At 73.7% G+C, this 115,343-nt stretch carries 97 protein-coding genes (1 of these 97 only partly in view); 52 read left to right on the top strand and 45 right to left on the bottom strand.

Annotated features, from left to right (window positions below):
• The 3 genes in view from NRK68_RS04440 to NRK68_RS04430 are tightly spaced (at most 45 nt apart) and all read right to left on the bottom strand, a layout consistent with a single transcriptional unit that may run on beyond the window.
• Window positions 1-311, bottom strand: the 5' end (the start) of a protein-coding gene (locus tag NRK68_RS04440; RefSeq protein WP_257855025.1) for an HAD family hydrolase. It extends 388 nt beyond the left edge of the window; only the first 311 of its 699 coding nucleotides appear in the window; it begins with the start codon at window positions 309-311; the stop codon falls past the left edge of the window.
• A gap of 45 nt (window positions 312-356) precedes the next feature.
• Window positions 357-836, bottom strand: a complete 480-nt coding sequence (locus NRK68_RS04435; protein ID WP_030963557.1) for an Lrp/AsnC family transcriptional regulator — start codon at window positions 834-836, stop codon at window positions 357-359.
• 25 nt (window positions 837-861) lie between these two features.
• Window positions 862-1,638: a YoaK family protein gene (locus NRK68_RS04430; protein ID WP_257855022.1), complete on the bottom strand. Its 777-nt coding sequence runs from the start codon at window positions 1,636-1,638 to the stop codon at window positions 862-864.
• A 51-nt stretch (window positions 1,639-1,689) separates the two neighbouring features.
• Here NRK68_RS04430 and NRK68_RS04425 point away from each other — a divergent pair, with 51 nt between their 5' ends.
• Genes NRK68_RS04425 through NRK68_RS04410 form a run of 4 tightly spaced genes read left to right on the top strand, consistent with a single transcriptional unit; the run spans window position 1,690 to window position 4,832 of the window.
• Window positions 1,690-2,283: a histidine phosphatase family protein gene (locus NRK68_RS04425; RefSeq protein ID WP_183068044.1), complete on the top strand. Its 594-nt coding sequence runs from the start codon at window positions 1,690-1,692 to the stop codon at window positions 2,281-2,283.
• A 51-nt stretch (window positions 2,284-2,334) separates the two neighbouring features.
• Window positions 2,335-3,843 (top strand): APC family permease, encoded by a 1,509-nt coding sequence (locus NRK68_RS04420; protein ID WP_257855019.1) that lies wholly within the window; start codon window positions 2,335-2,337, stop codon window positions 3,841-3,843.
• Between the two features lie 11 nt (window positions 3,844-3,854).
• Complete coding sequence (locus NRK68_RS04415; protein ID WP_257855018.1) at window positions 3,855-4,283, top strand: universal stress protein; 429 nt, start codon at window positions 3,855-3,857, stop codon at window positions 4,281-4,283.
• Between the two features lie 39 nt (window positions 4,284-4,322).
• Window positions 4,323-4,832, top strand: a complete 510-nt coding sequence (locus NRK68_RS04410) for a GNAT family N-acetyltransferase (protein WP_183068041.1) — start codon at window positions 4,323-4,325, stop codon at window positions 4,830-4,832.
• A 34-nt stretch (window positions 4,833-4,866) separates the two neighbouring features.
• Here NRK68_RS04410 and NRK68_RS04405 read toward each other — a convergent pair whose 3' ends face one another.
• The 3 genes from NRK68_RS04405 to NRK68_RS04395 form a co-directional block, all read right to left on the bottom strand.
• Window positions 4,867-6,144, bottom strand: coding sequence for a cation:proton antiporter domain-containing protein (locus tag NRK68_RS04405; RefSeq protein ID WP_183068040.1), 1,278 nt, complete (start codon window positions 6,142-6,144; stop codon window positions 4,867-4,869).
• Complete coding sequence (locus NRK68_RS04400) at window positions 6,131-6,751, bottom strand: flavin reductase family protein (RefSeq protein WP_183068039.1); 621 nt, start codon at window positions 6,749-6,751, stop codon at window positions 6,131-6,133. Before NRK68_RS04400 ends, NRK68_RS04405 begins: the two co-directional genes overlap by 14 nt.
• 84 nt (window positions 6,752-6,835) lie before the next feature.
• Complete coding sequence (locus NRK68_RS04395; protein ID WP_183068038.1) at window positions 6,836-8,437, bottom strand: tryptophan halogenase family protein; 1,602 nt, start codon at window positions 8,435-8,437, stop codon at window positions 6,836-6,838.
• A 177-nt stretch (window positions 8,438-8,614) separates the two neighbouring features.
• On the opposite strand from NRK68_RS04395, the gene NRK68_RS04390 reads away from it, so the two are divergent.
• From NRK68_RS04390 to NRK68_RS04320, 15 genes are all read left to right on the top strand, one after another.
• Window positions 8,615-9,607 (top strand): AfsR/SARP family transcriptional regulator, encoded by a 993-nt coding sequence (locus tag NRK68_RS04390; protein ID WP_183068037.1) that lies wholly within the window; start codon window positions 8,615-8,617, stop codon window positions 9,605-9,607.
• Window positions 9,608-9,876: 269 nt separating this feature from the next.
• Complete coding sequence (locus tag NRK68_RS04385; RefSeq protein WP_257857763.1) at window positions 9,877-11,388, top strand: aldehyde dehydrogenase family protein; 1,512 nt, start codon at window positions 9,877-9,879, stop codon at window positions 11,386-11,388.
• Window positions 11,385-13,214, top strand: a complete 1,830-nt coding sequence (locus NRK68_RS04380; RefSeq protein ID WP_183068036.1) for a non-ribosomal peptide synthetase — start codon at window positions 11,385-11,387, stop codon at window positions 13,212-13,214. The genes NRK68_RS04385 and NRK68_RS04380 overlap by 4 nt, the downstream gene beginning before the upstream one ends.
• 3 nt (window positions 13,215-13,217) lie before the next feature.
• Complete coding sequence (locus NRK68_RS04375) at window positions 13,218-13,970, top strand: thioesterase II family protein (RefSeq protein ID WP_257855014.1); 753 nt, start codon at window positions 13,218-13,220, stop codon at window positions 13,968-13,970.
• 41 nt (window positions 13,971-14,011) lie between these two features.
• Window positions 14,012-14,191 carry an MbtH family protein gene (locus NRK68_RS04370; RefSeq protein WP_030657510.1) on the top strand — a complete coding sequence of 60 codons (180 nt, stop codon included), beginning with the start codon at window positions 14,012-14,014 and terminating at the stop codon, window positions 14,189-14,191.
• A 1-nt stretch (window position 14,192) separates the two neighbouring features.
• On the top strand, window positions 14,193-15,407 hold the full coding sequence (locus tag NRK68_RS04365; protein ID WP_257855013.1) for a cytochrome P450: 1,215 nt from the start codon (window positions 14,193-14,195) through the stop codon (window positions 15,405-15,407).
• 15 nt (window positions 15,408-15,422) lie between these two features.
• Window positions 15,423-19,361, top strand: a complete 3,939-nt coding sequence (locus NRK68_RS04360) for a non-ribosomal peptide synthetase (RefSeq protein ID WP_257855011.1) — start codon at window positions 15,423-15,425, stop codon at window positions 19,359-19,361.
• Window positions 19,361-20,005, top strand: a complete 645-nt coding sequence (locus NRK68_RS04355) for a 4'-phosphopantetheinyl transferase family protein (RefSeq protein ID WP_257855010.1) — start codon at window positions 19,361-19,363, stop codon at window positions 20,003-20,005. The genes NRK68_RS04360 and NRK68_RS04355 overlap by 1 nt, the downstream gene beginning before the upstream one ends.
• Window positions 20,006-20,018: 13 nt before the next feature.
• Window positions 20,019-21,050 (top strand): winged helix DNA-binding domain-containing protein, encoded by a 1,032-nt coding sequence (locus NRK68_RS04350; RefSeq protein ID WP_183068031.1) that lies wholly within the window; start codon window positions 20,019-20,021, stop codon window positions 21,048-21,050.
• A 119-nt stretch (window positions 21,051-21,169) separates the two neighbouring features.
• Window positions 21,170-22,447, top strand: a complete 1,278-nt coding sequence (locus NRK68_RS04345) for an MFS transporter (RefSeq protein ID WP_183068030.1) — start codon at window positions 21,170-21,172, stop codon at window positions 22,445-22,447.
• A gap of 195 nt (window positions 22,448-22,642) precedes the next feature.
• Window positions 22,643-26,731: a non-ribosomal peptide synthetase gene (locus NRK68_RS04340; RefSeq protein WP_257855007.1), complete on the top strand. Its 4,089-nt coding sequence runs from the start codon at window positions 22,643-22,645 to the stop codon at window positions 26,729-26,731.
• A complete protein-coding gene (locus NRK68_RS04335) occupies window positions 26,724-30,080 on the top strand; it encodes a non-ribosomal peptide synthetase (protein ID WP_257855006.1) in 3,357 nt (1,118 codons plus the stop codon). Before NRK68_RS04340 ends, NRK68_RS04335 begins: the two co-directional genes overlap by 8 nt.
• A complete protein-coding gene (locus tag NRK68_RS04330; RefSeq protein ID WP_183068027.1) occupies window positions 30,080-31,486 on the top strand; it encodes a condensation domain-containing protein in 1,407 nt (468 codons plus the stop codon). Before NRK68_RS04335 ends, NRK68_RS04330 begins: the two co-directional genes overlap by 1 nt.
• Window positions 31,487-31,575: 89 nt before the next feature.
• The gene (locus NRK68_RS04325; protein ID WP_052757875.1) at window positions 31,576-32,766 is read left to right on the top strand and encodes an acyl-CoA dehydrogenase family protein; all 1,191 of its coding nucleotides are present in this window, start codon (window positions 31,576-31,578) and stop codon (window positions 32,764-32,766) included.
• Window positions 32,763-33,908, top strand: a complete 1,146-nt coding sequence (locus tag NRK68_RS04320; RefSeq protein WP_183068026.1) for an acyl-CoA dehydrogenase family protein — start codon at window positions 32,763-32,765, stop codon at window positions 33,906-33,908. Before NRK68_RS04325 ends, NRK68_RS04320 begins: the two co-directional genes overlap by 4 nt.
• 85 nt (window positions 33,909-33,993) lie before the next feature.
• Here NRK68_RS04320 and NRK68_RS04315 read toward each other — a convergent pair whose 3' ends face one another.
• The 6 genes from NRK68_RS04315 to NRK68_RS04290 all read right to left on the bottom strand — a co-directional run bounded on the left by NRK68_RS04315 (window position 33,994) and on the right by NRK68_RS04290 (window position 43,065).
• Complete coding sequence (locus NRK68_RS04315) at window positions 33,994-34,575, bottom strand: GNAT family N-acetyltransferase (protein WP_046778006.1); 582 nt, start codon at window positions 34,573-34,575, stop codon at window positions 33,994-33,996.
• Between the two features lie 26 nt (window positions 34,576-34,601).
• Window positions 34,602-35,672 carry a threonine aldolase family protein gene (locus NRK68_RS04310; protein WP_257855002.1) on the bottom strand — a complete coding sequence of 357 codons (1,071 nt, stop codon included), beginning with the start codon at window positions 35,670-35,672 and terminating at the stop codon, window positions 34,602-34,604.
• Window positions 35,669-36,358 carry a DUF2461 family protein gene (locus NRK68_RS04305; protein WP_183068025.1) on the bottom strand — a complete coding sequence of 230 codons (690 nt, stop codon included), beginning with the start codon at window positions 36,356-36,358 and terminating at the stop codon, window positions 35,669-35,671. The genes NRK68_RS04310 and NRK68_RS04305 overlap by 4 nt, the downstream gene beginning before the upstream one ends.
• Complete coding sequence (gene glyA / locus NRK68_RS04300; protein ID WP_257855000.1) at window positions 36,355-37,755, bottom strand: serine hydroxymethyltransferase; 1,401 nt, start codon at window positions 37,753-37,755, stop codon at window positions 36,355-36,357. The genes NRK68_RS04305 and glyA overlap by 4 nt, the downstream gene beginning before the upstream one ends.
• A 54-nt stretch (window positions 37,756-37,809) precedes the next feature.
• Window positions 37,810-41,100 (bottom strand): non-ribosomal peptide synthetase, encoded by a 3,291-nt coding sequence (locus NRK68_RS04295; protein ID WP_257854999.1) that lies wholly within the window; start codon window positions 41,098-41,100, stop codon window positions 37,810-37,812.
• A gap of 90 nt (window positions 41,101-41,190) precedes the next feature.
• Window positions 41,191-43,065 (bottom strand): AfsR/SARP family transcriptional regulator, encoded by a 1,875-nt coding sequence (locus tag NRK68_RS04290; RefSeq protein WP_257854998.1) that lies wholly within the window; start codon window positions 43,063-43,065, stop codon window positions 41,191-41,193.
• A gap of 211 nt (window positions 43,066-43,276) precedes the next feature.
• On the opposite strand from NRK68_RS04290, the gene NRK68_RS04285 reads away from it, so the two are divergent.
• Window positions 43,277-43,483, top strand: a complete 207-nt coding sequence (locus NRK68_RS04285) for a hypothetical protein (protein WP_183068021.1) — start codon at window positions 43,277-43,279, stop codon at window positions 43,481-43,483.
• 176 nt (window positions 43,484-43,659) lie between these two features.
• Here NRK68_RS04285 and NRK68_RS04280 read toward each other — a convergent pair whose 3' ends face one another.
• Window positions 43,660-46,680 carry an AfsR/SARP family transcriptional regulator gene (locus NRK68_RS04280; protein WP_257854995.1) on the bottom strand — a complete coding sequence of 1,007 codons (3,021 nt, stop codon included), beginning with the start codon at window positions 46,678-46,680 and terminating at the stop codon, window positions 43,660-43,662.
• A 163-nt stretch (window positions 46,681-46,843) separates the two neighbouring features.
• A complete protein-coding gene (locus NRK68_RS04275) occupies window positions 46,844-47,314 on the bottom strand; it encodes a MarR family winged helix-turn-helix transcriptional regulator (protein WP_257854994.1) in 471 nt (156 codons plus the stop codon).
• Window positions 47,315-47,683: 369 nt separating this feature from the next.
• Between NRK68_RS04275 and NRK68_RS04270 the strand changes: the two genes are divergently transcribed.
• Complete coding sequence (locus NRK68_RS04270; RefSeq protein WP_257854992.1) at window positions 47,684-49,186, top strand: FUSC family protein; 1,503 nt, start codon at window positions 47,684-47,686, stop codon at window positions 49,184-49,186.
• On the opposite strand, the gene NRK68_RS04265 is transcribed toward NRK68_RS04270, so the two are convergent.
• The gene (locus tag NRK68_RS04265) at window positions 49,176-51,473 is read right to left on the bottom strand and encodes a HelD family protein (RefSeq protein WP_257854989.1); all 2,298 of its coding nucleotides are present in this window, start codon (window positions 51,471-51,473) and stop codon (window positions 49,176-49,178) included. The genes NRK68_RS04270 and NRK68_RS04265 overlap by 11 nt on opposite strands.
• A 141-nt stretch (window positions 51,474-51,614) precedes the next feature.
• Here NRK68_RS04265 and NRK68_RS04260 point away from each other — a divergent pair, with 141 nt between their 5' ends.
• The 3 genes from NRK68_RS04260 to NRK68_RS04250 all read left to right on the top strand — a co-directional run bounded on the left by NRK68_RS04260 (window position 51,615) and on the right by NRK68_RS04250 (window position 54,689).
• Window positions 51,615-52,202: a GNAT family N-acetyltransferase gene (locus NRK68_RS04260; RefSeq protein ID WP_257854987.1), complete on the top strand. Its 588-nt coding sequence runs from the start codon at window positions 51,615-51,617 to the stop codon at window positions 52,200-52,202.
• Between the two features lie 230 nt (window positions 52,203-52,432).
• A complete protein-coding gene (locus tag NRK68_RS04255; RefSeq protein ID WP_183068015.1) occupies window positions 52,433-53,569 on the top strand; it encodes a nitric oxide synthase oxygenase in 1,137 nt (378 codons plus the stop codon).
• A 55-nt stretch (window positions 53,570-53,624) separates the two neighbouring features.
• Window positions 53,625-54,689, top strand: coding sequence for a lactonase family protein (locus NRK68_RS04250; protein WP_183068014.1), 1,065 nt, complete (start codon window positions 53,625-53,627; stop codon window positions 54,687-54,689).
• A 95-nt stretch (window positions 54,690-54,784) separates the two neighbouring features.
• On the opposite strand, the gene NRK68_RS04245 is transcribed toward NRK68_RS04250, so the two are convergent.
• The 3 genes from NRK68_RS04245 to NRK68_RS04235 form a co-directional block, all read right to left on the bottom strand.
• Window positions 54,785-55,699 (bottom strand): sirohydrochlorin chelatase, encoded by a 915-nt coding sequence (locus NRK68_RS04245; RefSeq protein ID WP_079025801.1) that lies wholly within the window; start codon window positions 55,697-55,699, stop codon window positions 54,785-54,787.
• A gap of 96 nt (window positions 55,700-55,795) precedes the next feature.
• Window positions 55,796-56,482, bottom strand: coding sequence for a uracil-DNA glycosylase (locus NRK68_RS04240; RefSeq protein WP_183068013.1), 687 nt, complete (start codon window positions 56,480-56,482; stop codon window positions 55,796-55,798).
• An 11-nt stretch (window positions 56,483-56,493) separates the two neighbouring features.
• A complete protein-coding gene (locus NRK68_RS04235) occupies window positions 56,494-57,585 on the bottom strand; it encodes a WD40/YVTN/BNR-like repeat-containing protein (protein WP_183068012.1) in 1,092 nt (363 codons plus the stop codon).
• Window positions 57,586-57,812: 227 nt separating this feature from the next.
• Here NRK68_RS04235 and NRK68_RS04230 point away from each other — a divergent pair, with 227 nt between their 5' ends.
• The 3 genes from NRK68_RS04230 to NRK68_RS04220 all read left to right on the top strand — a co-directional run bounded on the left by NRK68_RS04230 (window position 57,813) and on the right by NRK68_RS04220 (window position 60,823).
• On the top strand, window positions 57,813-59,153 hold the full coding sequence (locus NRK68_RS04230) for a wax ester/triacylglycerol synthase family O-acyltransferase (protein ID WP_183068011.1): 1,341 nt from the start codon (window positions 57,813-57,815) through the stop codon (window positions 59,151-59,153).
• 79 nt (window positions 59,154-59,232) lie between these two features.
• Window positions 59,233-60,342, top strand: a complete 1,110-nt coding sequence (locus NRK68_RS04225; RefSeq protein WP_183068010.1) for an NADH:flavin oxidoreductase/NADH oxidase — start codon at window positions 59,233-59,235, stop codon at window positions 60,340-60,342.
• Between the two features lie 130 nt (window positions 60,343-60,472).
• Entirely contained in the window at window positions 60,473-60,823 is a 351-nt protein-coding gene (locus tag NRK68_RS04220) for an ArsR/SmtB family transcription factor (protein ID WP_030961513.1), read from the top strand.
• 414 nt (window positions 60,824-61,237) lie between these two features.
• On the opposite strand, the gene NRK68_RS04215 is transcribed toward NRK68_RS04220, so the two are convergent.
• Complete coding sequence (locus NRK68_RS04215; RefSeq protein ID WP_257854984.1) at window positions 61,238-62,614, bottom strand: FAD-dependent oxidoreductase; 1,377 nt, start codon at window positions 62,612-62,614, stop codon at window positions 61,238-61,240.
• Window positions 62,615-62,666: 52 nt separating this feature from the next.
• Complete coding sequence (locus NRK68_RS04210; RefSeq protein WP_373024386.1) at window positions 62,667-63,362, bottom strand: DUF305 domain-containing protein; 696 nt, start codon at window positions 63,360-63,362, stop codon at window positions 62,667-62,669.
• A gap of 69 nt (window positions 63,363-63,431) precedes the next feature.
• Between NRK68_RS04210 and NRK68_RS04205 the strand changes: the two genes are divergently transcribed.
• A complete protein-coding gene (locus tag NRK68_RS04205; RefSeq protein WP_257854983.1) occupies window positions 63,432-64,928 on the top strand; it encodes an LVIVD repeat-containing protein in 1,497 nt (498 codons plus the stop codon).
• 11 nt (window positions 64,929-64,939) lie between these two features.
• On the opposite strand, the gene NRK68_RS04200 is transcribed toward NRK68_RS04205, so the two are convergent.
• The 5 genes from NRK68_RS04200 to NRK68_RS04180 all read right to left on the bottom strand — a co-directional run bounded on the left by NRK68_RS04200 (window position 64,940) and on the right by NRK68_RS04180 (window position 69,286).
• Entirely contained in the window at window positions 64,940-65,569 is a 630-nt protein-coding gene (locus tag NRK68_RS04200) for a TetR/AcrR family transcriptional regulator (protein WP_183068007.1), read from the bottom strand.
• Between the two features lie 157 nt (window positions 65,570-65,726).
• Entirely contained in the window at window positions 65,727-66,884 is a 1,158-nt protein-coding gene (locus NRK68_RS04195; RefSeq protein WP_183068006.1) for a hypothetical protein, read from the bottom strand.
• Window positions 66,885-67,044: 160 nt separating this feature from the next.
• Window positions 67,045-67,695 (bottom strand): phosphatase PAP2 family protein, encoded by a 651-nt coding sequence (locus NRK68_RS04190; protein WP_257854981.1) that lies wholly within the window; start codon window positions 67,693-67,695, stop codon window positions 67,045-67,047.
• 45 nt (window positions 67,696-67,740) lie between these two features.
• Window positions 67,741-68,679 carry a M56 family metallopeptidase gene (locus NRK68_RS04185; RefSeq protein WP_183068004.1) on the bottom strand — a complete coding sequence of 313 codons (939 nt, stop codon included), beginning with the start codon at window positions 68,677-68,679 and terminating at the stop codon, window positions 67,741-67,743.
• 82 nt (window positions 68,680-68,761) lie between these two features.
• Window positions 68,762-69,286 (bottom strand): DUF5134 domain-containing protein, encoded by a 525-nt coding sequence (locus tag NRK68_RS04180; protein WP_257854979.1) that lies wholly within the window; start codon window positions 69,284-69,286, stop codon window positions 68,762-68,764.
• A gap of 130 nt (window positions 69,287-69,416) precedes the next feature.
• Between NRK68_RS04180 and NRK68_RS04175 the strand changes: the two genes are divergently transcribed.
• Window positions 69,417-69,956: a GNAT family N-acetyltransferase gene (locus tag NRK68_RS04175; RefSeq protein WP_183068002.1), complete on the top strand. Its 540-nt coding sequence runs from the start codon at window positions 69,417-69,419 to the stop codon at window positions 69,954-69,956.
• A 14-nt stretch (window positions 69,957-69,970) separates the two neighbouring features.
• On the opposite strand, the gene NRK68_RS04170 is transcribed toward NRK68_RS04175, so the two are convergent.
• Window positions 69,971-70,663 (bottom strand): glycerophosphodiester phosphodiesterase, encoded by a 693-nt coding sequence (locus NRK68_RS04170; protein ID WP_183068001.1) that lies wholly within the window; start codon window positions 70,661-70,663, stop codon window positions 69,971-69,973.
• A 191-nt stretch (window positions 70,664-70,854) separates the two neighbouring features.
• Window positions 70,855-71,481 carry a PadR family transcriptional regulator gene (locus NRK68_RS04165; protein ID WP_257854977.1) on the bottom strand — a complete coding sequence of 209 codons (627 nt, stop codon included), beginning with the start codon at window positions 71,479-71,481 and terminating at the stop codon, window positions 70,855-70,857.
• Between the two features lie 49 nt (window positions 71,482-71,530).
• Between NRK68_RS04165 and NRK68_RS04160 the strand changes: the two genes are divergently transcribed.
• From NRK68_RS04160 to NRK68_RS04130, 7 genes are all read left to right on the top strand, one after another.
• Entirely contained in the window at window positions 71,531-72,652 is a 1,122-nt protein-coding gene (locus NRK68_RS04160) for an LLM class flavin-dependent oxidoreductase (protein WP_257854976.1), read from the top strand.
• Window positions 72,652-73,674 carry an alpha/beta hydrolase gene (locus NRK68_RS04155; protein ID WP_257854974.1) on the top strand — a complete coding sequence of 341 codons (1,023 nt, stop codon included), beginning with the start codon at window positions 72,652-72,654 and terminating at the stop codon, window positions 73,672-73,674. Before NRK68_RS04160 ends, NRK68_RS04155 begins: the two co-directional genes overlap by 1 nt.
• An 81-nt stretch (window positions 73,675-73,755) precedes the next feature.
• A complete protein-coding gene (locus tag NRK68_RS04150) occupies window positions 73,756-75,162 on the top strand; it encodes a DUF6421 family protein (protein WP_183067997.1) in 1,407 nt (468 codons plus the stop codon).
• A 26-nt stretch (window positions 75,163-75,188) separates the two neighbouring features.
• Window positions 75,189-75,950, top strand: coding sequence for an SDR family NAD(P)-dependent oxidoreductase (locus tag NRK68_RS04145; RefSeq protein WP_046778031.1), 762 nt, complete (start codon window positions 75,189-75,191; stop codon window positions 75,948-75,950).
• A complete protein-coding gene (locus NRK68_RS04140; RefSeq protein WP_183067996.1) occupies window positions 75,947-77,008 on the top strand; it encodes a threonine aldolase family protein in 1,062 nt (353 codons plus the stop codon). Before NRK68_RS04145 ends, NRK68_RS04140 begins: the two co-directional genes overlap by 4 nt.
• Window positions 77,009-77,096: 88 nt before the next feature.
• Entirely contained in the window at window positions 77,097-77,696 is a 600-nt protein-coding gene (locus NRK68_RS04135; RefSeq protein ID WP_183067995.1) for a transglutaminase-like domain-containing protein, read from the top strand.
• A 97-nt stretch (window positions 77,697-77,793) separates the two neighbouring features.
• Window positions 77,794-78,192, top strand: coding sequence for a hypothetical protein (locus tag NRK68_RS04130; RefSeq protein ID WP_183067994.1), 399 nt, complete (start codon window positions 77,794-77,796; stop codon window positions 78,190-78,192).
• Between the two features lie 44 nt (window positions 78,193-78,236).
• Here the strand turns inward: NRK68_RS04130 and NRK68_RS04125 are convergent, their stop codons facing one another.
• A complete protein-coding gene (locus NRK68_RS04125; RefSeq protein WP_183067993.1) occupies window positions 78,237-78,959 on the bottom strand; it encodes a lysophospholipid acyltransferase family protein in 723 nt (240 codons plus the stop codon).
• A gap of 229 nt (window positions 78,960-79,188) precedes the next feature.
• Here NRK68_RS04125 and NRK68_RS04120 point away from each other — a divergent pair, with 229 nt between their 5' ends.
• The 5 genes from NRK68_RS04120 to NRK68_RS04100 all read left to right on the top strand — a co-directional run bounded on the left by NRK68_RS04120 (window position 79,189) and on the right by NRK68_RS04100 (window position 83,931).
• Window positions 79,189-79,572 (top strand): TlpA family protein disulfide reductase, encoded by a 384-nt coding sequence (locus NRK68_RS04120; protein WP_373024384.1) that lies wholly within the window; start codon window positions 79,189-79,191, stop codon window positions 79,570-79,572.
• Between the two features lie 319 nt (window positions 79,573-79,891).
• Window positions 79,892-80,440, top strand: a complete 549-nt coding sequence (locus tag NRK68_RS04115; RefSeq protein WP_183067991.1) for a flavin reductase family protein — start codon at window positions 79,892-79,894, stop codon at window positions 80,438-80,440.
• Window positions 80,441-80,640: 200 nt separating this feature from the next.
• Window positions 80,641-81,429: an electron transfer flavoprotein subunit beta/FixA family protein gene (locus tag NRK68_RS04110; protein ID WP_046778035.1), complete on the top strand. Its 789-nt coding sequence runs from the start codon at window positions 80,641-80,643 to the stop codon at window positions 81,427-81,429.
• A 59-nt stretch (window positions 81,430-81,488) separates the two neighbouring features.
• Window positions 81,489-82,451, top strand: coding sequence for an electron transfer flavoprotein subunit alpha/FixB family protein (locus NRK68_RS04105; RefSeq protein ID WP_257854965.1), 963 nt, complete (start codon window positions 81,489-81,491; stop codon window positions 82,449-82,451).
• A 181-nt stretch (window positions 82,452-82,632) separates the two neighbouring features.
• Window positions 82,633-83,931 (top strand): DUF6986 family protein, encoded by a 1,299-nt coding sequence (locus NRK68_RS04100; RefSeq protein WP_183067990.1) that lies wholly within the window; start codon window positions 82,633-82,635, stop codon window positions 83,929-83,931.
• Window positions 83,932-83,993: 62 nt separating this feature from the next.
• On the opposite strand, the gene NRK68_RS04095 is transcribed toward NRK68_RS04100, so the two are convergent.
• Window positions 83,994-84,980 carry a LacI family DNA-binding transcriptional regulator gene (locus tag NRK68_RS04095; protein WP_257857760.1) on the bottom strand — a complete coding sequence of 329 codons (987 nt, stop codon included), beginning with the start codon at window positions 84,978-84,980 and terminating at the stop codon, window positions 83,994-83,996.
• 198 nt (window positions 84,981-85,178) lie between these two features.
• Here NRK68_RS04095 and NRK68_RS04090 point away from each other — a divergent pair, with 198 nt between their 5' ends.
• Window positions 85,179-86,216, top strand: a complete 1,038-nt coding sequence (locus tag NRK68_RS04090; protein WP_183067988.1) for an NUDIX hydrolase — start codon at window positions 85,179-85,181, stop codon at window positions 86,214-86,216.
• Window positions 86,217-86,287: 71 nt separating this feature from the next.
• Here NRK68_RS04090 and NRK68_RS04085 read toward each other — a convergent pair whose 3' ends face one another.
• Together NRK68_RS04085 and NRK68_RS04080 are read right to left on the bottom strand one after the other, a co-directional pair.
• Window positions 86,288-86,983 carry an MBL fold metallo-hydrolase gene (locus NRK68_RS04085; protein WP_183067987.1) on the bottom strand — a complete coding sequence of 232 codons (696 nt, stop codon included), beginning with the start codon at window positions 86,981-86,983 and terminating at the stop codon, window positions 86,288-86,290.
• Window positions 86,984-87,111: 128 nt separating this feature from the next.
• On the bottom strand, window positions 87,112-88,476 hold the full coding sequence (locus NRK68_RS04080; protein ID WP_183067986.1) for a dipeptidase: 1,365 nt from the start codon (window positions 88,474-88,476) through the stop codon (window positions 87,112-87,114).
• Between the two features lie 379 nt (window positions 88,477-88,855).
• Here NRK68_RS04080 and NRK68_RS04075 point away from each other — a divergent pair, with 379 nt between their 5' ends.
• The gene (locus NRK68_RS04075; protein ID WP_183068166.1) at window positions 88,856-90,058 is read left to right on the top strand and encodes a geranylgeranyl reductase family protein; all 1,203 of its coding nucleotides are present in this window, start codon (window positions 88,856-88,858) and stop codon (window positions 90,056-90,058) included.
• A 1,253-nt stretch (window positions 90,059-91,311) separates the two neighbouring features.
• Here NRK68_RS04075 and NRK68_RS04070 read toward each other — a convergent pair.
• Window positions 91,312-91,773 carry a nitroreductase/quinone reductase family protein gene (locus NRK68_RS04070; protein WP_183065704.1) on the bottom strand — a complete coding sequence of 154 codons (462 nt, stop codon included), beginning with the start codon at window positions 91,771-91,773 and terminating at the stop codon, window positions 91,312-91,314.
• 164 nt (window positions 91,774-91,937) lie between these two features.
• Between NRK68_RS04070 and NRK68_RS04065 the strand changes: the two genes are divergently transcribed.
• The 3 genes from NRK68_RS04065 (at window position 91,938) to kilB (ending at window position 94,321) form a co-directional block, all read left to right on the top strand.
• The gene (locus NRK68_RS04065) at window positions 91,938-92,636 is read left to right on the top strand and encodes a TetR/AcrR family transcriptional regulator (RefSeq protein ID WP_183065705.1); all 699 of its coding nucleotides are present in this window, start codon (window positions 91,938-91,940) and stop codon (window positions 92,634-92,636) included.
• A 166-nt stretch (window positions 92,637-92,802) separates the two neighbouring features.
• Window positions 92,803-93,765, top strand: coding sequence for a spherulation-specific family 4 protein (locus NRK68_RS04060; protein WP_257854960.1), 963 nt, complete (start codon window positions 92,803-92,805; stop codon window positions 93,763-93,765).
• 91 nt (window positions 93,766-93,856) lie between these two features.
• The gene (gene kilB, locus NRK68_RS04055; RefSeq protein WP_183065706.1) at window positions 93,857-94,321 is read left to right on the top strand and encodes a plasmid transfer protein KilB; all 465 of its coding nucleotides are present in this window, start codon (window positions 93,857-93,859) and stop codon (window positions 94,319-94,321) included.
• Window positions 94,322-94,369: 48 nt separating this feature from the next.
• Here kilB and NRK68_RS04050 read toward each other — a convergent pair whose 3' ends face one another.
• The 4 genes from NRK68_RS04050 to NRK68_RS04035 all read right to left on the bottom strand — a co-directional run bounded on the left by NRK68_RS04050 (window position 94,370) and on the right by NRK68_RS04035 (window position 97,428).
• Window positions 94,370-95,473, bottom strand: coding sequence for a serine hydrolase domain-containing protein (locus tag NRK68_RS04050; protein ID WP_257854959.1), 1,104 nt, complete (start codon window positions 95,471-95,473; stop codon window positions 94,370-94,372).
• 117 nt (window positions 95,474-95,590) lie between these two features.
• On the bottom strand, window positions 95,591-95,983 hold the full coding sequence (locus tag NRK68_RS04045; RefSeq protein ID WP_183065708.1) for an MTH938/NDUFAF3 family protein: 393 nt from the start codon (window positions 95,981-95,983) through the stop codon (window positions 95,591-95,593).
• A gap of 69 nt (window positions 95,984-96,052) precedes the next feature.
• Window positions 96,053-96,589: a hypothetical protein gene (locus NRK68_RS04040; protein ID WP_183065709.1), complete on the bottom strand. Its 537-nt coding sequence runs from the start codon at window positions 96,587-96,589 to the stop codon at window positions 96,053-96,055.
• Window positions 96,590-96,684: 95 nt separating this feature from the next.
• Window positions 96,685-97,428 (bottom strand): maleylpyruvate isomerase family mycothiol-dependent enzyme, encoded by a 744-nt coding sequence (locus NRK68_RS04035; RefSeq protein WP_046778044.1) that lies wholly within the window; start codon window positions 97,426-97,428, stop codon window positions 96,685-96,687.
• Between the two features lie 38 nt (window positions 97,429-97,466).
• Here NRK68_RS04035 and NRK68_RS04030 point away from each other — a divergent pair, with 38 nt between their 5' ends.
• Window positions 97,467-98,123 (top strand): alpha-ketoglutarate-dependent dioxygenase AlkB family protein, encoded by a 657-nt coding sequence (locus tag NRK68_RS04030; RefSeq protein ID WP_183065711.1) that lies wholly within the window; start codon window positions 97,467-97,469, stop codon window positions 98,121-98,123.
• Window positions 98,124-98,166: 43 nt separating this feature from the next.
• Entirely contained in the window at window positions 98,167-99,444 is a 1,278-nt protein-coding gene (locus NRK68_RS04025) for an ROK family protein (protein WP_183065712.1), read from the top strand.
• Between the two features lie 35 nt (window positions 99,445-99,479).
• Here NRK68_RS04025 and NRK68_RS04020 read toward each other — a convergent pair whose 3' ends face one another.
• Window positions 99,480-100,094: an ATP-binding protein gene (locus tag NRK68_RS04020; protein ID WP_183065713.1), complete on the bottom strand. Its 615-nt coding sequence runs from the start codon at window positions 100,092-100,094 to the stop codon at window positions 99,480-99,482.
• Window positions 100,095-100,294: 200 nt separating this feature from the next.
• Here NRK68_RS04020 and NRK68_RS04015 point away from each other — a divergent pair, with 200 nt between their 5' ends.
• Window positions 100,295-101,467 (top strand): PLP-dependent cysteine synthase family protein, encoded by a 1,173-nt coding sequence (locus NRK68_RS04015; RefSeq protein WP_257854957.1) that lies wholly within the window; start codon window positions 100,295-100,297, stop codon window positions 101,465-101,467.
• A gap of 15 nt (window positions 101,468-101,482) precedes the next feature.
• Here NRK68_RS04015 and NRK68_RS04010 read toward each other — a convergent pair whose 3' ends face one another.
• Entirely contained in the window at window positions 101,483-101,971 is a 489-nt protein-coding gene (locus NRK68_RS04010) for an SRPBCC family protein (RefSeq protein ID WP_183065714.1), read from the bottom strand.
• 185 nt (window positions 101,972-102,156) lie between these two features.
• Here NRK68_RS04010 and NRK68_RS04005 point away from each other — a divergent pair, with 185 nt between their 5' ends.
• Window positions 102,157-104,556, top strand: a complete 2,400-nt coding sequence (locus NRK68_RS04005; RefSeq protein WP_373024380.1) for a hypothetical protein — start codon at window positions 102,157-102,159, stop codon at window positions 104,554-104,556.
• On the opposite strand, the gene NRK68_RS04000 is transcribed toward NRK68_RS04005, so the two are convergent.
• From NRK68_RS04000 to NRK68_RS03980, 5 genes are all read right to left on the bottom strand, one after another.
• Complete coding sequence (locus tag NRK68_RS04000; RefSeq protein WP_257854954.1) at window positions 104,507-106,969, bottom strand: right-handed parallel beta-helix repeat-containing protein; 2,463 nt, start codon at window positions 106,967-106,969, stop codon at window positions 104,507-104,509. The genes NRK68_RS04005 and NRK68_RS04000 overlap by 50 nt on opposite strands.
• 146 nt (window positions 106,970-107,115) lie before the next feature.
• Window positions 107,116-107,721: an Rv1733c family protein gene (locus NRK68_RS03995; RefSeq protein WP_257854952.1), complete on the bottom strand. Its 606-nt coding sequence runs from the start codon at window positions 107,719-107,721 to the stop codon at window positions 107,116-107,118.
• Between the two features lie 149 nt (window positions 107,722-107,870).
• Window positions 107,871-108,695: an MOSC domain-containing protein gene (locus tag NRK68_RS03990; RefSeq protein WP_183065718.1), complete on the bottom strand. Its 825-nt coding sequence runs from the start codon at window positions 108,693-108,695 to the stop codon at window positions 107,871-107,873.
• 52 nt (window positions 108,696-108,747) lie between these two features.
• Window positions 108,748-109,254, bottom strand: coding sequence for a DUF6643 family protein (locus tag NRK68_RS03985; RefSeq protein ID WP_183065719.1), 507 nt, complete (start codon window positions 109,252-109,254; stop codon window positions 108,748-108,750).
• Window positions 109,255-109,502: 248 nt separating this feature from the next.
• Window positions 109,503-110,693 (bottom strand): glycosyltransferase, encoded by a 1,191-nt coding sequence (locus NRK68_RS03980; protein ID WP_183065720.1) that lies wholly within the window; start codon window positions 110,691-110,693, stop codon window positions 109,503-109,505.
• Window positions 110,694-111,127: 434 nt separating this feature from the next.
• Between NRK68_RS03980 and NRK68_RS03975 the strand changes: the two genes are divergently transcribed.
• The gene (locus NRK68_RS03975; protein WP_257854951.1) at window positions 111,128-111,919 is read left to right on the top strand and encodes a glutamate racemase; all 792 of its coding nucleotides are present in this window, start codon (window positions 111,128-111,130) and stop codon (window positions 111,917-111,919) included.
• A gap of 179 nt (window positions 111,920-112,098) precedes the next feature.
• Complete coding sequence (locus NRK68_RS03970) at window positions 112,099-113,712, top strand: ATP-binding cassette domain-containing protein (protein WP_257854950.1); 1,614 nt, start codon at window positions 112,099-112,101, stop codon at window positions 113,710-113,712.
• Here the strand turns inward: NRK68_RS03970 and NRK68_RS03965 are convergent.
• Together NRK68_RS03965 and NRK68_RS03960 are read right to left on the bottom strand one after the other, a co-directional pair.
• Window positions 113,682-114,614, bottom strand: a complete 933-nt coding sequence (locus NRK68_RS03965; protein ID WP_257854948.1) for an ADP-ribosylglycohydrolase family protein — start codon at window positions 114,612-114,614, stop codon at window positions 113,682-113,684. The two genes, NRK68_RS03970 and NRK68_RS03965, sit on opposite strands and share 31 nt — an antisense overlap.
• The gene (locus NRK68_RS03960; protein WP_257854947.1) at window positions 114,611-115,201 is read right to left on the bottom strand and encodes a TetR/AcrR family transcriptional regulator; all 591 of its coding nucleotides are present in this window, start codon (window positions 115,199-115,201) and stop codon (window positions 114,611-114,613) included. The genes NRK68_RS03965 and NRK68_RS03960 overlap by 4 nt, the downstream gene beginning before the upstream one ends.
• Window positions 115,202-115,343: the final 142 nt, after the last annotated feature.

The following is a 115,343-nucleotide window of genomic DNA, read 5'->3' as shown; positions in this document are numbered from 1 at the left end:
ATCGGCACCCCCTCGGCGTACAGCCGCTCGACGAGCCCCCGCATCTGCGGGAAGACCTCGGTCCGGGTGCGCGCGAGTTCGAGGTAGGCGGCGTTCTGCTCGGCGAGCAGCTGCTCGACGGGGGCCGGGATCCCGTAGCGGTCCTTGAGGATCTCCAGGGTCTCCAGCGTGCCGATGCCGATGAAGCGCGAGTGCTGTTCCCACGTGAAATCGGGGACGCCGTGCCGCTCCAGTGTGCGGCGCCCGGACTCGTAGTAGTTCGGCTCGCTGTCCACGAGAGTGCCGTCGAGATCGAATATGACGGAAATCATCCGCTGTGCCCGTCCTGCCTGTCGCGTCCCGTTCCGATGATCCTGTCAGGTTTTGCGGGCATTGCGGCCCACGGATTCGACCAGCGGCAACAGCCGGTGCGGGACCCGCTCGCGCAGGGCCACCTCCGTCCGGGTGCGGACCACGCCCGGGAGCCGGATCAGCCGCTGGATCACGTCCTCCAGGTGCTCGTTGTCCCGGGCCGCCACCCGCGTCAGCAGGTCCCCGCCACCCGTGATGGAGAAGGCCTCGATGATCTCCGGTACGGCGGCCAGGGCGTCGCCCACGTCGTCCAGATGGCCCTGGGTGACCTCGATGTGCACGAAGGCCAGCACCGGATGGCCCAGCGCGGCGGGGGAGAGCACCGGCCCGGTCCCGGTGATCACACCCGTGCGCTCCAGCCGGTCCAGCCGGGCCTGGAGGGTGCCGCGCGCGACCCCGAGGATCCGGGCGTACTCACGGACGCTGGTGCGCGGCTGCTCGATCAGCAGGCGCAGGATTCTGGTGTCGAGCTCGTCCACCGCCATGCCCGGACTTTACCAACGGCATAGTTCACGGCGATCGATCCCGGCCGCCCGCCGGCCCGGTGTGCAGCGGGGGCTGCCCCCGGTACACCAGGCCCACGACCAGCACCGCGGCGGCGGGCGGCAGCAGGAGCCAGCCCACCGGGCACCCGGCCCGGATCAGCAGGGCCCCGGCGAACCCGCCGGCGAACATGGCGAGGATCGACAGGCCGCGCAGCCGCCAGCCGGCCGTCCGGTACCCGTAGACGGCGACACGCCCCATGGCGGAGCCGCCGAGGAAGGCCGTCATCGACCGGGTGACCAGTGTCGTCGGCACACCGGGCACGTTCGCCCGCATGATCGTGGTGTTGCGCAGGCCCATCGCCAGCGCCAGAACCGCCGTCACCGCCAGGTGCCGCGGCGTCGGTGCCCCGTACTGCGGCGCCAGCCCCCACGCCGCGGCCGCGGCGGCCAGGAGCAGCCCGGCCTCGACGAGGAGGCCCATGATGAACCAGCGCCGGCCCCGGGCCTCCGACACGGCCTCCAGATGAGAGCCGCAGACCACCCCGAGGACGAACGCGGCCAGCGAGATCCCGGCGGGGAGCGTCGGCAGGTTGCCCGCCTGCGCCGCGCCGAAGGCCAGGAACAGCACGTTCCCGGTCTGCATCGCCGTGAAGGCGGGCCCGAGCGCGAGCAGGCTGACCGCCTCGATCACCCCGGTCACCGCGGTCAGCGCGACCATCAGCGCCGGCATGTGCGGCGGGAGCAGCGCACCGGCCGTCCGCGCGGCCCTCCGGTCCTCGTCCATGACGCCCGACAGTGACACGCCCGCCGGATCCTCCCGCGCCGACATGCCGGAAGGCATAGGGTCCCAAGGGTGAGCGACCTGTTGCTGGTGAGGCACGGCGAGACCGCCTGGAGCGCCGACGGACGGCACACCGGGCGCACCGACATCCCGCTGACCGCGCGCGGGGTCGAGGAGGCCATCTCCCTGGCCCCCTACTTCCGGGGCCGGCGGCCCGCCCTGGTGCTGACCAGCCCGCTGCGCCGGGCCGTGGCCACCGCCGAGCTGGCCGGGCTCCCGGGCGCCGGCACCGACTCCGACCTGTACGAGTGGGACTACGGCGGCTACGAGGGCATCACCACCGCGGAGATCCACAAGGCCACGCCCGACTGGTCCCTGTGGACCCACGGCGTCCCGCCCGGCGACGCCGAGCACCCCGGCGAGAGCTCCGCCCAGGTGGGCGTACGCGCGGACCGGGTCCTGGCCCGGGTGGCCCCCGTGCTCCGCGCGGACGACGGCGACGTGGTGCTCGTCGCCCACGGCCACTTCCTGCGCGTCCTGACCGCCCGCTACCTGCGCCTGGAGCCCGAGCACGGACGGCTCTTCCTGCTGCGCACGGGCACCGTCAGCACCCTCTCGACGGAACACGGCCTCCCGGTGATCGCGGGCTGGAACACCCGCCCCTGAGACGGGCGCTCTCGCCTCGCGCGCCGGGGCCGCCTGCGTGAACATGCGTACATGAGCCATGAAGGTGCGGGTGACGGCGCCGGGACGCCCACCCGGGAAGCGGGGCTCAAGCCCAACGCGATCGGGTTCCTCGACGCGCTCGTCATCGGCCTGAACTCGACCTCGCCCGCCTACTCCCTGGCCGCCGTCCTCGGGCCGATCGTGGCCCTGGTAGGGATCTACGCGCCCGGCGTCATCCTGGCCTCCTTCGTGCCGATGCTGATGATCGCCGCCGCCTTCTACTACCTGAACAAGGTGGACCAGGACTGCGGGACGACGTTCTCCTGGGTGACCCGGGCCATGGGCCCGTGGGCGGGCTGGCTCGGCGGCTGGGCGATCGCCATGACCGGCGTGCTCGTCATCGGCTCGCTCGCCGACGTCGCCGTCAACTTCGGACTGCTCGCCTTCGGACTGGACGACTGGGCCGCGAACGCCTGGATCCGGCAGGGCCTGACCGTCGCCGTGATCCTGGCCATGACCGCGATCTGTGTCATCGGCACCGAGCTGTCGGCCCACCTCCAGGACATCCTCATCCTCGCCCAGGTCTTCTTCCTCCTCACGTTCGCGGTGGTCGCCCTCTACCGCATCTACGCCGGCACCAGCAGCCTGGAGGAGATCGAGCCGAGCATCGGCTGGCTCAACCCCTTCGGCGCCGGCGGCGCCGCCCTCACCGGCGGACTGCTGCTCGGCGTGTTCATGTACTGGGGCTGGGAGTCCGCGGTCAACCTCACCGAGGAGGTCGAGAACTCCGCGACGGCGCCCGGCAAGGCCGGCATCTGGTCGACGGTCATCCTCCTGGTCACCTACCTGTCGGTGTGCATCGCGGTCGTCGGCTACGCGGGCACCGTCTTCCTCGCCGAGAACGCCGCCGAGGAGGAGGCCATCTTCGCCGTGCTCGCCCACGAGGTCATGGGCGGCTGGGACTGGGTGGTGCTCCTCGCCGTCTGCACCTCCGCGCTCGCCTCGACGCAGACCACGATCATCCCCGCCTCGCGGACCGCCCTGTCCATGGCCCGCCGGCACGCCCTGCCCCCACACCTCGCCCACATCCACCCGAGGTTCAGGACCCCGGACGTGAGCACCTGGTGGGTGGCCGGCATCGCCATCGGCTGGTACCTGATCGTCAACCAGATCAGCGAGAACGCCCTCCTGGACTCGCTCACCGCGCTGTCCCTGCTCATCGCCTTCTACTACGCGCTCACCGGCCTGGCCTGCGCCGTCTACTACCGGCGCCACCTGCTGGAGAGCCCCCACAACCTGCTGCTCATCGGGATCGGCCCGGTGATCGGCGCCGGCCTGCTGATCTGGCTCCTGGTGGAGTCGATCGGCGACATGTCCGACCCGGCGAACTCGGCCAGCGGAGTCTCCTGGTTCGGCCTCGGCCCGCCGCTCGTCATCGGGCTCGCCATCGCCGTCGTCGGCGTGCTCGTCATGCTGTTCTGGCGGGTACGGGACGGCCGGTTCTGGCAGGAGCGGCGAGGAGTCGTCGACCCCGCCCTCGTCCACACCAGGAAGCGATAGGCGGCCCGGCGATGTCAGTGGTCCTCGGTTACGACGAATCACCCGGCGCCGAGCGGGCCCTCCAGGTCGCTCTGGAGGTGGCCACCGCCTTCGGCGAACCCCTCGTCCTCGTCTACGGGGCGGCCGCCCCGGGCCCCACCGGCGAGGAGTCCCGCGCCCACCGCGAAGCCGTCCGCCAGGCGGGCCGCAGCGCCCTCGCGCACGCCGTCGAGGAGGCGGACGCCGCCGGTGTGCCGTCGACGGTCGAGGTGGCGGACGAGAAGCCCGCCCAGGCGCTGCTGGACGCCGCGGCGCGCCACGGCGCGCGGGTCATCATCGTCGGCAGCTGGGGCGACAGCCCCCTGCGCGGCGCCCTGCTCGGCTCCACCCCGCACAAGCTCCTGCACCTCTCGCCGATCCCCGTGCTGTGCGTACCGACCGAGAGCGCGCCGCAGCGGTGAAGCGGGCGCGCAGGCCGCCGACGCGCCTACGATGCCCCGATGACCGAACTCCAGCGGCTCCGAGCCGAACACGCCCCCGCCCTCCTCGCGTTCGAACAGGCCAACCGTGCCTACTTCGCCGCGTCGGTGCCCGACCGCGGAGACGCCTACTTCGCCGACTTCGACGCCCGGCACGGTGAACTCCTCGCCGGGCAGGCCGCCGGCCGTGACCACCTCCACCTGATCATCGGCGGCGACGGGGAGGTCCTGGGGCGGGTCAACCTGATCGACGTCGAGGACGGCTCCGCCGAACTGGGCTTCCGCGTGGCGCAGACGGCGGCCGGCCGGGGCCTGGCCACCAGCGCGGTCCGGCAGGTCCTGGTGCTCGCCGCGGACACGTACGGGCTGCGGACCCTGCGCGCCGCGGCGGCCGTCGACAACACCGGATCGCGCACGGTCCTGCAGCGCACGGGGTTCCTGCCGGTGGGGGAAACGGTGCTGGACGGCCGTCCCGCGATCAGTTACGCCCGGGATCTGCCGATCGGACGGCAACGGCCGGCGGGCGCCTGAAAGTCGTCGGGCATCCGCCGGCCGGGGTCGGCCGTCAGGGGCGGGCGAGCGCGTTCTCGGGTGCGGCCGGTGCCTCGTCCGCAGAGCGCGCCTCCTTGGCGCGCAGCCGGGTCAGCGCCGGGCTGGTGATCGCTGTCGTCACCAGTGCCATCAGCACCAGTATGGTGAACAACTGCGGCCCGATGACGCCGAGTTCCAGACCGACGTTGAGTACCACCAGCTCCGTCAGCCCCCGGCAGTTCATCAGGGCGCCGATCGAGAGGGCCTCCCGCCAGGGTCTTCCGCAGGCGCGTGCCGCGCCCGTGGCGCCGCCCCACTTGCCGAGGAAGGCCACCGCCAGGACGGCGGCCGTCCAGAGCCACAGCTCGGGCGAGGCCGTCAGCCCGCCGATGTCGGTGCGCAGGCCGGTGTGCACGAAGAACAGCGGCAGCAGCACGGGCACCGTGAAGGCGCGCAGCCGGGCCGCGGCGACCTCGATGCGCCCCCCGGTGCGCGGGGTGATCACACCGAAGAGGAACGCCCCGAACAGCGCGTGCACGCCGATCCGGTCGGTGGCCAGCGCGGACAGGCTCAGCCCGCTGAAGAGCGTCACCAGGACCACCGCGTCGCCGGCCCGGTCGGCGCGGGCCGCCCAGCGGGCCAGCAGCGGCCGTACGGCGTACAGCATGAAGAGCGTGAACGCGACGGCGAGCCCGGCCGTGGTGGCCGCCTCCACCGGGGAACCGGCCGAGGAGAGGGCCACCACCAGCGCCAGCAGGCACCATGCGACCACGTCGTCGACGGCCGCGCAGGCCATGGCGAGCGCCCCGAGCGGCGTCCCGTACAGGCCCCGGTCGATGAGGATCCGGGCCAGGACGGGGAAGGCCGTGATGCTCATGGCCACCGCCATGAACAGGATGAACGGTGTCCGGTCCACGCCGTCCGGGGCGAAGTCGCCGTACATCGTGACGGCGAGGAGCGCGCCGAGGGCCAGCGGCAGGAGCATCCCGGCCTGACTCACCGCGACCGCGACCCGGGTGTGGCCGCGCAGGTTCTTCAGGTCGAGCTCCAGCCCGACCAGGAACATGAAGGCGAGCAGGCCGAGTTGCCCGAGCACCGAGGTGTACGGCAGGACGGACGCCGGGAACAGCGCGTGCTGGGCCTGTGGCCAGATCCAGCCCAGCAGCGACGGGCCCAGCAGGATGCCGGTGGCGATCTCGCCCACCACCGGGGGCTGGCCGAACCGGCGGCAGACGGCGGCTCCCACCTGGCAGGCGAGGATCACCGCCGGGACGGCGACCAGCAGGGCGGGCAGCGGATCAGCGGACGACACGGGTGCCTCCTTCGGGGGCGCCGGGGCGCAGCGCGGCGGACGGGTCGAGGAGGGCGGCCGGCGGCGGGGCCGCGGCCGCGTCCGACCACCGGGCGTAGCGGCGCAGGCCGTACAGCAGGGGCTGCGGATCCTCCCGCAGGGTCACCCGGTGGACCTCGGCGAACACGGCCGTGTGGTCCCCGAAGCCGAGGGTCCTGACCACGGCGCAGTCCGCTACGGCGTGGGCGTCCGCGGTCAGGTGCGGTCCGCCGGCGCCCAGCGGCAGCCGCCACTCGACGCGGTCGAAGCGGTCGGCTGCGCCGGAGGCGAACAGGTCGGAGGCACCGCGGGCGCGTTCGTGCAGCAGGTTCAGGGCGAAGGCACCCTGGCCGAGGACCACCGCGAGCGTCGGGCTCGCCGACCGTACGCACACCACGACGGTGGGCGGGTCCAGTGCGACGCTCGCAACGGAACTGCAGGTCAGGCCGTGGGGAACGGCGTCCTGGTCCAGGGTGGTGACGATGGACACCCCGGTGGGGAAGGCGGCCATGAAGGGCCGGAGGTCCGCGCGGCGGTCTCTTGCCGAATCGTCCGGCGCGGCGGGATGGGGCGCGGAGCGGTGGGGCATGTCTGACTCCTGAGGTGGCTGGAAGCGACTGCGGCCCGGCAGCCGGCGAAGTGCCGTGCTGCCGGGCCACAGGGGCGGAGGGCCTTACGCGCCGTGGAGTTGGCGCAGGTAGTCGTACGCGCTGGGGAGGGTCTCCAGCAGGTTCTGCTGCTGGCGCTTGACGGTGTCGAAGAGGGGCTCGGCGCCGGCCACCGACTCGGGCCGGTGCGCGAGGGTGGGCAGCGGGGCGTCCGGCTCCAGACCGAGGCCGGCGAAGATGCAGTAGTAGCTGCCGTTGGTCCAGAAGTTGCGGAACTCCGCCTCGAAGTTGCCGTAGTACGTGGACTCGTCGGTGATCGGGGAGTTGATGGGCAGGCCGGCCTTGTAGGCGGAGATCTTCTGCTTGATGTTGTCGGGGAGGACCAGCTTCTTGTTGGCCTGCCAGAACGGCGTGTCGTTGCGCGGCGCGTAGAAGAAGTGCGCCTGGATGAAGTCGCGGGTGTCGTCGAACATCACCTCGATCTCGTTGTTGAAGCTGTCGATCAGACCCTTGTTGAAGGTCTTGTCCGGGAAGTGCTTCGCCAGCTGGTAGATCGCGGCCGTGATGAAGTAGATGCCGGTCGACTCCAGCGGCTCCAGGAAGCAGGACGACAGGCCGATGCTGACGACATTCTTCACCCACGCGCGGCGGTTGCGGCCGACCCGGAAGCGGATGTGGTTGAACTTCGTCGAGTCGACGTCCAGGCCCCACATGTCGGCGAACTCGCGGGTGGCGGTGTCCTGGTCGGCGAACGTGCTGGAGTACACGTAGCCGGTGCCGAAGCGCCCCAGCATGGGGATCTTCCAGGCCCAGCCCGAGGACATGGCGATCGCCGAGGTGTAGGGCTCGACCCCGTTCGCCTCGTCGTCGTGCGGGACGGCCGTGGCCACCGCGCTGTCGCACAGCAGGTGGTCGCTCATGTCGATGAACGGTTCCTGCATCGCCTGGTTGATCAGCAGCCCGCGGAAGCCCGAGCAGTCCACGAACAGGTCGGCGTCCAGGGCCAGTCCGCCCTTGGTGTGCAGCGTCGTCACGTAGCCGCGGGAGTCCTGCTCGACCCGGACCATCTCGTCCTGTACGTGGTTCACGCCCTGCTTCTCGGTGGCGAACCGGCGCAGGAAGTCGGCCACCAGCTGGGCGTCGAAGTGCCAGGCGTACCGGGTGGCCGGCCGGCCGTCGAGCCAGCGCGGCGCCTTCATCGCGTCCATCACGGGGGGCTCGCGGAAGCAGGCGTAGTCGAACGGCTCGGTGGTGCGGCCCTCGTACTTGCGCTTGAACCAGTAGTGCGACAGGGGCGTCTGGTCGTAGTCGGGAAGCAGCCCGAACGGGTGGTAGAAGTGGTCCGGCCCGCCGCCCGGCAGCTCGCGGGCCGTCGACTCGCCCTGTCCGTCGGTCCGCCAGTTCACGAAGCGCACGGCCATCTTGAAGCTGGCGTTGCACTCCCGCATCCACTCGTCCTCGGCGATCCCCAGGTAGTCGAAGAAGGAACGCTGCAGGTTGGGCACGGTGGCCTCGCCGACGCCGATGCGCGGGATCGTCGGCGCCTCGAGCACGGTGATGTCGACCGTTCCCTGCAGCGCCTTGCCGAGATACGCGGCCGTCATCCAGCCGGCCGTGCCGCCTCCCAGGATGACGACCTTCTGAAGCCGGGTGTCGGTGCTGGTCATGAAACAGCCCTCATTTCGGAGTCGGCGGTACGGGTGGTCGTGCTCATCAGTGTCGAAAAACGCCCTATCACCGCCCTACACCGCAAAGATCCGGCCGTTGTAGGCCCGATATAGGCCCTACGAACAGACTCTTCGCAGGCACAGCGGCAGGGCGGACGACACGACCGGGAGGACGCGATGACCACCGCAGCGACCGAGACAGCGGGGCCGGCGGTACGCGTCCGCTTCCTGGGCGATTTCGAGCTGACCGTGAACGGCACCCCCGTACGGCGCTGGCGGGCCGGCAAGGCCCGCGGCCTCTTCCAGTACCTCGTGGTCCACCGCGGCCAGATGCTGACCCGCGACCGGCTCTACGAGTCGCTGTGGCCCGGCGCCGACAGCACCGCGGGCAGCTCGCTCAAGGTCGCCGCCCACGCCCTGCGCCGGGTGCTCGACGCCCACCCCGACCGCCCCGGCGACTCCGGGATCCAGCTGGTCTACCGCGACTTCGGCTACGTCCTGCACGTCACCGGCCTGTGGTCCGACCTGGACCGCTTCCAGGAGCTCGTGCACACCGGCCTGCGGGCCGCCACCGCGGGCGACACCGCCCTGGCCAGGACCCGACTGCGGGCGGCCATCGCCCTCTACGGGGGTGAGTTCCTGCGCGGCGAGAGCGCCGACTGGGTCGTCGAACAGCGCGAGTACCTCAGGGCGCTGGTCCTGCGGGCCCTGGGCGTGCTGCGCACCGACGCCGAGGACCGCGAGGACTTCGTGGAACTGATCGAGCTCTGCAAGCGCACGCTGGAGATCGACCGCCACCACGAGGAGACCTACCGGGCGCTGATGGCCGCGCACGGCCGGCGCGGCGAACTGGCCTGCGTACGCCGCTGGTACGAGCTGTGCGCGCGCCGGATGCGCGACGAACTGGCCGTGGCCCCGGGCCAGGAGACCCAGCGGCTGCTGCGCGCCCTGATCCCGGCCGCCGCCCGTGCGGCCGCGCCCGCCCCGGCGTCCGTCGGCGGCGCACCCGCCACGGTCCGCGCGCTGCGGCCCGCCGGGCGCCAGCCCGGAACACCCCCATGGAGCGTCGAGGTCCGCACTCCCGCCCTGGCCCGCCCCGTGCGCAGGGCCAGGCCCGACAGCCGGGCGCCGGGCCTGCTGGCCCGCACCGCCGACCCCGCGACCGCGTGACCGCGCGACCGCGACCGCGACCGTGACCGTGACCGGTATCGCGACCGCCTGACGAGCCGGCCCGCGACCGTGACCGTACGCCCCGTGAACACTGCGCCCCCGTAAACACTGCGCCCCCGTGACACTGCGCCCCCGTGACCTGTGACCGACACAGCTGTTCAGCGAGCCCGTGAAATCCGTGACCGAGTGAGGACCCCACCGTGACCGTGCTGACCGTGCCGCCCGTGCCGCAGGACTCCAGACCGCCCGGCGGCGAATCCGACGCGGCCCTGCCGCCCCGCCACACCGACCAGTGGATCGGGGGTGCCTGGGTCGCCTCCGAGGCCGACGGCCGCCTCGTCGTGACCGACCCCGCCACCGAGCGCCCCCTGGCCACCGTCCCCGCCGGCACCGCCCGGGACGCCGACCTCGCGGCCCGCGCCGCCGCCGCGGCCTTCGACGGCTGGGCGGCCACCCCGCTGCGCGAGCGGGCCGCCCTGCTGCGCCGGGTCGTCCAGGCCATGGAGGTACGGGCCGACCGCTTCGCCGAGGTCATCACCGCCGAGGTCGGGGCGCCCGCCCGGATGGCCCGCCACACCCATGTCGGACTCTCCCTCGGCATGGCCGCGCACTGCGTCGAGACCGCCGCCTCCTACGCCTTCGAGGAGCGGGTGGGCCACTCGCTCGTCGTGCGCGAGGCCGCCGGCGTGGCCGCCTGCATCACCCCCTGGAACACCCCGCTGCTGCTCACCGTGCAGAAGATCCTCCCGGCGCTGGCCGCCGGCTGCACCGTCGTGCACAAACCGAGCGAGATCACCCCGCTGCACGCCCGGCTGCTCGCCGAGGCGATCGCCGAGGCCGACCTGCCCCCCGGCGTCTTCAACATGGTCGTCGGCACCGGCGACACCGTCGGCACGGCACTGATCACCCACCCGCTGGTCGACGTGGTCTCCCTGACCGGCTCCACCCGGGCCGGGCGCGAGGTCTCCGCGCTCGGCGCCGACCGGATCAAGCGCGTCCACCTCGAACTGGGCGGCAAGAACGCCAGCCTCGTCCTCGACGACGCCGACCTGGCCCCGGCCGTCGCCGCCACCGTCGACCAGATGCTCTTCAACACCGGCCAGACCTGCCTGCAGTGGAGCAGGCTGCTGGTGCCGCGCGAGCGCCAGGACGAGGCGGTGGAGCTCGCCGTCCGGGCCATGGACGGCTACGTCACCGGCGATCCGCGCGATCCCGCGACCGACCTCGGCCCGCTGGTGTCCGCGGCCGCGCACGCCCGCGTCACCGGATACATCCGGCGCGGCGCCGAGGAGGGCGGAGCCCGCCTGGTCCACGGCGGCCCCGACCGGCCCGCCGGCCTGGACACCGGCTACTACGTCCGGCCGACGGTCTTCGCCGACGTCGATCCGCTCACCACCATCGCCCAGGAGGAGATCTTCGGGCCGGTGCTGTCCGTCATCCCCTACGACGACGAGGAGCAGGCCGTCCGGATCGTCAACGGCACCCGCTACGGCCTGCACGGCGCGGTCTGGTCCGGCGACGACGCCCGCGCCCAGCGGGTCGCACGCCGCTTCCGCTCCGGCCTGGTCGACGTCAACGGCGGCCAGTTCAACCCGGCCGCGCCGTTCGGCGGGTTCAAGCAGTCCGGGATCGGACGCGAGTGCGGCACGGCCGGACTGGAGTCCTTCCTGGAGACCAAGTCGATGCAGCTCCCGCAGGGCGAGGGCGGCCAGGTGGTCGGCCCGCGGCTGCGCGCCACCGAGGCCGCCCGCCCCGCGGACACCGAGAGGAACGACGGATGACCGAGCCCCACGCCGGGCCGGCCGGGGCGGACACCCCGGGCGGGCTCCCGCCGCTGTTCGCCCGCCTGGAACGGTGGACCCGCGAACAGCCGAACGAGACCGCGGTCAAGGCCGTGGACGGCAACCTCACCTACGCGGCGCTCACCGCCCGCACCGCCCGGTACGCCGCCGCCCTCGCCCGCGCCGGAGTCGGCCCGGAGAGCACGGTCGGGCTCCTGCTGGGCCGCTCCCGCGAGAGCGTGCCCGCCCTGCTCGCCGTCTGGAGCCTGGGCGGGACCGCCGTACCGCTCGACCCCGGCCACCCGGTGGAGCGGCTCGGCGGCGTCCTGCGCGACGCCGGGGCCGCCGTCCTGGTCGCCACCGGTGTGCCCGCCGGCCTGGAGACCGGCGGGACCCTCCTGCTGACCCCCCGTGAGGTCCGCCGCGGCGCCCCGGGGGCCCTCGGCGTGACCCTGCCCGCCGCCGACACCTGCGCCTACCTCATCTACACCTCCGGAACCACCGGCCGCCCCAAGGGCGTCGAGGTCACCTACCGCGGCCTGGACACCTTCGTCGAGGCCCTCGCCGGGCTCGGCCTGCCCCCCGGCGGACTCGGACTCAACGCCGTCTCGCCCGCCTTCGACGGCTGGCTCTGGTGCACCCTGCTCTACCTCGTCCACGGCCAGGGGGTGGCCCTCACCGACCTCTCCCTCGACGGACTGCGGCAGGCCGCCGCGGAGGGCCGCGAACCGCTCCCCGCCGGACTGCGCACGGTCTCCCTCACCCCGTCGCTGCTCGCCGCCCACGGCGCGGGACTCGACTCCGCCGAGGTCGTCGTCGTCGCGGGGGAGGCCTGCCCGGCCGCACTCGCCGAGCGGTTCGCCGACGGCCGCAGGCTGCTCAACGTGTACGGGCCGACGGAGGTGACCATCGCCGCCACCTGGGCCGACAGCCGACGAGGGGACGACGTGACCACCATCGGACGACCGCTGCCCGGCTACCGGGCGTACGTGCTGGACGAGGAACTGCGGCCGGTGCCCGCGGGCACCGAGGGCGAGCTCTACCTCGGCGGGCCCGCCGTCGCCCGCGGCTACCGCGGCCGCCCCGGACTCACCGCGAGCCGCTTCCTGCCCGACCCGTTCCAGGGCGGCGGCACCCGCATGTACCGCACCGGCGACGTGGTGATCCGCCGCGACGGGGGCGAACTGGAGTACCGGGGGCGCCGGGACGACCAGGTGAAGATCCGCGGCCACCGCATCGAACTCGGCGAGGTGGAACGCGTCGCCGCCGAACTCCCCGAGGTCGTGGCCGCCGCCTGCTGCCCGCTGCCCCCGGGCCAGACCCTCGGCCTCGCCGTCGTCGCGGCGCCCGGCGTCGACGACCCGGCCGGACTCGCCACCCGGGTCGTGGAGCGCTGCCGCAAGCAGCTGCCCGCGGCCGCGGTACCCGCCACGGTGCGCGTACTGGACCGGATCCCGACCCTGACCACCGGCAAGGCCGACCGCGCGGCACTCGCCCGGGCCCTGGCCGAGCCGGAGGGCGCCGCGCCCGGCACGTCCGGGGGCGGCCCGGTGAGCCCCAGCGAGCGCACCGTGATGGCCGTGTGGGCCGAGGTGCTCGCCACCGAGGTCCCCGGCCCCGACGCGGACTTCTTCGACCTGGGCGGCCACTCCCTGGCCGCCGCCCGCGTGGTGTCGGAGCTGCGCCGCACCACCGGTCTGCGCGTCGGCCTCGGCGCGCTGCTGGCCCGGCCGACGGTCGCCGACGTGGCCGCCGAGATCGACCGGCTCGCCGCCGAGCAGGCCGCGCCCGCCACCGGCGCGGCCGACGCCGCCGAGGGGGCGTAGGCCATGGGCACCTGGATCTCCACCTGGACGGCGGACCCCGCCGACCCGGCCCTGCCCGTGCTGCTGTGCCTGCCCCCCGCCGGGGCCGGCTGCCAGCAGTTCCGCGCCTGGCAGCCCGCGCTGGAGGGCACCGCGCAGGTGTACGGCGTACAGCTGCCGGGCCGGGAGAACCGCTGGCGGGAGCCCATGCCGGACACCTTCGACGAGGCCGTCGACGCCATCGCGGCCGAACTGGTGTCCACCGTCGGGAGCCGGCCGCTGATCGTCTTCGGCCACAGCTTCGGCGGCCTCCTCGGCTACGAGGTCTCCCGCCGCGTCACCCCGCGCGCCCTGGTGGTCAGCGGCTGCCGGGCCCCCGGCCACTGGACCGGAGCCGGCCGCGGCATCGTCGACGACGGGGAGGAGCTGGACAAGCTCTTCGACACCGCCGGCCTCGATCCCGAGCTGCTCGACGAGGACACCCGGGCGCTGATGGTCGCCATGCTCCGCAAGGACGCCCAGCTGTCCCTCAGCTACGTCCACCGGCCCGGCGTCCGCCTCTCCGTACCCGTGCACGCCTGGGGCGCCGACGGCGACGAGACCGTCAGCGCGGCCGACCTCGACGGCTGGGCCGCGGTCACCACCGGCGGCTTCACCCGGCACACCACCACCGGCGGCCACCACGCCGTACTGCGCCGCCCCGAGCCCGTACTGGACCACCTGAGCGCCCTGCTGCGCGGCGAGGGAGCATCCCTCGCCCCGACCGCGACCGCCTGACAGCCCGCCCGCAACCCATCGGCCCGAGCCCGGAGGACACCGTGCCCACCACCCACCAGGTCCTCGTGAACCACGAGGGGCAGTACGCGCTGTACCCCGCCACGCGCGAGACGCCCGACGGCTGGACGCCGGCCGGCTTCGACGGCACCGAGGACGAATGCGCCGCCTTCGTCGACGCCCACTGGCCCGACATCCGCCCGCTCAGCCTGCGAGGAGCCTGAGATGGAGATCGACCTGCTCGACCCGGGCCCCTTCGGCCGCAACGACTTCTGGCCGACGTTCACCTGGCTGCGCGCCAACTCGCCGGTCCACTGGCACCCCGAGCCCGGCAGCGACGACGGCGGCTTCTGGGCGCTGAGCCGGCACCGCGACATCATGAAGGTGTACGCCGACAGCGACACCTTCACCTCGGGCCGCGGGATGCGCCTGGGCAGCGACCCGGCAGCCGTCGCCGCCGTCGCCCAGCGCATGCTCATCGTCTCCGACGTCCCGCACCACACCCGCCTCAAGCGGGCCCTGGGCCAGGCCTTCGGACCCCAGCAGATGCCGCGCCTGGAAGCCCTCGTCGAGCAGGTCGTCGCCGACCTGGTCACCGAGGCCGCCGAAGCCGACGAACTGGACTTCATCGACCTGGCCAAACAGCTGCCCAACCGGGTGGTGTGCGCCATCCTGGGCATCCCGCGCGCCGACTGGGCCTGGATCGGCGCCCTGACCACCGACGCCTTCGACTCCCCGGACGAGGCGGTGCGCAGCAACGCCCACTCGGAGATCTTCCTCTACTTCATCGAGCTGCTCGCCGAGCGCCGGGCCCGCCCCGGCGAGGACCTGGTCAGCCAGATCGCCCACGACACCCTCGTGGACGAGGGCGACGGCAGCGAACGGCCGCTCAGCGACCACGAGATCGTCTTCAACCTCAACGGCGTCCTCTCCGGCGCCAACGAGACCACCCGCTACTCGGCGGCCGGCGCGGTCCACATGTTCGCCGAACACCCCGACCAGTGGCGGCTGCTGCGCCGCCTCGGCCCGGACGGCATCGCCCCCGCGGTCGAGGAGATCCTGCGCTGGACCACACCCGGGGTGCACGCCCTGCGCACCGCCGCCCACGACACCGAGATCGCCGGGACGCCCATCGCCGCCGGCGCCCGCGTCACGCTGTGGAACGTCTCGGCCAACCGGGACGAGGATGTCTTCGCCGACCCGCACTCCTTCCGGGTCGACCGCCGCCCCAACCGGCACGTCGCCTTCGGCCACGGCCGCCACCTCTGCCTCGGCGCCCGCCTCGCCCGCTTCGAACTCGGCGCCCTGCTCACCGAGATGCTCGCCGTACTGGACGGGTTCGAACTGACCGGTCCCGCCACCTTCAACTCGTCCAACTTCACCTGGGGGATCAACAGTCTCCCCGTGCGGCTGCTGCGCAGCCCAGCCTTCGCGAAGTAAGAAAGGGCCCGTACTGTGACCACCGCACTCGTCGACTTCAACCGTTCGGACGCCGCGTTCCCCGCGACCGGGTATCCCGAACTCCTCGCCGGGCAGGCCGCCCGCACCCCGACGGCCACCGCCCTCGCGCACGGCGACCGCTCCTGGACCTACGCCGAACTGGAGGCCGCCACCAACCGCCTGGCGCACGCGCTGATCGCCCGCGGCGCCGCGCCCGGCACCCGGATCGGGCTCTGCTATCCGCGCAGCGCCGAGTACGTCCTCGGCTCCCTGGCGATCCTCAAGACGGGCGCGGCGATCGTCGCCCTCGACCCGGTCAACCCCGACGACCGGCTCGCCGCGATGATCCGCGACGCGGACCCGCTGCTGGTGCTCACCCCGGCCGAACTCGCCCGCCGGATACCCGAGGACGTCGCGCGGGCCGAGGTCGCCACCGCCGGACAGGGCATGCCGGACACCGCACCCGCGTCCGTGACCGGACCCGACACCGTCAGCCACCTCATCTACACCTCCGGCTCCACCGGCACCCCCAAGGCCGTCCTGGAGCGGCACGGCGCGCTCACCAACCTGGTCCACTGGACCACCCGCGCCTACGGGGTCCGGCCCGGCGACCGCGCCTCCTGGATGTCCACCCCCGGGTTCGCCGTCCAGATCATGGAGTGGCTCGCCTACCTCCCGGCCGGCGCCGCGATCCACATCCCCGAGGCGGGGCAGGCGCAGACCCCCGAGCAGATCCGCGACTGGCTGGCCGGCGAGGGCATCACCCACACCATGCTGGTGGCCGCGCTGGCCGAGCCCGTGTGGGGGCTTGACTGGCCGGCGGAGACCGCGCTGCGGATCCTGGTGACCACGGCCGAGCGCGTGCACAGCTGGCCGCCCGTCGACACCCCCTTCCACGTGGTGATGACGTACGGCACCACCGAGACCACCAACGTCCTGTCCTGCCTCGACCTCGGCGCCGGCACCGACTTCACCAGCCAGGCCACCTCCGACGAGGTCCGCGCCACCCGCCAGGTCCCGGTCGGCGTACCCATCGCCAACCTGCGCGTCCACCTCCTGGACGAGGACGGCCGCCCGGTCCCCGAGGGCGAGGTCGGCCGGCTGCACGTCTCCGGGGCCGGGGTCGCGGCCGGCTACCACGGCCGTCCCGAGCTCACCGCCGCGAAGTTCCTCCCCAACTTCCTGCCCGACGACCCGCACCCGGTGCTCTACGACACCGGTGACCTCGCCCGCCGCCGCGAGGACGGCGCCGTCGAGCTCCTCGGCCGCTCCGACTCCCAGGTCAAGATCCGCGGCTTCCGCGTCGAGCTCGGCGAGGTCGAGACGCACATCGCGCGCCTCGACGGCGTCGCCGAGGCCGTCGTCGTCACCCAGGAGCGCGGCCCGGGTGACAAGCGCCTCATCGCCTACGTGTCCCCGGCCGGCGGGGCCGAACCCGACTCGGCCACGGTCCGCGCCGAGGTCGCCCGTACCCTGCCGTACTACATGGTCCCCGCCTCCGTCGTCGTGCTGCCCTCCCTCCCGCGGTTGCCCAACGGCAAGGTCGACCGCCGCAGCCTGCCCGAGCCCCCCGAGGGCCGGGACGGCGTCGGCGCCGGCTACGAGGCACCGCGCAACGAGGTCGAGGACGGCCTGAGCCGGCTGTGGGCCGACGCGTTCCGCACCGACGGCGTCGGCATCCACGACAACTTCTTCGAGCTGGGCGGGCATTCGCTGCTGGCCTTCCAGCTCATCGACGAGATCCGCCGCCGCTACGGCGTCGAGCTGAGCCTCTCCGACCTGTCCACCTGCCCCACCGTCGCCGAACTCGCCACCCTGGTCACCACCGAACGCGCCGGCGGACGCGGCTCCTTCGGCGGCCTCCCGGCGATCGTCCCGGACCCGGCCGCGCGCTTCGAGCCCTTCCCGCTGACCGAGAGCCAGCAGGCCCTGTGGATCGGCCGGGGCGGCCTCGTCGAACTGGGCAACGTCGGCTGCCACGGCTACTTCGAGTGGGAGAGCGAGAAGCTCGACGTCGAGCGCTTCGAGGGCGCCTGGCGCCGGCTCGTCGAACGCCACGACGCCCTGCGCACCCGCGTCCTGCCCGACGGCACCCAGCAGGTCTTCGAGGAGATCCCGGACTACGAGATCCCCGTCACCGACTTCGGCGGCCTCGACGAGGAGACCCGCGCGGCCGAACTGGCCGCCCTGCGCGAGCGGCTGTCCCACCAGGTGCTCGACGCCGACGCCTGGCCGCTGTTCGACGTGCGCATCAGCCTCCTCGGCGGCGGCCGGGCCCGGATCCACCTCTCGCTGGACTTCCTCGTCGCCGACGCCTGGAGCTACTTCCAGGTCCTCATCCCCGACCTGGTCACCTACTACGTGGAACCGGACGCCGAACTCGCGCCGCTGGAGCTGACCTTCCGCGACTACGTGCTCGCCGTCGGGAACTCGCTGCGCGACAGCGAGATCTACCGGCGCTCCGAGTGGTACTGGCGCGACCGCCTCGCCACCCTCCCGCCCGCCCCCGCGCTGCCCGAGCGCCCGGCCGACGCCCCCGAGCTGCCGGTCCGGTTCGAACGGCGCAGCCACGTCGTCTCCCCGGAGCAGTGGACCCGGATCCAGGAACGGGCGCACGCCCGCGAGGTGACCCCCTCCGGAGTGCTCGCCGCCGCCTACGCCGAGATCCTCGGCAGGGCCTGCGGACAGGCCCGCTTCACGATCAACTTCCCGCTCTTCAACCGGCTCCCGCTGCACCCGCAGGTCAACGCCCTGCTCGCGGACACCACCACCACCCTGCTGCTCGCCGTCGAACAGCAGGACTCCACCTTCGCCGGACGCGCGCAGGCCGTCCAGCGCCGCCTGTGGGCCGACCTGGAGCACCGCTACTTCAGCGGGGTGCAGGTCCTGCGCGAGCTGACCAAGCTGCGCGGCTCCCTCGCCCCGGCCATGCCCGTGGTGATGACCAGCCTCGCCGGCCACCCGCCGCAGTACGAGGAGACCGAACTGGGCGCCCCGGTCTACGGGATCTCCCAGACCCCCCAGGTCTCCCTCGACTTCCAGGTCTTCGAGAAGCCCGAAGGACTCACCTTCAACTGGGACTTCCTGCCCGCCGTCTACCCCGACGGGCTCATCGACTCCATGTTCGAGGAGTTCACCGCGCTGCTGGAGGCCCTCGGCGAGGACGAGGTCTGGGAGCGGTACTCCCCGCCGCCCGGCGAGGAGGACGCCGACGCGGCCAGGGCCGAGGAGCGCGACACCGGCGACGCCTGGGAGCGCTACTGGGCCGGCATCCGGCGCACCGGCCGCGGCGGCGACGTCATCTGGGACGCCGACAGCGGCGAGGAGTTCCAGTGGCTCCTCGACCAGGCGCAGCGCCACTTCCGCGCCGGCCTGCCGCTCATCGACCTCGGCTGCGGCAACGGCCGCTACAGCCGCGAACTCGCCCCGCACTACCCGAAGGTCGTCGGCGTCGACGTGTCCGTCAGCGCCATCGACCACGCCAAGCGCGAGGCGGAGGGCGTGCCGAACGTCGACTACCTGGCGATCGACATGACCGACGCCGAACAGGCCGCGGTCCTGGGGGAGGGGCCCTACAACATCTTCGTCCGCGGCGTCTTCCACGTCCTGGACACCGAGGCCCGGGCCCGGCTCGCCGCGATCGCCGACCGGCTGCTGGGCGACGAGGGCACGCTGATCGTGCACGAGCCCGACTACTCCAGCAACTCCTTCGGCTACCTCGGCTTCGTCGGCGGCAAGCGGGGCCGCGCCGAGGACCTGGTCGGCCCGCTGGAGGCGGCCGGCGTCCGGCACTCGCACCGCTTCACCCGGCCCGAACTGGCCGAGGCGTTCGGCGCCGAGGGCTGGGAGATCGTCGAGGACGAGGCGATCGAACTGCACGCCATCGACCCCCGCTCGGACTCCGACGCGCTGCGGCTGCCCGGCTACTACGCGGTGCTGCGCCGCAGGCGCTGATGGCCGGTCTCGCACTGGCCGGGCCGACCGGAGCGGTGCTGGCCGCGGCAGGGGACGTACGGGAGCTGCTGACCCGTACCGAACTGGACCGCGCCGGCGCCCTCCGGTCGGCCGCCGACCGGGACGACTTCCTGGCCGCGCACGCACTGGTCCGGCTCTGCGCCGGGCGGCTCCTGGGCCGCCCGGCGCAGAGCCTCACCGTCGTTCAGAGCTGCGGCTCCTGCGACCGGCCGCACGGCAGGCCGCGGCTGGCCGAGGCGCCCGGCACCGGCGTCAGCCTCGCGCACACCCGGGGCTGGGTCGCGGCCGCCGCGGCCGCCGGCCCCGTCGGCGTGGACGTGGAGGCCGCCGACGACGGCCCCCTGGACTGGCGGACGGCCTCGTCCGTCTGCACGGAGAAGGAACTGGCCGCCCTGCGGTCGGACACCCACCCCCGGCGCGCCTTCCTGCGCCAGTGGGTACGAAAGGAGTCCCTGGTCAAGGTCGGGGCGGGCACGCTCGACGAACCGGCCCGCCTCGACCTTCCCGTGTACGGGCAGGAGCCGCCGCGCTGGCACGGCTGGCGGCTGCTGGACTGGGGCGGCGCGGAGGCCGTCGGATGCGTGGCGGCCCGCGAGGAGATGCGGCTGCGGCTGCTCGGCTGAAAGACTGGATCACGTGGAACGACGTACGACCGAACGGCTGCTCAGGGCGCGCGCACAGGCGATCGGGGACGGGGTCCGGGAGGACTCCGTCGCCGCCGTCCTGGACCGGGTGCTGGCCGTCCAGGCCCAGGACCTGCCCGCGGCGGAGCTCGGGCTGCGGGTGCGGGCCCGCGGGCTGACACAGGAGGCGGTGCGCCGGGCCACCGACACCGAACGCACCGCCGTCCGCGGCTGGTTCATGCGCGGCACCCTCCAGCTGGTGCCCGCCGCCGACGCCCGCTGGCTGCTGGCCCTCTTCGGCCCCGTGCACCTGGCGCTCGCCGCACGGCGCCTGCGTGAACTGGGCCTGGACGAGGCCCTGTGCACCCGCTCGGAGCGGGTCATCACCGACGCGATCGCGGCGGAGGGCCCCCAGACCCGCGCCGGGCTCACGCGACGGCTCACCACCCTCGGCGTCGAGCCGAAGGGGCAGTCAGCCTTCCACCTCATCCGCCGAGCCGCCCTCGCCGGCCTCATCTGCCACGGACCGCAACGGGACGGCGAGGCCACCTTCGTCCTCCTCGACGACTGGCTCCCCGCCACCGGACCGCTCCCCTGCACCGGGGAAGCGGCCGTACGGGAACTCGCGCGGCGCTACCGCGCGGCCCACGGACCCGCCGACGCGGCGGACTTCGTCCACTGGTCGGGGCTGAAGACCACGACGGGCAGGAACGCCTGGGCCGCCGTACGGGACACCGGTCCCGAGGACCCGCCCGTCCCCGGAGAACCCGACGTACGGCTGCTGCCGGCCTACGACAACTACCTGGTCGGCTACCGCAGCCGGGACCTGTCGGTGCCCGCGGAGCACGAGCGCCGGGTGTGGCCCGGCGGCGGGCAGATCCGGGCCACCGTGCTGGTCGACGGCCTGGCCGTCGGCACCTGGTCCGGCGGCCGCCGCGGGGCGCCGGTCAAGGTCGAGCCCTTCCCCGGGAACGGGCCCTTCAGCCCCGCCGTGGCCGCCGGGATCGCCCGTGAGAGCGCCGACATCGCACGCTTCTCCACCTGAGCTCATCGCATGTCTACAAGCGGTCTATAGTCCCGGAATTCATAACCGGGGCCCAACCCGGGGTCCATAGCCTCAGTGCCGTCCGACAATTCCGTACCCAATCAGAAAAGGGCGTCGACATGGCACTCGGTCGGCATTCCGATTTCAATCGCCTGTGGTTCGGGCAGACCGTCAGCAACTTCGGCGACAAGATCTCCCTTCTGGCACTGCCGACCCTCGCGGTCGTGGTGCTGGACGGTGGAGCCTTGGAGGTCGGCGTGCTCGGCGCGCTGCGCTTCCTCCCCTTCCTGCTGCTCGCCCCGATCGCCGGGCTGGTGGCCGACCGGGTCTCCAGGCGCACCGTCATGATCGTCGCCGACCTGGGCCGTTTCCTGGCCCTGGCCACGATTCCGCTGGCGTTCGCGCTCGACTCCGTCACCATGACGCACATCTTCATCGTGGCCGGCATCACCGGCTGCCTCACGACCTTCTTCGAGGTCTCGTACCAGTCCTGGCTGCCCCAGCTCATCGGTACCGAGAACCTCATCGAGGGCAATACCAAGCTCCAGATCAGCCGCAGTGTCGCCGAGGCGGTCGGCGCGGGCGCCGGTGGCGCGCTCATCCAGCTGCTCGGCGCCGCACGCGCCATCACCGCCGACGCGTTCACCTTCCTCATCTCGCTCATCGCCCTGCTGGTCATCCGCCACCGGGACGTCCGCGAGCGGACCGAGGAGCGGAAGGCCTCCGCGAAGGCGGAGATGAAGGAGGGCATGAAGACCCTCTTCGGCAACCCGGTCCTGCGCGGCCTGTTCACCGCCAACGTCGTGGTCAACCTCGGTGCCGCGATGGGCGACGCCATCCTCATCGTCTACGCCTACAAGGAGCTGAACCTCAGCCCCGGCCAGGTCGGTGCGGCCTTCGCCGTCATGTCGGTCTTCGTCATCGTCGGCGCGGTCCTCTCCGAGGTCGTCTCCAAGAGCCTCTCGGTCGGCCGCCTCCTGGTGATCACCGCGGTCGTGCTCGGCGCCGGCTACATCCTGGTGCCGACGGGCGGCGCGGTCGGCGGCTTCGTCGGACTGATCGTGGTCCAGGCCATCATCGGCTTCGTCTCCCCGATGTTCGACATCCACGTCCTCAGCCTCGTGCAGGGTGTCACCCCGAATGAGCAGATGGGCCGCGTCAGCGGCACCGCGCTCTCCGCGGTGTACGGCGCCCTGTCCCTCGGCTACTTCGCCGGCGGCGCGCTCGGCGAGGCGATCGGCCTGACCGGCGGCCTCGCGGTGGCCGGTGCCGTCACCATCATCGGCGGTCTGACCCTCCTCACCGGCCCGGTCGCCAAGATCAAGGAAATGCCGGGCGGCGACGACACCGCCGAGGAGGGATCTCCGGCCTCGGACGAGGCCAAGGTCACCGCCTGACGGTCCGGTCCCACGGGAGCGGGTGCCCGCCCAGCGGCACCCGCTCCCGACACCCGCACCCGCGCCCGCACGGGCCCACCCGTACCCCGCAGCGCCCGCACGCCCGCACCCGCACTCCGCACCCGCACGCCCGCGCCGCCGTCCCGCGGCGCGCCCTGCCGTACTCCCTCTCCCGAAGACGCACGGAGGCTCAAGGTGAGCGAGTCCCTCGCCGAACGCATAGCCGCACTGCCGAAGTCCCGCAGGGCACTGTTCCAGGCCCTGACGGGCCGCACCGGCGGGCGCGCCGCCGTACGGGAGGACCCCGAGCCGGCACCCCGTGACCCCGCGGACCCGCCGGTGCTCTCCTTCGCACAGCGCCGGCTGTGGTTCATCGACCAGCTCCAGCCGGGCAGTCCCGCCTACAACGTGCCGGTGGCCACCCGCATCCGCGGCCCGCTCGACGTCCCCGCCCTGCACGCGGCGCTCCAGGACATCGTCGACCGCCACGAGGTCCTGCGCACCGTCTACACCTACCAGGAGGGCGCCACCGAGGCCCTGCCCCGGGTGGTGGACGGCTTCCGGCTGCCCCTGCCGCTGACCGAGCTGCCCGACGAGGAATCCGTCCGGCCGTTCTACGACGCGGACGCGGGCGCCCCCTTCGACCTGGCCGGCGCCGTCCCGCTGCGGGCCCGGCTCGGCCGCCTGGGCGCCGAGGACCACGTCCTCGTCCTCAACCTCCACCACATCGTCACCGACGGCTGGTCGATGCGGATCCTCTACACCGAACTGGAGCGCGCCTACGCCGCCCGGACCGGGGCCCCCGCCGAACCGAACGCCCCGCTCGCCCTGCAGTACGCCGACTTCGCGACCTGGCAGCGCCGCCGCGTCAGCGGCGACCGGCTGGACGGGCTCACCTCCTTCTGGCGGGAGGAGCTCGGCGGTGCCGCCCCCGTGGACCTGCCCACCGACCGGCCCCGGCCCCCCGTCTTCGGACACGCCGGAGCCTCCCGCTACATCGACCTGCCGCCCCGGCTCATCGCCCGGCTCAGGGAGTTCGGCAAGGCCGAGGGCGCCACCCTCTACATGACGATGCTGGCGGGCTTCGCCGCCACCCTGCGCCGCTGGACCGGCCAGGAGGACATCGTCGTCGGCACCTCCGTCTCCGGCCGCGACCACCCGGCCTTCAGCGAACTCATCGGCTTCTTCGTCAACACCCTGCCGCTGCGCATCAGAACCGGCGGCGACCCCGGCTTCGCCGAACTGGTCCGCGCCACCCGGCACACCACCCTCCAGGCGTACGCGCACCAGGAACTGCCCTTCGACCTGATCGTCGACACGCTCGGCCTGCCCCGGGACCCGAGCCGGCCGCCGCTCACCTCCGTGATGTTCCTCCTCGACGAGACCCCGGACACGGCGCCCGGCCTCGCGGGCCTGGCCACCGAGCCGATCGACTTCTCCTCGCACGCCACCAAGTACGACCTCATGATCAGCGTCCACGACACCGGCACCGCGGTCCGGGCCCTCGTGGAATACCCCACCGACCTGTTCGACGCCTCGACCGTGGACCGGCTCCTCGGTCACTTCCTCACCACCCTCGAAGGCGCCGTCGACCGCCCCGACACCCCGCTGTCGGCGCTGCCGCTGCTCACCGACACCGAGCGGCGCGCCGCCCTGGACGACTGGAACGCCACCCGCGCCCCCTTCCCCCAGGACGCCTGCCTGCACCACCTCTTCGAACAGCACGCCGACCGACGCCCCGACGCCCCCGCCGTGGTCCTCGGCGGACTCGGCGGCTGGAGCGTCACCTACCGGGAGCTGGAGGAGCGCGCCAACCGGCTCGCGCACCGGCTCGTCGAGGCCGGGGCCGGCCCCGACCGGACCGTGGCCCTGTGCCTGCGCCGCGGCCCCGGACTGGTCACCGCGATCCTCGCCGTCCTCAAGGCGGGCGGGGCCTACGTACCCCTCGACCCGGACTACCCCGCCGAACGCCTCGCCCTGCTGCTGAAGGACGCCGCGCCGCCCATCGTCGTCTCCGACGCCGAACTCATCGGCCGGCTGCCCGTCCCCGCCGGCACCGCCCGGGTGCTCCTGGACACCGACCGCGCCGCCCTCGCCGAGCTGCCCGCGACCCGGCCCGAGGTCCCCGTCACCGCCCGGGACCTCGCCTACGTCATCTTCACCTCGGGCTCCACCGGCACCCCCAAGGGCATCGCCCTGGAACACCGCGGCGTCGTCAACAACCTCCTCGACCTCAACCGCTCCTACGGCATCGGCCCCGGGGACCGCGTCCTCGCCCTGTCCTCGCCCAGCTTCGACATGAGCGTCTACGAAACCCTCGGCATCCTGGCCGCGGGCGGCACGCTCGTCCTGCCCGACCCCGCCGCCGCCAAGGACCCGGCCCACTGGGCCGACCTCGCCGAACGGCACGGCGTCACCGTCTGGAACTCCGCCCCCGCCCTCCTCGGCCTCCTCGTCGACCAGCTCGAACACGCCGGCGGCCCGCGACTGCCGAAGCTGCGCACCGCGTTCCTCGGCGGCGACTGGATCCCCGTCACCCAGCCCGACCGGATCCGCGCCTTCGCGCCGGAGCTGTCCTTCGCGGCACTCGGCGGGGCGACCGAGGCCTCCATCCACTCGGTGGAGCACCGGGTCGGCCGGGTCGACCCGCAGTGGACGAAGCTCCCGTACGGGCGCCCCATGGCCAACCAGCACACCTACATCCTCGACCCGCACGACCGCCTCGTCCCCGTCGGCGTACCCGGCGAACTCCACCTCGGCGGCGTCGGACTGGCCCGCGGCTACCTGAACCGGCCCGAGCTCACCGAGGAGAAGTTCGTCCACGTCGAGCTCGAACCCGGCCGCACCGAACGCCTCTACCGCACCGGCGACCTGGCCCGCTACGGCACGGACGGCACCATCGAACTCCTCGGCCGCACCGACTTCCGGATCAAGCTCAACGGGCTCCGCATAGAACCGGGCGAGGTGGAGAGCGCGCTGCGCGACCGCCCCGGCGTCCGCGAGGCCGTCGTCGCCGCCCGCCGGACCGCCGCCGGCTCCGACCGCCTCGTCGGCTACGTCGTCCCCGAGGACGGCGCCGACCTCGACACCGCCGCCCTGCGGACCGCGCTCGGCGCGGTCCTGCCCCCGCACTGCGTGCCCGCGGAACTGGTCCTGCTGGAACGGCTGCCGCTGAGCCCCAACGGCAAGGTGGACCGGGGCGCCCTGCCCGACCCGCGCCCCGCCGCCCCGGCCCCGGACCGGCCCGCCGCCGTCGCACCGGCCGGCGCGGACCCCGTCGCCCTGCGGATCGCCGCCGTCTGGGCCGAGGTCCTCGGCGTGGCCGAAGTGGCTCCCGACGCAGACTTCTTCGCCCTCGGCGGGGACTCCTTCGCCGCCGTGCGCGCCGTCCGGGCCGTCGCCGCCGCGCTGCCGGACGGCGGGGCCGCCGCCCTGCGCGTCGTCGACCTCTTCAGCAACCCGACCCCGGCCGGCCTCGCCGCCCGCAGCGCCGAACTCGGCGGCAGCGGGGCGCAGGCGCACCGCCTGCTGCACCGGCTCACCCCCGAACGCCCCGCCGGCACCACCGCCCTGACCCTGGTCTGCTTCCCGCACGGCGGCGGCGATGCCATCGCCTACCAGCCCCTCGCGGCCCAGCTCCCGCCGCACATCGAGCTCCTGGCCGTCTCCCCGCCCGGACACGACCCGCTGCGCCCCGGCCCGATGCTGCCCGTTCCCGACTTCGCCGAACTCGCCGCCCAGGAGATCGCCCGCACCGTGCGGGGCCCGTACGCGGTCTACGGCCACTGCGCCGGAGTCGTCACCGCGCTGGAGACCACCCACGTCCTCGAACGGCTGGGACAGCGGCCGATCGCCCTGGACCTCGCCGCCGCCCTCCCCGAGGAGGACCCCGAGTACGCCCTGGAGATGGAGCGGGTCTCCGGCGACGACGACCTCGTCGCCTACCTGACCACCATGGACGGCTTCGACGGCGTCCTCGACGACCGCGACCTCACCGCCGTCCTGCGGATGGTCCGCCACGACATGACCGAGGCCGCCCGCTTCTTCGCCCGGACCCCCGGCGGCTACGAACAACCCCTGACCACCCCGCTCACCTGCATCATCGGCGACGCCGACGACGCCACCGAGGGCTACGAGGACGGCTACCGCGCCTGGGGCCGGTACGCCGCCGACGTGTCGCTCGCCGTGATCCCCGGTGGCCGCCACTACTTCGCCAAGCACCTGCCCGACCGGCTCGCCGCCCTGCTCGCAGACCTGCACCGCAACGGAGGAAACCATGTCTGATCTCGCCGAACGGCTCGGCCGCCTGCCCCAGGGACAGCGCTCCCGGCTGCTGGGCAGGATGCGCAACCAGATGACGGCCGGCGTGGGCCGCCGCGTCGAGCTCAAGCGTGCCGACCACGGACCGCGTTCCCGCTCCTCCTTCCAGCAGGAGCAGATGTGGTTCGTCGACAAGCTCGGCGCCGGCAAGGCCCGCAACAACATAGCCCTGTCCATAGCCCTCTCCGGTCCCCTGGACCGGGCCGCCCTGCACGAGGCCCTCAACGCCGTCGTCGCCCGCCACCAGGTGCTCCACAGCAAACTCGTCGAGATCGACGGCGTCCCCTGGCAGGAGCCCGTCCCCTCCTTCGTGCTCGGCATCCAGAGCACCGACCTGTCGGGCAGCGAGGACGCCGACCGCGAACTCGCCGAGCTCACCGCGGCCACCGCCGCCGCCCCCTTCGACCTGGCCGCCGCCCCGCCCGTGCGCGCCCACCTCGTGCGCCTCACCGCGGACCGGCACGTCCTGCTCTGGGTCGTCCACCACATCGCCTGGGACCCCGGCTCGACCCGGATCTTCACAGAGGAACTGACCAGCAGCTATGCCGCGGCCGCCGCGGGCAGGCGCCCCGAGGCGCCGAGACTCGCCGTCGAGTACGCCGACTTCGCGGCCTGGCAGCGGGCCAAGCTGGAGAACGACGAGCACGGCCGGGCACTCGCCGCCAAGTGGCGCCAGATCCTCGCCGGCGCCGTCGCCACCGAGGTCATGCCCGACCACCCGCGCGGCCCCGAGACCAAGGGCGACGGCCGCGGCCTGAAACTGACCCTCGACCAGAAGCTGCTGGACCGGCTCACCGAACTCTCCGACGCGAGCAGCACCACCGTCTTCACCACGCTGCTGGCCGCCTTCAACGCCCTGCTGCGGCACTGGACCCGGACCGAGGACGTCGTCGTCGGCACCGCCAGCGCCTCCCGCCCGCACCCCGACCTGGAACAGGTCATCGGCTGCTTCGTCCAGATGATCACCCTGCGGACCGAGGTCACCGACGGGCTGACCTTCCGCGAGCTCGTCACGCGCACCGCCGCCTCCGTGATGGACTCCTTCACCAGCAGCGAGCTGCCCTTCGAGCAGGTCGTGGAGGCCGTCCGGCCGGTCCGCGACCCGCTGCGCCACCCGCTGTTCCAGATCGAGTTCACCTCGCTGGGCCGCTGGGGCACCCACCGCGCGCAGGCCGCGGACGTCGAGTTCACCATGGACCAACTGCACGACGGCGCGGCCAAGTTCGACATGAGCTTCCTCGTCGGCGAGAACGACGGCCTGGAACTCTCCCTCGAATACAACACCTCCCTCTACCGGCACGGCACGGCCAGTGCCCTCCTCACCGCCTTCCGGCAGGTCCTGGAGCAGGTCGCCGAGAACCCCGACCTCAAGGTCGGCGACATCAGCCTGGTCGAGGAGCCCGCCGCCTCCCGGCACGCCCGCGAGCTGTCCCGCGGCGGCCCCGTCGACGAGGCCGCCTGGACCACCACCCTCGACCGCGCCTTCCGGGAGCGCGCCACCATCCACCCCGACGCGACCGCCGTCCGCTGCGGCACCACGCGGCTGGACTACGCGGCGCTCGACCGCTGGTCCGAGGCCATCGCCCACCGGCTGCGCGACCGCGGCGTCGGACACGGCGACCCGGTCGCCGTGTGCGTGGCCCGCGGCCCGGCCGCCGTCGCCGGCGTCCTCGGCGTCCTCAAGGCGGGCGCCCACTACATACCGGTCGACCCGGCCGCCCCGGCCGAGCGGACCCGTACCGTCCTGGCCGACGCCAAGGTCCGCCACGCGCTCGTCGACGAGAACGCGGAACTTCCCGTACCGCTGGAACTCGTGAACACCGGGACGGCGGCACCCGTCCGCGAGGTCCCCTCCCTCGCCCTCAGCTCCACCCCCGCCGATCTCGCCTACGTGCTCTACACCTCCGGCAGCAGCGGAACCCCGAAGGGGGTCATGATCGAGCACCGCTCGGTCACCCACTTCTCCCGCACCATCGCCAAGGCCTACGAGATCAAGGCCGAGGACCGGGTCCTGCAGTTCGCGCCCCTCACCTTCGACGTCTCCGTCTTCGAGATCTTCACCACGCTGCTCGCGGGCGGCTCGCTCGTCATCGCCACCGACGAGGAACGCCGCGACCCCGCCCTGCTCCAGGCCCGGATGCGCGAGGACGCGGTGACCGTCGCCGAACTCCCGCCCGCACTCCTGCCGCTGCTCGACCAGGCGGCCCTGCCGGACCTCCGCCTGGTCTCGGTGGGCGGCGAGGCCTTCCCCGGCCGGCTCGTCGCCGAATGGACCGCGGGGGAGCGCCGCTTCGTCAACGGCTACGGCCCGACCGAGGCCACCGTCGCCGTGACGCTGATGGACTGCACCGGCAGCTACGACCGCAACCCGCCCATCGGCCGCCCCATGCCGGGCCACCAGGCCTTCGTGCTCGACGAGCGGCTCCGCCCGGTCCCGCCCGGCGTCCCCGGCGAACTGTGCGTGGCCGGCCCCGGCGTGGCCCGCGGCTACCTGGGCCGCCCCGACCTCACCGCCGAACGCTTCGCGGACAACCCGTACGCCGACGGCCCCGAGACCGCACGCCTCTACCGCACCGGTGACCTGGTCCGCTGGCTGCCCGGCGGGAACCTCGACTTCCTCGGCCGCACCGACCGCCAGCTCAAGGTGCGCGGCCACCGCATCGAGCCCGGCGAGGTCGAGGCCGTGCTGACCGGGCACCCCTCCGTGCAGCAGGCCGTCGTGGTGGCCCAGCCCGCCGCGGGCGGCGAGCGCATGCTGGCCGCCTACGTCACCGTCGAACAGGTCGGCTCCTACGCCTCCGAGGTCGCCGACGCCGAGGGCCTGCGCGCCTACGCCGCCGGCCGGCTCCCCGGCTACATGGTCCCGGTCGTCGTCGTCCTCGACGAGCTGCCGCTGACCCCGCACGGCAAGGTCGACACCGCAGCCCTGCCGCTGCCCACCGAGCAGTCGGCCCAGGGCGGGACCCCGCCGCGCGACGCCGTCGAGGAACAGATCTGCCGCGACATCCTCACCCCGCTCCTGGAATGGCAGAACCCGGACGTGGAGGGCGACTTCTTCGCCCTGGGCGGCAGCTCCCTGCAGGCCACCATCGTCGTCTCCCGGGTCCGGGCCCTCTTCGGCATCGACATCGCCCTCGCCGACTTCTTCGGCCGTCCCACCGTCGCGGGCCTCGCCGAACTGGTCCGCACCGCGAAGGCCGAGGCCGCCGGCGAGCAGGACCGGCTGCTCGCGGTCTTCGAGCAGATCGAGAACATGAGCGACGAAGAGGCCGCCGCCCTCCTCGGCTCCCTCCAGCAGCCGGAGGGGCCCTGATGGCCGGTCCGGCCGGGCTGGAGGGAGCACTCGCCGCGCTCCCCGAGGCCAAGCGCGAGCTCGCCCGCCTGATGCTGGCCGCCCGGCGGCCCGTACCCGCACACCCGGCCCCGCGCTCCGGCGCGGGGCCGGTCCCCCCGACCGCCCTGCAGACCCGGCTGTGGCGCCGGGAACGCACCCACCCGGCCGTCGCCACCGGCTCGCACGCGCTCCGGCTGACCGGCCCCCTCGACCCGCGGCGGCTCGACCGGGCCCTCACCGGGGTGCTGCGCCGGCACGAGGCCCTGCGCACCCGGCTGGTCCGCTCCACCGCGGACCAGCCCCGGCTGCACGTGGACGAGGAACCGGTGCTGCGGCTCACCCGGGCCGACCTGACGGGTTTCACGGCGCAGGCCGTGGCCGAGCGGACCGCCCTGCAGCTCACCGAGAGCGCCTCCACCGTCCTGGACCTGGAGACCGGCCGCACCAGCGCGTTCCGGCTGCTGCGGACCGCCCCCGACGAGCACGTCCTGATTCTCGCCTCCCACCTCGCGGTCTTCGACGGCTGGTCCTCCGGGGTCTTCCTCGCGGACCTCGCCGCCGGCTACCGCGAGGGCCCCGATGCGCTCACCCCGCCCGAACTCCAGTTCCCCGACTACGCCGACTGGCAGCACCGCTGGCTCGCCGGACCGGACGGCACCGCCGAACTCGCCCGCCGCCGGGCGGTGTTCGCGGCCGACCCGCCCGCACCCCGGGCTCGCGGCGGTTTCGAGCGCGGACACCTGCCCGTACGGCTCGCCCGCGGTCCCGTCGACGCCGGCCTGGAACTGGGCGCGGCAGAGGGGGCCACCCCCTTCATGACCCTGCTCGCCGCGCTCGCCGTGGTGCTCGCCCGCAGGGACGGCCGTACCTCCGTGGTGATCGGCACCCCGGCCGCCGGCCGGTTCGCCGCACCGCTGGAAGGAGCCGTCGGGCAGTACACCACCGTCGTGCCGATCCGGCTCGACCTCGCGGGCGGCCCGGCCTTCCGCGAACTCCTGCACCGCACCCGCACCGCGGTGGCCGACGCCCTGGCCCACCAGCGGCTGCCCGTGGACGTGCTGTTCGGCGACGGCACGCCCCCGCCGTACAACGTCCTGTTCGCCCTCCACAACTACCCGGCCGTACCGCTGGACCTGCCCGGCATCGAGGTCGGCCAGCTGCCCGGCCCGCCCGCCCGCCACCTGGAGCTCTACAGCCCGGACCCGGCCGCCGCCCTGGCCTGCGTGGGCCTGGTGGAGCGGGACGGCGAGATCGGCGGCACCGCCGAGTACAACCGGCACGCGGCCACGCCCGAGGACGTGCGCGGCCTGCTCACCGGGATCGAGGAGGTGCTGGACCGGGCCGTCGCCGCGCCCGGGTCCCCGCTCGTCACCGCCCGGCACTGAGCGGGGGCCGGGGCCGTCCGCGCCCCGGCCCCCGCCCCGATCCCCACCGGACCCACCCGGACCCACCAGACCCGCCTAGGGAGTTGCCCGTGCTCACCACCGAGTTCTACCGCGCGCCCGCGGACTGCGGGCTCGTACGGAGCGGGGCCGACGTGCCCCGCACCCCCATGCGGGCCCTGCGCGAGGACATCCACGACATCCTGGTGTCCGCCCCCGTCGCCGAGGCCCGGCGCACCCGCGACCCCCGGCCCATCCACCGGGCCCTGGGCGAGCACGGCCTGCTCGCGCCCCAGTGGCCCGAGGAGTACGGAGGCCGCGGCGTCAGCCAGGTCGCGGCCGCCGTGCTGGTCGAGGAACTCGCCATGCACGACGTCCCCGACCTGCTGCACACCCTCACCGTGCAGATCGTCGGCTCCACCCTGCTCAACGTCGCGAGCCCGCAGATGAAGGCACGCCACCTGCCCGGCTTCGCCGCGGGCACCTCCTTCGGCTGCGTGCTCTTCAGCGAACCGCAGGCCGGATCCGACCTCAACATCCTCTCCACCCGCGCCGTCTCCGACGGCAAGGGCGGCTACAAGCTCTACGGCACCAAGGTCCACTCGCTCTTCGCCCGCTTCGCGGACTACGGCCTGTGCCTGGCCCGCGGCGAGGACGACGCCTTCAGCCTCTTCCTCGTGCCCCTGGCCCAGCCCGGCGTCACGATCCGGCAGATCCCGGGCATCGGCGACGACGCCTTCCACGAGGTCGCCCTCGACGGCGTGGCCGTCACCGCCGACGACGTCGTCGGCACGATCGGACAGGGCTGGGCGATCGTCGTCAAAACCCTGGCCTTCGAACGCACCGGCCTCGACTACTACGTCAAGGCGCTGCGCTGGTACCGGGCCGCCGTCGAACGGCTGGAGGCCCACACCGACCGGCTGGAAGCCGGCCAGCACGACCAGATCGGCCTGGCCAAGCTGAACGCCCGGCTGCTCGCGGCAGGCACCCTGGTCCGCCGTGTCCTCACCCGCCTCGACCGGGGCGAGCTCAACGAGGACGAGGCCGCCGCCGCGAAGTGGTACACCACCGAACTCGCCGCGGAGGTGGCCTGGTGGGCCGCCGAACTCGACGGTGACACGAGCATGACCCTCGACGACCCGGAGGTCGACGGGGTGGCACACCCACTGGATTCGGCGATGCGTGAGGCCCCGGGGATGCGGATATCCGGCGGCACCGCCGAAATGATGCTGGAGACGCTGGCCCGGCTGCGTCTCGACTCAGGGGCGGAGGTACGGCCATGACGACCCAGGCGGTCAACGGGAGCGGTACGCAGGGGGCAGCCGGCGAGGCGCCCGAGCGGTGGCGGGAGAGGGAGGACGAGGACTCGCTCTTCCGGCAGCTCCGGCTCACCGTGCGGCAGGGCCTGGAGGTCGACGGGGACACCCCCGCCGGCGCCTGGGAGGCGCTGACCCAGGTCGGAGCCTGGGAGTTCGCCCTCCCCATCGAGAAGGAGGGCCTCGACCTCGGCCAGGCCGTCCTCGCCATGGTCTGCGAGGAGGCCGGCAACGCGATGCAGCCCGTCCCGCTCGCCGACACCCTCCTCGCGCTCGACGTGCTCTCAGCCCTCGGCCCCCTCGCCCCCGAGGGCACCGACGACCTGCTGGACCGGGTGCGCGCCGGGGAGCTCCAGCTCGCCGTCCCGGGCCGGCTGCCCGATCCGCGCGGCGCCGTACCGCCCGGCATCGCCTGGAAACCGGACGGCGACGGCGCCGGCGTGGTCCTCACCGGCACCGGAGGCCCGTTCGCCGCCGGCGTCGGGCCGGACGCCCTGCTGGTCCTGGCGAGCGGTCCCGACGGCCCCTGCGTCGCCCTCGTGGACCTGCCCGCGCCGGGCGTCACCGTACGCCCGCTGCGCGACCACGGCGGGGGAGCGGTCGCCGGAGCCGTCTTCGACGAGGCACGGATCCCGGGCGGTTCGGTACTGCTGCGGGGACTCGCCGCCGAACAGGCCCTGGCCCGCGTCGGCCTGCGTGCCGCCGTCCACCAGGCCTCCCTGCTGGCCGGCATCACCGCGGCCGCCCTGACCGCGGTCGTCTCCCGGATCCGCGGCCGCCAGCAGTTCGGCCAGGCCCTGGTCAAGCACCAGGGCCCCCGGCTGCGGGTGGCCGGGCTCCTGGCCCGGCTCGACGCCGTGCGCTGGGCCGTCGGCGACGCCGCCCGAGACCTCGACGAGGGCCGGCTCACCGCGGGGGAGGCCGCCGGGCTCATCGCCCTCACGGCGGAGACCACCCTCGACGTGACACGTGACGCGGTGCACCTGCACGGCGCCTCCGGGCTGGTACGGGACGGCCTGGTGGCCGGCTGCTACCGGCGCGCGGCGTGGGAGGCACTGCGCTGCGGACGTCCCACCCAGCTGTGGGACACCGCGGCGCACACCCCCTGACCCGGCCCCACGAGGCCCCCGCCCGCACGAGGAAGGGGCCCCCGCACTGCGGGAGCCCCTTCCCCGGATACCGGCGGCCCGGCCGTCAGACCAGGTCGCGGCGCATGATCCAACGGTGCCGCTTGTCGCTCTTCGCCTCGGTCCGCCGGAGCCGGCGGAAGCCGGCCCGCTCGAACATGTCCATCGTCCCGACATAGGCGAGGGTCGGGTTCACCCGGCCGCCCTCGGGGTCCACCGGGTAACCCTCCACGGCGGGCGCGCCGTTCGCCCGCGCGTGCTCGACGGCACCCTCCAGCAGACCCGAGGCGACCCCCTTGCCGCGGAACTCCTTGCGCACGACGAAACAGGTCACCGACCACACGGGCACGTCGTCCACCGGGGTGATCGTCTTCGAGGACGTGAGCCGGTCGAGCTGGCGGCGCGGGGCCACGTTGCACCAGCCGGCCACGTCGCCGTCCAGGAACCCGAGCACCCCCGGCGGCGGATCGGCCTTCTCGGTGAGGTTGCGCAGGTGCTCGCCCCGCTCCTGCGCGGTCATCCGCCCGTAGTCACCGGTGCTCAGCCGCCACGCCATGCACCAGCACGTGTGCGCGCTCTGCTTCGGCTGGAGCACCTTGCGGACGTCGTCCCACAGATCCGCCGTGGCGGGCCGGACTTCTAAACTCATGTTGCTACTTCGCTCTCTTCCGCTTCTTACGGGCGTCCCGCGGGCGCGTTCCTGCGCGCCCCGGCGACGACATCGGTCATCACGGCGGTCAGCACCTCGAGGGCGCGCCGACACACCTTGTCTCCTGCGTCCAGATGGGTGACCAGCCGGACGGTCTCCGGGTCCGGCGCGGTCACCAGCACTCCTTCCTGCGCGGCCCGTGAAACGACCTCGTCGGCGCCCGGCACCCCGACGAGGACGATGTTGGTCTCGGGCGGGCGCACGGGGAAGCCCGCGTCCCGCAGCCCCGCCGCCAGCAGCCCGGCGTGGTCGTGGTCCTCGGCGATCCGCTCCACGTGGTGGTCCAGGGCGTACAGCCCCGCAGCGGCCAGGATGCCCGACTGCCGCATGCCGCCGCCCAGGCCGTGCCGCAGCTTCCGCGCCCTGGGCAGGTGTTCGGACCGCAGCAGGAGCACCGAACCGACCGGCGCGCCCAGCCCCTTCGACAGGCACACGGACAGCGAGTCCGCCGTCTCCCCGTACTGGGCCGCCGAGGTCCCGGTCGCGGCCATCGCGTTCCAGATCCGGGCGCCGTCCATGTGCACGGCCACGCCCGCGCCGGCCGTCAGCTCGCGCACCGCGCGCAGCGTCGCCAGCGGGTGCACCGTACCGCCGGCCCGGGTGTGGGTCTGCTCCACCTCCACCGCGCGGGTGCCCAGCGTGTAGGCGTTCCCCCGCCGGACCACCCCGGCCAGCAGCTCCGGGGTGACCATCCCGCGCTCCGCCGCGACGGTACGGGTCTGGATTCCGCCGTAGCGGGCCGGGGAGGCCTCCTCGTGGGCCAGGACGTGCGCCTCCGCGTCGCACACCAGCTCCTCGCCCGGCGCGAGGAGGAGCTGCAGCGCGATCTGGTTGGCCATCACCCCGGACGGGGTGAACAGGGCCGCGGGGAAACCGAAGAGCCCGGCGAGACGCTCCTCCAGGGCGCGCACGGTCGGATCCTCCCCGAAGAGGTCGTCGCCGACCTCCGCGCCGGCCATCGCGGCCCGCATCCCGGGACCCGGCCGGGTCACCGTGTCGCTGCGCAGATCGGCGATGCCGGAACCACCTGTGGTCATGACGGGTCGTCAACTCCTCGTTCGCGGGGCTTCGGGGTCAGTTCGCGCGCCGCCATCCAGTCCAGCAGCGGCCGTACCAGCAGCCAGGTCTCCCGGACGAACTCCCCGGCGCGCGCCGTGTGCAGGCCCGCGGCCGGACCCTGGCGGCGCCCCGCGTCGATCTTGCGGTGGCGCAGCAGGTCCAGCCGCGGGTGGTCCGCCGGTACCCCCCGGGGCCGGGACCTGAGCCGGTCCCCGCCGAGGACGAAGCCCTGCTCCGCCAGCCGGCCGGTGATCGCCGCCAGCTCCGTGCCGCCGTCCTCCTCCTCGACGGCGGCACGGTAGCGGGTGACCTCGGCCCCGGCGTACGGATACCAGCGGCCCGAGGCGTACAGCCCGTCCCGGTCCAGGTGCACCCACAGGCCCAGGCAGGGCAGCAGGTCCAGGTAGGCGCCCTGATAGGTCTTGTACGGGGACTTGTCGTGGGACATCCGGGTGTCCCGTACCGGGCCGAGCACCTGCACGGCGCCCGGCCCGGCCCACTCCTCGAAGAACGTGCCCAGGTCAGCGGCCAGCTCGTCCATCGGCGCACGCACATCGCGCTCGTACCGCTCGCGGTGGCGCAGCCGCCACGCCTCCTTGCTGTTGTCGGCCGCGAGGTCCTCGTACAGGCGCAGTGCCGAGGGCGGGAAGCCGCTGAAGGTCACGTCAGGTACCCCGGCAGGGGGTGGGCGGCGCACAGCTCGGAGACCCGGGTGCGGACCCGGTCGCGCAGTGCCTCCGGCAGCACGCCGCCGGTGGCGGCGAGCGCCGTCAGGACGTCCGCGACCAGGTCCGCGCACTCCGCGGCGACCGTACGGTCCATCCCGCGCGCGGCCAGCGTGTTGGTGCCCAGCCGCAGGCCGCCCGTCACCCGGACCCCGGTGGTGTCCCCGGGGACGCGGTTGCGGTTGACGACGATCCCGCAGGACTCCAGGGCCTCCTCCGCCACGTCCCCGGTGACGCCGGTGCCGCGCAGGTCGAGCAGCACCATGTGGGTGTCCGTACCGCCCGTGACCAGCCGGAAGCCCCGGTCCAGGAGCCGCTCCGCGATCGCCTGCGCGCCGTCGGCCAGCCGCTTGGCGACCTCCGCGAAGTCCGGGCTCGCCACGAAGTCCAGCGCGCGCGCCTTGGCCGCCACGGACGCCAGGTCGGGGGTGCCCTGGGTGAACGGGAACACCGCTCGGCGCAGGGTAGCGGCCAGGGTGCCGCGGTCCGGACCGGCCCTGCGGGCATCGCGGCCCAGCAGGATCAGCCCGCCCCGCGGACCGTACAGCTGCTTGTAGGTGCTGGTGGTGGTCACGTGGGCGTGGTCGACGGGGCTCTGGTGGAGGCCGGCCGCGACCAGTCCCGCGATGTGCGAGATGTCGGCCAGGAGGTAGGCGTTGGCCTCGTCGGCGATCTCCCGGAACCGCGCGAAGTCGATGCTGCGGGGGTAGGCGCTCGCCCCGCACACGATCAGCTTCGGCCGGTGCTCCAGCGCCAGTTCGCGGATCTGGTCGTAGTCGAGCAGCCCCTCCGGCGTCACCCGGTAGCCGTGGGCGCGGTAGTACCGGCCGGTCACCGAGGCGGGGGAGCCGTGGGTGAGGTGGCCGCCGCAGTCCAGGTCGAGACCGAGCAGGGAGTCGCCGGGACTCAGCAGCGCCGTGATCACGGCGAGGTTCGCGGAGGACCCGGAGTGCGGCTGCACGATCGCGTCCTGCGCCCCGAAGGCCGCGCACGCCCGCTCGATCGCGAGCCGCTCGATCTCGTCGGCGACGCCGCAGCCCGCGTGGTAGCGGTTGCCCGGATACCCCTCGGCGGTCAGGTTCCCGAGCGCGCTGCCCTCGCAGGCCAGCACGGACGGGTCCGCGACGCTGGACGCCGCGACCATCATCAGGGTGTCGCGCTGGCGCGCCGACTCCCGGGCCAGCAGCTCGTACAGGACGGAATCGCGTTCTCTCAGCCGGGTGTTGGCGTGCGCGGCGAAATCGACCAGGTCCGGGGCGGGCGCCGCGGGCGCGGCGCCCCGGAGACCGTCCTCGTCCAGCGGATCGGTGACGGGCGCGGGCAGGGTGAGGCTCATGACTGTCCCCTCTCGGAATCGTCCGTGGTGGCCGTGCGGAACCGGGTCGTGTGCTCAGCCGTCCGCATCGGCGGTGTCCGTCTCGTCGGCCTCCAGCTCACCGAAGGCCTCGGCGGCCGCGACCGCCTCCGCGCCGTGCTGCTCGTCGGCGGCGATCTTCGCGGCGAGCTCGGAGACCACCGGGTTCTGGAACACGGTTTTGACCGGCACCGGCACCCCGAGCAGTTCCCCCAGCAGCCCGGCGAGCCGGGTCCCGCTGAGCGAATCGCCGCCCAGGGAGAAGAAGTTGTCGCCGGGCGCCACCCCGTCCAGGCCGAGGATGTCGGCGACGGCCGCGCACAGCACGAGCTCCAGCGCGCTGCCCGGTCCGTCCCCGCCCTCCCGCACGGCCGCGTCGTCGGCGGACTGCTGACGTCCGGCCGAGGAGGCCAGCAGCAGCCGGTCGACCTTGCCGTTGCGGGTCAGCGGCAGCTCGTCCAGCACGGTCAGCGCGGCCGGCACCATGTAGTCGGGCAGCTGCGCGGCGAGCCGCTCCAGCACCCGGTCTCCCGTGCCGGCGCCGGAGCCGGCTGCGGCCACCACGAAGGCGTGCAGCCGCCGCACCCCGTGGGCGCTGGCGGGCGCCACCACCACGGCCGCCTCGACCTCGTCGTCCTGGCGCAGGACGGCCTCGATCTCGCCCAGCTCGATCCGGTGGCCCTGGATCTTCACCTGGAAGTCGTCCCGGCCCAGGATCTCGATGCTGCCGTCCGGCAGGTACCGGCCCAGGTCACCGGTCAGATAGGCGCGTTCGCCGGTCTCCGGCAGGCGCACGAAGCGGCTGTCGGTGCGCCCGGGGTCGTTCCAGTAGCCGAGCGCGAGGCCGACGTCGCTGGCCACGGCCATCTCACCGACGACCCCGAGCGGGCGCTCGTACGCCGCCCCGTCGACGATGTAGTAGCGCTGGTTGGTGATCGGCTTGCCGTACGGGATGCTCGTCCAGGACGGGTCGACCTCGCCGATCGGCTGGAACAGCGACCAGCAGATCGTCTCGGTGGGCCCGCCCGAGCCGACCACCTGGATCTTCGGGCTCTGCGCCCGCAGCCGGTCCGGCAGCGTCAGCGGGATCCAGTCGCCGGAGAGCACCGACAGCCGCAGGGACTCCAGCGGCCGGCCGCCGCCGCGCCGCTCGCGCACCTCGGCCTCGCCGACGAGCAGCTCCATCAGCACGGGTACGGAGTTCCACAGCGTGACCTGCTCGGCCTGTACCAGATCGGCCCAGACGTCGGGCTCGGCGTGCTCGAACGGCGGCGGCACCACCACGGTCCCGCCCTGCGTCAGTACCCCGAAGACGTCGTAGATCGAGGCGTCGAAGTGCAGCCCCGAGATCGCCAGCAGCCGGTCCCGGGCCCCGACCTCGAAGCGCGCCGCGACGTCGCGGATCAGGTTGACCACACCGATGTGGTCGACCATCACGCCCTTCGGCTCGCCCGTGGAGCCCGAGGTGAAGATCGTGTACGCGAGGTCCGCCGGGGTCTGCGCGGTGTCCGGCCGGGTGGCGGTGCCGGACTCGAAGTCCTTGTCCACCCGGTAGCGGCGGGCCGTCGGGGGCCAGCTGATCCGGGAGTCCAGCGAGGACTGGGTGAGGATCCGGTCGACCTTGGCCTCGGCCAGCAGCCGGCGCAGCCGCTCGGGCGGCACGGACGCGTCCAGCGGCAGGTAGGCGGCGCCGGAGGCGAGGATGCCGTACACCGCGGCGTACTGCTCCCAGCCCTTCTCCATCACGACCGCGACCAGCTCGCCGGGCGCCGCCCCGTGCTCGCGCAGGGTGCGGCCGATCCGCCAGGCGTATGTGGCCAGTTCGGCGTAGCTGAGCCGCCGCCCGGAGGCGTCGACCACGGCCTCGGCGTCGGGGGTGAGCCCGGCCTGCCGGGCGAACAGCTCGTGCAGGGTGGTGTAGGGGATCTGCCCGGCGGTGTCGTTGACCCGTCGGCGCAGCTCCCGCTCGGCCGGCGGGATCAGGTCGAAGCGCGCGGTGTGCAGGCTCTCCGGGTCCTCGGTGAGCCGGGTCAGGAGGTCCACGTACACGCCGAAGGCGGCGTCGACGAACCCGGGCGCGAAGGCCCCGTCGACGAAGTCCCAGATGACGCGCAGCTCGCCGGCCAGCTCGCGCAGCTGCACGTCGAGGGTCACCTGCGGGGTCTGCGAGATCGAGTACACCTCGTGGCCCAGGTCCGTGACGGGCCGGCGCACCGGGTAGTCGAGCAGGCTGGTGACGACCACGGGCATTCCGGCCTGGGCGCCCACGCCGTGCAGCCGCGTCAGCTCCCGCAGCACGCGCACGCCGTTGAAGGAGCCGTGCTCCACGTCGCGGGCGAGCTGGTCGCGCAGCGCGTGCGCCCGGTCCAGGAAGGTCGCGCCCGAACCGTCGGCGGCGAGCATCACCGCGTTGGTGAAGTCGCCGAGCACGCCGGTGATGTCCGGGTGCACCGCCGGGCGCTGGAAGACCGGATAGTTGATGGTGAAGTCGGACTCCTCCGCCCAGGCCCGGACCACCTCGGCGAAGGCCGCGGTGAGCAGCACCGACGGGGTGAGGCCCGCTCCGCGCGCCCGCTCCTGGAAGCGCTGCCAGTCGGCGGGGGAGAGGCGGTGCTCGCGGCGGTCGAAGCGGACCTCGCCGGTGTCCCCGCCGGAGCCGCCGGTGGGCAGCGACGGGGCCGGTGGCAGGGTGGGCACGCGCTGCACCCAGTAGTCGCGGGCGGCGCGGAAGGCCTCGGTGTGCGGCAGGGCGTCGGCGCGCCAGCGGGCGTACTCGGCGAAGGAGATGCCGGGCTCCGGGAGGTCCGCGTCGGGGTCCTCGTACAGGTCGACCAGCTCGGGGAAGAGGACCTGGAAGGCGCTGGAGGCGTCCAGCACCTGCAGGTCGATCCCCAGGTGGACCCGGCCCAGGTTCTCCGGACCGCCCAGCCGGAAGATCCGCAGGTCGAACAGCGGCCAGCTGCCGACCGGGAACACCACGTGGCTCATCTCCTCGCGCAGCGCGGCCAGGTGTTCCCGGGCCGCGTCGGCGGACAGGTGGCGCAGGTCGACGACCGGTATGTCGAAGGGCAGCGGGTCGGACGGCACCCACTGGGTGCCGTCCGTGCCGCCGATCGCGCGGAGCATGTCGTGACGGGCGACCACCGTGCGCCAGGCGGCGGCGAACCGCTCCGGGTCGAGGTCGGGGCGCTCCCACTCGAAGTATCCGTAGCAGCCGATGCCGCCCATCTCGACGGCTTCGCCTCGCCCGATCATCAGTGCCTGCTGCGTCTCGGTCATCGGGAAGGACGCGGCACTGTCCGCGCGAGCGGGCAGGAGCTCGGTCATGGTCCAACTCCATTCGGTGTTACGGGCCGTTGGCTTGTGCGTGCCTGGGTGGATACGGGCCGGGACGCCCTGCTGCGGGGCAGGGCGAGGCTAGGGGCGGTGAGTTAGCCGCCGGTTATGCCCCGCGCGGCCGGCCGGCCCGCCGGGCAACGGCGGCCGCCCCTCCTCGAGGGAGAGTGCGAAGAGCCGTACGAGCGGGTGGAACAGGTAGCAGGGCTGGCCCCACTCGTCCGCGCCGCTGACCTCCAGCAGGGCCGCGTCGGCGAGCGCCTCCAGCAGCCGCTCGGCCTCGGCCTCCGGCACATCCAGCGCCGTCGCCGCCTCGGCGGCGGGGAACGGCCGGGGCCCGGGGCCGTGTCCCAGCGCGGCCAGCGCCGGGAACACCGCCCGCACCTCGGGATCCAGCGCACGCCAGGACGGCAGCAGGGAGCTGTGCACGTCCAGGTCGCCCGAGTGCAGCTCCCGCAGCCGGGTGAGAGGATCCGCCAGCCGGTGGGCGAGCCGGTCGGGGGTGCAGTGCGGCCGGGCCGCGATCCGGGTGCCGACGATCCGCAGCGCCAGCGGCAGGCCGGCGCAGTGCTCGACGATCGCGGACGCCGCGCACGGCGCGGCCGCCACCCGGGCGGGACCGGCCGCCGCGGCGAGCAGTTCCAGCGAGTCCCGGGGCTCCAGGGGCGCGAGGGCCACGGTGTGCGCCCCGGCCACGGTGGGCAGGGCCGTACGCCCGGTCACCAGCACCGCCGGCTCCGGGGTGTTGGGCAGCAGCGGCCCCAACTGGGCCGCTCCCGAGGCGTTGTCCAGCACGATGAGCAGCTGCCGGCCCCGGGTCCGCTCACGGTAGAGGCGGACCAGCTGGTCCTGGTCGTCGGCGGCCGGTACGTCGTCCATCGGCCCCAGTGCCCGCAGCAGCCGGCGCAGCACCCGGGCCGGGTGCCGCGGGGTGCCGTCCGCGGCGCGCAGGTCGGCGTACAACTGCCCGTCGGGGAAGTGCCGCTGACAGCGGTGGGCGGCGTGGACGGCCAGGGCGGTCTTGCCCAGCCCCGCCATGCCGGTGACCAGGACCCGGCGGGGCCGGCCGGCGCCCTGCCCGTCGGGTGCCAGGGCGCGGCACACCAGGTCCAGCTCCGGCCCCCGGCCCGTGAAGTCGACGGTGTCCGGGGGCAGCATCGCCGGTGCCCCGGCCGCCGGGCCGGACACCCGCGGCCGGGCGTCCGCCCGTACGGCCGGGACGGAGGCCGGCCGCCGGTCGAGCGTGCCGTCCAGCAGCGCCCGGTAGGTGGCCTGCAGCTCCTCGCCCGGGTTGACCCCGAGCTCGTCCGCGAGCACCGCCCGGCCGTGGTGATAGAGGTGGATGGCGTCCGCCTGCCGCCCGGACCGGCACAGGGCGGTCATCAACTGGCACCGGATGCGCTCGCGCAACGGGAACTCGGAGACCAGCCCGGTGAGCTCCCCGGTGATCTGCTCGTGCCGGCCGAGGGCGAGGTCCGCGGCGATACGGTGCTCCAGGGTCACGGCGCGCGCCTCACTCAGCCGCGGGGCCTCGGCGTCGGCGAGGTATTCCGTGGCGTTCGCGAACGGCTGGCCGTTCCACCGGGCCAGGGCGTCGCGCAGCAGCTCACCGGCGCTCTCGAAGTCCTCTTTGATCAATGCCTCGCGGCCGGCGAGCGCCAGCTTCTCGAATTCGTTGAGGTCGACGGTCGCATTACCGATGCTCATGGCATATCCCGGCGGTCTGCGATCGATCACGACATCGTCGCCGAGAATCTTGCGCAGGCGTGAAATATAGGTGTAGAGCTGTGCGCTGACGGTGGCCGGGGGCGCCCAGCCCCACAGCAGCCGGCACAGCCGGTCGTCCGACACCACCTCTTCGCGGGCCAGGAGGAGCGCCGCGAGCACGGTGTGCAGCTTCGCCCCGGAGAACGCGACCCGGTGGCCGTCCCGCCGTACCTCTACTGGCCCGAGCACTCGGAATTCCATGTACCGCCCCATCCGTGATTCCTGAGAAGAATCTTCGAACGAAGCTAGATGAGCGCGTTGTCCCCTCGATATCGTGGCGATTTCGCGGGGGGCTCGGGTCATGAAATCGATGGAACACGGAAGAGAAAGGAGCCGTCCCTACTGTTCCATTCGTGCCGCAGCGAGCGGCAGTGATGATCCACCGAGAGGGGAATCCGAGATGCGCAGCACCCGGACGGCGAAGACGACGGCCGCTTGCCTGGTCGTTCTTGCGGGGATGTTCGTGGGCACGGGGGCCGCCACGGCCGTCACGGCGCAGGCGGGCACCAGCGTCCAGGCGGACGACATGCCCTGGGGCGTCGTCAAGCCGGTGCACCCCTCGTACCCGGGCTCCGCCGGCACCAACGGCGACATGCCCTGGGGCTGACCGCCCGACGCGGCCGCCCCGTACGGCTTGGGTCCCGCAGCACCGAACCGCCGCAGCACCGAACCACGGCAACACCGAACCACCGCAGCACCGAACCACCGCAGAACCGTTCTTCCGCAGCACCGCAGGTCCGCGCATTCCGCCGCCGCGGCGGCCCGCTCCGTACCGGACGGGTCTCAGTTCGCCGGATGCGCCAGCAGGGCCGTCAGTTCCTCCGGAGTGAAGGAACGATGCGGCAGCCCTCCGGGCCCCCCACCGCCCGGCTCGCCCCCCGCACCCTGCACGGCCGTCAGCAGCCGCCCCGCCTGTATCCGCCAGGGCTGCGCGCCGACCTCGCCGAAGGCGGCACAGGCCCGCCGGAACCTCTCCGCCGCCTCCGCACAGCGGCCCCCGAGCGCGTCCACGCACCCGAGGTCCGTCTCCACCCGGGCGTACAGGAACCGGTCCGCCAGCTCATCAGTGATCTCCAGGGCCTGCTGCAGCGTCTCCCCCGCCGCCTGCAGCAGGCCCTGGCTCCACCGCGTCTGGCCGAGGCCCCGCAGCGCGTGGGCCTCACCGACCCGGTCGCCCTCGCCGCGGGTCAGCCGCAGCACGGCGCCGAACGCCTCGGCGGCCTCCCCGAGATCCCCCGCACGCAGCCGCACCTCGGCCAGCCGGTACACGCTCTGGGCCTCCGCCCGCACCGATCCGGTGCGCCGGCTCAGCGCCACCGCCTGCTCCGCCAGCGGCAGCGCGCCGCCCACGTTGCCCCGGTCCAGCTCGATCTGCGCCTGGAAACCCAGCAGATGGGCCTCGTTCCCGATGTCCCCGGAGTCGTGGAAACCGCTGAGCGCCGCCTCGCAGTACTCCAGCGCCCGCTCCCAGTCGCCCTGGAACCGCGCGCACATGGCCAGGTTCCGCTGGGCGAGCGCCGCCCCGCCGAGGTCGCCGGTGTTGCGCAGCAGCCGCAGCGCGGCCATGGTCCAGCCCTCGGCCTGCTCGTAGCGCCGCTGGTAGATCGCCAGCGACCCCAGGAGCCGCAGCATCGTCGCCTCGCCGGGCTCGTCCCCGGCCCGCCGGGCGGAGGCCAGCGCCTGCTCGGCGCTGCGCTGCCAGTCCTCCAGGTAGTTCTTGGTCTCGAAGTGCGGCACCGCGCTCTCGGTCAGCATCCAGGCGTGACCGGCCCGGCCCGTCTCCGCCGCCTGTGCCACCACGTCCGTGACGGCGGTGCGCTCCGACTCGAACCAGTCCATCGGCGAAGCCAGCAGCTCGTCGGCGATCTCGCCCAGGAAGCCGGGGGCGGGCGCAGCCGGCCGGCCCACCGGGAACTCCCGTCCGTCGATCCGCCGGTGCGCTTCCTCGGCCAGCCAGAGCCATGCTCCGAAGGCCCGCTCCAGCGCGGCGTCCGCCTCCTCCTCCGGCTCGTCCGACTCCGCCCGCTCCCGGGCGAACAGCCGCAGCAGGTCCTGGAACCGGTAGCGGGCCGCCCGGCCCGGGGCCGCCTCCGCGACCTCCAGGAGCTGGGCGTCGACCAGGTGGTCGATCAGCTCCTCCGCGTGCCACACGCTGGTGTCCAGTACGGCCGCCCCCGCCCAGGCGGCGAAGTCCGCCGTGCGCAGCAGCCCGAGCCGCCGGTACATCCGGGCCGCCTCGGGCGGCAGGTCCCGGTAGGTGAGCCGGAAACCGGCGCGCACCCCGCCCTCGCCCGGGCTCAGCACGTCGAGCCGGGACCGGTGGTCGCGCAGCCGCTCCACCAGGCTCCGGACGCTCAGGTTGGGCTTGGCCGCCAGCCGGGCGCCGGCGATCCGCAGCGCCAGCGGCAGGCAGTCGCACAGCGCACCGAGCTGCTCCACCGCCACCGGGTCGCTGCCGAACCGGTCCGCTCCGGCCAGTTTGATCAGCAGGGCCGTCGCCTCGGTCGGCTCCAGCATCCGCAGCCGGATGCTGAGCGCCGTGTAGTCCCCTGTCAGGTCGCCCAGGTTCTCCCGGCTGGTGGCCAGCACCACACTGCGTCCGCCGCCCGGCAGCAAGGGTCTGAGCTGGTGGAAGGACCGTACGTTGTCCAGGACGATCAGCGTCTTGCGGGTGCTGAGCAGACTCCGCAGCAGCGAGGCCCGTTCGTCGGGATCCGCCGGGACCTGGGGTGCGGCGATCCCGAGGGCGCGCAGGAAGCGGTCGAGCACGGCGGCGGGGGACACCGGCGCCTGCTCCTCGTCGTAGCCGCGCAGATCGGCGAAGAGCTGGCCGTCGGGGAACTGGTCGGCGACCTGGCTCGCCCAGTGGACCGCCAGCGCCGTCTTGCCCACCCCGCCCACGCCCACGATCGTCGCCAGGGCCGGGGTGTGGGGGTTGTAGGGCTCCTTCAGCAGCCGGTCCAGCGAGGCCATCTCGTGCTGCCGGCCGGTGAACGCCATGACCCCGGCGGGGAGTTGCGCCGGGATCGTGTGCACGGCGGCCGGCGCGGGGGTGAGTACGGCCGGGGGGCGGGTCAGTTCCGGCGAGTCCCGCAGGATCAGCTCGTGCAACTGCCGCAGCCCCGGGCCGGGTTCGATCCCGAGCTGCTCGGTGAGTAACCGGCGGCCGTGCAGGAAGACGTCGAGTGCCTCGGCGCGCTGGCCCGACCGGTACAGGGCGAGCATGAGGTGCTCGCGGCACTGCTCGCGCAGCGGGTGCCGGGCCACCAGGTCGGTGAGCTCACCGATGAGCGCGCGGTGCCTGCCCAGCTGAAGCATCAGCCCCGCGCGCTCCTCGATCAGCGTGAGCCGCATCTGTTCCAGGCGCGTCGCCTCGGCCTCCAGCCGGGAGCCGGGCGTCTCGTCGAGCGCCGAGCCCCGCCAGATGCTCAGCGCCTCCTCGAACAGCGTGCAGGCCTCCTCGGTGCGGCCGTGCCGGGCGGCGTCGCGGCCCTGGTCGGCCCGCTCCAGGAATTCCTGGACGTCGACGCGGTGCTCGCCCTTGGCCAGCAGATAGCCCGGGGGAGAGGTGATCAGCAGATCGGTCACACCGGCCTGCTTGAAGGTCTTGCGCAGGGTGGCCACGCAGATGGCGATCTGGTTCCGTGCCGTCGCGGGAGGGGAATCCGGCCAGACGGCGTCCACCAGGGTGTCCACCGAGACGACCCGGTCGGCATAGAGCACCAGCATCGCGAGGACCGCCGCCTGGCGCCGGCCGTTGATGCGCAAGGGGCCGTCGTCGGCCTGGACGAGCAGTGGCCCCAACAGTCTGAAGACAAACCGATTCAACAGGTCCCCCGCCTTTGAAACCCCGCGTCAGGCGCGAACGGTACCGCAAAGACGATTCCTCGGTGCAGTCAACTCTTGGGAAAAACACCAGCTGTTTCAGGCCATCTTGTCCGTATAGCGGCAGAGCGGGGAATGGCCCTCACGGAGAGTCGCCGGCGCCGACCGAGGCCAGTACGCCCGACAGCCCCCGAAGCATTTCGGCCGTTCGGTGCACCTCCTCCTCACCGCCCAGGCTCTCGCACAGGTGCCGGGCGAGCCCGTCCAGGCAGGAGTCGATCTCCCCCTTCGCCACCGCGCCCCGCTCGGTGGCGGCGAGCAGCTTCGCCCGGCGGTGCGCCGGATTGTCCAGATAGACCGCGAGCCCCTGGCGGACGAGCAGGTCCGCTATGCGCTGCACGCTCTGCCGGGTGGTCCCCACCCGCCGGGCCACCTCGGAGACCGACAGGGACTCCTCCGTCACCGTGCTGAGGACCTGCCAGCGTGCCGCACTGAGACCGGCCGACAGGGCCAGCCGGTCGACGGCCGCGGTGAACCGCCCGTTCAACCGGAAGACCGCCACGGCGGCCCGGCTGAACGCCTCGGCCTCCCCGGACTCCGCTGTACGCGTCAACGCCGGTCCCCTTCCGTACGTCCTCCGGGTCGCTGCACGATAACAGTGCGTGGTCGCACGGACGAGAGTCGTGCGGCCACGCTCCGCCGACACCGGCCCCGACTGGTCCGTTGGCAGCCCCATGGCCGATCAAACCCGTCAGTAACCGGGCCAATGGTCCACTCCATTCGGCCCGAGTTGAGCCAGTGGGCCTCCAGGTGCTTATCTGTGGCGTATCCATGTACTTACGGCGCCGCGCAGCGCCGGACGGCAACGAGGCCGGCTCCGGAGCGCGGCGCCTTCGCCGTGCCCGTCCGCCGCCCACCACCCCCGGGCGGCGCGGGACCGGCGCGCACCACTGCAGGGGGGCGGCAAGCCGCTGTGAAGAGGATGTTCGTAGCTCCGGATCCGGGGCGCCTGAGACTCAGGACGTCGGCCCGCGCCGTGATCGGCGTCGCCGCCGCCGTCGCCCTCGCCGAACTGTGCGGTCTGTCCCTGACCGCGTCCATCACCGGCGGACTGGCGGCCCTGCTCGCGCTCTTCACCGTCACCGACGCCACCGTGCGCCGCCAGTCGGTCACCACCGCCCTGCTGCCCGCCGCCGGATTCCCCGTCCTGGCCCTCGCCACCGCCCTGCACGGGGTGACCCCCCTGCGGGACGCCGCCTTCGTGCTCGTCGTCTTCTGCGGGGTCTACGCCCGCCGCTGGGGCCCGCGCGGGCACGCGCTCGGGATCTTCGCGTTCATGAACTTCTTCATCACGCAGTTCCTGCACGCCCTGCCCGCCCAGCTCCCCGAGCTGTACGCCGCCGTGGGCCTGGCCCTGGGCGCCGCCGCGGCCGTACGGTTCCTGCTCTGGCCGATCGAACGGCGCACCCCGCCGCCCGCCGCCCCCGCGCCGCTGCCCGGCAGCGGCCTGGCCCGGCACACGACCCGCCAGGCCCTCCAGGCGACCGTCGCGTGCGCCGTCGCCCTCGCCGTCGGCCAGGTGCTCTCCGAGGACCGCTGGTACTGGGCCGTCGGCACCGCCTGGTGGATCTTCGTCAACACCGCCTCCCGCGGCGAGACCCTGGTCCGCGGCTTCCGCCGGGTGCTCGGCACCGTCGTCGGCGTGGCCGCGGGGGTACTGATCGCCATCCCGCTGGACGGCGCGCCCCTGCCCACCGCCCTCCTCGTCGCGGCCTGCGTCTTCGGGATCTTCTACACGGCCGCCGTCTCCTACAGCTGGATGATCCTCGCGGTCACGCTGATGGCCGGGCTGCTCTACGGTCTCCTCGGCGTGCTGGACCCCGGCCTGCTCGTACTCCGCCTGGAGGAGACGGCCGTGGGCGCCGTGTGCGCCGCGCTGGCCGTGGTCCTCGTCCTGCCGGTCACGACCCACGCGACGAACGACGCGTGGATCCAGCGCGCCCTGCACTGCGTGCACGCCGCCACCGCCCAGGCCGCCGCCCGCCTCGCCGGCTCCCCGACGGCGGACCCCGCCCCGCACGCCGCGGAGCTGGAGACCCTGCTCGCCCGGGTCCGGATGGCGCTCGCCCCGCTGGTCCACCCGCTCAGCCCGTTCCGCGCCCGCAAGGCCCGCGCAGGCCAGGTCATCGCCCTGCTCGACGAGTGCGCCCGCGAGGTGCGCGGCCTGGTGACCGTCGCCGCCGACCCCGACGCCGGCCACGACGCCCGCCTCGCCGCCGCCTGCTGGCGCGTCGAGTCGGCCGTGCAGGCGCTGACCGCCGGCGAGCGGGAGCTCGAAGGGCCCGCGGCCACCGGCCCCACCGCCCCGCCCGCCGCCACCACCGAACCAGCGCTCGCCCACCTCCAGGGCCTGGAGCGGGCCCTGACCGAACTGGCCACCCCCCTGGGCAGCGACCCCAAGGCGCCGTTCGTCATCAGCGCCTGAGCAGAGCGCCCCAGGCCGGCGTCCGCTCCGCGGGCAGCCGGCCGGGGGTGTGCACCACCCCCAGGGCCTGGGTGGCCCGGGTCAGCGCCACGTACAGGTCGCTCGGCCCGAAGTCGGCCGGCTCCACCACGATCACCGTGTCGAACTCCAGCCCCTTGGCCTGGCGCGGATCCAGCAGGACGACCTCCCGGGTCAGATCGGGCTCCGCGCCCTCCCGTACCTGCGGCAGTACGGCCGCCAGCGCCCCGTGGAGCTCCCGCTGGGCGATCACCGCGAGACGCCCCTCGGCCGGCCGCTCCCGCTGCACCGCCTCCCCGACGGCCCCGGCCAGGTCGCCGGCCGCGCGCGCCCACGGCCGGACCCCGGTGGCCCGTACCGAACGCGGCGGCTCGAAGCCGGGATCGCGCTCGCGCAGCACGGCCGCCGCCACCTCCATGATCTCGGCCGGCGTGCGGTAGTTGACCCCGAGCCGGACCAGCTCCCAGCGGTCGCCGACGTACGGCGACAGGATCCGTTCCCAGGACCCGCAGCCCGCCTCGTCACCGGTCTGCGCCGGATCGCCGACCAGCGTCATCGAACGGGTCGGGCAGCGCCGCATCAGCAGCCGCCACGCCATCTCAGACAGCTCCTGCGCCTCGTCCACGATGACGTGCCCGAAGGCCCAGGTGCGGTCCGCCGCGGCACGCTCGGCGGTGCTGCGGTGGTCGGCCTCCTCGTGGCGCTCCGCCATCCGCTCGGCGTCGATGATGTCGTGCGCCGCGAGGTATTCGTTCTCCTCGTCCTCGAACTCGTACGACTGCGAGCCCGCGGACACGTCCAGCACCCCTTGCGCGTACGCGATGCGCAGCTGCCTCTGCCGCTCCTCGGCGGCGCGCAGCGCACTGTCGTCCTCCCCGAGCAGCTCGGCCGCCTCGTCCAGGAGCGGTACGTCGGCCGGGGTCCAGTCGGGCCGCGCCGAGGGCGCGCGGCGGATGAGCCGGGCCTCCTGCGCGGGCAGGTGCGTGGGCTCCGCCAGGAAGTCGGTGATCAGCTGCTGCGGGGTGAGCGACGGCCACAGCGAGTCGATCGCCGCGTGCACGGCGGCGCTCGTCGCGATCTCCTTGCCGAGCTGGGCCACGTCGTCCGCGCCGAGCAGGTTCGGACCGCCGTACGGATCGGCCCCCAGCCGGTCGGCGAGCTGCGCGGTGAGCGCGTCGATGATCCGGAAGGCGAAGGCCGGCCGTGCCCGGTTGTGCGGCAGACCGGTGGCCCGGGCCCGGTCCCGCGCCTCGTGGGCCATCGTGCGGTCCAGCAGCAGGGTTCCGTAGTCGTCGTGGTCGATCTCCAGCGCGGCCTCGGGCACCGTGTCGTACTCCTCGCCGCTGCCGGCCGGCACGTGCTCCGGCAGGCACTGCCGGTCGGCCACGACCCGGGCGAGGACCTGTGCCATCGCGGCGCGGCCCTTCACCGCGGCGGCCCCGGGACGGTCGGTGCCGGTGGCGTGGACCCCCGGGAACAGCTCGCCCGGCGTGGACAGCAGCACACCGGTCTCGCCGAGCGCCGGGAGCACCCCGCCGATGTAGCCCAGGAAGGCCGGCCCCGGCCCCACGATCAGCACACCGCGCCGGGCGAGCAGCTCGCGGCGGGCGTACAGCAGGTACGCGGCACGGTGCAGCGCAACCGCGGTCTTGCCGGTGCCGGGTCCGCCCTCGACCACCAGCACCCCGCGGTGCGTGGAGCGGATGATCCGGTCCTGCTCGGCCTGGATGGTCCGCACGATGTCGTGCATGCGGCCGGTGCGGGCGGCATCGAGCGCCGCCAGCAGGACCGCGTCGGCGTCGGCCCCCTCGTGGCCGGTGCGCTCCGCGTCGGTCAGGTCGAGGATCTCGTCGTGCAGGGCGGTGACGACCCGGCCCCGGCTGCTGATGTGACGGCGGCGGCGCAGGCCCATGGGCGTGTGGCCGGTGGCGAGGTAGAAGGGGCGGGCGACCTCGGCCCGCCAGTCCAGGACCAGCGGGGTCCGTTCCGTGTCGTCGGCGCGGATCCCGATGCGTCCGATGTGGTGGTCGCGGCCGTCGGAGAACTCCAGACGCCCGAAACACAGGCCGTTCTCACCGGCATTCAGAGCGGACAGCAGACCCGACTGCTCGGCCACCAGGACATCGCGTTCCAGGCGCGCCTGAAAGCCCGTTCCGACGTCGCGCAATGCCCCTTCGACCGCCTGTTCGGCCTGGTCGCGCAGGTCGTCGAGGCGCCGATAGAGGTCGTCGACGAATTGCTGCTCTTTCCGGAATTCCTCGGTTGACAATTGCACTCCCGCCGCGATACAATGTCCTCGTAAGTCTTTTTGCGTCCTCGCTCGAAGCGAAGTCGCGAACTATTCAATATACGCCTCCTTCTCCCTCGGCAGCGAATTCGGCCGGGGGATTTTTTGCGTACGGTGGATCTCATGACCACCGCACACGCCCCGGCCGACGGAATCGTCTACCGCCTCGCCCGCCCTGAGGACGCGGGCGCCATCGAGGCCCTGGACAGCTCCTTCACCACCTCCACCGTCTTCGAGGTCGCCGCCTCGGGCGACGGCTCCGGCTTCCTGCTCCGCGAGGTCCCGGTGGACCCGCCCGTGCACAAGGCGTTCCCGCCCGAGGAGCACGACGAGCAGGGGTTCGCCGGTTCGCGGGGGCCCGACGTGGACGCGGACAACCGCACCTTCGTGGCCCTCGACGGCGGCGAGCTCTGCGGATTCGCCGCCGTCGGCTACGCCGCGTGGAACCGGCGGCTGACGATCGAGGACATCGAGGTCGCGCCCGGTCACCGGGGCCGCGGGATCGGCAGCGCACTGATGGAGCACGCCGCGGAGTTCGCCCGCGAGCGGGGCGCGGAGCACCTCTGGCTCGAGGTCAGCTCGGTCAACGCCCCCGCCGTGCGCGCCTACCGGCGCATGGGGTTCGCCTTCTGCGGCCTCGACACCGCCCTGTACGGGGGCACGCCCTCCGCGGGCGAACAGGCACTGTTCATGAGCCGCCCCTGCCGCTGACCCGACACGCGCCGAACGGCCGGCGAGCCGTCAACTCCCTCGGCGCGCCGGATCTTACGTCTCCGTGCCCCCTGTCCGCAGCCCAATCCTCCAGGATCACCCGGAGGAGTGTTCCAAAAGCCCATGCCGTACGCCGCTGACCTGCGGCAGGTACAACGGGTAATTGATTACTGCACATTCATGCGGCACGTACAGGGTGGATCTGGTCGGACAGGGGGTAACCCGCCGGAATGGAAATTCTTCAACAGCGCTCCACCACCGCACAGGTGTGGCAGGCGGCCGAGGAGTTCATCCGACTCTTCCACAGGGAGAACGCCGGCGCGGGTGATCCGCGCGCCCGGCTCGCCGCCGTGAGGGCGGAACTCGCGGACACCGGTACCTATGCGCACACCCCGGAAGAGCTGGTCCACGGGGCGCGCGTGGCCTGGCGCAACAGCAACCGCTGCATAGGCAGGCTCTACTGGAACTCGCTGCGGGTCCGTGACCGCCGCGGACTCACCGACGCCGACGCCATCGCCGCCGAGTGCTTCGACCACCTGCGCGAGGCGACCAACGGCGGCCGGGTGAGGCCCACCATCACGGTCTTCGCCCCGGAGACCCCCGACCGTCCCGGCCCGGTGATCTGGAGCGAGCAGCTGGTGCGGTACGCCGGGTACGGCGACCACCCGTCCATAACCGTCGGCGACGCCCGCAACGCCCCGCTCACCGAGGCCCTGCTCCGGCTCGGCTGGTCCGGCGGCGCCGGTACCCCCTTCGACCTCCTCCCGCTGGTGGTCCAGGGCGTCGACGACAAGCCGCGGTGGTTCGACACCCCCGCGGACGCCGTCCTGGAGGTCCCGATCGCCCACCCCGAGGGCGACGACTGGGCGGACTGGGGCCTGCGCTGGCACGCCGTCCCCGCCATCTCCAACATGTGCCTGGAGATCGGCGGCATCCACTACCCGGCCGCGCCGTTCAACGGCTGGTACATGGGCACCGAGATCGGCGCGCGCAATCTCGCCGACACCGACCGCTACAACCTCCTGCCCGCCGTCGCCCGCCGCCTGGGCCTGGACACCTCCAGCGACCGCTCGCTGTGGAAGGACCGAGCCCTCGTCGAGCTCAACCGGGCGGTCCTGCACTCCTTCGACCGCGCGGGCGTCACCATCGCCGACCACCACTCCGAGTCCCGCCGCTTCCTCTCCCACATGGAACGGGAGGAGCGCAAGGGCCGCGAGGTGGGCGCGGACTGGTCCTGGATCGTGCCGCCGATGTCCGGCGCGGCGACCCCCGTCTTCCACCGCACCTACGAGGACCGCCCCAGCAGCACGGCGTACGTCCACCACCCCGGCGCGCAGGAGCGGGCCCGCGGACGGGATTTGGTCTAGACCTTCTGTTACCGTCGGCTCCGGACGGATCCGGCGGCGGTGAGAGGGGTTTCCTGTGGGCGGCGCGGACAGCACGGACCGAAGCGGCGAACACCGGGCCTACATCGGCTCCTTCACCTCGGGGGGCGGCCGCGGTGTGACCATCGCGGCCGTGGATCCGAAGACCGGGGCGCTGACCCCGCTCTCGGTCGCCACCGCCGAGGATCCGTCGTACCTCGCCCTCGCTCGGGACACCGGCGTCCTCTACGCGGTGAGCGAGACCGAGCGGGGCGAGGTGGCGGCCTTCCGGCCCACTGCCGGGGGTCTCGCGGCGCTGGGCGCGCCCGTGCGCGTCGGCGGCTCCGGCCCCACCCATGTCAGCGTGTCCGGGCGGCGCCTGTTCACCGCCAACTACACCTCGGGCAGCGTCAGCAGCCTCGCGCTGGCCGCCGACGGCCGCCCGGGCGGACCGGCCCGGGTCCTCGCGCACCGGGGCTCCGGCCCCGACACCGCCCGGCAGGAGGGGCCGCACGCCCATCAGGTGCTGCCCGACCCGACCGGCCGCTGGGTGCTCGGCGTCGACCTGGGCACCGATTCGGTACGGGTCTGCGCGCCGGACGCGGTCACGGGCGAACTGCGGGTGCACACCGAGACGGCGCTGCGCGCCGGAACGGGGCCCCGCCACCTGGTCTTCCACCCGGAGGGCGCCGCGGTCTACGTCCTGCACGAGCTGGAGCCGCAGGTGACCGTCTGCCGGTGGAACGGTGCATCGGGGCACCTGCAACCGGTCGGTGAGGTTCCGGTGGCCTCCGTGGGCGCCTCAGGGGCCGTGCGGGCGTATCCCTCGGCGGTCGTGGCCTCCCCCGACGGGCGGTTCGTGTGGGCGGCCGTCCGCGGCGCCGACGTGATCGTCACCCTGTCGCTCGCCGACGGGCCCGGGAAACCGCGGCTGACCGGCACCGTGGACTGCGGCGGCGCGTGGCCGCGGGACCTCGCCGCGGACGCCGCGGGACGCCGCCTCTACGCGGCCAACGAGCACTCGGGTGACGTCACCTGGTTCGACGTGGACCCGCTGACCGGGCAGCCGCACCGGGCCGGTTCGCTGGCCGTGCCCGCCGCCACCTGCGTGGTCCTCGACTGAGTCCCGTACGCGGGCCGTACGCGGACCGGACGCGCGAAGGCCCCCGCCCGGCCGGGAGATCCGGTCGGCGGGGGCCTTCGCGCGGGTCGGGCGGGTCAGTGCGCGGGCGAGCCCTGGGGGATGCCCAGAGCCGCGGTGTACTGCGCGACGGCCAGCTTGCCGAGTGCCGGGTAGGCGCCGAGCACCTCGGCGGTGGCGCAGTCGGCTTCCTTGCAGGCGGTGTCCAGCAGCCCGTCGGCGGCCTCCGGGCCGATCAGGTACGGGGCGAGCGCGAGCTGGGTGGAACCCTCGCGGCGCAGCTGGTCGGCGACCGCGGCCACCGAGCCCTCCTGGTCCAGGGCGGCCGCCTGGACGGGCACCGCGAGGCGGGCGGCGAGCAGCATGCCCGTGATCCCGGCGGCCTGCACGGCCTCCTCGCCACCGGTGGTGGCCAGGACGATGCCGTCGGCGGCGGTGGTCACGGTGAAGAGGCGAGCGCGGTCGGCGCGGGCCAGCCCGGCCTCCGAGAGGCGCACGTGCAGACCCTCGGCCAGCAGCGGGTGCGGGCCGAGGACGTCGGCCAGCTCGGCGGCGGCGGTGGAGTCCATCAGGGCCTGGCGCATCCGGCGCAGCAGGTCGCTGTCCGGGCCGGCCAGCAGCGGGACGACCACGGCGTCCGGGCCGGTCTGCTCGGGCACCTCGTGGCCGGCGGCGCGGGCGAACTCGGCGCGAGCGGTCCGGTCGGCCGCGACGGCGTTCAGCACGCCGGACAGGGACGGGAACTCGGAGGCGTCGTCCCCCTCGAGGAAACCGATGCGGGCGTCGAGGCCCGGCAGCTCGGAGCGGCCGATGCTGATGATCTCTTCCGCGAGCCCCCGCGAGGCGGCCGAGGGCGCACCGGGCACGGCGAGCACCAGCGCGGGCGCGCCCTCGGGCGCAGCCGCGGGCTCGGGCCGGCGGTGCCGTCCGGTCGGGCGGGGTCGCGGCATTCGTACGGGCAGGCCATTTGCGGGGCCAGTGGGGGAGCTCATGGCGCCGCATGCTACTGGCTTATCGGAAGAAGGTGTTCGGGCAGGGCCTTCTCGTGCCGCATCTGTCCGTATTTATCCGGTGAATTGCAGATACGTTCAACTGACGGACGGCAAGCGCCAGTCCACAGGCTGTGACCCCTGGCCCACCAGCAGTTCGTTCGTCCTGCTGAAGGGCCGGGAGCCGAAGAACCCGTAATCCGCCGATTTCGGGGAGGGGTGCGAGGACTCCACCACCGGCAGGTCACCGAGCAGCGGCCGCAGGTTGCGGGCCGCACGGCCCCACAGGATGGACACCAGCGGCTTGCCCCGCGCGGCCAGCGCGCGGATGGCCTGGTCGGTGACGGCCTCCCAGCCCTTGCCCTGGTGTGCGTTGGACCGGCGGGGCGCGGTCGTGAGCGAGCGGTTGAGCAGCAGCACGCCCTGCCGGGTCCACGGGGTGAGGTCACCGTTGGCGGGCCGGCCGGTCCCTATGTCCCGGTGCATCTCCAGGAAGATGTTGTCCAGGCTCGGCGGAACCGGCCGTACGTCCGGGGCCACCGAGAAGGACAGCCCCACCGCGTGCCCCGGGGTGGGGTACGGGTCCTGGCCGACGATGAGGACCTTGACCTCGTCGAAGGGCTGCTGGAAGGCGCGCAGCACATGGGCCCCGGCGGGGACGTACGTCCTGCCCGCCGCGATCTCGGCTCGCAGGAAGTCGCCCATCGCGGCGATCTGCGTCGCCACCGGCTCCAGAGCCCGGGCCCAGCCCGGCTCGACGATCTCGTTCAACGGTCGTGCTGCCACGGTGGATCACTCTACTGGCCGATCGTCGCCGCCCGCACGCACAGGACGTCGGGAAGGTGCTCGGCCAGCAACTGCCAGCTGTCGCCGTCGTCGTGGCTGGCGTACAGCTCGCCGTTGCGGTTGCCGAAGTAGATCCCCGCCGGGTCCGCGTCGTCGGTGCAGAGCGCGTCCCGGAGCACCGTGCCGTAGTGGTCGGAGTCCGGCAGTCCGCGCGTGAGCGGTTCCCAGGTGGCGCCCGCGTCCTCGGTGCGGAAGACCCGGCACCGGTGCTCGGCCGGGACCCGGTCCGAGTCGGCGTTGAGCGGGAACACGTAGGCGGTGTCCGGCCGGTGCGGATGGGCCGCCACCGCGAAGCCGAAGTCGGAGGGCAGCCCGCCGCCGATGTCGGTCCAGCGGGCGCCCGCGTCGTCGCTGCGGTAGACGCCCCAGTGGTTCTGCAGGTACAGCCGGTCCGTGTCGCCGGCGTCCTGGGCGATCTTGTGCACGCACTGGCCGAACTCGGGGTTCGGATCCGGCAGGAACACCGCCGAGACCCCCTGGTTGGACGGCTCCCAGCTGGCCCCGCCGTCCTTGGTCCGGAACACCCCGGCGGTGGAGACCGCCACCGTCACCGCGTCCGGGTCGCCCGGATCGGTGATCACCGTGTGCAGGCCCTCGCCGCCGCCGCCCGGGACCCACTTGCCGCGGCTCGGGTGCTCCCACAGCGGGCGGACCAGCTCGAAGGACTCGCCCCGGTCCGTCGAGCGGAACAGGGCCGCCGGCTCCGTCCCCGCGTACACCACGTCGGGGGCCTCGGCCCCGGCCGGCTGGAGCTGCCAGACCCGCTCCAGCGAGGCGCCGGTGTCCTGGGGGAACTTCACGGCTGCCCTGGCCGGTTCCCGCCAGGTCGCCCCGAGGTCGTCGGAGCTGAAGACGGACGGACCCCAGTGGGTGCTGTCCCCGCCGACCAGCAGCCGGGGGGCCGGGCCGCGCCGGTCGATGGCGGCCGCGTACACGGCCTGGGCGTTGAAGTGGGGCCCGTCGAACTCCCACGGCCCGTCGCCCCTGCGACGGCCGATGAACAGTCCCTTGCGGGTCCCCACGAGCAGCAGTACGTCGGCCATGGCCGGCACCTCCGGACCTCGTCGTCCTTGCGGGCGGATCGTTCCTCACGGAGCGTCTTTCCGGCCAGTCTGCACCCGCCCACCGACAGGAGCCCGGCGGGCGCCGCGCACCTCGCATCGGATGATCTATACCGATCATTTACCGCTCGGAAATGATTGCGCCTTGCATGGGGGTGTTCGCACTGGGTTGACTTCAAGCCACTGCTGCCGCGCGTGAGAGGACGTACGTGGCCACCGAGTACCTGTCTCCGCTCGACCTCGCTTTCTGGCGGATGGAATCCGCCGACCATCCCATGCACCTCGGTGCCCTCGCCGTCTTCCGCACCCCCGGACCCCCGGGGCCGGGCGACGGGGACGCCGCCGAGCGCGCCGCCGCGCTCCTCACGGCGCGCTGTGCGGCCGTGCCGGGCCTGCGCCGCCGGATCCGCGACGTGCTGCTGCCCCTCGGCGCCGCGGCCTGGTCGCCGGACCCCGGCTTCGATCCGGCGCGGCACGTCTTCCTCGTCCGCACGGACCTCCGCTGCCCGCACGAGGCCGCCGGCCCCCTGATGGCCCGCCCGCTGGACCGGGAGCTGCCGCCGTGGGAGGCGCACGTACTGGCCGGGCCGGATCCGGACTCCTTCGCGGTGCTGTTCAAGTTCCACCACGCCCTCGCCGACGGCCTCGGCGCGCTCGCCCTCGCGGCCGCGCTGTTCGACGAGGTCCCCGGGCCGCGGGCGCCCGTGCGCCCGGTTCCCGGGCAGCGGGGCGGGTCCGTGCTGAGCCGGCTTCCGGGAGTCCTGGCCGCCCGGGTCCAGGGCGTCGGTCAGGCTCTGGAGATCGGCGCCGCCATGGCCCGCGAGGGGCTGCCGCTCGGGGTCCCCGCCGCGCTCACGGCCGGTCCCGCGGGCGCGGGCAGCCGTACCGTCGCCGGTCTCGCGCTCGACCTCGACGAGGTCAACCTGATCCGCAAGGGAGCCGGCGGCACCGTCAACGACGTGCTGATCACCCTGGTCGCGGGCGCCCTGCGGCGCTGGCTGGCCGGGCGCGGCGACCCCGAACCCCTGGGCGCCGGACCGCGGGCCCTGATCCCCGTGTCCCGCCGCCGCGGACCCCGGGACGGCGAAGGCGCGGGGAACCGGCTCTCCGGCTACCTGCTCCGGCTGCCGCTCGCGGAGCCCGATCCGCTGCGGCGCCTGGACCGCGTCCGCGTCGGCATGGACCGCAACAAGGACGCCGGGCCCGCCCGGGGCGCCGGGGCGGTCGCCCTGCTCGCGGACCACGTCCACCCGCTCGGCCACCGGCTCGGCGGGCCCCTGGTCGCCCAGGCGGCCCGACTGCTCTACGACATCCTCGTCACCAGCGTTCCGCTGCCCGGCCTCACCTTCTCCCTGGGCGGCAGCCGGGTCCACGAGGTCTACCCGCTCGCCCCGCTGGCCCGCGGCCAGTCGCTCGCGGTCGCGGTCTCCACCTACAAGGGGACGGTCCACTACGGCCTGGTCGCCGACGCGGCCGCGGTTCCGGACCTGGCGGCGCTGACCGGGGCGCTGCGGGCCGAGCTCGACACACTTGTACGAGAGGTCTCGTAGTACGAGGAGGTTCGTAGTATGGTGAGTCTCGTACTTAGCCGCCGATCCCGGCGCGCCCGGTGACCTCTGGAGAGCCCCGATGAGTGCTGCCCCCGCCGTACCCGCCGCTTTCGCCGCCCTGTTCGAGCCCTACACCCTGCGATCGGTCACCGTCCCGAACCGCGTGTGGATGGCCGCGATGTGCCAGTACAGCGCCGAGGCCTTCGGGCCGAACGCGGGCGTCGCCGGCGACTGGCACTTCGCCCACTACGCCGCCCGCGCGACCGGCGGGACCGGCCTGATCATCCAGGAGGCCACCGCGGTCTCCCCGGAGGGCCGCATCTCCCCGTACGACCTCGGCATCTGGAACGACACCCAGGTCGAGGCCCTGCGCCGGATCACCGGCTTCCTCAAGGCCCGGGGGACCGTCCCCGGCATCCAGATCGCGCACGCCGGCCGCAAGGCGTCCACGGACCGGACCTGGAAGGGCGGCGCGCCGGTCGGCCCCGACGCGCACGGCTGGCAGCCGGTCGCCCCCAGCGCCGTGCCGTTCGCCGAGGGCCACCCGGTGCCCGACGAGCTGACGATCGATGAGATCGCCGAGGTCACCGGCCAGTTCGCGGCCGCGGCCGAGCGGGCCCTCGCGGCGGGCTACGAGGTCGTCGAGATCCACGGCGCCCACGGCTACCTCATCGGGGAGTTCCTCTCCCCGCACAGCAACAGGCGCACCGACGCCTACGGCGGATCCTTCGAGAACCGGACCCGCTTCGCCCTGGAGGTCGTCGACGCCGTCCGCGCGGTATGGCCCGAGGAACTCCCGCTCCTCTTCCGGATCTCCGCCACCGACTGGCTGGAGGAGGAGGGCTGGACCGCCGACGAGACCGTGCGCCTGGCCCGGCTCCTCCAGGAGCACGGCGTGGACCTCCTCGACGTCTCCACCGGTGGCCTCGCTCCCGGGGTGACCATCCCGGTCGGCCCCGGCTACCAGGTGCCGTTCGCCGCCCGGGTCAAGGCCGAGACGACCCTCCCCGTGGCCGCGGTCGGCCTGATCACCGAACCGGGGCAGGCCGAGAAGATCCTGGCCAACGGAGAGGCCGACGCGGTCCTGCTGGGCCGCGAACTGCTGCGCGACCCGTTCTGGGCCCGCCGCGCGGCCGAAGAGCTCGGCGCCCCGATCCGGACGCCCGAGCAGTACCACCGGTCCTGGTGACGGCGGTGCGGCCGCGGCCCCGGGCCGCGGCCGCACCGGCGGCTCCCACCGGTTCCCGCGACCAGCGCGACTCCTTCGACACCTCTCGTACCATGGGGGCCGGACCAAGCCGAGTGAGCGGAGCAGGGACATGACGGATCGGGACACCTCCCGCACCCTGGCCCACCCGGAGGCGGCCGAGATCCGCCTGGAGGGTGTGCTGCACGCACTCTCCGACCCGGTGCGGCTCTCCATCGTCCTGGACCTCGCCGCCTCGGCGGACGACCTGGCCTGCTCGCACTTCGATCTGCCGGTCACCAAGTCCACGACCACGCACCACTTCCGCGTCCTGCGCGAGAGCGGTGTCGTACGCCAGGCCTACCGCGGCACCACCAAGCTGAACGCCCTGCGCCGCGACGACCTGGAGGCACTGTTCCCGGGCCTCCTCGACAGCGTCCTGACGGCGGCCGCCGCCGAGGCGGAGCGGCTCGCGTCCACGTGACCGCGGGTCAGGCGACCCCACCGGTGACCACGGCCGTCGGCACGTGGTCGACGGTCACCGTCACACCTTCGGCGATGGTCTCCTCGCTGAGGAGCAGGGCGTCGGACACCGGGTTCACCGGCAGGTCGTAGCCATGATCGGCCCGCGCGCCCGGGGCGGCACGGCGACACTCCCCGGACGGGGCCGTTCCGGCCGAGATGACCACCCGGACGCATGTTCGTGGCCCACTTCCCCGGACCCAAATCCGTGGAGGGGCCACGAGCCCGAGACCGAGGAGGCCGCTCAAGGCTCTGTCGTCCACGTCCCGCCCGGCCCGCGGCGCCCAGGTTCGTCCAGCACTCGGGCGCCCCTCCGCCTTGCGGTGCACCGCATCTGACGCCGCACGCTGATCCACCGGGGACTACGGGACAGCCCTTAGGCCGGATCCGCTCCCGCCGCGTCCAACAGGCCCCGCCAGTCCGGGATCTTGACGGTGCGCCGGCCCAGCGAACGGCCCAGATCCTCCTCCGCCGACTCGATGGCCAGCCAGCCGGGCCACTCCACCGGGTGCAGGCCCGCCGCCCGGAAGGCGGCCAGCGGGTCGCCCGGCAGCTCGCGCCGGGCCAGCGCACCCGCGTCCTGGAGCAGTGAGGACACGGTCTCCTTCGCGCACGGCCGGTTCGTGCCGATCACCCCGGTCGGGCCCCGCTTGATCCAGCCCGCCACGTACTCGCCGACCGAGGCCCGGCCCGCGCGCAGCACCCGCCCCGCGGCGTGCGGAACCGTGCCCCTCGCCGGGTCGAAGGGCAGCCCGGTCAGCGGCACGCCCATGTACCCCACCGAGCGCAGCACCAGCTGCGCCTCGACGTCCTCGTGGACGCCCGTCCCGGTCACCCCGCCGTGCCCGTCCGGGGCGGTCCGCTCGAAGCGCACCCCGGCGACCCGGCCGCCGGGCCCGCCGAGGATCTCCACCGGGCGCAGATAGAACCGCAGCGCGATGCGGCGCGGTTCCCCGTCGGGGGCCTCGCCGGGCTCCTTGCCGGCCCAGCCGCGCAGCACTTCCAGGTTGCGGCGCGCCACCGCCGGCAGTGCTGCGGCCGCGCCCGGATCGGCGTACATCGGGTCCAGCGCCAGCTCCGCCGGGTCCGCCCAGGTCTCCACGCCCGGCAGCGTGCCCAGTTCGCGCAGTTCCTTCGTGGTGAATTTGCCCTGGGAGGGCCCGCGCCGGGCCACCATGGACACCCTGCGCACCCCGCTGTCCGCGAGCGCGCCGAGTGCCGGCTGCGGCATGTCCGTCGGCGCCAGCTCCGCCGTGCCGCGGGCCAGGATCCGGGTCACGTCCACCGCGACGTTGCCCGCCCCGACCACCACCGCCGCGTCGGCCCCGGGCAGGCCGAAGGCCTCGGCGGCGGCGTCCGGGTGCCCGCTGTACCACGACACGAAGGCCGTCGCGGAGTGCACCCCGGCCAGTTCCTCGCCGGGGATGCCCAGCATCCGGTCCCGCGCCGCACCCACGCAGTACACGACCGCGTGGTACAGCTCCAGCAGCCGCTGCGCGGGCAGGGCGGTCCCGCCGACCTCGACGTTCCCGAGGAAGCGGATCCGCTCGTCCTCCAGCACGGTGCGCAGGCTGCCCTGCAGCGACTTGATCTTCTCGTGGTCCGGTGCGACCCCGTACCGCACCAGCCCGTACGGGGCGGGCAGCCGGTCCAGTACGTCGACCAGCACCCCGGGCACCTCGCGCTGCTGGACCAGCGTCTGGGCCGCGTAGACCCCGCTGGGGCCCGATCCGACGACGGCGACACGAAGCACGGCGGAGCTCCTCCCGCAGGTGGTTCCAGCATGGCACCGGCCCGCCCGCCGGTCAGCCCATCGTGCGCATCCGGTGGATCTCGGCGCTCTGGGTGGCCACCACCTCGTTGGCCATCTCCTCGACGGCGACGTTGTTCCCGCCGGCCAGCGCCTCGCCCGCCATCGTCAGGGCCCCTTCGTGGTGGGTGGTCATCAGCTTCAGGAAGAGCCGGTCGAAGTCGGCGCCCCGGGCCGCGGTCAGCTCGTCGAGCTGCTGCGCGGTCGCCATGCCCGGCATCGAGCCGTGGTCGTGGTCGTGTCCGTGCCCGGAGGCGGCCGTGCCGGAGCCCGCCGGCGGTGCCGGATGACGGTCCAACCACTTCTGCATGGCGCCGATTTCGGGCTTCTGGGCGGCCGTGATCCGTTCCGCCAGCCGTTTGACCGGCTCCGCCGCGGCCCGTTCGGGGGCCAGTGCGCTCATCGTCAGGGCCTGCCGGTGGTGTTCGATCATCCGCCGCACGTAGGCGTGGTCGGCGGCGTTGGGGCTGTCGTCGGGCTTCGCCCGGGCGGCCTGTTCGGGGGTGAGGGTGCGTGAGGTCTCGCCGGGTCTGCCCGGCGCGACGATCGCGGGCCGCCCGTCTTCGGCCCGGTCCGCTCCGTCGTCCTGGCAGGCGGTGAGCGTCAGCAGGAGGCAGGCGGTCGCCATCACCGCGGCGAACCGGAGGGGCCGCACGGACAAGGTCTCGCGGCCCCGGAGGTCTTTTGCCATGTCCATGAAGGGAAGATACTGCCGGGGTCCTGGTTCCGTTCCCCTGCGGACGGAACCGATCGGGCTCCCATGGGAGGCACAGTGACCTCACTTCGCACCAGGAGAGCGGGCAGCAGGAGGGTGGGGGTGGCCGTCGTCGCGGCCGGTCTCCTCACCACCCTCCTCGCGGCCGGACCGGCGGCGGCCACCCCCGACCCCGGCGATTTACACCCCGGCCACGGCAACCACCAGGGCGCGAGCACCCTCGACGGCCCGGAACTCGCCCCGGGCGACATCCCCGGCCAGGACGAGATCGTGCACAGCGCCAACATCAAGCCCCTGGCCAACATCCCCTCCACCGATCCCACCGTGATCAACTCGGACCTCGCGTTCCAGGGCCGGTACGCCTACGCGGGCAACTACAACGGCTTCACGATCTACGACATCGCCGACCCCAAGGCGCCCAAGAAGATCACCGAGGTGCTCTGCCCCGGCGGGCAGAACGACATCTCCGTCGACGGCGACCTGCTCTTCCTCTCCACCGACTCCTCGCGCAGCGACGACTCCTGCAACAGCGTCTCGCAGCCCGCCACGGAGAAGTCCTCGTGGGAGGGCATCAAGATCTTCGACATCAAGGACAAGAAGAATCCCAGGTACATCAAGTCCGTCGAGACGGCCTGCGGCTCCCACACCCACACCCTCGTCCCGGGCCGCAAGGACATCTACCTCTACGTCGCCTCCTACTCGCCGAACGAGGCCTTCCCCGACTGCAAGCCGCCGCACGACGGCATCTCCGTGGTGAAGGTCCCGAAGAAGAACCCGACCGAGGCGGCGGTCGTCGCCTTCCCGGTGCTCTTCCCCGACGGCGGCAACCCGGGCGCGCCCACCAACCCCGGAGTCTCCAAGACCACCGGCTGCCACGACATCACCGTGCTGCCCTCGAAGGATCTGGCCGCCGGAGCCTGCATGGGCGACGGCATCCTCTTCGACATCAGCAGGCCCGAGCAGCCACGCGTCATCGACCGGGTGCAGGACAACGTGAACTTCGCGTTCTGGCACTCGGCCACCTTCAACGAGCGTGCGAACAAGGTGGTGTTCACCGACGAACTCGGCGGCGGTGGCGGCGCCACCTGCAACGAGGCCACCGGCCCCGACCGGGGCGCCGACGGGATCTACGACATCACCGGCCGCGGCGACCAGCGCAAGCTGGTCTTCCGCAGCTACTTCAAGATCCCGCGCCACCAGGCCGACACCGAGAACTGCGTGGCCCACAACGGCTCGCTGATCCCGGTCGGCGGCGGCCGCGACATCATGGTGCAGGCCTGGTACCAGGGCGGCGTCTCGGTGTGGGAGTTCACCGACTCGTCCCGCCCCAGGGAGATCGCCTACTTCGAGCGGGGACCGCTGACGACGGACCGGCTGGGCCTCGGCGGGTCCTGGTCGGCGTACTACTACAACGGGCACATCTACTCGAACGACATCGCCAAGGGCCTCGACGTGCTGCGGCTCGACGACAAGCGCACCGACAGCGCCAAGCGGGTCCGCCTGGACCGGCTGAACGTACAGACCCAGCCCGAGTACCGCTGAACCGCGTGAGGTCAGAGGTGTGAGGGGAACGTTCCGCCGGGCGGCCCGCCGTCCGGCGGAACACCGAGGTTCCAGTCCAGCCCGTAGCGCTGGAACAGCTCCGCCCGCAGCCGGGCGGCCGGCATCGGGGCCCCGGGCAGCAGCACCGCCACCACCGCGCCCATCAGCAGGGCGCGCAGCAGCGGGTAGTCCGCGTCCACGTCCCGCGAGCCGTACCGGGCGAGGGTGTCCCGGAGCAGCTCGGCCAGCCGCTGCTGCTCCGGGCACTGCACGAAGCCCTCGGCCGTGAGGATGCCCGCCATGTGCGTCCGCATCAGCAGCGGTTCGTCCCGGGCGAGGCCCAGGATCGCGTCGATGGCCCGCGCCAGCCGCTCGCGCCCGTCCTCGCTGCGGGGCTCCCGTTCCAGCGCGGCGTACAGGGTGAGGTGCAGCAGCCGGTGCACGGCCGACTGCAGCAACTGCCGTTTGCCCGGGAAGTAGTACGAGACCAGGCCGCGGGCCGCGCCCGCCCGGTCGGCGATGTCGCCGAGGGTCGTCGCCTCGTAGCCGCGCTCGGCGACGAGTTCCACCGTGGACCGCAGCAGCCGCTCCCGGGAACGTCTGCGCAATTCTTCATTGACCGATGCGCTGCGCGGGGACATGCTTACTCCTGCGTTGACTGGCTCACGGCCAATATACTCAGCGCACGGGGTCGCCTGCTCTGGGTGACACGGGGGATCATCCAGGGCAGGCCACGCCACTCACCGGCCCGCCCCGGCTCCAAGGGCCCGGAAGTGCGCCGGAATCCGGGTCCCGGCCTCAGGACTGCGGGGTCGTCGCCACGCCGTTCGGACCGCGGACGGCGTCCAGAACGGCCTGCCCCTGGCTGTCCACGAATTTGGTGAACAGCTGCTGGGAGTAGCCGAAGATGATGGCCCACGCGATGATCTGGGCCGTGGAGTCCAGCGCACTGAGGCCCGGAACGAAACCGCCGCGCATGAGGAGCAGGCCCAGCGGAGCGGTGAGGGCTCCGGTCGGCAGCTTCAGCAGGGCGAGGACGACCGGCACGTTGTAGGGCAGGGCGGTCCCCCTGATCCGGCGCAGGCTCGCGGCGGACGCGATGGCCGCGGCCACGATGCCCACGGTCTCGACCGCGATGTAGTCGTACTTCCGTGCCGTGTCGGCGATCATGGCGGTGGTCGGCGGCGTCCTGCCGGTGTCGGCGCTGAACGTCGGGCACACCACCTCGTACTCGCCCCCGCTCTCAGGTGTGAAGCACAGCGGGATCGCGTTCTTCCAGGCGAAGGTCATCACCGCGACCGCGGTCGCGGCCAGGAACAGGGCTCCGGTCACGGAGGCGGTGATCCACACGAAGCTGCGCACGCGGAGGGTCTCCCTGCGCAGGAGCCGTCTGGCGTGGCTGACCGTCTCGGCGAGGAAAGCACGCTCGCTCGGGGTGAGGGCGGCGGCGGGCGTGTTCGGATCCAGCTCGTCGTGCTGGATCTTCCGTGCCAGTTCAGCCGCCCGGATGCGCCGCGGGTCGTCGGCCGCGAAGTGCTCGTCGATCAGCGCCAGCATCTGCGGGAGCAGCGCCTTGATGTCGTCGCCGGACGCCATCCAGACCATGAGGTTCAAGGTCGTGTCGAGGTGCGACTGGGCGACCCCGAGGTGCGCGGCCCGCCGTACGCGCGGATGCGAGTGGTGCTCGAGCACCGACCGGGCCTGACGGAGCCCCTCGACGGCCTTCTCGGCGTAGGCGGGTGCCAGATCGCGCCGGTCGGGGTCGGCCGACGCCCGTGTCAACAGGGCGTCCAGGATGGCCTCCAGCTCGGAGATCCTCGCCCGCAGTCCTTCCTTCTGCTCCCACGGGCCCATCTCCACGCGGGACGCGCTGAACGGCATCCGGACGCGGAGCCAGCCCTTCGCCTGCCCCAGCCATCCCTTCCCGGCCGGTGGCTCACCCTTCGCGTCCGCCATCGGGCCTCCCTCGCTCGGATCGCGGCTCCACGATGGGCGTCGGCAGCGGCGCGGGCCCGCCCGCGCGGCGGCCCGCTCGCTCGGTCGGCCGACGGGGTTCACCGCAGAAACGATGAGGCGGGTACGCCGATCGGCCCCGGGGCGGCCGGCCCCGGGACCCTCAGCGTTCCTGCGGCCGCCGGACGGGTCTGCGGCCGCCGACGCACACCGATGCCGCGAGGACCACCATGGCGGTGCCCAGCAGCCAGCCACCCAGCACGTCCGAGAACCAGTGCACGCCGAGGTAGAGCCGGGTGAAGCCGACACCGGGCACCGTGACGGCCGCCGCGGCCCAGGCGGCCGGGGCCCACCCCGGGGCCGGGCGGGGCATCAGCCACAGCAGCATCCCGCACACCACCGTCGCCGTCATCGCGTGGCCGGACGGGTAGGCCGCGAAGTGCGCCGAGTCCACCGGGTCCGTCCACACCGGACGTTCCCGCCCCACCGCCGCCTTCAGCCCCTGCTGCACCACTGCCGCCGCCACCACGGCCAGCGCCACCCGCAGGGCCCGCTCGCGCTCGTCGCGCCGCCACAGCAGGAAGAAGGCCACGGCGGCCAGCACCCGCATGGTCCACGGGTCCCAGACCCAGTCGGACAGCACCCGCATGGAGCGTGTGACCCCGGCATGGGTGACGGCGTGGGCGTGCAGGTCCCGCGCCACCCGTTCGTCGTAGGTCAGGAGGGGCTGCCAGCCCGCCACCACCAGGGCGGTCAGTACCGCCACGAGCAGTGCGCAGCCGATCCCCACCCAACGAAATAGATCGTTCCGCATAGGGCGATCCTTGCATCCGGCGCCGGGCGGACGGCGCCGCGCGCACTACGTCAGCGCGCTCAGCCCCGGTACGAAGGCCACGAGCAGGGGGATCGCGGGCACCAGCGTGGCCAGTGCCGTCAGCCGCAGCCGGCGGCCCGGCGAGAGCCTGGGCGGTGCCGACAGCAGCCTGCGCACCCGCTGCGGGACGTGCGCCTCCGGCGCCGAGGAGGCCGCGAACACCCCGCGGTCCTCGTTGAGTCCGACGAGCGCCAGCGCGACCGTCAGCCGGCCGAACCGCCGCGAGGCCATGTCGTCGGCGGCCAGCTCCACCAGCCGGTGCATCTCCGCCTCGAAGGCGGCGAAGACCGGCACCTGCGGGAAGCCCCGGGACAGCGCCCGCGAACAGTGCAGCAGCCAGTCGTGCCGGGCCGTCGCGTGGCCCTGCTCGTGGGCCATCACGGCGTCCAGCTGGCTGCCCTTGAGCCGGCCCAGCGCCGCCGTCGTGACCACCAGCTGCGGAGCCGCGCCCGGCAGCCACCAGGCGTCCGGCCGCGGACCCTCCAGTACGACGAGCCGTGCGGCCGCGGGATCCTCCCCGGGCAGCAGCGGGGCCCGCTCCAGCAGTTCGCTGCCCTGCGCGCGCCGCCGGGCCCGCGCCCGCAGCACCTCGCCGGTCAGCATCGCCGCCGTCCACAGGGCGCCGCCCGCGAGGGCGAGGGCGGTGACGGCGGGCCAGGGGCCCTCGGAGGTGCCGAGGGCGTAGGCGTCGACCACCCCGTGCGGGGCGGCGGCGAAGAGCCGGCCCCGGACCGCCTGCCAGGCCGCGGCGGCGCTCAGCAGCATGGACAGTCCGAAGCACAGCAGCACCGCGCCGACGACGCACTGCCACACCCACAGGGCCACGACCGGCTCCCGTTCGGGCCACTGGGCCCGGGCCAGCAGACGGGGAGCGAGCAGCGCGGTCAGGGCGCCGAGCACAAGGAGGGCGGCGGGGACCATCATGGCCACCAGCCTATGAGCGAGCGGCTACCTGCGGGTATGAGAGGGGGGCATTGGTGACGCAGGACACGTTTCGCGGGCGCCGTCACATCGACAGCAGCATGGCCAACATCCCCATTCCCATGGCGAGTCGGCAGGCCCTGACGAGCTCCGTGGACCCGCCGTGCGCGGGGACCGGACCGCCCGCGGTGAGCAGCCGCGTCCCGCCGAGCACCACGTAGCCGGCGTAGTAGAGCAGGAGGCTCCCGGTCAGCAGCGGCAGCCCCGCGCCGCGCCCGTGGCCGCCCCCGGAGACCGTCGCGGCGGTCATGTAGACCATCGCCAGCGACCCCACGAGGTGGTGGGCGTGGTGCGCCCCGCCCCGCAGCAGCCACAGGGCGTGCAGAGCCGCGGCGCAGAAGACCACGCCGAGCACGGGCTGCCGCCACGCACCGCCGCCCCCGAGGGGTACCGCCATCAGCGCCATGCCGAACCCCATCACCGCTTCCCCGGCGGCGGCCCCGCCCCACCCGTGCGCCCGCCGCAGGCAGTACGCGCCGCTCACCGCGCACAGGAGCACCAGCAGCCAGGAGGAGAGGACGGCGGACAGGGACGCGGCGGATCCGTGCACGGCGGAACCTCCCGGTTCGTCGGCGTCACCGGGAAAGATGCCCTCCTCACACAGTGCTCACGCGGCCCCGGGATAGGCTCTCCCCGCCGTCCCAGGCATGTCATATGCCACCGCACCGAACGGAGCGCCCATGTCGACCGCCCAGCCCGCAGCCCTCAGCTTCCGCAGCGCCGTCGAGGCGGACGTACCGGAACTGGTGGCGCTCGTGGAGTCCGCGTACCGGGGGGACGCCAGCCGGGCGGGATGGACCACCGAGGCCGACTACCTGGACGGGCAGCGCACCGACCCGGACGGGGTCCGCGCCGTCATCGCCGGCCGGGACGGCGTCCTCCTCGTCGTCGAGCGCGCGGGCGAGCTCGTCGCCTGCTGCCACATCGAACACCGCGGCGACCACGCCTACTTCGGGATGTTCGCCGTCCGCCCCGGACTCCAGGGCGCCGGCCTCGGCAAGGAGATCCTCGCCGAGGCGGAGCGCCGCGCCCGCGACACATGGGGCGCCGCGGAGATGCGGATGACGGTGGTGAACGTGCGGGAGGAGCTCATCGCCTACTACGTGCGCCGCGGTTACCGGCGCACCGGCGAGCTGAGCCCCTTCCCGTACGGCGACGAGCGCTTCGGCATCCCGCTCCGCGACGACCTCGCCTTCGAGCTCCTCGTCAAGCCGCTCTGAGGTCCTTCCGCCGCTCAGGCGGTGAAGCGGCCCGTGCTGCGGATCTCCGGGAAGTCCGTGGTCACGCCGTCAAGTCCGAGCGCCCGCGCCAGCCGCAGCTGGTCCAGCGTGTTGACCGCCAGGCCGGTCACCCGCAGGCCCGCCGCGTGCGCCGCCTCCACCCCTTCCAGTGAGATCCGGTGGATGTCCAGGGCGACCGTCGCCGCGCCCGCGGCCAGCGCGCGGCCCACGACGGCCTCGGTGCCGCCGCCGAAGGACTCCACGAACAGGGCGGTCCGCACGCCCGGCACCCGGCGGGCCGCCTCGGCGAGCACCGCCTCGTCCGCGGAGGCGATCTCCACCCGGGAGACCAGGTCGCGGCGCAGGACCAGCTCCGCGAGCGCCCCGGCCGCCGCCCGGTCCTCCACCGACACCTGCAGCGGCGACCGGACCGCGTCCAGCACCTCCTCGAACACCGGCACGCGCTCGCCCTGACCGGCGTCCAGTCCGCGCAGCTCGGCCAGGGTCAGGTCGGCCACGGCTCCCGAGCCGTCGGTGGTCCGGTCCACCTCGGGGTCGTGCACGGCGACGAGGACGCCGTCCTTGCTCAGCCGGAGGTCCAGGGCGATGGCGTCCATGCCGGAGCGTTCCGCCCGGAGATACGACCGCAGGGTGTTCTCCGGTTCGACACCCATGACCCCGCGGTGACCGATGGTGAGGAAAGTCAAGGTTCTCTCGCTTCCGTCGACGGCGGCTCCCCGCGCGGTCGCGGTGTCCCGACCGGCCGCGCGCGATGAGGTCGCATGCTAGTGCGCCGCTCGTGGATAGGGACCGTGCGTGCACGGCCCTGCCGAAGCGTCACCGACCGCTTCCCGCCAGGGTTGTGCGCCCCCGGACGGCCTCCCGCGGCCCTGCCGCGTCACCCGGGCGTGGGCGCGTCCCCACCGGCTTGACGCCCCGCCGTCCCGCCCTGCGGGGAGAGTTCCGCCAGGTCGGCCAACAGGGCCTCGCCCAGCTCCAGTTCAGCCAGGTGCTGGCGCTCGCTCCAGCGCAGCGCCAGGGCCGGGAAGGCCCATTCCGGCACCCCGGCCGCCTCCTGCGCCGCATCCCGTACGGCGGCCAGCTCCTGCCGGGTGCGCTCCAGGTGCTCGCCGACCATCGCGCGCAGCCGCGCCGGTTCGGCCAGATGGCCGAGCCAGACCCGCAGCAGCAGCCCGTGCTTGAGCACCGGGGGGCCGGCCTCCGTGGTGTCGGCGGCCCAGCCGGACAGGGCCTCGCGTCCGGCCGCGGTGATGGCGTAGCGGCGTTTGGCCCGTGCCTCCTCGGGTCCCGAGCGCGCGGAGGACGCGTACCCGAGTTCCTCCAGACGGCGCAGTTCCGCGTAGATCTGGCTGATGGCGGGCGACCAGTAGAAGAAGCGCAGTGAGGAGTCCGCCCACTTCTTCAGCTCGTAGCCGGTCCGCTCACCGGGGAAGGACAGCAGGCCGAGGACGGCCCACGCGGTCGGCGGAAGGTCTTGCTTCTTCGACATATGACTACTAGTCATATTGCGCATTGAAGTAGGACCGGGCACGGGACGCAACCCTGGAGGCACCGTGAAATTCTCCGTCATCTTCGAGGCCCAGCTGGCCGACCCGACCGTCGAACGGGAACACCGGCTCATCCACGACTGCGTCGAGCAGGCCGTGTTCGCCGAGCGCATGGGATTCGACCGGATCTGGGCCGTGGAGCACCACTCACTGAAGTGGTACGCCCACATGTCGGCCCCGGAGGTGTTCCTGAGCTTCGTCGCGGCCAGGACGCGCACCATACGCATCGGGCACGGCGTGGTGTGCATGCCCTTCAACTTCAACCACCCGGTGCGGGTGGCCGAGCGGGCCGCCATGCTCGACCTGCTCTCCGGCGGGCGCCTCGACCTCGGCGCCGGGCGCGGCGGCACCGCACAGGAGACCTCGCTGTGCGGAGTGGACAAGGAGCGGACCGCGGCAGAGGTCGAGGAGGCCCTGCGGATCATCGGCAGGGCATGGCAGGAGGAGGAGCTGGAGTACCACGGTGAACTGATCGACATCGACCCCCACCCCATCCTGCCGCGGCCGCGGCAGACCCCGCACCCGCCGCTGTTCCTGGCGTGCAGCCGGAGCGAGACCCTGGTCCAGGCGGCCGAACTGGGCATCGGGGCGCTGGTGATGGGCTTCGCCGGACCCGGTTCGATCGCGCAGATGCGGTCCGTCTACGACGCCGCGATCGCCGGACGCGACGGGAGCCGTTTCGTGTCCACGGTGGTGAACGACCACTTCGGCGTCCTGTGCCCGACCATCGTGCTCGACGACGGCGAGCAGGCACGGCGGATCGGGATCCGGGGCCAGCGCTTCTTCGCCCAGTCCATCGGCCACTGGTACGGCGGTGCGGGCGTCCCGGACGAGGCCGTGGTCGCGGGCGCCGACGAGGTGGGGGAGATGCGAAGGGCCGCCGAGCAGGTGGTGGCACGCCTCCACGAGCTGGACATCCCGGTCCGGCCGGCCTCGACGGCCACCTTCAACGCCGACCACGCCTACGGGACCGCCGACGACGCCATCGCGTACGTGGAGCGGCTCCGCGCGGCCGGGGCCGACGAGATCATGTGCCTGATCCAGATGGGCACGGTCGAGCAGGAAGCGTGTATGGAGACCCTGCGCCAGTGGGGCGAGAAGGTCATCCCGCACTTCCGGAGCCTGTGATGGCCGCCCGTCCGGAGCCCGGGCCGTCCGCCGCCCGCAACCGTCTGGACCCGGCCGCGCTGCCGTACGCCGACGCCCTCGCGGCCGCCTTCCCGGACCTCGGCCGCGGTGTCACCCGGGCCGACGAGGCCCGGCGGATCCTCGCGGCCGCGCCGCGCCCGTCCGCCGGCCCGCCGCGCGTCGGGGCCGTGGCGGACCGGACCGTCCCCGGGCCGCCCGGCGCCCCGCCCGTACCCGTACGGATCTACCGGCCCGGTCCCGGGCGGTGGCCCGGGCCCCGGCCGACCGTCGTGTTCTGCCACGGCGGGGGATGGGTCCTGTGCGACCTGGACACCCACGACACCCTCGCGCGCCACCTGACCCGGGCGGCCGGCGCGGTCGTGGTCTCCGTGGACTACCGCAGGGCCCCCGAGCACCGCTTCCCGGCAGCCGTGGAGGACGCCCACGCCGCGTTGTGCTGGGCCGGCGCCCACGTGGCCGAGCTGGGCGGCGATCCGGGCGCCCTGGTCGTGGCCGGGGACAGCTCGGGCGGCAACCTGGCGGCCGCCTCGCTGCTGCTGGCCCGGGAGCGCGGGGGACCGGCCGTCGCGCTCCAGGCACTGGCCTACCCCGCGCTGGACGCCGCCCAGGACAGCGGGTCGTACCGGAGCGCCGCCGAGGGCTGCTTCCTGACCGCCGCGCACATGCGCTGGTTCTGGGAGCAGTACCTCGGCCCCGGCGCTGACGGCCGGCACCCGCTGGCCTCCCCGCTGCGCGCGGACCCCGCCGGGCTGCCGCCCGCTCACCTGGTGGTCGCCGGCTGCGATCCGCTGCTGGACGACGGCCGCGGCTACCACCGTCGGCTGACACGGAGCGGGATCCGGTCGGTTCTGGACAGCCACCCCGGCATGTTCCACGGCTTCCTGGGACTGGCGGGGGTACTGCCCCAGGCATGTGAAGCCTTGGCGCGACTGGGCGGAGCTATCAGTTCCACCCTGAAGAACGGGAAGACTTTCGGTGAAGCGGGGGGTGGCGCAGGATAATTTCCCGAATCGCCTCTTGAGTAGGAGAGCCTCGCGCGCATACGCTGTGCGGACGTGAGGTTCTCCTGTGGAGGAAGTGACATGACGGAAACTCTTGTGCCGGGCGTCGGCGGTGCCGTGATATCCGCTGGGGCGCGGGTGGTCGACCACCCTGCGTGGCCCGAGCTCAAGGCCGCCGTGGAGGAGATCCGCCCCTGGCAGGCGGCTGACGGTTCCATCGACTTCGAGGCGGAGGGCGAGCACGCCCGCGCCACCGTCCTGGCCGCGGTCGAGCGCGTGATCGGCGCCGTCGAGACGCTGTCCCCGCTGCTCCCGCACGCCACCGCGTACCACGAGGCGCTCGTCGCCGACCTGCGCAAGTGGGTCGCGGACGACTTCCGTGTGCCGGACTTCCTCGACTCCCTCATGGCCTTCCACCCGGCCGCCGAGCGCGCCGACGGCCTGCAGCACCTCGTCGTCTTCCCGATGTACACGCAGAACGGCAACCCGGACCGCAACCTCGAGGCCGTCGTGCTGAAGATGGTGTGGCCCGAGTGGCTCTCCGAGCTGGAGCGCACGCGCTACGACAACCCGCTCTTCCTCGGCATCACCTTCGAGGACTTCACCCCCGGCTACGACACGCACTCCGCCGTGCTGTTCCCGGAGACCATCGCCGTCCGCGAGGCCCCCGAGCGCTTCACCTGGGGCGGCATCTTCTGCGACCGTGAGGCTGCCCGCTACCGCAAGGTGACCGCGGCCGCCGTCGACATCCTGGGCATCGACCTGCCCGAGGACATCGCCCGCATGGTCGACGACCAGGAGCGCTGCGAGAAGGCCTTCGTCCTGTGGGACATGGTCCACGACCGCACCCACAGCCACGGCGACCTGCCGTTCGACCCCTTCATGATCAAGCAGCGCCAGCCGTTCTGGATGTACGGCCTGGAGGAGCTGCGCTGTGACCTCACCGCCTTCAAGGAGGCCGTGAAGCTGGAGTCCGAGGGCAACGAGCACGGCCGTGACGTGCAGTACGCCGTCCTCTTCGACCGGATGTTCCGCTTCCCGGTCTCCGGCGACCGCAACCGCAACTACGACGGTCTCGGCGGCCAGCTGCTCTTCGCGTACCTCCACAAGCACGACGTCGTGCGCTGGACGGACAACAAGCTGAAGATCGACTGGATGCGCGCCCCGCAGGTCACCAACCAGCTCTGCGCCGAGATCGAGGACCTCTACCGGGCCGGCATCGACCGCCCGAAGCTGGTCCACTGGTTCAAGGCCTACGAGCTCGTCTCCACCTACCTCGCCCCGCACCCGGGGTCCAAGTGGGCCAAGGGCGCCGACGCCCTCGACCTGACGCAGCCGCCGCGCAAGCTCGTCGACGACGTGCTTCCGGACGAGTTTCCGCTCAGCATGTTCTTTGAGGCGCTCGCCAAGAAGCTCAAGAGCACGATCGCGGCAACCAAGGGCATCACCGCCCAGAACGCGGAGCAGGCCGAGCGAGTCGCCGCGTGAGCTCTCGCCCACAGGAGGCTGCACAGATGAACGGCTCCGGGAACGGCAACGGAAAGCTGAGCGGAGCGGTGGTGGCGGTGGCCGGGGCCGGCGGGCCCGCAGGCCGCGCCGCCCTGCTCCGCCTCGCCGAGGCGGGAGCGGTGGTCGTCGCGTCCGACGCCGATCCGGCCCGGCTCGCGGAGGCCGTGGACGCGGCCCGCTACGCCCACGGCGGCGCCACCATCACCGGTGACACCGTGGACCTGCTCGACCTGGACGCCACCAAGGCCTGGGCCGAGCAGACCGAGAAGGAGTTCGGGCGGGTCGACGGACTGGTCCACCTCGTCGGAGGCTGGCGCGGCAGCAAGACGTTCACCGACGTCGACCTCGCCGACTGGGCCTTCCTGGAGAAGCTCCTCATCCGCACCGTCCAGCACACCTCGCTCGCCTTCCACGACGGGCTGCTGCGCAGCGAGCGCGGGCGCTACGTCCTGGTGAGCCAGTCCGGCGCGCACAAGCCGGTCGCCAACAACGCCGCGTACAACGCGGGCAAGGCGGCCGCCGAGGCCTGGACGCTCGCCATGGCGGACTCCTTCCGCAAGGCGGGGGGTGACGAGGGTCCCGGCGCGGCAGCTGCGATCCTGGTCATCAAGGCACTGGTGCACGACGCGATGCGCGCCGAGCGTCCCAATGCGAAGTTCGCGGGCTTCACCGACGTGAAGGAGCTGGCCGAGGCCATCGCCGGCGTGTGGGAGCGGCCCGCCATCGATGTGAACGGACAGCGTCTGTGGCTCACTCCGCAACCGTGAAGACCGATGCCCGCCGCCACCACGATCCGGCGGTACGCGGTTTCGCGAGCGACAACTACGCAGGGGTCCACCCGGAGATCCTGGAGGCCCTTGCCCTGGCCAACGGCGGCCACCAGGTCGCCTACGGCGAGGACGAGTACACTGAGCACCTGCAGAAGATCATCCGCAGCCACTTCGGTGCGTACGCGGAGGCCTTCCCGGTCTTCAACGGCACCGGCGCGAACGTCACCGCCCTCCAGGCGATGACCGACCGCTGGGGCGCCGTGATCTGCGCCAAGAGTGCCCACATCAACGTGGACGAGGGCGGCGCGCCGGAGCGGATGGCCGGCCTCAAGCTGCTCGCCGTACCCACCCGGGACGGCAAGCTCACGCCCGAGCTGATCGACCAGGAGGCCTGGGGCTTCGAGGACGAGCACCGCGCGATGCCGCAGGTCGTCTCGATCACCCAGAACACCGAGCTCGGCACGGTCTACACGCCGGACGAGATCAAGGCCATCTGCGAGCACGCCCACGGGCTCGGCATGAAGGTCCACCTCGACGGCGCCCGGATAGCCAACGCCGCGGCCTCGCTCGACGTGCCGATGCGCACCTTCACCAACACCGTCGGCGTCGACGTGCTGTCCTACGGCGGCACCAAGAACGGGATGATGTTCGGCGAGGCGATCGTCGTGCTCAATCCGGACGCGGCCCGGCAGATGAAGCACATCCGCAAGATGTCGATGCAGCTCGCGTCGAAGATGCGCTTCGTGTCGGTGCAGCTGGAAGCGCTGCTCGCCAAGGACCTGTGGCTGCGCAACGCCCGCCACGCCAACGAGATGGCTCGGCGGCTCGAAGCCGGCGTCCGTGAGACCGACGGCGTGGAGATCCTCTACCCGGTGCAGGCGAACGCGGTGTTCGCACGGCTGCCGCACGAGGTGTCCCGGCGTCTGCAGAAGCGCTACCGCTTCTACTTCTGGGACGAGGCAGCGGGCGACGTCCGCTGGATGTGCGGCTTCGACACCCAGGAGGAGGACGTCGACGGCTTCCTCCAGGCCCTGAAGGAGGAGCTGGCCCGCTAGTCGCAAGCCCCTCCACGCAACCGCATAGGTATGCCACCCATCGCAAAATGATTGATTCGCGAGGGGTGGCACACCTATGCTCCGGGCCATGCAGCTGATCCCGCAAAGCCCCGACCTTTTCACGTACTTGGCCTCCGACGAGGCCATCGACCACTGGCATCCCGTGGTGCTGGAAGCGGCGGATCGCCTCTGGTCCACCACCGGCGACGCATACTCATACGCCCGGGCCGCCTTCGAGTTCGTTCGCGACGACATCCCGCACTCGGCCGACTCCGGCGACCCGCGGGTCGCCTGGCGGGCCTCCGACGTGCTGGGCACGCGCAACGGCATCTGCCACGCGAAGTCCCACGCCCTGGTGGCCCTGCTGCGCGCCCAGGGGATCCCGGCCGGGCTGTGCTACCAGCGCCTCGCCGACGACGACGGCTCGCACCCGCTCGTCCACGGGCTGATCGCCCTGCGCCTGCCCGGAGCCGCACGCTGGAGCCGGCTCGACCCGCGCGGCAACAGGCCCGGGGTGGACGCGCGCTTCGACCTCGTCGAGGAACGCCTGGCCTTCCCCGTCCGCCCGGAGCTGGGCGAGGCCGACCACCCCGAGCTGTACGCGGCCCCGCACCCGGCCGTGCTCGCGGCGCTGAAGGAGTCCGCCGACCGCGAGGACCTGTGGCGCAGGCTGCCGACCGCGCTGTAGGGGGTGTCAAGCCACGGGATGCGGGGGCGTGACGGGCGGCGAGCGGCGGGGCGTACTGGAGGTGTCCGCTTCGCTCCCTCGTCCGAGGAGAACCGTCATGACCCAACCCCTCCGCACGCTGCGCCTGGCCCTGTTCGCGGCCACCACCGCCCTGGCCGCCGGAGCCGTGGTCCCCACGACCGCGTTCGCCGCGCCGCAGGCGGCCCCGCACGCTGTCGTGGCGGAGAAGGAGACACCGGGCGGGAACCACCGCGGCGCCGGGCAGAAGGACGGCACGTGGGGCAAGAAGCGTCCGGGCAAGGGCGGCTCGCACGACGGGAAGCACGGTCCCCAGGAGCCGCGGTGGCAGTGCGTCACCGCCCCGTGCGGTCCCCCCGGCAAGGGCGGCTCCGACCACGGGAAGCACCGCCCGGAGGAGCCGCGGTGGCAGTGTGTCAACGCTCCCTGCGGACCGCCCCGCGCCGCGGCCGACGGCGGCCGGACCCACCCGGCCTGAGCCGCGGCCGGGGACGGTGGGACGGGCCGGTGGGACAGGCCGGCTCAGCCCGCTTCGCGGACCTGGGCCGCGGTCGGCGCCGTACCGCCCAGGTGGGCCGGCAGCCACCAGCTGTCCTCGGGGCTCCGCGGCTTCTCCGGGTAGGCGCGCTGGGCCGCGTCCAGCAGCTCCTGCACGCGCTCGCGCAGCCGCCGCGTGATCGCCCCCGCGTACTGGTCGGTGGGGGCCTCGATCGGCTCGCCGACCCGCAGCGTCACGGGGATGTGGCTGCGCTTGAGGTTCTTCGGACGGCCCTTGGTCCACAGGCGCTGCGTACCCCAAAGCGCCACCGGGATCAGCGGAACGCCGGCCTCCTGCGCCATACGCGCCGCACCCGACTTGAAGCTCTTCAGGGTGAAGGACTGGGAGATCGTCGCCTCGGGGAAGACGCCGATGATCTCACCGGAGCGCAGCGAGTCCAGCGCGTGCTGGTACGCCGTCTCGCCCTGCTGGCGGTCCACCGGGATGTGCTTCATCGCGCGCATCAGCGGACCGGACACCTTGTGCCGGAACACCGACTCCTTCGCCATGAAGCGCACCAGGCGCTTCTGCGGCCGCGCGGTCAGGCCGGCGAAGATGAAGTCGAGGTAGCCGATGTGGTTCGACACCAGGACCGCACCGCCCTTGCGGGGGATGTTCTCGGTGCCCTTCATGTCGATGCGGATGTCCAGCGCGCGGAACAGCCCGTGCGCGGCGCCGATCACCGGGGGGTAGACGAACTCAGCCATCGGGAGACCCGCTTTCTGCCTGGGGAGGTGCTCCCGGCCGGAAGTTACGGAAGCGTAGGTACGCGACCATTGGGGATGGTGCCCCAAACGAGGGCCGCTGGCCAGTCCAGACGCCCCTGCCCGGGGAGATTCTCGTCACGCCGGGAATGTCCGGGCCCCGTCGGGTGTCCCATCCACGTACGAGCGTACGACGATCATGTGCCTGGACGAAGGCGGCGGTGTGAGGGGAGTGCGGGTGCTCGGGCGGGAAGACGGGCGGGAAGACGGGCCGGACCGCGGACAGGCCGACGCGGGCCGCGGGGTGCCGCGGTTCCTGGATCTCTCGGAACTGGGCGCGCGGCCGGGCCGCCGGGCCACCCTGGTGCAGTTCTCCAGCGCCTTCTGCCAGCCCTGCCGGGCCACGCGGCGGATCCTCGCCGAGGTCGCGGGGATGGTCGAGGGCGTCGCGCACGTCGAGATCGACGCCGAGGAGCGGCTCGACCTGGTGCGGGCGCTGGGGATCGAGAAGACCCCGACCGTGCTCGTACTGGACGCGGCCGGCCGGATCGTGCGGCGGGCGGCCGGCATGCCCCGGAAGGTCGACGTGATCGCCGCGCTCGGCGCCGCCGTATGACGAGGAGCCTGCCAGGGACGCGGCGCCGCCGTACGACGAGCGGTGGGTCCGGCGGCGGCCCCCGGGCCGTGGCCGGAGGGCCGCACGCGCCGGTGTGCACGCCCGCACACCGCGTGACGCGTCTGACATCTGCCCGATCCCGCTTGACTGGGTCCACGGGAGATCGCCACGCTGACCGTATGCGGTATGAACTCCTGCTCCACGGACGGGTCCATGTGGACCTCGTCCGCCACGCGAGCGCGCGCTGTCCGGATCACCGAACGCCCCGGCCCTGATCCCGACTGTGCCCGCGTGTCCTGAGGCAGAAGGCAGAACCCCGATGAGTGCTCCGACCGTCCCGACGGTCCCGACGGTCCCGACGGCCGTTCCCCCCTTCGCCGGCGCCGGCCGTCCCGGCTCGCCCGACCTGCTGCGCTCCGTCTTCCGGCAGCACGCCGCCGGAGTCGCCGTGATCACCTCCCGGGACGGCGGCCGCCCGGTGGGCTTCACCGCCACCTCACTGAACTCCGTCTCCGCGGACCCGCCGCTGCTGTCCTTCACCATCGGCACCGGGGCCTCCAGCTGGCCCGCGGTGCGCGACAGCGAGTACCTCGGCGTGCACATACTCGGCGAGCACCAACGGGAGCTGGCGGGCCTGTTCGCACGCAGCGGGGCCGACCGGTTCGGGCCGGACACCGGCTGGGCCGCCGGCCCGCACGGGGTCCCGGTGCTGGACGGCGTGCTGGCGTGGCTGGTCTGCCGGGTGGTGGCGAGGGTGCCCGCCGGGGAGCACCGTGTGATCATCGCTCAGGCGGTCGTGGGTGATCCGGCCGGAGAGGGCCGTCCCCTGCTGTACCACCAGGGGCGCTTCAACGCGCTGCGTGACTGAATCGTCCCTGCTGGGGCGGGTCGGGCGGCGTTGGGCAGATCACAGTTCGCCGACCTTGCGACAGGGTGGGACCCAAGGTGTACTGACGAGTAACATTCCCTTCGGAGCGTGGCCCGCCCCGATCGGGATCCGCCCGAGAAGGCGCCTATGCTGCCTGCATAAGGCGGTACACGAAAAGACGATGCGGTAGGAGAGCCGGCGTGAGCCTGAGGATCGTTGTCTGTGTGAAGTACGTGCCCGACGCCACCGGCGACCGGCAGTTCACCGAGGACTTGACCGTCAACCGTGACGACGTCGACGGCCTGCTGTCGGAGCTCGACGAGTACGCCGTCGAGCAGGCGCTGCAGATCTCAGAGAATTCGGACGACGACGTCGAGATCACCGTGCTGACGGTGGGCCCCGAGGACGCCAAGGACGCGCTGCGCAAGGCGCTGTCGATGGGCGCCGACAAGGCCATCCACGTCGAGGACGACGACCTGCACGGCACGGACGTCATGGGCACCTCGCTGGTGCTCGCCAAGGCCATCGAGAAGGCCGGCTACGACCTGGTCATCACGGGCATGGCGTCCACCGACGGCACCATGGGTGTCCTCCCGGCGATCCTGGCCGAGCGCCTGGGCGTTCCGCAGGCCACCCTGCTCTCCGAGGTCAAGGTCGAGGACGGCACCGTGACCGGCCGCCGTGACGGCGACAGCGCGAGCGAGCAGCTGCAGGCCTCCCTGCCCGCGCTCGTCTCGGTGACGGACCAGTCGGGCGAGGCCCGCTACCCGTCCTTCAAGGGCATCATGGCCGCGAAGAAGAAGCCGGTCGAGTCCTGGGACCTGGAGGACCTGGAGATCGAGGCCGACGAGGTCGGCCTGGAAGGCTCCTGGACCGCGGTCGACTCCGCGGCGCAGCGCCCGGCCCGCACCGCCGGCACGATCGTCAAGGACGAGGGCGAGGGCGGCAAGCAGCTGGCCGAGTTCCTGGCCGGCCAGAAGTTCATCTAAGAGCTTCGGCCACCCCTCAGTAGCCCCCAGACACTTCGCAATCGCAGGAGAGCAGTCCCATGGCTGAAGTTCTCGTCTACGTCGACCACGTGGACGGCGCCGTCCGCAAGCCCACCCTCGAGCTGCTGACGCTCGCCCGCCGCATCGGCGAGCCCGTCGCCGTCGCCCTGGGCGCCGGCGGCGACGCCACCGCCGCCGTGCTCGCCGAGCACGGTGCGGTCAAGGTCCTCACCGCCGACGCCCCCGAGTTCGCCGAGTACCTCGTCGTACCGAAGGTGGACGCGCTGCAGGCCGCCTACGACGCCGTTTCCCCGGCCGCCGTGCTCGTCCCGTCCTCCGCCGAGGGCAAGGAGATCGCCGCGCGCCTGGCCGTCCGCATCGGCTCCGGCATCATCACCGACGCCGTCGACCTGGAGGCGGGTGACGAGGGTCCGGTCGCGACGCAGTCGGCCTTCGCCGCCTCGTTCACCACCAAGTCCCGTGTCTCCAAGGGCACCCCGGTCATCACCGTGAAGCCGAACTCGGCCCCGGTCGAGGCCGCCCCGGCCGCCGGCGCCGTCGAGGCGCTCGCCGTCACCTTCGGCGCCCTGGCGACCGGCACCAAGGTCACCGGCCGTACCCCGCGCGAGTCGACCGGACGCCCCGAGCTGACCGAGGCCGCGATCGTCGTCTCCGGCGGCCGTGGTGTCAACGGTGCCGAGAACTTCGGCATCATCGAGGAGCTCGCGGACTCCCTCGGCGCGGCCGTCGGTGCCTCGCGTGCCGCCGTCGACGCCGGCTGGTACCCGCACACCAACCAGGTCGGCCAGACCGGCAAGTCGGTCTCCCCGCAGCTCTACATCGCCTCCGGCATCTCGGGCGCGATCCAGCACCGGGCCGGCATGCAGACCTCGAAGACCATCGTGGCCATCAACAAGGACGCCGAGGCCCCGATCTTCGACCTCGTCGACTACGGCGTGGTCGGCGACCTCTTCGCGGTCGTCCCGCAGCTGACCGCGGAGATCAAGGCGCGCAAGGGCTGACCGCCTGACCTGCGCTTCTCTCCGTAGCGCCGCTTCCTCGGGGCCGTGTGGTGATTCTCACCGCACGGCCCCGAGTCGTTTGCCCCAGGCGGCCGGGGGACCATTGACGGAGCGGAACCGCGTGACTAAATTCTGCTATGCGGATCTAAGCTTCCGTGAAGCGGAAAAAGGAGAGTGCACGATGGGTCAGCAGGAGAAGGTGGCGACGAGCCTCGCCGGCGCGGTCAGCGAGGGCATCAGCGCCTCCCTCGCGCCGGTGGACGCGGAGCTCGCGCGCCACTACCCGGGCGACCCAGGCACCCGGCAGCCCATCCACACGGTCTACGTACCCGGTGACGTCTTCGCCGCCGGCACCATCCGCTCCTGGGGCGACCAGGCCCTGGCCGCACTCGACGAGCACGCCCCGGACGCCGCCACCTTCGCCGAGATCCTCGGCATCTCCGACGAACTCGCCGTACCGGTCTACGACCGCGTCCGCGCCAAGCTGCTGCGCGAGCCCGTCGAGGACCTCCGCGTCGACTTCGAGGACGGCTTCGGCGTCCGCTCCGACGAGGAGGAGGACCAGGCCGCGGCTCGTGCCGCCCGCCTCGTCTCGGAAGCCTTCTCCAACGGCACCAACGCGCCGTACATGGGCATCCGCATGAAGTGCATGGAGTCCAACGTCCGCGACCGCGGTATCCGCACCACCGACATCTTCCTCTCCGGTCTGCTGGAGCACGGCGGCCTGCCCGAGGGCCTCGTCCTGACCCTCCCGAAGGTCACCTACGCCGAGCAGGTCAGCGCCTTCGTCAAACTGCTGGAGGCCTTCGAGACCACCCGCGGCCTGCGCCCGGGCCGGATCGGCTTCGAGATCCAGATCGAGACCAGCCAGTCCATCCTGGCCTCCGACGGCACCGCCACCGTCGCCCGGATGATCGAGGCCTCCAAGGGCCGCGCCACCGGCCTGCACTACGGCACCTTCGACTACAGCGCCTGCGTCGGTGTCTCCGCCGCCTACCAGGCCAGCGACCACCCCGCCGCCGACCACGCGAAGGCGATCATGCAGGTCGCGGCCGCGGGCACCGGTGTACGGGTGTCCGACGGCTCCACCAACGTGCTGCCGATCGGCACCACCGAGAAGGTCCACGAGGGCTGGAAGCTCCACTACGGCCTGACCCGCCGCGCCCTGGCCCGCGCCTACTACCAGGGCTGGGACATGCACCCGGCGCACCTGCCGACCCGCTACGCGGCCGTCTTCACCTTCTACCGCGAGGGCCTCGAAGCCGCCGCCGCCCGCCTGAAGGCGTACGTGGCCAAGATCGAGGGCGACGTGATGGACGAGCCCGCCACCGCCAAGGCCCTCGCCGGCTACCTGGTCCGCGGCCTCGACTGCGGCGCCGTCGGCGCCGACGAGGTCACCGCCCTGACCGGCCTGACCCGCGCCGAACTCGACGCCTTCGCGATCCCGCGCCGCTCGGCCACCCTGACGGCCACCGCCTGACGCACGGCGCGAGCGCGGCCCGGGTGAACCACCCGGGCCGCCGCTCTCGCGGGCGGTGAGGGTCAGTCCGCCGGAGGGAGTTCGCCCGACCCGCGGGGGACGAGGCGGGTGGGGAGTTCGGTACGGGTCGGGGTGAGCACGCTTCCCGCCAGACGCTGGAAGAGGCGGTCCGTGGCCACCCGGCCCAGGGCCGCCGGATCCTGGGCGACCACCGTGACACCGGGCCGCAGCAGGTCCGCCAGTTCGAAGTCGTCGAAGCCGACCAGGGCCACCGGGCGCCGGAGGGAGGCAAGGACCCGCACCACGGTGACCGTCACGCGGTTGTTGCCGGCGAAGACGGCGGTCACCGGCTCCGGGCCCGTGACCATCGCCCTCGCCGCCGGCGCGACCCGGCCCGGTTCCGTCGAGCCGAGCGAGACCCAGGATCCGGCCACCGGCAGGCCCGCCTCCGCCATGGCCGCGCGGTAGCCGCGCAGGCGTTCCGTCGCCGTGTGGATGCGGGGGTGGTCCCCGATGAAGCCGATCCGGCGGTGGCCGCCCGCGATCAGGTGCGCGACACCGCCGCGGGCCCCGCCGAAGTTGTCCGACAGCACCACGTCGGCGTCGATCCGGCCGGCCGGCCGGTCCACGAACACCGTGGCCACGCCCGCCCGCATCTCCGGCTCCAGATAGCGGTGGTCGTTCCCGGCCGGGATCACGATCAGCCCGTCCACCCGGCGGGCGCACAGCGCGAGTGCCAACTCCCTCTCCCGGTCGGGGTCCTCGGCGCTGGAGCCGTTGATGAGCAGTGCCCCGTGCGCGCGGGCCACCTCCTCCACGGCCCGGTTCAGCGGTCCGTAGAAGGGGTCGGCGAGGTCCTCCAGCACCAGACCGACGGTGGCGGTGCGGCCTTTGCGCAGCACGCGGGCACTGTCGTTGCGGCGGAAGCCCAGGGCCTCGATGGCCGCCCGGACCCGCCTCTCCGTCTCCGGGGTGACGCCCGGCTCGCCGTTGACCACGCGGGACACCGTCTTCAGGCCGACGCCCGCCTGGGCCGCCACGTCCTTCATGGTCGGCCGGTTGCCGTAGCGGGGGTCGGACGTGCGGCGGTTGTGGGGCACGGTCGTGAATCCTCCCTGGTACTCGGGCGAGCGTGCGGGCTCGGGACCTCGAGCATAAGCACTCGGCCGGATAGTGAGGTTTTCGTGGCAGGGTGGGGCGGGCAGGCCACTGGGGGCTCCGGACGAGCCATGGGGAGAGGGGTAGACGTGATTGTCTGGATCAACGGCACGTTCAGCGCCGGGAAGACCAGCACGGCCCGTGAACTGACCGGAATCCTTCCGGACAGCACCCTGTTCGACCCGGAACTCGTCGGCGACGCGCTGCGGGTGCTGCTGCCGCCCAAACGGCTGGCGGAGGTCACCGACTACCAGGACCTGCCGAGTTGGCGGCGGCTGGTCGTGGACACGGCCGCGGCGATGCTCGCCGAGGTGGGCGGGGTGCTCGTCGTCCCGATGACGCTGCTGCGCCAGGACTACCGGGACGAGATCTTCGGCGGGCTGGCGGCGCGGCGGATACCGGTGCGGCACGTCCTGCTCGCTCCTGCTGAAACGATCCTTCGGGAGCGGATCGCGACCCGCGTCGAGCCCGGCGCACCGGAGGACGTGGACCTGCGCGTCCGGCAGTGGGCCTACGACCACATCCCCGTCTACCAGGAGGCCCTCGGCTGGCTCACCGGCGACGCGCACGTCATCGACAACGGGCTCCTGACCGTACGGGAGACCGCCGAGAGGATCGCCGAAGCCGTCCGCTCCGAGACCGCCCGGGTCTGCGACATCGTGCAGACCCCGGAGCCCACGCGGGAGACGGTGGCCGCCGGGGTGCTGCTCTTCGACGAGCAGGACCGGGTGCTGCTGGTGGACCCGACGTACAAGGCGGGCTGGGAGTTCCCGGGCGGCGTCGTCGAAACGGGCGAGGCCCCGGCCGGCGCCGCCGTACGGGAAGTGGCGGAGGAACTGGGCCTCGTACTGGACCGGACCCCCGGACTCCTCGTGATCGACTGGGAACGCCCGCAGCCCCCCGGCTACGGAGGCCTGCGCCTGCTCTTCGACGGCGGCCGGCTCTCGGGCGAGGCGGCCGCCCGCCTCCGGCTGCCGGGCCCCGAGCTGCGGGCCTGGCGCTTCGTGACGGAGGCCGAGGCCGCCGAGCTGCTGCCGCAGCACCGATACGAACGGCTGCGCTGGGCGCTGCGCGCCCGGGAGCGCGCCCGCCCCCTCTACCTGGAGGCGGGCGTCCCCACCGGCTGAGGGGGCTCTCCTGTCGCGCGCTCCGTTCGCCCCCACCCCCCGGCGCGCCCCTTCGGCTCACTCGCCCGGTCTCAGGCGGGCGTCTCGGCGGCGGCCTTCGCCAGGGCGGGCGCGGTGTCCACCGTCAGGGGATCGCCGTGGCCGAAGCAGGCGACCGACGGCCCGAGCCCGGCCAGCCGGCGGAAGGACTCGACCGCCCGGCCGCGGTCGACGTTGAAGACGCCCAGCATCAGCGGACCGACGGCGGCGATGCAGTCCCCCGCGAACAGCACGCCGTGGTGCGGGAGATGGATGCCGATGCTGCCGTGGGTGTGGCCCGGGGCGTGCACGACGTACGCCCCGTCCCCGAAGCCCAGCGCGTCCCCGTCCTCCAGCTCGCGGTCCACCCGGGTGGGCGGCGCCCCGGGCACGGTCAGGCCGTGCTCGTACAGCGGGATCTCCCAGTCCAGGAGCACCGGTTCGGGCACGGGCCGCTCACCCCGGATCACCGGAGCGTCCAGCCGGTGCGCGAGCACCCGCGCGCCCCAGCGGGACGCGAGCTCCCCGGCCGCGCCCACGTGGTCGCGGTGGCAGTGCGTGAGCACGATCCGCTCCAGGCGCCCGGGCCGCAGCCCGAGCGAACGTATCGCCCCTTCGATCTCCGCGGCGGCTTCGGCATGGCCCGCGTCGACGAGGGTCAGGGCTTCACCGTCCTGCCAGAGATAGGCCTGGCCGATGGGGAAGCGGAGCATGTGGAGCCGGTTCGGGAGTACTTCGACAAGATCCATACGGCGAACGTACGGGCGGCCCGCCGCCGCACGCTCGGGACTTCACCGTGAGCGGAGTACGCCCAGGGCGCACTGCCCACTGGGCACTGCGCACCGGGCGTACCCGGAGCGGCGGGCGGCGGCCCGGATCAGACGCGCTTGGACTCCGCGTAGTTGACGAGGAAGAGGGCCTCGGCCACCGACAGGCGCTCCAGCTCCTCCGGCGACACGCTCTCGTTGACCGCGTGGATCTGCGCCTCCGGCTCGCTCAGCCCGATCAGCAGCATCTCCGCCCGCGGGTACAGCGACGTCAGCGTGTTGCACAGCGGGATCGACCCGCCCATGCCGCTGATCTGCATCTCCTGGCCGGGGTACGCGGTCTCCAGGGCCGCGCGCATCGACGCGTACGCCGGGCTGTCGGTGTCCGCCTGGAACGGCTGGCCCTGGCCGACCAGCTCCAGTTCGAGACGCGCCTTCCACGGCGTGTGCGCCTCCAGGTGGGCCTGGAGCAGCTTGACGGCCGCGGCGATGTCCACGCCCGGCGGGACACGCAGGCTGACCAGCGCGCCCGCGCTCGCGTGCACCGACGGCGTCGCGCCGACCACCGGCGGGCAGTCGATGCCGAGAACGGTGACGGCCGGACGGGCCCACAGCCGGTCGGCGACGGTGCCGTCGCCGATCAGCTCGACGCCGTCCAGGACCTTCGCGTCGGCGCGGAAATCCGCCTCCGGGTACTGCAGGCCCTCCCACACCGCGTCCGCGGCGAGCCCGTCCACGGTCGTCGAACCGTCGGCGGCGCGCAGCGAGTCCAGTACGCGGATCAGCGCGGCCAGCGCGTCGGGCGCGGCCCCGCCGAACATGCCGGAGTGCAGGTTCCCGCCCAGCGTGTCGATCTTCACCTTGAGCAGGCACATGCCGCGGAGGGTGGCGGTCACCGTCGGCAGGCCGAGGCGGAAGTTGCCCGCGTCGCCGATGACGATGGTGTCGGCGGCCAGCAGCTCCGGGTGCGCCTCCGCGTACTGCTGGAGACCGCCCGTGCCCTGCTCCTCGGAGCCCTCGACGATGACCTTCACGCTCACCGGCACACCCCCGTTGGCCTTCAGGGCCCGCAGCGCCAGCAGGTGCATGATGAACCCGCCCTTGCAGTCCGCCGCACCGCGCCCGTACCAGCGGCCGTCACGCTCGGTCAGTTCGAAGGCGGGAGAGACCCAGGCGCTGTCGTCCAGCGGCGGCTGCACGTCGTAGTGCGCGTAGAGCAGCACGGTCGGCGCGCCCTCGGGGCCGGGCAGGAAGCCGTACACCGACTGGGTGCCGTCGGGGGTGTCGAGCAGCGCCACGTCCTGGAATCCCTCGACACGCAGGGCGTCGGCCACCCAGTTCGCCGCGGCCTCGCTCTCGCTCTTCGGGAACTGCGCCCAGTCCGCCACCGACTGGAAGGCCACCAGCTCCGTCAGCTCCTGCTTGGCGCGGGGCATCAGCGAGGCGATGGTCTCGGCGATCGGATTCTGGGACATGGGCACGCTCCTTTTGGGTGCGACGTTGTATCCGTGTACGCCGCTCGCGCATGCGCGGGGTGGGCGTATGCCGGGTACGGCGAGAGACAGTCCCGATCTTCGCACAGCGGAGCCGGGCGGTGTCTCGCCGTAGGATTTCCCCGGCATCGGAGCAACGGGTGATCAGGAGCGGCAACACATCGTGAGCAGCGACGACGACGTACGCGACGCAGGTGCGGATGCGGATGCGGATGCGGGTGCGGGTGCGGCAGGCAGGGACGCCACGGCGGGCGCGGACGCAGGCACGGGCGCGGACGCAGGCACGGGCGCGAGCGGGGGCGGGGGCGGTGTCCCGGCCGAGCAGGTGGCGGGCGACGAGGTGGCCGGGGGGTCCGGCGAGGTGTGGGACGTGGTCGTGGTCGGAGCCGGACCGGCCGGGTCCTCGGCCGCGTACGCGGCGGCCACGGCGGGGCGGCGCGTCCTGCTGCTGGAGAAGGCCGAACTGCCCCGGTACAAGACCTGTGGCGGCGGCATCATCGGCCCCTCCCGCGACGCCCTCCCGCCGGGCTTCGTCCTGCCCCTGAAGGACCGCATCCACGCGGTCACCTTCTCGATGGACGGCAAGCTGACCCGGACCCGGCGTTCGAAGCACATGCTGTTCGGGCTCATCAACCGGCCCGAGTTCGACGCCGGCCTGGTCGCGGAGGCGGAGAAGGCGGGCGCCACCGTCCGGACGGGGACCGCCGTGACCCGCGTGGAGCAGCACGGGGCGGCCGTGCCCGACCGGCGCACCGTCGCCGTGGTACTGGCCGACGGCGAGACCGTCCTGGCGCGCGCGGTGGTCGGCGCGGACGGCAGCGCCAGCCGGATCGGCGCGCACGTGGGCGTCGAGATGGACCAGGTGGACCTGGGCCTGGAGGCGGAGATCCCCGTTCCCGCGACGGTGGCGGAGGACTGGAAGGGGCGGGTACTGATCGACTGGGGCCCGCTGCCCGGCAGTTACGGCTGGGTCTTCCCCAAGGGCGACACCCTCACGGTCGGGGTGATCTCGGCCAAGGGCGAGGGGGCCGCGACCAAGCGGTACCTGGACGACTTCATCGCCCGGCTCGGACTCGCCGGTTTCGAACCGTCCGTCTCCTCCGGGCACCTGACCCGCTGCCGCAAGCCCGACTCGCCGCTCTCGCGCGGCCGGGTCCTGGTCGCGGGCGACGCGGCCGGACTGTTGGAGCCGTGGACCCGCGAGGGCATCTCCTTCGCGCTGCGCTCGGGGCGGCTCGCGGGGGAGTGGGCGGTGAAGATCGCCGAAGCGCAGGACGCGGTGGACGCGCGCCGTCAGGCCCTCAACTACGCCTTCGCGGTCAAGGCCGGGCTGGGCGTGGAGATGGGGGTCGGCAAGCGGATGCTGACCGTCTTCGAGGCCCGGCCGGGGCTGCTGCACGCGGCGATCACCGGGTTCCGTCCGGCGTGGCGGGCTTTCGCCCGCATCACGCGGGGCGCGACGACGCTGGCCGACATGGTGCGTACGTACCCGCTCGCGCGCAAGGCGCTGCACGCGCTGGACGCGCGGCAGGCGGCGGCGGCGCGCGGCGGCGACCGGGGCTAGGGAAGGCAAGTGTGTGCGGGGCCCCGGCCATCGGCCGGGGCCCCGTCCGCACTGCGGGCCGCGCGGTGCGCGTGGGTGAGGGGGGCGTGGCGGGCTGCCGACGGCTGGGGCGGTCGGCTGGTCTCGCGGGCTGAGGTGCGCGGTGTGAGCGTGGCGGGTCGTCGCGCGGGCCGCTGTGTGCCGGGTGTGCGGCGGGCTCCCGGCGGGCGTTCGGACGGGCTCGCGGCGCCGGGCGTGCTTCCGCTGGCTCGTGGGCCGTGGGCGGCCGCGCGGGCCGCGGTGTGCTGGGTGTGCGGCGGGTCGTCGGCGGGCGGTGGCGTACTTCGGACCCCCGGGCCGACGGTGCCGGGCTCGCCGCGTCGGGCTTGCGCCGCTGGGCTTCCGGGTCGTGGGCGGTCGCGTGGGTTGGGGTGTGCTGGGTGTGCGGCGGGCTGTCGGTGGGCGGTGACGTACTACGGATGGGGCTCCTGGGCCGAGGGTGCCGGTCCGCGGTGCCGGGCTCGCCGCGTCGGGCTTGCGCCGCTGGGCTCGTGGGCCGTGGGCGGCCGCGCGGGCCGCGGTGTGCTGGGTGTGCGGCGGGTCGTCGGCGGGCGGTGGCGTACTTCGGACCCCCGGGCCGACGGTGCCGGGCTCGCCGCGTCGGGCTTGCGCCGCTGGGCTTCCGGGTCGTGGGCGGTCGCGTGGGCTTGGGTGTGCTGGGTGTGCGGCGGGCTGTCGGTGGGCAGTGGCGTGCTCCGGACGGGGCTCCCGGGCCGATGGCGTCGGTCCGCGGTGCCGGGTTTGCGCGGCCGGGCTGGCGGCGCCGGGCTCGCCGCGTCGGGTGTGGTTCCGCTGGGCTTCCGGGTCGTGGGCGGTCGCGTGGGTTGGGGTGTGCTGGGTATGCGGCGGGCTGTCGGTGGGCGGTGGCGTGCTCCGGACGGTGCTCCCGGGCCGACGGTGCCGGTCCGCGGTGCTGGGTTTGCGCGGCCGGGCAAGCGGCGCCGGGCTGGCGGCGCCGGGCTCTCGGTGGGCGGTGGCGTACTACGGGACGGGGCTCCCGGGCCACGGGGCCGGTCCGCGGTGCCGGGTTTGCGCGGCCGGGCTCCCGGGTCGTGGGTGGTCGCGCGGGCCGCGGGTGCGCAAGGTGCGTCGCGGGATTGCGGCCGGTGGTGGCGTACTTCGGACGGGCTCCCGGGCCGACGGCGCCGGGCTTGCGCCGGCTGGTCTGCGGCGCCGACTCCCCGCGCCGGGGCTGCGGTGCCGGTACGGCGGTGTCAGCTCGATGCCGGGACGATGCGGAAGACCGGGTGGTCGTCGGCGATCGCCCGGATCTCCGCGTCCGAGGCCTTGGCGTCGACGCCGCGGAAGAACTGGTTCACCTCCCAGCCCCACTTCTCCAGGTAGGTGCGCAGGATCGCGGTCTTCTCGGCCGGGTCGGTGATCTCGACGACGGTGAAGGCGCGCACCTTCCGTCCCACGCGCAGCTCGCCGCCGCCCGCGACCCGCATGTTGCGGACCCACTGGGAGTGACCTCGGGCCGACACGAGGTACTCCGCACCCTCGTACGTGTGCGGATTGACCGGGATCCGCTGCATCCGGCCCGACGTGCGGCCGCGCACCGAGAGCTCGGCGCTGCCGGCCAGGCTGATCCCGTGGCGGGCCAGCTTGCCGAGGAACGCGTTGAACCGGGTGACCAGCGGACCGGCCTGGACGTAGTACGGGGTGGGCGCGTTCACGAGGACCTCCGGGCGTCTTCTCTGTGTGCTCTATTTCGAGAGCACTGCTCTCGCTTGAGTCCAGTGTGCATTGACCGGTGCACCAAAGCAAGAGCACCGCTCTCGAATTAGAGCGCCGATCCGATTCCTGGGCAGTGCTCCGCCCGCGTGGCACACTGGCCCGCATGAACACCGTGCGAGGGGCCAGGGAACGGGCCCGCATCGAGGTCACCGCCGCCATCAAGGACGAGGCCCGCCGCCGCCTCGCGGCCGAGGGCGCCGCCAAACTGTCCCTGCGCGCCGTCGCCCGCGAGCTGGGCATGGTCTCCTCGGCCCTGTACCGCTACTTCCCGAGCCGCGACGATCTGCTGACGGCGCTCATCATCGACGCCTACGACAGCCTCGGCGCCGCCGCCGAGGAGGCGGACGCCCGTGCCCTCGCCGCCGGAGCCCCGCCCCGCGCCCGCTGGATCGCCGTCTGCGAGTCCGTCCGCACATGGGCGCTGCGGCACCCCCATGAATACGCCCTCGTCTACGGCTCCCCGGTGCCCGGCTACAGCGCCCCCGCCGACACCATCGGGCCCGCCTCCCGGGTCGGCAACGTCCTCATCGGCATCGTCCGCGCCGCCTACGAGGGGCGCGGCCTCGCCCTGCCGCCGCTGCCGCCAGCCCTGGGCCCCGAGGCGGACCGGATGGCCGCCGATTTCGCCGAGGGCCTGCCCCCGGCGGTCGTCCCGGCCCTCGTCGCCGCGTGGGCGCAGCTGGCCGGCCTGGTCTCCTTCGAACTGTTCGGACAGTTCAAGGGTGTGGTCGAGGAGCGGTCCGCGTTCTTCGCGCACGCGGCAGGGCAACTGGCGCACGGGGTCGGACTGCCCGCCGTATGACACGAGGGCGGGGGAGGGGTGGCCGTCCTTCCGGGAATTCACATGATGGGGCGATGGCTCGCTCTCCTGTTCCTCGGTGCAATGCAGGAGGTTCAGCCTTGAACGACGGGCCGTCCGTCTAGTGTTCCTCGGGTCCCCCACCCCGCCTCCGCCGGAGGAAACGTTCATGCCTCGCGCCAAGAAGGCCTTGTACGCCGTCCTGGCCACCGTCCTGCTGGCCGCGCCGGCGCCCTCCGTCGCCACGCCGCCGCGTGAGGCATCCGCCCGGTCCGCCACTGCCGCCTCCCCGTCCCCGGCCCCGGCCCCGCCGCCCACGCCGCGGCTGCCGGGCGTACGGGGCCTGGAGATCGGCGTACCCGCCTACGTGATGGCGGACGACCGCATGTTGACCGAGCTCACCGCCACCGGCCCCGCCCCGTCGGTGGTCGTACTGAACCCGGGCAACGGCGACGCGCCCTTCAGCGCCCCCTGGAGGTCCCGCGCCGACGCGCTCCGCGCCCGCACCACCTCCACCGGCGAGCGGACCAAGGTGCTCGGCTACGTCCACACCGACCACGGCAACCGCGACCCGGCCGCCGTCAAGGCCTCCGTCGACAACTACCTCAGGACCCCGGACGGCCGCCTGCACGTCGACGGCATCTTCTTCGACGTCGTCAGCCGCGACTGCGGCCCCGCCAACGCCACCCGGGACCACTACGCGGAGCTGCGCCGCTACGTCCAGGACACCATGAACGCCGTGGATCCCACCGTCCCCGACCTGGTCGTCAACAACCCCGGCACCGCCATAGCCGACTGCTACCTGGACACCGGCCGCCGGACCGCGGACGTCTTCGTCACCTACGAGGACACCTACGCCGCGTACACCGGGGCCGGCTGGCTCGGCGGCAACGTCTTCGACCACGACTCCGGCTACCGGCCCGGTACCGAACTGGACCCGAGCGGAACGGCCTTCTGGCACCTGGTCCACGACGTCCCCGACGCCGAGGCGATGCGCGCCACCCTCCGCACCTCCTTCGACCGTGGCGCGGGCTACGCGTACGCCACGGACACGGTCATGCCCAACCCCTGGAACGCGGGCCCGACGTGGAAGTACACCTCCCAGACCGCCTACGCGGCCACCCTCGGCTAGCGTCTGCGACCGGCACCTCCCCACAGGCCACAGGCCACAGGCCCGGGGCCCGCCCCTGTCCCGGCGCGCGGCCGTCTGATTCCATGGTCCGGTGAACGCCGTGATCACCAGCCTCATCGCCGTACTCGGGACGCTGCTCGGATCGGTGGTGACGCATGCGTTCCAGCAGCGCTCCGCGAAGCGCACGGAGCGCAACGCCCTTGACGCGCAGCTGCGTCAGGAGCGGCTCGACGCCTACGGCGCGTACGCGGGCCTGCTGGTGGAGTTCCGGCAGGCCATGCTGCACCACTGGTTCTGCGTGCACCAGGGCCGTGACGCCGAGGACGAAGTCGCCCTCCGAGGGCGCTCGTTCGAGACACGCTCCACCGCGCAGCAGGCACTTTTCCGGCTCCAGCTGATCACCGACGACGCCGCTCTCGGTACCGCCGCGGTCGACGCCTTCACCGCGGTCGGTGCCATCGACCGTGCGCAGGACCTTCCCGAGCTCGCCACCCGGCGGGACGCGACCCGCGAGCTGATCGACGCCTTCGTCGCGAACGCCCGCCGCTGCGTGTGAGGTCAGGGCGACGGCCCACCGGGCCGGGCCCTGTCCCGTCGGGTTCCGTCAGCGGGACCAGATGTCCAGCAGGCGGTTCGCGGCGCGGAAGTGGTCGGGTGCATCCGCGTTGCACACCACGGTGACGGCCGTGTTCCGGTCCGGGGCGACCTTGAAGGTGCTGTGGAACTGCTCCCAGTCGCCGCGGTGCACCAGGCTGTTGTCGGGGAGCAGCAGCATCCCCGCCCCGTACCGGCCCTCCTCGATGCCGCGCCCGCGCAGGACGTCGCCCACGTCCACCGCGTCCCGAGTGACTCCGGTGAGGAGTTCCGGACCGCCGACGCGGCCGGTGCGGTAGTTGTCGGCCCAGCGGACCATTTCGCCGGGGGTGGTCTGGACCGACCCGTCTCCGTACTGTTTCCAGGGGGAGGATTCGGGGGTGAAGGAGCCGTCCTTCTCGTCGTACGACTTCGCCTTGCCGGGGACGTCCACCGCCGGGGACAGGGCCATGCGCAGCTGGAGCGGGGCGAAGAACTCCTGCTGGAGGAAGGCCGGGAAGGACTGACCGGTGACCTTCTCGACGACGTGGGCCAGCAGGACGTAGTTGGAGTTGGAGTAGGAGAAGCGCTTGCCCGGAAGATCCGCAGGCCGTGACGCCCGGATCGCCGCGATCGCCTCCCGCTGGCCGGCCGGATCGGACAGCCCGATGCCCTTGGCCTCCAGCAGGTCCTGGTAGTCGGGAATGCCGCTGGTGTGGCGCATCAGGTCGCCCACGGTGATGTCCCGGGCCCAGGCGGGCGGGTCGTCGAGGTAGTCGGACAAGGGGTCGTCCAGCGAGAGCCGGTGCCGTGCTGCCAGCAGGAGAACGGCATCGGCAGTGAACTGCTTGGAGTTGGAGGCCATGTCGAAGACCGTCTTCGGGGTGATGGCCCGCCCGGTCGCGAGGTCGGCTCTGCCCTTCCCCGCCTCCCAGACGACGGCGCCGCGTCTGCCGACCGCCGCCGCGCAGCCAGGGCCGTCGGGGGAGGGCACCAGCTCCCGGAGTACCTCCGCGCTGCGCCTCTCGCGGTCGTCGTCACCGGCCGCCGCGTACGCCTGCGGCCCGGAGACGCCGGACAGCAGGGCCAGGACCAGAGCGCACCCTGCCGTGCGCGACGACCCCGTCCGGTGCACTGGCGACCACCTTCCTCCCTGTGGTCAAGGGTCCTCCGGCGGGTCTGTCCCGGCCAGTTGATCACCTCCTCGGCGGTGCAGCCCGGCAGGTCCAGCCGGTGTCGCCCCGCTTGCGGGTCAGCACGTCGAGTGGAAGAGGCCGCCCACGGGCCGGCCCGCGGCCGCCAGGGTGTTGTAGAGCGCGACGGCCGCCCGGGTCTCCTTCACGTGCACCTCCGCGCCCGCCTGCCGGAGCAGTTCCAGGGTCGGCGGTGCGACCGCGAGCCGCTCGTCCATGCCGAGGCTGAGGACGACGACCCGCGCTCCGCGCTCCAGCAGCTCGCGGGCGTCCCACAGGGGTTCGGCACCCCCGGACGCACCCGGGACGGCCGCGAGGTCGGACGCAGCGTCGGACGCCGGGCCGGAGGTGGGGTCGTAGGCGAACGCAGGGTCGGACGCGCGGTCGTAGGCGAACGCGGGGTCGGAGGCGGGGGCGGTGTCGATGGCACGGCCGGTGCCGGTATCGGTCATACGGGCCAGCATCGCAGCCGGAATGATCACCCGCGCGGGCCTCTCGCGGAGTGGGACCGCCCCGCCCGGTCAGCGGTAGTCGTCCGGGTGTCCCTGCATCCAGGTGTTGATCCTGTCGCGGGTGCCGATCAGCAGCGTCTGGTGCTTCTTCAGGTTCGTGAAGCTGCGGTCACCGGCGAGCTGCGCGTCGAGTTCCGCGATGAGCGCGATCGGTTCGGGGAAGTGCCCGGGGCCCTTGGGGTCCGCCTTCATCGCCGCGTCCAAGCCGTGGAGTTCGTCGTGGACCCGCCCCAGGAAGTGGGCGCATTCGGCCGGCGTGCACGCATCGTTCAGCGTCGCCTGAAGCCCCGCGAAGGCGTCCCGGACCTTCTCCGGCGCGGCGCCGGGGAGGGCGCCCGGCCCGCCGGAGGCCCGAGGCGCGGCCGGACCCGGACCAGACGGGCCCGGCACCGCGGACGCCGACGGCGGCACCGACACCGACACGGGCACCGATGCCGACGCGGTCGGCGCGGCGACGGGCGTGGCCGGATCCGCGCCGCAGGAGACCGCGAACCCCGCCAGGACCACCGCGGCCACCGCCGTGCCGCGCACCGTGGAACCGAACACCTGCCACCCCCGAGATCGTTGAGGAGGTGACCATAACCGCTCGTCCCCGCAGGTCATCGGGCGGGGCGCAAGGAACGGCCCCCCCCGCACGGACCTCAGATCCCGGCCGTGTCCGCCCACAGCGCGGCGAGCGACAGGTCGCCCGTCACCCCCGGACCCGCCAGCGGCAGCCGGTTCCACAGCGCCGCGTACAGCCAGGCCGCCTCACCGGTGACCTCGCAGTCGACCGGATCGCCGGTGTCCCCCAGCACCGTCCGCGCCGGCGCCGGCGACAGGTGTACGGTCCACACCGCTGCCGTGTCGGCGGCGCGGATCCGCATCGTCCGCGGCTCCGGGGTCCGCACCCGGCTCCGCGGCCGCGCGTGGAAGCCGGTGAGCAGCTCGTCCACCCCGTCCTCCGCGAAGTCCGGAGCCACCGGTGAGAGGACGACGCCCAGCGCGGACTCGGCGTCCATCCGGTGCACGGTGGTCTCGTGTGCCTGGCGGCGCGCCCAGAACGCCGTCGGCGACGGCGGGGCGGTCGGCAGGAAGGTCCAGCACTGCACGTCCGCCGGGGCCTCGGTCAGCGTCCGCACCAGGTCCGCGTGACCCTCCCGGAACCACGCCAGGAGCTCGCCGTCGACCAGTTCCGGCGCCTCCGGGAAGCCCGTGGGCTCCAGCCGCCCCTCCGCGACGTAGGCGGCCGCCCAGCGGTGCACCGACCCGGTGTGCCGCAACAGGTCGGTGACGTGCCAGCCCGGACAGGACGGCACGAAGGCATCCGTACCGGCCCGCTCGGCCACGTCGGCGAGCAGTTCGCCCTCCCGGGCGAGGGTCTTCACGTACTCGGTGATCTCCATACCGGGAGTCTTGCAGCCCCGGCACCGACAATGGAGGCATGGACGGCGAACTCTTCCCGCGCGAGCGGACGGTGATCGCCCCCGGCGCGGTGCACGTGCCCGACTGGCTCGGGGCCGACCGGCAGGGAGAGCTGCTGGCGGCCTGCCGCGTGTGGGCCCGGCCGCCCGCCGGCCTGCGCACCGTGCGTACCCCGGGCGGCGGAGTGATGACCGCCCGGCAGGTGTGCCTGGGGCTGCACTGGTACCCGTACGGATACGCCCGCACCGCCGTCGACGGGGACGGGGCGCCGGTCAAGCCGATGCCGGACTGGCTCGCCGGGCTCGGGCGGGAGGCGGTGGCCGCCGCGTACGGGACGCCCCCCGACCCCGGCGCGGCCGCCTACGACATCGCGCTGATCAACTTCTACGACGGGGACTCCCGGATGGGCATGCACCGTGACGCGGAGGAGAAGTCCCCGGCGCCCGTGGTCTCGCTCAGCCTCGGCGACAGCTGTCTCTTCCGCTTCGGGAACACCGGCTCCCGCGGGCGCCCGTACCGCGACGTCGAGCTGCGCAGCGGGGACCTCTTCGTCTTCGGCGGCCCGAGCCGGTCGGCCTACCACGGGGTGCCGAAGGTCCTGCCGGGCACGGGCCCGCGCGCGCTCGGGCTGACCGGGCGGCTCAACATCACACTCCGGGTCGGCGGGCTGGGCTGAGGGGCGGCGTCCGGCACCGTCCGATCATGCGAGGATCGATGCCATGAACGGCAACGGGGCCCCGCCGCGGGTGGGGGATGCGACCACGCCATCGGTGTCGAGCGCGGGCACGCGGACCAAGCTGGAACGGGGTCGCGGCGCGCTCGGACCGGCGCTGGAGCTCGTCCACACCGGCCGCGCCCCGACCCGTGCCGTCCTGACGGCCGAGCTGGGCGTCACCCGCGCCACCGCCGGGGCGGTCGCGGCCGAGCTGGAGGCGCTCGGGCTGATCCGGGTGGACTCGCGCCCCGGCGGCTCGGGCGGCGCCGGGGGCACGGGCGGCGGCCAGGGCCGTCCCTCGCACCGCCTGTCGGTGGCCGAGGACGGGCCGGTGGCGCTCGCCGCGCAGGTGCACTCGGACGGCTTCCGGGCCGCCCTGGTGGGCCTCGGCGGCCGGATCGTCGCCACCGCCCCCGGCAAGGTCACCGTCTCCGCCGACCCGGCCCAGGTGCTCGGCGCGGTCGTCCGGGCGGGCGCGGAGCTGCTCGCGGACAGCGGCCGCCGCTGCGTCGGCGCCGGGCTCGCGGTCCCGTCGGCGGTGGCCGAGCCGGACGGCACGGCGCTGAACCCGCTGCACCTGGCCTGGCCGGCGGGCTCGCCCGTACGGGAGATCTTCGCGGAGTGCGTGAAGGACGCCGGGATCGACGGCCCCGCCCTGACCGGCAACGACGTCAACCTCGCTGCGCTCGCCGAGCACCGGCACGGTGCGGGTCGCAGCGCGCAGCACCTGCTGTGCGTGGCCACCGGGCACCGCGGGGTCGGCGGCGCCCTGGTGCTGGACGGCCGCCTGCACAGCGGCAGTTCGGGCCTGGCCCTCGAGGTCGGCCACCTCACCGTGAACCCCGAGGGGCGCGCCTGCCACTGCGGCGGCCGCGGCTGCCTGGACGTGGAGGCGGACCCGCTGGCCTTCCTCACCGCGGCGGGCCGCAGCCCCGGCCCCGAGGTGTCGCTGCTCCAGCAGGCCCGCGACCTGCTGCGCGAGGAACCCGAGGAGCCTGCGGTACGGGCGGCCACGCAGGAGCTGATCGACCGGCTCGGTCTGGGCCTCGCCGGCCTGGTGAACATCCTGAATCCGGACCGGATCATCCTGGGCGGGCTGCACCGGGAGCTGCTGTACGCGGACCCGGAGCGGCTGCGGGCGGTCGTCGCGGACCGCAGCCTGTGGGGGCGCAGCGGAGGCGTGCCCATCCTGCCGTGCACCCTCGACCACAACAGCCTGGTCGGGGCGGCGGAACTGGCCTGGCAGCCGGTGCTCGACGACCCGCTGGGAGCCCTCGCCTAGGAACGGCCCGGGGGAGCTCAGGCCCGGATCGGCGGTCACCCGGGGCGGACTGCCACCGGGGAGGAGGCCGGTACCGGCAGCGCCGCGGGGACGGTGTCCGGTACCGGCAAAGTCGCGGGGACGGTGTCCGGCACCGGCAGCGTCGCGGGGACGGTGTCCGGCTCGACGGCCACGACCACGGTGCGCGTGGGTTCCCGTACGGGCCTGGTCGCGACCGGGACCGGGTGCGTCGGAGCCACCGGGGCGGGAGCCGCCGTCAGGGAGAACCAGACGACCTTGCCCGGCCCGTCGGGCCGTTCGCGCACCCCCCAGGCCTCGCTGAGCGCCTCCACGAGGGCGAGCCCGCGTCCGCAGGTCTCCAGTGGCCCCGCCCGCGTCGTGCGCAGGACCGGGAGCCGCGGATCGCTGTCGATGACCGAGACCGTCAGCCGTCCGAGCCGGAGCTCGATCTCGACGACGCAGGTCTTGTCCGGCTGCGCGTGGCGGTGGACGTTGCTGAGCAGCTCCGTCACGCCGAGCGCAGCCCGGTCTATGAGCGGATCGAGCTGCCAGTGGCGCAGTTGGGCCGAGACGATTCTGCGGATTTGGCCGATCCGCGACGGCAAGGCCTGCAGTTCGACGACGCAGTGCCTGCGGGAATGACTGATCACGGCTGCGACTCCCCGACATGAGTGTTACGGGTGCTGCACCCTCGGTAATGCTCCACCAGGGTCACCCACGGTGCCGCGCAGTGCAACCGAACGCGATCGAAAGCGATCCGCATAGATACCCAAAGTGACTGTTTGTGCAGGTGAGAGAGGTACATTGCGAAAGGCAGGGGGCGAAGCAGACCCACGAAGGAGCGCGCCGCATGAGCACCACCGGCACTACGGGCACCACCGGCACCACCGGCCCGGGAACCACCACCGGTACGACGGCCACGACCGTCGATGTCGACCGCAGCGACGCGGACTACCGTGCCTGGCTGAAAGAGGCGGTGCGCAAGGTCCAGGCCGACGCCAACCGCTCGGCAGACACGCACCTGCTGAAGTTCCCGCTCCCCGAGGCGTGGGGCATCGACCTCTACCTCAAGGACGAGTCCACGCACCCGACGGGCTCCCTCAAGCACCGCCTCGCGCGCTCGCTGTTCCTCTACGCCCTCTGCAACGGCTGGGTCCGGCCGGGCCGCCCCGTCATCGAGGCCTCGTCCGGCTCGACCGCCGTCTCCGAGGCGTACTTCGCCAAGCTGATCGGTGTCCCGTTCATCGCCGTCATGCCGCGCACGACCAGCCCGGAGAAGTGCCGCCTCATCGAATTCCACGGCGGCGCGTGCCACTTCGTGGACGACCCGATGAAGATGTACGAGGAGTCGGCGGAGCTCGCCGCCCGCACCGGCGGGCACTACATGGACCAGTTCACCTACGCGGAGCGGGCCACCGACTGGCGCGGGAACAACAACATCGCGGAGTCGATGTACCAGCAGCTCAAGCTGGAACGTTTCCCCGAGCCCGCCTGGATCGTCGCGACCGCCGGCACCGGCGGTACGTCGGCGACCATCGCGCGCTACGTGCACTACATGCAGCACGACACCCGCATCTGCGTCCCCGACCCGGAGAACTCCTGCTTCTTCGAGGGCTGGACCCGCAACGACCCGGACGCGAGCAGCGATTGCGGCTCGCGCATCGAGGGCATCGGCCGCCCGCGGATGGAGCCGAGCTTCGTACCCGGCGCCATCGACCGGATGATGAAGGTCCCCGACGCGGCGAGCGTCGCCGCCTGCCGCGCACTGGAGACTGCCATAGGGCGCAAGGCGGGCGGCTCCACCGGCACCGGCCTGTGGAGCGCCCTGAAGATCGTCTCGGAGATGGTGGCGGAGGGCCGCACCGGCAGCGTCGTCACCCTGCTGTGCGACCCGGGCGACCGCTACCTGGACAAGTACTACTCCGACGAGTGGCTGGCGGCGCAGGGGCTCGACATCGCCCCGTACGCCAAGACCCTCGACACGCTGCTGACGACCGGCGTCTGGCGCGAACCCACCGCCTGACACCTCCCGCCGCGGTCAACGGCCCGACGCGCGCCGGACGGTGAGGCGGGCGTCCAGGGTGCGGACCGCCGTGCGGAAGGAATGGCCCAGCCCCGGCCGGGCGGCCGTCAGGGCCAGGCGGAACGCGGCCGGCCCGTCCGCGGCGAAGGTCCAGCGGATGTGCGTACCGGAGCCGGCCGGAGTCAGCCTCCACTCCTCCAGCAGAGCCCGGACACCGGGAGCGTTGGTCGTGTCCACCCGGTACGCGTAACGCCGTTCGGGATCCGCGGCCATGATCGTCTCCTGCATGCGCACCCCGCCCAGCAGCCCGATCTCACGGCCCGCCCCGCCGTACGTGGGGCGGGCCAGCGTCACCGCCCCGAACCAGCGCGGCCAGCCCTCCACCTCCTCGGCGAGCGCCTGGTACACCGCCTCGGGCGGCGCCGCCGCATCGGCGGCGAACACCAGCCGGACCGGTGCCACATCGATGAAGTCCAGCCCCACCGGGCGGAGTCGGCGAACCATGGCGTTACCTCCTGAGGGCGGATCCGGGGGGACGTGCGCGGTCACCATAGCCGTGCGCCCCCGAGATGTCCGCTGCCACCGCCCGCGATTTCCACGCCGGTCGCCGCCCGCACCCACGATCGGCGGGTTCCCCCGTACGGGGCCTGGGCAGCGCCCCCGCCGCGCGGGATGCTGGAGACGCGCCGATTCCCCCGCGAGCGGAGGCCTGCGTGCCCGACCGCCCCCAGCCCGACCCGCCCCTCGCCCTCGAACTCCTCGTCCACGGCGTCGCCGGCGCCTCCCCGGCCGAACTGCTCGGCGACCCGCGCACCGTCCGCGTCACCGGCGACTCCACCGCGGCCGTGTTCCGCCGCACCGACGACGCCGACGCCGAAGCCCACCCCGAGCGGTACGCGGGGCTGCCCGTCCCCGAGGCCTACTGCTGGTCCCGGCTCACCTCCGGCAACGGGGCCCGCGCCCTGTGGCTGCTGCTCCTGCCCTTCATGGTGGTCAACCTCGCCCACTGGGCCCGGCCCGCCGCCCCCACCGGCCTCGCCGCCGACCCCGCGCCGCGCGCGGTGCGCACGTACGGGGTCCTCGTACGGATCCTCGCGCTCAGCCTGACCGTCCTGCTGATCGCGGCCGCCTGCGAGGTCGCACTCGACCTCGTCGCCTGGCAGTGCGCGGGCTCCGCGACCTGCACCGGCACCGGCTCGCGGCTCGGTTTCCTCGCACCCGACGGCGGCGGCTGGTGGTCCCAGCCGGGGCGCCGCCTCGCCCTCGGTGCGCTGGTCCCCACCGCGCTGACCGGGCTGCTCTGGTTCCTGTCGAACCGGACCTGGAGCGCCTACGAATCCCAGCCGCCGCCCGCCGGAGCCGCCGACCCGGACACCGCCTCCGACCCCGCGCCCGCCCTCGGCCGCCCCGGATTCTGGTACGGGCGCCGCATCGTGGCCCGGCTGCGGGCCGCGCACACCGCGGCCGGCCTGCTCACCGTCGCGGTGGCCGTCTCCGCGCCCACCGCCGCCCACGACCGCCGGACCGCGGCGACCGCACCCGGCCTCGAAACCGTCGGCTGGATCACCCAGGCCCTCCTCGCCTCCGGCGCCGTCACCGTGGCCTGGGTCGTCTGCCGCCGCGGCCGCACCGAGGACCGCCCCGACCACCGCCTCGACCGGGCCGTGGTCAGCCTGCTGCCCGGCGCCGCCCTCGCCCTGCTCGCCGCCGTCCTCGTGCACGCCTGCCTCTCACGCCCGGACTGGACCTCCGCGGGACGCCTTCCCGGGGACTTCGCCTTCGGGGTGATCATGCTCGGTCAGGGTCTCTGCGTGCTCGTCCTCGCCGCCGTCGCCCGGTACCTCCACCGCCGGGCCCCCGATCCGGCGGCCGCCCTGCGCGGCCTCGGCGGTCCCGCCGTCGCCATGCTCGGCTGCGCCCTCGGCGGCGTGATGTCCGGCGGGGTCGCCCAGCGCGTCGCCGACTGGATGGACGGAGGAGCCACCCCCGGCATGGCGGGCGCACCACTGCCCGGGCCACCCGTCCTCCTGTCCTGGCAGGCCTCCGTGCTGCCCCCGCTGCTCCTCGTACTGGCGCTGCTCGCCGCCTGGTTCGCGGCACGCGCGACCCGGACCCGGCGCCGCCTCGCCGCGACCGTCGCGGCGGAGTACCCGGGGGAGAGCCCGGACGTGCCGCGCAGCCGCCGCATCGCCGGGGCGCGTACGGCCGCCGCGCTGACCGACTCGGCGCCCTGGTTCGTCGCGGCCGTCTCCGGGATCACCCTGGTGCTCGGCGCCGGCGCCCTGGCCGGAGCCTGGTTCACCGGGCAGGTCCCGGGCGAGGCCGCCCGCTCGGCCCCGCCGCTGCTGGAGGCCGCCGCCCGCACCGCCCAGGACGCCGGTTCCTGGCTCATCGGCCTCGGCATCGCCCTCTTCGCCGCCTGGGGCCGCCGCGCCTACCGGGACCCCGCCGCCCGGCGGACCATAGGGATCCTGTGGGACGTCGGCACCTTCTGGCCGCGTGCCGCCCATCCCTTCGCACCGCCCTGCTACGCCGAGCGGGCGGTCCCCGACCTGACCTGGCGGATGGCCGGCTGGACCGGCCGTACCGGCGGCCGGCTGGTGATCTCCGGCCACTCGCAGGGCAGCGTGCTCGCCGCGGCGGCCGTCTGGCAACTGCCCCCGCCCGTCCGCCGCCGCGTCGCGCTGCTCACGTACGGATCCCCGCTCGCCCGCCTCTACGGCCGCTGGTTCCCCGCCTACTTCGGCCCCGGGCCCCTCGCCGCCCTGCACCGCGACATCGACTGCTGGCGCAACCTCTGGCGGGCCACCGACCCCATCGGCGGGCCCGCGCTCCCCGGCCCCGAGTCGCCGGAGGTGGACCGCGGCCCGCTCGCCGACCCGCTCGCCTACGGGCGCAGCGCCCGGCATCCGCTGCCCGCGCCGATCCTCGGCCACGCCGACTATCAGGCGGACCCCGCCTTCGCCGCCGAACGCGCCGCCCTGCTCGCCCGGCTGGAGCGGGCCGCACGGGCCGAGGTCCCGGCTCAGCGCCCCGGCATCAGCAAGGGGTGGGCAGCGTCGGCAGATCCGCCGGGAACAGCAGGGTGAGGTCGTCCGTGCTCGGCTCGGACAGCTGGGCCACCCGCCCCGCATGCCGCTCGACCATCGACTCGAAGGTCTGGCGCGCGGTGCGGCCGTTGCCGAAGGCGGGCCCCTTCGGCAGCTCCGTGAAGTACCTCAGCAGGGCTTCCTTCGTGCCCTCCCCGAGGTGGTACTCGTGCTCCTCCGCCTGCTGCTCCACGATCCGCAGCAGTTCCCCCGGGCCGTAGTCGCCGAAGGCGATGGTCCGGGAGAACCGCGAGGCCACACCCGGGTTGACGGTCAGGAAGCGTTCCATCTCCGCCGTGTACCCGGCGACGATCACCACCACCGCGTCCCGGTGGTCCTCCATCAGCTTCACCAGGGTGTCGATCGCCTCGCGCCCGAAGTCCCTGCCCGAGTCCTCCGGGGCCAGCGCATACGCCTCGTCGATGAACAGCACCCCGCCGCGCGCCCGCTCGAAGGCCTCCTGCGTACGGATCGCCGTGGAGCCGATGTGCTCGCCCACCAGGTCCACGCGCGACACCTCCACCAGGTGCCCGCGCTCCAGCACCCCCAGGGAGGCGAGGATCTCCCCGTACAGCCGGGCGACCGTGGTCTTCCCGGTGCCGGGGGAACCGGTGAAGACCAGGTGCCGGCGCACCGAGGCCGCCTTCAGGCCCGCCTGCTGCCGCCGGCGGCCCACCTCGATCATGTCGGTGAGGGCCCGCACCTCGCGTTTGACACTGTCCAGACCGACGAGCGAGTCGAGCTGCCCCAGCACGGCGCCCGACGCCCGCCCGGCCTCCGCCCCCGACGGCCCGTCCGCGCCCGGATCCGCGGGCCGCGGTACGGACACCCGGCCCGCCGGGACCGGCTGCGCCTCGGGGCCGCGCGCCGCACCGACCGTACGCACCCCGGACTGCGTGCCGGTGAGGCCGCCGCCCGGAGCCGACTGGGCCGCCGACCGCAGGACCGACCCGTCGCCGGTGCACTGCTCGGCGACGGGACCGTCCTCGGCGAACTCGTAGCCGCCGCGGGAGCAGCGCTCGGTGTGGCAGCGCGTCAGCGTGGTGCGGCAGCCGTCGAGGACGTGGAATCCGAAACCGGAACTGTCCGTCACCCGGCAGGCCGTGAAAGTGCCGCGGCCGCCCGCCGACACGTAGAAACCGGCCTCGGTGGGGGAGGTGACCGTGCACCGCTCCAGGGCCGGGTCGGCGCCCTTGGTGACGATCACACCGGTCTGCACGGCGTCGATGGTGCAGTCGGCGAGGACGCCGCCGCTGCCGTGGTCGCGGAACCAGGCACCCGTGGCCGCCTCGCGGATGCGGCAGTCGCCGAGCTGCGCCGTGGCGCCGTCGCTCACCGAGACCGCGGTGTTGCGGACCTGCGACAGGTCGCTGTCGGTGACGTCGACGCTCGACCCCCGGTCCAGTACGAAGACCGCGTCCGGCACGTCGTGCACCCGGCACGAGGCCAGGGAGGCGGTGGCCCCGTCGCTGACCCATACCGCCGGATAGTCGCCGGTGCTGTCGTGGATCTCGCAGGAGTCGGCGTCCACCCGGGTGCCCGGGTCCCACACGGACAGGCCGTTGCGCCCGAACCGGCGCACCGTGGTCCGGCCGAGGGTGAGGACCGAACGGGACCGGAGGTCGACCGCGTTCTCCGGGATGTCGTGGATGTCGCACCCGGTCAGGGTGAGCACGGCGTCGGTGTCGAGCGTGACCCCGTCCGCGGAGGTGCGGTGCACCGCGCAGTCGGTGAGGCGGGCGGCGGCGCGCGCGGCGATCTGCACGCCGGTGCCCCGGACCTCGTACACCTCGCAGCCCAGGGCCTCCAGGCCCGAGCCCTCGCCGGTCACCGCGATGCCCGCACCCGTGGTGTGGTGGATGCGGCAGCGCTCCAGCCGGGGCCGGCCGCCGCCGCGGACCGAGAACCCGGTCTGTCCCGAGGCGACGACCTCGCACTCCTCGAACACCCCGCCACCGCCGTCCAGGACGGCGATCCCGACGCCGGCCGGATTCTCCACGGTGCAGCGGCGCACCAGGGGCCGGGCTCCGGTGCCGCGCACCTCGATGCCGGCCGCCGAGTGGGTGCTCACGCGCAGGTCGGTGAGCTCGGGGGAGCCGTCCTCCACCAGCAGCGCCGGCGCCGCCCGGTCCTGGCCCTCCAGGTACAGGTCCTGCACCACGGCCGAGGCGCGCAGCGTCAGCGCGACGCCGTCGAGGGGCGCGATCCGCACCGACCCAGAACCGTCCTCCGGCCCGCGCAGGGTGACGGCGTGCTCCAGCACCAGGTTCTCCCGGTAGGTGCCCGGGGCGATGGACAGCACGTCGCCGTCGCCCGCGGCGGCGAGCGCGGCGGTCAGTGTCGGATATTCACCGGAGCGGCGCCGCCACCGCGAAGAGCCGCCGTGCGTCACCTGGACCGTGCCCTGAACCATGGTGCTGTCGTGCCCCCACCCTCGTGCTCATGCTGCCGATGCGGCCGGAGCCGCTGATCTCCGAGGCCACTCGGGCAACTGCTGCCCCTGGAGCGACCTGTCCGGCCGCTCCACCGTAGCGCGCGCGGAGCAGTAGGGCTGCCAGGTCAGCCACCGGCGCCCGCCCGGCCCCAGTCCGGCCCGGCGGCCGCCCACGCCCGGTCCAGCCGTATGTACCGACGATGCATGAGCCGGCGTACGACCAGGCGGCGGACCGTCACGGCCAGGACGGCCACCCCCGCCGCGGCCGCCAGGCCCGCCGTCCCCGCGTGGAAGGAGGCGGCGGACGGGTCCAGCGGCCGTCCCACCAGCCGGCCCCGCGCGTCGGTCCATATGCGGAACCGGTCGCCGGGGTGCGGCGGTTCCTCCGCGGCCGGCACCGTGCCCTCGTGGCTGCTGCCGTCGGGCGCGGTCCAGGAGGCGACGATCTGCGTACGCCGCGGGGCCGTCCGCTGCACCGCGGGGTCCCCGGACGGCTCCGCTTCAGGGGCGGGGCGGACCACCACGGCCGGCACGAGATGACGCTCCTGCCGCTGCGCGTGCACCGCCTGCTGGAGCGTGCCGTCCACCCGCAGGCCCGCGACCCAGCCGACGGCCGGAGCCACCACCACGACGCACACCAGCGCGGCGAAGGCCACCCACGCCTCGAAGAGATCGGTCGGCCGGCGCAGCGGATTGCGCCGCCAGCGCCACACACCCATGGCTGTCCGCACGGTCCGGCTCCCCCTCCTTGCGCCAGTCTCCGCCTGTCTCCCGTTCCGACTGCTCCAACGGCCTGGTCACGCCGGTTGGTTCCAGCTCGGGGGCAGAGCCCCTCGAAGGTGTCATTCCTGTGCTCCGGCCGCCACCCGGAAGCGGCCCGTCAGGCGAGGACGCGGACCTCGTCGCCGATGTGCAGGGTGCCCGGCCGGAGCGGAACCAGCAGCCGCCCGAAGGCCAGCGACTTCCCGATCCGCCGGTGCCGGGCCAGTGTCTTCAGCGGCTCCCTGCCCCGCTCGGCCGTCCGCTGGTCGGTGGTGGTGACGACGCACCGGCCGCATTCGCGCGCCCCGCGGAAGAGGGCGTCACCGATCGCGACGCGCTGCCAGCCGTCCTCCGCCCAGGCCTCGGCCCCCGCCACCACCACGTTCGGACGGAAGCGGTCCATGGGCAGCGGCCCCTCCTCGGGATGATCCCCCCGCGCGATCAGCGCGTTCAGGGCGTCGAGCGAGGCGAGTGTGGTCAGCAGCAGCGGATAGCCGTCGGCCAGGCTCACCGTCTCGCCCGGCAGTGCGTAGTCCGGGTCCACCGGACGCCGTACGGCCGGGTCGTCCAGGTGCACCAGCCGGACCGGAACCCCTAGGTACGCGCTGAACCAGTCGGCCGCGGCCCCCGCCGCGACCACGGTCTCGACCTTCTTCCCGAACAGGGAGACCGGCTCCAGCGGACCGGGCTCGGGCACCTCCACGACCAGCTCCGCCAGGCCGGGAGCGGTCACCGCGATCCGGTCGCCGCCCAGCGGGCGCGCCGAGGCCAACGCCAGCCGGGGATGGCGGCGTTGGGTGAGAACCGTGCCTTCCGGGTCGATCAGGGCCCAGCGACGGTCCCCGGACAGACCCCAGGGCTCCACGGCCACCGCATCGGGAGCGGTCCCCGCCAGCGACTTGACGGGGTGGACGTGGAGCGCCTGAACGTGCAACTTCGACATGGGGGCATAGTGCCAGCCCGCCCCGCCGTCCCGGCGCGCGCGAGGGGCCCCGTCAGTAGCCGCGTCCCTGGTAGGAGCGGCCGTAGGGGTCCTCGTACGAGGCGCCCGCGACCGGAGCCGGCACCTGCATGGGGCGCGGCGCGGCCGGACGCATCGCCTCGTAGCCGGTGGCCATGGCCGCCGGGCGGGGCTGCTGCGGCTGGGGCTGCGGCATGTACCCGGCGCGGGCCGCGACCGGCTGCTGCTGCGGAATGTAGGGGGCGGGCGCGTTCTGCAGCGGCATCGGCTGCGGAGCGGCCTGCTGCTGGTACGGATAGCCGTATGCCGGGGCCTGCTGCTGAGGGGCGGCAGGCGGCAGTGCGGGCAGGGCCGAGGGGAGGGCCGGCAGGTACCCGCCGCTCGAATAACCCGCGCTCGGGGACTCGTAGGCGGCCGGGACGCGGATCGGGGCGATCTGCGGAGTGCCCCGTTCTGCGACGAGGGAGTCGTAGATGGGGGTGTCCGGGAAAGAGGGCGCGGAGTAGTAACCGCCGCCATAAGTGGAGCGGGGGGAGGTCATGAGACATAAGTTAAGCCCACGAATTCACCGGGTCCATAGCGAGGCGACGTCAACACCGCGCTGACCTGCATATTCGCAGGTCAGAGCCCCACCTTTCACTTGGCGTCCACGTGCACGTTTTGGTCACTTCCGTCCCGCCTTGCTCCAACTCGTACCCACCGGTTGTGCGTTGCACCGACTTCTTGCTGACGCAGCGTCACAATGCGGTGACCTCGGATGACGCGGGTCCGGACGGGTGGTCCGCCGGTTCAGGCGTCGCTCGGCCGGGCATAGGTGCGGCCCTTCCACGCGGCGCCGCGTCCGCGGTAGTGCTGGACGGCCGAGCCGACGGTCATCAGGAGGTACAGCAGCGCGGTGAACGGAAGCAGCGGCGCGAGTGCCGGCGACCGGCGGTAGTAGCGCAGCATCGGCAGGTAGGTGCCGGCCATGAGCAGCCAGGCGAGGCCGCCGGCCCATGCGGCCGCGGGGTGCCCGGCGGCGAGGCCCGCCAGGAGGGCGGCCGGGGGCACCAGGTAGACGAGCGTCAGCCCGGCGACCGTCCCGGCCAGCAGCAGGGGCTGGTGGCGCAGTTGCGCGTAGGCGCTGCGCGAGACCATCCGCCACAGGTCCGCGAGGGCCGGGTAGGGGCGGATGCTGTCCACCCGCTCGGCGAGCCCCAGCCAGATGCGGCCGCCGGAGTCCTGGACCGCGCGGGCCAGGGAGACGTCGTCGATGACGGCCTGCCGGATCCGGTCGGGGATCCCGGCGCGGACGGCGGCGCCGGTGCGCAGCAGTACGCAGCCGCCCGCGGCCGCGGCGGTGCGGGCGCCGGGCCGGTTGACCCACCGGAAGGGGTAGAGCTGGGCGAAGAAGTACACGAAGGCCGGTACGACGAGCCGCTCCCAGGCGCCGGCGACGCGCAGGCGGGCCATCTGCGAGACGAGGTCGAGCTCGGCGGAGGTCGCGGCCGAGACCAGTTCGCGCAGACTGTCGGGTTCGTGGGCGATGTCGGCGTCGGTGAGCAGGAGGAAATCGGGCTCGGTGGGGTGGGCGGTGCGGGCGAGCGCGATGCCGTGGCGCAGTGCCCAGAGCTTGCCGGTCCAGCCGGGGGCGGGGTCGCCGGGCGAGACGACGGTCAGCGGGAGGCCGGGCTGTTCGGCGGCGATCCGCAGTGCGAGGCGGCCGGTGCCGTCCGTGCTGCCGTCGTCGACGAGGATGACCTCGGCCTCGCCGGGATAGTCCTGTGCGATGAGCGAGGGCAGGCTCAGGGGCAGCACCCCGGCCTCGTCCCGGGCGGGGACGACGATCGCGACGGACGGCCAGCGGGCGGGGGCGGTGCGCGGGGGGAGCCGGACGTCGGTGCGCCAGAACATGCCCTGGGCGAAGGTCAGCCAGAGCCAGGCGGCGAGGGAGGCCCAGGACGCGGCGACGGCGAGGGTGGCGACGGTGGGAAGACCCATGGCGGCAGTGTCCCGCGCCCCGGCGCCCCTGTCGCGCACCCGAGCCCCCGGTGCGGCGCCCCTCCGGGAAGCCGGCCGAACCCGGACGCCCGCGCGGGGCCCGTGCCGGGCAGGCGGGCCCCCGGGCCGGGCAGGTCGGCGAGGGCCCGGGTGTGCGGCCCGTGCCGGGCGGGCCGGCGTGGCGCTGCGGCTTCGCCGGGTCCGGGAGGTGCGTGGTCGTCGGGGTGCGGGCTGCCGCAGGCGGGCGCGGACGGGTACGCCGGTGGGCGGCTTCGGCCTGGGCCGGGTCACGTGGGATGGCTGAGGCGGCGCCGGGGCTGGGTCTGTGGGGGCCTTGGTGGGGCGGGCCGTACGGGGGCCGGTGGGGGTGGGGGACTGGGGCGGGTGTACGAGTGCGTGGGGTCGGGCGGGGTGGGGTCGACTAAGGTGGGCGGGTGAAGATCGCGCTCATGGACTCCGGAATCGGCCTCCTCGCGGCGGCCGCAGCGGTGCGGCGGCTGCGGCCGGACGCGGATCTGGTCGTCTCCTCCGACCCCGAGGGGATGCCCTGGGGCCCGCGTACCCCCGACGACCTCGCCGGCCGGGCCCTGGCCGTGGCCCGGGCCGCCGCCGAGCTCCGTCCCGACGCGCTGATCGTGGCCTGCAACACCGCCAGCGTGCACGCCCTGAACGCGCTGCGGGCCGAGCTGGAGCCGGCCATCCCGGTCATCGGGACCGTGCCCGCGATCAAGCCGGCCGCCGCGGCCGGCGGCCGGGTGGCCATCTGGGCCACCCCCGCCACCACCGGCAGCACCTACCAGCGCGGGCTCATCCGCGACTTCGCCACCGGCGCCCGGGTCACCGAGGTGCCCTGCCCGGGGCTCGCCGACGCCGTGGAGGCCGCCGACGACGCCGCTGTGACCGCGGCCGTCGCCGCGGCCGCCGCGCTGACCCCGGCCGACGTCACCGACGTCGTGCTCGGGTGCACCCACTACGAGCTGACCGAGGGCCCCATCCGGGCCGCGCTCGCCGCGCGGACCGGGGGAGCGGAGCTGGTCTTCCACGGCTCCGCCGAGCCGGTCGCCGTCCAGGCTCTGCGCCGTATCGGCGTCACCCCCGAGCCGGGCCTGCCCCGCACGGGCGGCCTGACCGTCCTGCACAGCGGTCGCGTGGCAGCCCTGCCCGCCGCCGCGTTCGCCTACGCCGAAGGCCGGCTGCTGGCCGGCCAGGGCGCGCCCGTGGGCTGACCCCCCCCCGGGGGGCTGTCGCGTTCGCGGCCGCCCACCGCACGGGGGCCGAGGGCGGTTCCACCGATAGGCGAGACGGAGCGTCTTGCGGACTTTCCGCGGCTGGGTTATGTTTCTCCGCGCGACGAGACGCAACGTTTCGTCTCGAACTGCAGTGTCCCCTTCGGAAGGAACCGCCCTTGCGCGCTCCACTCGCCTCCACCCAGATCGTCCTGTCCGAGGTCACCAAGAGCTACGACACCCGCGTCGTCCTGGACCGGGTCAGCTGCACGGTCCGGCCCGGCGAGCGGGTCGGTGTCGTCGGCGACAACGGCTCCGGCAAGTCCACCCTGCTCCGGCTCCTTGCCGGGCGGGAACGCCCCGACCACGGCGAGATCACCGTCACCGCCCCCGGCGGCACCGCGCATCTCGCGCAGACCCTCGACCTTCCCCCGGACGCCCGGGTCGGCGAGGCCGTCGACCTCGCCCTCGCCGACCTGCGCGCCCTCGAACGCCGGATCCGCGCCGCCGAGGCCCTCCTGCACCGGGCCGGCCCCGAGGAGCTCGCCGCGTACGGGGACCTCCTCGCCGCCTACGACGCGCGCGGCGGCCGCGACGCCCGGCGGCGGGTCGCGACCACCCTGCGACGCCTCGGCGAACGCGCCGGCCTCGACCCCGACCGCCGGCTCGGCACCCTGTCCGGCGGCCAGCGCTCCCGGCTCGCCCTCGCGGCCGCGCTGGCCGCCGAGCCGGAACTGCTCCTGCTCGACGAGCCCACCAACGACCTCGACGACGAGGCCGTCGCCTGGCTGGAGGACCATCTGCTGGCCCGCCGCGGAACCCTCGTGGCCGTCACCCACGACCGGCTCTTCCTCGACCGGGTCACCACCGCCGTCCTGGAGGTCGACGCGGACCGACGCACGGTACGCCGCTTCGGCAACGGATACGGCGGGTTCCTGGCCGGCCGCGCCGCCGAACGGGCCCGCCGGGAGCGGGAGTACGAGGAGTGGCGCGAGGAGGTGCGCAGCGCCGAACGGCTCGCCGAGACCAACATCGGGCGGTTCGCCGCCATCCCGCGCAAGCTGCCGCGCGGCTTCAGCGGAGCCGGAGCCTTCCGCGCCCGCTCGCGCACCCACGGCGCCGCGAGCCGCATCCGCACGGCCCGCGAACGCCTGCACCGGCTGACCGAGAACCCGGTACCGCCGCCCCCGCGGCCGCTCGTCTTCACCGGGCGGTTCACCGAAGGCGCCGCCGGGGCCGTGGAACTGGCCGGCGCGGCGCTGCCGGGACGGCTCGACCCGGTCACACTCCACCTTGCACCGGGGGAGCGACTCCTGGTCACCGGCCCCAACGGAGTAGGGAAGTCGACCCTGTTGCACCTTTTGGCGGGCGAACTGCGTCCCGAGCGGGGCCTGGTACGGACACCCGCGCGCGTGGGGCTGCTGCGGCAGGACGACCCCTGGGCGGGCGAACACCGCTCCGTCGTCGAGCTGTTCGGACCGGAGCACGCCGACCGGTTCGTCGCCGGGCTCGGCCTGCTGGCCCCGGCCGACGTGACCCGGCCGGTGCGCACCCTCTCGGCCGGTCAGCGCCGGAAGCTGGAACTGGCCCGGCTGGTGGCGCGGCCCCTCGACCTGCTCCTGCTGGACGAACCCACGAACCACCTGGCCCCGGCCGTGGTGGAGGAACTGGAGGCGGCCCTGGCCCACTTCGGCGGAACCCTGGTGGTGGTCACGCACGACCGGCGGTTGCGCGCCGGATTCCGGGGCCGCCGCCTGGAACTTCAGCGGGAGCCGGCCACCGCGAGCCGCTGAGCCAGTGCGCGCAGGTCGTCGGCGTCCAGGACCCGTTCGCCGAACCCGGGCAACGGCACGTGGAGCGCGGCCGTCCAGGGGGCGGGCACCGCGCCCTGCCCGTACCGCGCGCCGGCCAGGGCGCCCGTCACCGCGGCCACCGTGTCCGTGTCCCCGCCCAGGTCCACGGCGGCCCGTACGGCCTCGGCGAACCCGGTGGTGGTGCGCAGTGCCCACACCGCCGAGCCCAGGCAGGGCCACACCGCCCCGTTGAACTCGGTGGCCAGGCCGGGGTGCCAGTCGGGGGCGAGCACCCGGCCGTAGCGCTCGCGGTGGTCCGGGTGCACCGCGTCGAGGGCGGCCGGGAGGGCGGTGAGCGGATCGGCGCCGTCCAGGGCGACCCGGACGAGCTCGTGCAGGATCGCGGTCCCCTCCCAGGCGGCCGGATCGCCGTGGGTGAGCGCGGCGATCCGGCGCGCTGCGTCCATGGTCGCCTCCCGTCCGGCGGCGGCGAAGTACACGGCCGGGGTGGCGGCCCGCATCAGGGAACCATTGCCCGCCGCCCGGGCGTTGATCTGGAAGTGCAGCGCCGCCGCGAGGTCCCATGGCTCGCCGCTGGTGAGCACGTCCTCGGTCTGCAGGCCGATGTCCTTGGGGTGCCCGGCGGCCCACCGCTGGAACCGGGCGAAGACGTCGGGGAGTTCGAGGCCGTCGTGTTCCAGCAGCGATTCGGCGATCAGGACGGCCATCTGTGTGTCGTCCGTCGCTTCGCCCGGATCCCAGCCGCCGCCCCCGCGCATCTCCTCGCCCCGCGCGCTCAACTGCCCTGCCGGACCGAACTCGTACGGGGCGCCGAGGGCGTCGCCCGCGGCGGAGCCGAGCACGGCTCCCACGGCCCGGTCGAGCCGGCTGGGCGCGGTCATCGTGGCTCCTCGGGGAGTACGGAGGCCAGCAGCCCGCGGGCGAACCGGTCCAGGTCGTCCAGGCCGGCGGCCGCCAGCGTCGCCGGGGCTCCGCTCAGCAGGTGGGGGATGGCGCCGTGGAGGGCGAGGGTCAGCGCCCGGGCCCGCTCCGGCCCCGCCGGCAGCCCGGCCGTCCGCAACAGGTGCGCGTGCGCGGCGAAGTCCGCCGCGGCGATCGGGTCCAGCAGTGCGGCCAGCCATGGCCGCCGCGTCCCCTCGGTCTGCAGCTCCAGATAGGCCAGGACGCGGGGGCGGCCCGGCCCCGCCACGTCCCGCAGCAATCCGGCGAGCAGCGCAGCCAGTTGCCCGGCGTCGGCCGGACCCGGCCCGGCCCCCGCCAGGGACGCGGCCAGTGCCCGGTACTGCTCCACGCAGCGTTCGGCCACCGCCCGGAGCAGGGCGTCGCGCGTGGGGAAGTAGTTCTTGGCCGTGCCCGTCGGTACGTCCGCTGCCGCGTCGACGGCCCGGTGGGTCAGCCCGCGCCCGCCCGACTCCGCCAGTACGACGACGGCCGCGTCCCGCAGCCGGTCCCTTCGGTCCTGATTCACGTTGCCAGCATAACCACAGCCGTGGTACCACAGGTGTAGTACCACGGCTGTGGTGGCGGTGGTCGGCGCGCACGGGAGGGACGACCCATGAACGGTGAGACCGCGGACGGGAGCCGCACCGGGGCCAAATCCGGGGCCGGGG

This window comes from Streptomyces yangpuensis (assembly GCF_024666385.1).
Classification (GTDB): domain Bacteria; phylum Actinomycetota; class Actinomycetes; order Streptomycetales; family Streptomycetaceae; genus Streptomyces; species Streptomyces yangpuensis.
The sequence above is the reverse complement of the archived record's forward strand: the minus strand, read 5'-3'. Positions and strand labels throughout refer to the sequence as shown.

Coding starts and splice junctions, on each gene's coding strand:
- NRK68_RS04315 (WP_046778006.1), bottom strand. CDS start 34,575: ATGAGTTTAGAAGTCCGGCCCGCCACGGCGGATCTGTGGGACGACGTC.
- glyA (WP_257855000.1), bottom strand. CDS start 37,755: ATGAGCCTCACCCTGCCCGCGCCCGTCACCGATCCGCTGGACGAGGAC.
- NRK68_RS04295 (WP_257854999.1), bottom strand. CDS start 41,100: ATGACCGAGCTCCTGCCCGCTCGCGCGGACAGTGCCGCGTCCTTCCCG.
- NRK68_RS04285 (WP_183068021.1), top strand. CDS start 43,277: ATGCGCAGCACCCGGACGGCGAAGACGACGGCCGCTTGCCTGGTCGTT.
- NRK68_RS04080 (WP_183067986.1), bottom strand. CDS start 88,476: ATGTCCCAGAATCCGATCGCCGAGACCATCGCCTCGCTGATGCCCCGC.
- NRK68_RS04355 (WP_257855010.1), top strand. CDS start 19,361: ATGGCCGGTCTCGCACTGGCCGGGCCGACCGGAGCGGTGCTGGCCGCG.
- NRK68_RS04225 (WP_183068010.1), top strand. CDS start 59,233: ATGAGTGCTGCCCCCGCCGTACCCGCCGCTTTCGCCGCCCTGTTCGAG.
- NRK68_RS04410 (WP_183068041.1), top strand. CDS start 4,323: ATGACCGAACTCCAGCGGCTCCGAGCCGAACACGCCCCCGCCCTCCTC.
- NRK68_RS04060 (WP_257854960.1), top strand. CDS start 92,803: ATGCCTCGCGCCAAGAAGGCCTTGTACGCCGTCCTGGCCACCGTCCTG.
- NRK68_RS04380 (WP_183068036.1), top strand. CDS start 11,385: ATGACCGAGCCCCACGCCGGGCCGGCCGGGGCGGACACCCCGGGCGGG.
- NRK68_RS04125 (WP_183067993.1), bottom strand. CDS start 78,959: ATGGCTGAGTTCGTCTACCCCCCGGTGATCGGCGCCGCGCACGGGCTG.
- NRK68_RS04030 (WP_183065711.1), top strand. CDS start 97,467: ATGGACGGCGAACTCTTCCCGCGCGAGCGGACGGTGATCGCCCCCGGC.
- NRK68_RS04320 (WP_183068026.1), top strand. CDS start 32,763: ATGACGACCCAGGCGGTCAACGGGAGCGGTACGCAGGGGGCAGCCGGC.
- NRK68_RS04105 (WP_257854965.1), top strand. CDS start 81,489: ATGGCTGAAGTTCTCGTCTACGTCGACCACGTGGACGGCGCCGTCCGC.
- NRK68_RS04010 (WP_183065714.1), bottom strand. CDS start 101,971: ATGGTTCGCCGACTCCGCCCGGTGGGGCTGGACTTCATCGATGTGGCA.
- NRK68_RS04390 (WP_183068037.1), top strand. CDS start 8,615: ATGACCACCGCAGCGACCGAGACAGCGGGGCCGGCGGTACGCGTCCGC.
- NRK68_RS03980 (WP_183065720.1), bottom strand. CDS start 110,693: ATGGGTCTTCCCACCGTCGCCACCCTCGCCGTCGCCGCGTCCTGGGCC.
- NRK68_RS04270 (WP_257854992.1), top strand. CDS start 47,684: ATGTTCGTAGCTCCGGATCCGGGGCGCCTGAGACTCAGGACGTCGGCC.
- NRK68_RS04190 (WP_257854981.1), bottom strand. CDS start 67,695: ATGCGGAACGATCTATTTCGTTGGGTGGGGATCGGCTGCGCACTGCTC.
- NRK68_RS04435 (WP_030963557.1), bottom strand. CDS start 836: ATGGCGGTGGACGAGCTCGACACCAGAATCCTGCGCCTGCTGATCGAG.
- NRK68_RS04175 (WP_183068002.1), top strand. CDS start 69,417: ATGTCGACCGCCCAGCCCGCAGCCCTCAGCTTCCGCAGCGCCGTCGAG.
- NRK68_RS04165 (WP_257854977.1), bottom strand. CDS start 71,481: ATGACTAGTAGTCATATGTCGAAGAAGCAAGACCTTCCGCCGACCGCG.
- NRK68_RS04200 (WP_183068007.1), bottom strand. CDS start 65,569: ATGTCCCCGCGCAGCGCATCGGTCAATGAAGAATTGCGCAGACGTTCC.
- NRK68_RS04065 (WP_183065705.1), top strand. CDS start 91,938: ATGAACACCGTGCGAGGGGCCAGGGAACGGGCCCGCATCGAGGTCACC.
- NRK68_RS04365 (WP_257855013.1), top strand. CDS start 14,193: ATGGAGATCGACCTGCTCGACCCGGGCCCCTTCGGCCGCAACGACTTC.
- NRK68_RS04210 (WP_373024386.1), bottom strand. CDS start 63,362: ATGGCAAAAGACCTCCGGGGCCGCGAGACCTTGTCCGTGCGGCCCCTC.
- NRK68_RS04025 (WP_183065712.1), top strand. CDS start 98,167: ATGAACGGCAACGGGGCCCCGCCGCGGGTGGGGGATGCGACCACGCCA.
- NRK68_RS04095 (WP_257857760.1), bottom strand. CDS start 84,980: ATGAAGGACGTGGCGGCCCAGGCGGGCGTCGGCCTGAAGACGGTGTCC.
- NRK68_RS04235 (WP_183068012.1), bottom strand. CDS start 57,585: ATGGCCGACGTACTGCTGCTCGTGGGGACCCGCAAGGGACTGTTCATC.
- NRK68_RS04420 (WP_257855019.1), top strand. CDS start 2,335: ATGAGCCATGAAGGTGCGGGTGACGGCGCCGGGACGCCCACCCGGGAA.
- NRK68_RS04395 (WP_183068038.1), bottom strand. CDS start 8,437: ATGACCAGCACCGACACCCGGCTTCAGAAGGTCGTCATCCTGGGAGGC.
- NRK68_RS03965 (WP_257854948.1), bottom strand. CDS start 114,614: ATGACCGCGCCCAGCCGGCTCGACCGGGCCGTGGGAGCCGTGCTCGGC.
- NRK68_RS04000 (WP_257854954.1), bottom strand. CDS start 106,969: ATGGTTCAGGGCACGGTCCAGGTGACGCACGGCGGCTCTTCGCGGTGG.
- NRK68_RS04145 (WP_046778031.1), top strand. CDS start 75,189: ATGAACGGCTCCGGGAACGGCAACGGAAAGCTGAGCGGAGCGGTGGTG.
- NRK68_RS04135 (WP_183067995.1), top strand. CDS start 77,097: ATGCAGCTGATCCCGCAAAGCCCCGACCTTTTCACGTACTTGGCCTCC.
- NRK68_RS03985 (WP_183065719.1), bottom strand. CDS start 109,254: ATGACCTCCCCCCGCTCCACTTATGGCGGCGGTTACTACTCCGCGCCC.
- NRK68_RS04130 (WP_183067994.1), top strand. CDS start 77,794: ATGACCCAACCCCTCCGCACGCTGCGCCTGGCCCTGTTCGCGGCCACC.
- NRK68_RS04085 (WP_183067987.1), bottom strand. CDS start 86,983: ATGGATCTTGTCGAAGTACTCCCGAACCGGCTCCACATGCTCCGCTTC.
- NRK68_RS04335 (WP_257855006.1), top strand. CDS start 26,724: ATGTCTGATCTCGCCGAACGGCTCGGCCGCCTGCCCCAGGGACAGCGC.
- NRK68_RS04375 (WP_257855014.1), top strand. CDS start 13,218: ATGGGCACCTGGATCTCCACCTGGACGGCGGACCCCGCCGACCCGGCC.
- NRK68_RS04035 (WP_046778044.1), bottom strand. CDS start 97,428: ATGGAGATCACCGAGTACGTGAAGACCCTCGCCCGGGAGGGCGAACTG.
- NRK68_RS04150 (WP_183067997.1), top strand. CDS start 73,756: ATGACGGAAACTCTTGTGCCGGGCGTCGGCGGTGCCGTGATATCCGCT.
- NRK68_RS04330 (WP_183068027.1), top strand. CDS start 30,080: ATGGCCGGTCCGGCCGGGCTGGAGGGAGCACTCGCCGCGCTCCCCGAG.
- NRK68_RS03990 (WP_183065718.1), bottom strand. CDS start 108,695: ATGTCGAAGTTGCACGTTCAGGCGCTCCACGTCCACCCCGTCAAGTCG.
- NRK68_RS04015 (WP_257854957.1), top strand. CDS start 100,295: ATGAGCACCACCGGCACTACGGGCACCACCGGCACCACCGGCCCGGGA.
- NRK68_RS04155 (WP_257854974.1), top strand. CDS start 72,652: ATGGCCGCCCGTCCGGAGCCCGGGCCGTCCGCCGCCCGCAACCGTCTG.
- NRK68_RS04205 (WP_257854983.1), top strand. CDS start 63,432: ATGGGAGGCACAGTGACCTCACTTCGCACCAGGAGAGCGGGCAGCAGG.
- NRK68_RS04345 (WP_183068030.1), top strand. CDS start 21,170: ATGGCACTCGGTCGGCATTCCGATTTCAATCGCCTGTGGTTCGGGCAG.
- NRK68_RS04100 (WP_183067990.1), top strand. CDS start 82,633: ATGGGTCAGCAGGAGAAGGTGGCGACGAGCCTCGCCGGCGCGGTCAGC.
- NRK68_RS04195 (WP_183068006.1), bottom strand. CDS start 66,884: ATGGCGGACGCGAAGGGTGAGCCACCGGCCGGGAAGGGATGGCTGGGG.
- NRK68_RS04400 (WP_183068039.1), bottom strand. CDS start 6,751: ATGCCCCACCGCTCCGCGCCCCATCCCGCCGCGCCGGACGATTCGGCA.
- NRK68_RS04245 (WP_079025801.1), bottom strand. CDS start 55,699: ATGAGCTCCCCCACTGGCCCCGCAAATGGCCTGCCCGTACGAATGCCG.
- NRK68_RS04310 (WP_257855002.1), bottom strand. CDS start 35,672: ATGACCACAGGTGGTTCCGGCATCGCCGATCTGCGCAGCGACACGGTG.
- NRK68_RS04415 (WP_257855018.1), top strand. CDS start 3,855: ATGTCAGTGGTCCTCGGTTACGACGAATCACCCGGCGCCGAGCGGGCC.
- NRK68_RS04045 (WP_183065708.1), bottom strand. CDS start 95,983: ATGACCGATACCGGCACCGGCCGTGCCATCGACACCGCCCCCGCCTCC.
- NRK68_RS04115 (WP_183067991.1), top strand. CDS start 79,892: ATGAGTGCTCCGACCGTCCCGACGGTCCCGACGGTCCCGACGGCCGTT.
- NRK68_RS04185 (WP_183068004.1), bottom strand. CDS start 68,679: ATGATGGTCCCCGCCGCCCTCCTTGTGCTCGGCGCCCTGACCGCGCTG.
- NRK68_RS04255 (WP_183068015.1), top strand. CDS start 52,433: ATGGAAATTCTTCAACAGCGCTCCACCACCGCACAGGTGTGGCAGGCG.
- NRK68_RS04260 (WP_257854987.1), top strand. CDS start 51,615: ATGACCACCGCACACGCCCCGGCCGACGGAATCGTCTACCGCCTCGCC.
- NRK68_RS04220 (WP_030961513.1), top strand. CDS start 60,473: ATGACGGATCGGGACACCTCCCGCACCCTGGCCCACCCGGAGGCGGCC.